At 74.6% G+C, this 113,141-nt stretch carries 107 protein-coding genes and 4 tRNA genes (1 of these 111 running past the window's edge); 31 read left to right on the plus strand and 80 right to left on the minus strand.

All coding sequences use genetic code 11. The annotated features are described in order from the left end of the window. The 18 genes from BJ989_RS00005 to BJ989_RS00090 form a co-directional block, all read right to left on the minus strand. Positions 1-323: hypothetical protein (locus tag BJ989_RS00005; RefSeq protein WP_218848637.1), on the minus strand; the 323-nt coding region annotated here is incomplete at its 3' end. Continuing rightward, entirely contained in the window at positions 284-1,567 is a 1,284-nt protein-coding gene (locus BJ989_RS00010; RefSeq protein ID WP_179516475.1) for an MCE family protein, read from the minus strand. The genes BJ989_RS00005 and BJ989_RS00010, both read right to left, overlap by 40 nt. Then, positions 1,564-3,036, minus strand: coding sequence for an MCE family protein (locus BJ989_RS00015; RefSeq protein WP_179516476.1), 1,473 nt, complete (start codon positions 3,034-3,036; stop codon positions 1,564-1,566). Before BJ989_RS00015 ends, BJ989_RS00010 begins: the two co-directional genes overlap by 4 nt. Then, entirely contained in the window at positions 3,033-4,199 is a 1,167-nt protein-coding gene (locus tag BJ989_RS00020) for an MCE family protein (protein WP_179516477.1), read from the minus strand. The genes BJ989_RS00015 and BJ989_RS00020 overlap by 4 nt, the downstream gene beginning before the upstream one ends. A gap of 1 nt (position 4,200) precedes the next feature. Continuing rightward, positions 4,201-5,169: an MCE family protein gene (locus tag BJ989_RS00025; protein WP_179516478.1), complete on the minus strand. Its 969-nt coding sequence runs from the start codon at positions 5,167-5,169 to the stop codon at positions 4,201-4,203. Then, on the minus strand, positions 5,166-6,215 hold the full coding sequence (locus BJ989_RS00030) for an MCE family protein (protein WP_179516479.1): 1,050 nt from the start codon (positions 6,213-6,215) through the stop codon (positions 5,166-5,168). Before BJ989_RS00030 ends, BJ989_RS00025 begins: the two co-directional genes overlap by 4 nt. Further along, positions 6,212-7,504 carry an MCE family protein gene (locus tag BJ989_RS00035; protein ID WP_179516480.1) on the minus strand — a complete coding sequence of 431 codons (1,293 nt, stop codon included), beginning with the start codon at positions 7,502-7,504 and terminating at the stop codon, positions 6,212-6,214. The genes BJ989_RS00030 and BJ989_RS00035 overlap by 4 nt, the downstream gene beginning before the upstream one ends. A gap of 7 nt (positions 7,505-7,511) precedes the next feature. Continuing rightward, positions 7,512-8,339: an MlaE family ABC transporter permease gene (locus BJ989_RS00040; RefSeq protein WP_179516481.1), complete on the minus strand. Its 828-nt coding sequence runs from the start codon at positions 8,337-8,339 to the stop codon at positions 7,512-7,514. A 4-nt stretch (positions 8,340-8,343) separates the two neighbouring features. Beyond that, complete coding sequence (locus tag BJ989_RS00045; RefSeq protein WP_179516482.1) at positions 8,344-9,129, minus strand: ABC transporter permease; 786 nt, start codon at positions 9,127-9,129, stop codon at positions 8,344-8,346. Between the two features lie 7 nt (positions 9,130-9,136). Continuing rightward, complete coding sequence (locus tag BJ989_RS00050) at positions 9,137-10,093, minus strand: ABC transporter ATP-binding protein (RefSeq protein ID WP_179516483.1); 957 nt, start codon at positions 10,091-10,093, stop codon at positions 9,137-9,139. A 353-nt stretch (positions 10,094-10,446) separates the two neighbouring features. Next, the gene (gene rplL / locus BJ989_RS00055; protein ID WP_179516484.1) at positions 10,447-10,836 is read right to left on the minus strand and encodes a 50S ribosomal protein L7/L12; all 390 of its coding nucleotides are present in this window, start codon (positions 10,834-10,836) and stop codon (positions 10,447-10,449) included. 75 nt (positions 10,837-10,911) lie between these two features. Next, positions 10,912-11,562: a 50S ribosomal protein L10 gene (rplJ, locus tag BJ989_RS00060; RefSeq protein ID WP_179516485.1), complete on the minus strand. Its 651-nt coding sequence runs from the start codon at positions 11,560-11,562 to the stop codon at positions 10,912-10,914. Between the two features lie 207 nt (positions 11,563-11,769). Continuing rightward, positions 11,770-12,936, minus strand: a complete 1,167-nt coding sequence (locus tag BJ989_RS00065; protein WP_179516486.1) for a TRM11 family SAM-dependent methyltransferase — start codon at positions 12,934-12,936, stop codon at positions 11,770-11,772. A gap of 14 nt (positions 12,937-12,950) precedes the next feature. Continuing rightward, positions 12,951-13,664 carry a 50S ribosomal protein L1 gene (gene rplA, locus BJ989_RS00070; protein WP_179516487.1) on the minus strand — a complete coding sequence of 238 codons (714 nt, stop codon included), beginning with the start codon at positions 13,662-13,664 and terminating at the stop codon, positions 12,951-12,953. Positions 13,665-13,756: 92 nt separating this feature from the next. Then, a complete protein-coding gene (rplK, locus tag BJ989_RS00075; protein ID WP_179516488.1) occupies positions 13,757-14,185 on the minus strand; it encodes a 50S ribosomal protein L11 in 429 nt (142 codons plus the stop codon). 72 nt (positions 14,186-14,257) lie between these two features. Further along, on the minus strand, positions 14,258-15,142 hold the full coding sequence (gene nusG, locus BJ989_RS00080; RefSeq protein WP_179516489.1) for a transcription termination/antitermination protein NusG: 885 nt from the start codon (positions 15,140-15,142) through the stop codon (positions 14,258-14,260). An 87-nt stretch (positions 15,143-15,229) separates the two neighbouring features. Next, positions 15,230-15,466 carry a preprotein translocase subunit SecE gene (secE, locus tag BJ989_RS00085; RefSeq protein ID WP_179516490.1) on the minus strand — a complete coding sequence of 79 codons (237 nt, stop codon included), beginning with the start codon at positions 15,464-15,466 and terminating at the stop codon, positions 15,230-15,232. A gap of 69 nt (positions 15,467-15,535) precedes the next feature. After that, positions 15,536-15,608: transfer RNA gene (locus BJ989_RS00090), tRNA-Trp, on the minus strand. Between the two features lie 153 nt (positions 15,609-15,761). Between BJ989_RS00090 and BJ989_RS00095 the strand changes: the two genes are divergently transcribed. Next, positions 15,762-17,009, plus strand: coding sequence for a pyridoxal phosphate-dependent aminotransferase (locus tag BJ989_RS00095; RefSeq protein ID WP_179516491.1), 1,248 nt, complete (start codon positions 15,762-15,764; stop codon positions 17,007-17,009). A 20-nt stretch (positions 17,010-17,029) separates the two neighbouring features. Beyond that, complete coding sequence (locus BJ989_RS00100) at positions 17,030-18,046, plus strand: adenosine deaminase (RefSeq protein ID WP_179516492.1); 1,017 nt, start codon at positions 17,030-17,032, stop codon at positions 18,044-18,046. A 28-nt stretch (positions 18,047-18,074) separates the two neighbouring features. On the opposite strand, the gene BJ989_RS00105 is transcribed toward BJ989_RS00100, so the two are convergent. From BJ989_RS00105 to BJ989_RS00140, 8 genes are all read right to left on the minus strand, one after another. Then, complete coding sequence (locus tag BJ989_RS00105; protein ID WP_179516493.1) at positions 18,075-19,157, minus strand: UDP-N-acetylmuramate dehydrogenase; 1,083 nt, start codon at positions 19,155-19,157, stop codon at positions 18,075-18,077. Beyond that, positions 19,150-19,551: a MaoC/PaaZ C-terminal domain-containing protein gene (locus tag BJ989_RS00110; RefSeq protein ID WP_179516494.1), complete on the minus strand. Its 402-nt coding sequence runs from the start codon at positions 19,549-19,551 to the stop codon at positions 19,150-19,152. The genes BJ989_RS00105 and BJ989_RS00110 overlap by 8 nt, the downstream gene beginning before the upstream one ends. Further along, the gene (locus tag BJ989_RS00115) at positions 19,548-19,958 is read right to left on the minus strand and encodes an FAS1-like dehydratase domain-containing protein (protein ID WP_179516495.1); all 411 of its coding nucleotides are present in this window, start codon (positions 19,956-19,958) and stop codon (positions 19,548-19,550) included. Before BJ989_RS00115 ends, BJ989_RS00110 begins: the two co-directional genes overlap by 4 nt. Positions 19,959-20,046: 88 nt before the next feature. Further along, complete coding sequence (gene rpmG / locus BJ989_RS00120) at positions 20,047-20,217, minus strand: 50S ribosomal protein L33 (protein WP_179516496.1); 171 nt, start codon at positions 20,215-20,217, stop codon at positions 20,047-20,049. Positions 20,218-20,271: 54 nt separating this feature from the next. Then, positions 20,272-20,348: transfer RNA gene (locus BJ989_RS00125), tRNA-Met, on the minus strand. 50 nt (positions 20,349-20,398) lie between these two features. Then, positions 20,399-20,471: transfer RNA gene (locus tag BJ989_RS00130), tRNA-Thr, on the minus strand. Positions 20,472-20,542: 71 nt separating this feature from the next. Further along, positions 20,543-21,961, minus strand: a complete 1,419-nt coding sequence (locus BJ989_RS00135; protein WP_179516497.1) for an amidase — start codon at positions 21,959-21,961, stop codon at positions 20,543-20,545. Continuing rightward, positions 21,958-23,136: an ROK family transcriptional regulator gene (locus tag BJ989_RS00140; protein WP_179516498.1), complete on the minus strand. Its 1,179-nt coding sequence runs from the start codon at positions 23,134-23,136 to the stop codon at positions 21,958-21,960. The genes BJ989_RS00135 and BJ989_RS00140 overlap by 4 nt, the downstream gene beginning before the upstream one ends. Positions 23,137-23,248: 112 nt before the next feature. Between BJ989_RS00140 and edd the strand changes: the two genes are divergently transcribed. Together edd and eda are read left to right on the plus strand one after the other, a co-directional pair. Continuing rightward, a complete protein-coding gene (edd, locus tag BJ989_RS00145; protein WP_179516499.1) occupies positions 23,249-25,153 on the plus strand; it encodes a phosphogluconate dehydratase in 1,905 nt (634 codons plus the stop codon). After that, positions 25,146-25,775: a bifunctional 4-hydroxy-2-oxoglutarate aldolase/2-dehydro-3-deoxy-phosphogluconate aldolase gene (gene eda / locus BJ989_RS00150; protein WP_179516500.1), complete on the plus strand. Its 630-nt coding sequence runs from the start codon at positions 25,146-25,148 to the stop codon at positions 25,773-25,775. Before edd ends, eda begins: the two co-directional genes overlap by 8 nt. Before the next feature lie 19 nt (positions 25,776-25,794). Here the strand turns inward: eda and BJ989_RS00155 are convergent, their stop codons facing one another. Continuing rightward, entirely contained in the window at positions 25,795-26,856 is a 1,062-nt protein-coding gene (locus BJ989_RS00155) for a pirin family protein (RefSeq protein ID WP_343048943.1), read from the minus strand. Between the two features lie 17 nt (positions 26,857-26,873). Further along, positions 26,874-28,073 carry a homogentisate 1,2-dioxygenase gene (locus BJ989_RS00160; RefSeq protein ID WP_218848639.1) on the minus strand — a complete coding sequence of 400 codons (1,200 nt, stop codon included), beginning with the start codon at positions 28,071-28,073 and terminating at the stop codon, positions 26,874-26,876. Positions 28,074-28,126: 53 nt separating this feature from the next. Between BJ989_RS00160 and BJ989_RS00165 the strand changes: the two genes are divergently transcribed. Both BJ989_RS00165 and BJ989_RS00170 read left to right on the plus strand, forming a co-directional pair. Further along, entirely contained in the window at positions 28,127-28,951 is an 825-nt protein-coding gene (locus BJ989_RS00165) for a hypothetical protein (protein ID WP_179516501.1), read from the plus strand. After that, positions 28,948-30,201, plus strand: a complete 1,254-nt coding sequence (locus BJ989_RS00170; protein ID WP_343048944.1) for a fumarylacetoacetate hydrolase family protein — start codon at positions 28,948-28,950, stop codon at positions 30,199-30,201. The genes BJ989_RS00165 and BJ989_RS00170 overlap by 4 nt, the downstream gene beginning before the upstream one ends. A gap of 87 nt (positions 30,202-30,288) precedes the next feature. On the opposite strand, the gene BJ989_RS00175 is transcribed toward BJ989_RS00170, so the two are convergent. Beyond that, a complete protein-coding gene (locus BJ989_RS00175) occupies positions 30,289-31,080 on the minus strand; it encodes a hypothetical protein (protein WP_179516502.1) in 792 nt (263 codons plus the stop codon). A 235-nt stretch (positions 31,081-31,315) separates the two neighbouring features. Here BJ989_RS00175 and BJ989_RS00180 point away from each other — a divergent pair, with 235 nt between their 5' ends. Genes BJ989_RS00180 through BJ989_RS00195 form a run of 4 tightly spaced genes read left to right on the plus strand, consistent with a single transcriptional unit; the run spans position 31,316 to position 34,638 of the window. Further along, positions 31,316-31,615 carry an STAS domain-containing protein gene (locus tag BJ989_RS00180; protein ID WP_179516503.1) on the plus strand — a complete coding sequence of 100 codons (300 nt, stop codon included), beginning with the start codon at positions 31,316-31,318 and terminating at the stop codon, positions 31,613-31,615. A 13-nt stretch (positions 31,616-31,628) separates the two neighbouring features. Further along, positions 31,629-32,081 (plus strand): ATP-binding protein, encoded by a 453-nt coding sequence (locus BJ989_RS00185; RefSeq protein ID WP_179516504.1) that lies wholly within the window; start codon positions 31,629-31,631, stop codon positions 32,079-32,081. Next, positions 32,078-33,586, plus strand: coding sequence for a SpoIIE family protein phosphatase (locus BJ989_RS00190; RefSeq protein ID WP_179516505.1), 1,509 nt, complete (start codon positions 32,078-32,080; stop codon positions 33,584-33,586). The genes BJ989_RS00185 and BJ989_RS00190 overlap by 4 nt, the downstream gene beginning before the upstream one ends. Further along, positions 33,583-34,638: a cobalamin-dependent protein gene (locus tag BJ989_RS00195; RefSeq protein ID WP_179516506.1), complete on the plus strand. Its 1,056-nt coding sequence runs from the start codon at positions 33,583-33,585 to the stop codon at positions 34,636-34,638. The genes BJ989_RS00190 and BJ989_RS00195 overlap by 4 nt, the downstream gene beginning before the upstream one ends. A gap of 28 nt (positions 34,639-34,666) precedes the next feature. Here BJ989_RS00195 and BJ989_RS00200 read toward each other — a convergent pair whose 3' ends face one another. Beyond that, a complete protein-coding gene (locus tag BJ989_RS00200; protein ID WP_179516507.1) occupies positions 34,667-36,031 on the minus strand; it encodes an MFS transporter in 1,365 nt (454 codons plus the stop codon). An 88-nt stretch (positions 36,032-36,119) separates the two neighbouring features. Continuing rightward, a tRNA-Tyr gene (locus BJ989_RS00205) sits at positions 36,120-36,201 on the minus strand. Positions 36,202-36,333: 132 nt separating this feature from the next. On the opposite strand from BJ989_RS00205, the gene BJ989_RS00210 reads away from it, so the two are divergent. Further along, a complete protein-coding gene (locus BJ989_RS00210; protein WP_179516508.1) occupies positions 36,334-36,825 on the plus strand; it encodes a YajQ family cyclic di-GMP-binding protein in 492 nt (163 codons plus the stop codon). Between the two features lie 7 nt (positions 36,826-36,832). Here the strand turns inward: BJ989_RS00210 and ilvA are convergent, their stop codons facing one another. After that, positions 36,833-38,128 carry a threonine ammonia-lyase IlvA gene (ilvA, locus tag BJ989_RS00215; RefSeq protein ID WP_343048945.1) on the minus strand — a complete coding sequence of 432 codons (1,296 nt, stop codon included), beginning with the start codon at positions 38,126-38,128 and terminating at the stop codon, positions 36,833-36,835. A gap of 204 nt (positions 38,129-38,332) precedes the next feature. Between ilvA and BJ989_RS00220 the strand changes: the two genes are divergently transcribed. The 4 genes from BJ989_RS00220 (at position 38,333) to BJ989_RS00235 (ending at position 43,903) form a co-directional block, all read left to right on the plus strand. After that, positions 38,333-40,276, plus strand: a complete 1,944-nt coding sequence (locus BJ989_RS00220) for a 2-oxoacid:acceptor oxidoreductase subunit alpha (RefSeq protein ID WP_179516510.1) — start codon at positions 38,333-38,335, stop codon at positions 40,274-40,276. Beyond that, complete coding sequence (locus BJ989_RS00225) at positions 40,273-41,436, plus strand: 2-oxoacid:ferredoxin oxidoreductase subunit beta (protein ID WP_425489974.1); 1,164 nt, start codon at positions 40,273-40,275, stop codon at positions 41,434-41,436. Before BJ989_RS00220 ends, BJ989_RS00225 begins: the two co-directional genes overlap by 4 nt. 2 nt (positions 41,437-41,438) lie before the next feature. Beyond that, positions 41,439-42,347, plus strand: coding sequence for an EamA family transporter RarD (gene rarD, locus BJ989_RS00230; protein WP_343048946.1), 909 nt, complete (start codon positions 41,439-41,441; stop codon positions 42,345-42,347). A gap of 146 nt (positions 42,348-42,493) precedes the next feature. Beyond that, the gene (locus tag BJ989_RS00235) at positions 42,494-43,903 is read left to right on the plus strand and encodes an HNH endonuclease (RefSeq protein ID WP_179516511.1); all 1,410 of its coding nucleotides are present in this window, start codon (positions 42,494-42,496) and stop codon (positions 43,901-43,903) included. A gap of 31 nt (positions 43,904-43,934) precedes the next feature. Here BJ989_RS00235 and BJ989_RS00240 read toward each other — a convergent pair whose 3' ends face one another. Together BJ989_RS00240 and BJ989_RS00245 are read right to left on the minus strand one after the other, a co-directional pair. After that, the gene (locus BJ989_RS00240) at positions 43,935-45,080 is read right to left on the minus strand and encodes a hypothetical protein (RefSeq protein ID WP_179516512.1); all 1,146 of its coding nucleotides are present in this window, start codon (positions 45,078-45,080) and stop codon (positions 43,935-43,937) included. A gap of 1 nt (position 45,081) precedes the next feature. After that, positions 45,082-45,645 (minus strand): SigE family RNA polymerase sigma factor, encoded by a 564-nt coding sequence (locus BJ989_RS00245; RefSeq protein ID WP_179516513.1) that lies wholly within the window; start codon positions 45,643-45,645, stop codon positions 45,082-45,084. Between the two features lie 215 nt (positions 45,646-45,860). On the opposite strand from BJ989_RS00245, the gene BJ989_RS00250 reads away from it, so the two are divergent. Continuing rightward, a complete protein-coding gene (locus tag BJ989_RS00250) occupies positions 45,861-47,948 on the plus strand; it encodes a PhoX family protein (protein ID WP_179516514.1) in 2,088 nt (695 codons plus the stop codon). A gap of 86 nt (positions 47,949-48,034) precedes the next feature. Here BJ989_RS00250 and BJ989_RS00255 read toward each other — a convergent pair whose 3' ends face one another. The 16 genes from BJ989_RS00255 to BJ989_RS00330 all read right to left on the minus strand — a co-directional run bounded on the left by BJ989_RS00255 (position 48,035) and on the right by BJ989_RS00330 (position 65,802). Beyond that, positions 48,035-49,054 (minus strand): polyprenyl synthetase family protein, encoded by a 1,020-nt coding sequence (locus tag BJ989_RS00255; RefSeq protein ID WP_179516515.1) that lies wholly within the window; start codon positions 49,052-49,054, stop codon positions 48,035-48,037. After that, on the minus strand, positions 49,051-50,637 hold the full coding sequence (nuoN, locus tag BJ989_RS00260; RefSeq protein ID WP_179516516.1) for an NADH-quinone oxidoreductase subunit NuoN: 1,587 nt from the start codon (positions 50,635-50,637) through the stop codon (positions 49,051-49,053). Before nuoN ends, BJ989_RS00255 begins: the two co-directional genes overlap by 4 nt. Next, positions 50,637-52,181 carry an NADH-quinone oxidoreductase subunit M gene (locus tag BJ989_RS00265; RefSeq protein ID WP_179516517.1) on the minus strand — a complete coding sequence of 515 codons (1,545 nt, stop codon included), beginning with the start codon at positions 52,179-52,181 and terminating at the stop codon, positions 50,637-50,639. The genes nuoN and BJ989_RS00265 overlap by 1 nt, the downstream gene beginning before the upstream one ends. A 73-nt stretch (positions 52,182-52,254) precedes the next feature. After that, a complete protein-coding gene (nuoL, locus tag BJ989_RS00270; RefSeq protein ID WP_343049476.1) occupies positions 52,255-54,168 on the minus strand; it encodes an NADH-quinone oxidoreductase subunit L in 1,914 nt (637 codons plus the stop codon). Positions 54,169-54,238: 70 nt separating this feature from the next. Next, a complete protein-coding gene (nuoK, locus tag BJ989_RS00275; protein ID WP_179516518.1) occupies positions 54,239-54,535 on the minus strand; it encodes an NADH-quinone oxidoreductase subunit NuoK in 297 nt (98 codons plus the stop codon). Further along, positions 54,535-55,386 (minus strand): NADH-quinone oxidoreductase subunit J, encoded by an 852-nt coding sequence (locus tag BJ989_RS00280; protein WP_179516519.1) that lies wholly within the window; start codon positions 55,384-55,386, stop codon positions 54,535-54,537. The genes nuoK and BJ989_RS00280 overlap by 1 nt, the downstream gene beginning before the upstream one ends. Further along, positions 55,383-55,946, minus strand: a complete 564-nt coding sequence (gene nuoI / locus BJ989_RS00285; protein WP_179516520.1) for an NADH-quinone oxidoreductase subunit NuoI — start codon at positions 55,944-55,946, stop codon at positions 55,383-55,385. The genes BJ989_RS00280 and nuoI overlap by 4 nt, the downstream gene beginning before the upstream one ends. After that, positions 55,946-57,274, minus strand: a complete 1,329-nt coding sequence (nuoH, locus tag BJ989_RS00290; protein WP_179516521.1) for an NADH-quinone oxidoreductase subunit NuoH — start codon at positions 57,272-57,274, stop codon at positions 55,946-55,948. Before nuoH ends, nuoI begins: the two co-directional genes overlap by 1 nt. After that, positions 57,271-59,691 carry an NADH-quinone oxidoreductase subunit G gene (locus BJ989_RS00295; RefSeq protein ID WP_179516522.1) on the minus strand — a complete coding sequence of 807 codons (2,421 nt, stop codon included), beginning with the start codon at positions 59,689-59,691 and terminating at the stop codon, positions 57,271-57,273. Before BJ989_RS00295 ends, nuoH begins: the two co-directional genes overlap by 4 nt. After that, a complete protein-coding gene (gene nuoF / locus BJ989_RS00300; protein WP_179516523.1) occupies positions 59,688-60,998 on the minus strand; it encodes an NADH-quinone oxidoreductase subunit NuoF in 1,311 nt (436 codons plus the stop codon). The genes BJ989_RS00295 and nuoF overlap by 4 nt, the downstream gene beginning before the upstream one ends. Then, positions 60,995-61,798, minus strand: a complete 804-nt coding sequence (gene nuoE, locus BJ989_RS00305; protein ID WP_179519224.1) for an NADH-quinone oxidoreductase subunit NuoE — start codon at positions 61,796-61,798, stop codon at positions 60,995-60,997. Before nuoE ends, nuoF begins: the two co-directional genes overlap by 4 nt. Positions 61,799-61,845: 47 nt before the next feature. Continuing rightward, complete coding sequence (locus BJ989_RS00310; RefSeq protein WP_179516524.1) at positions 61,846-63,234, minus strand: NADH-quinone oxidoreductase subunit D; 1,389 nt, start codon at positions 63,232-63,234, stop codon at positions 61,846-61,848. Continuing rightward, entirely contained in the window at positions 63,234-63,977 is a 744-nt protein-coding gene (locus BJ989_RS00315; RefSeq protein WP_179516525.1) for an NADH-quinone oxidoreductase subunit C, read from the minus strand. Before BJ989_RS00315 ends, BJ989_RS00310 begins: the two co-directional genes overlap by 1 nt. Beyond that, complete coding sequence (locus tag BJ989_RS00320; protein WP_179516526.1) at positions 63,974-64,528, minus strand: NuoB/complex I 20 kDa subunit family protein; 555 nt, start codon at positions 64,526-64,528, stop codon at positions 63,974-63,976. Before BJ989_RS00320 ends, BJ989_RS00315 begins: the two co-directional genes overlap by 4 nt. 16 nt (positions 64,529-64,544) lie before the next feature. Then, positions 64,545-64,904 carry an NADH-quinone oxidoreductase subunit A gene (locus tag BJ989_RS00325; protein ID WP_179516527.1) on the minus strand — a complete coding sequence of 120 codons (360 nt, stop codon included), beginning with the start codon at positions 64,902-64,904 and terminating at the stop codon, positions 64,545-64,547. A gap of 208 nt (positions 64,905-65,112) precedes the next feature. After that, positions 65,113-65,802: a demethylmenaquinone methyltransferase gene (locus BJ989_RS00330; RefSeq protein ID WP_179516528.1), complete on the minus strand. Its 690-nt coding sequence runs from the start codon at positions 65,800-65,802 to the stop codon at positions 65,113-65,115. 82 nt (positions 65,803-65,884) lie between these two features. Here BJ989_RS00330 and BJ989_RS00335 point away from each other — a divergent pair, with 82 nt between their 5' ends. Next, positions 65,885-67,216, plus strand: coding sequence for an isochorismate synthase (locus BJ989_RS00335; protein WP_179516529.1), 1,332 nt, complete (start codon positions 65,885-65,887; stop codon positions 67,214-67,216). Between the two features lie 21 nt (positions 67,217-67,237). Here the strand turns inward: BJ989_RS00335 and BJ989_RS00340 are convergent, their stop codons facing one another. After that, a complete protein-coding gene (locus BJ989_RS00340; RefSeq protein WP_179516530.1) occupies positions 67,238-67,888 on the minus strand; it encodes an MBL fold metallo-hydrolase in 651 nt (216 codons plus the stop codon). An 84-nt stretch (positions 67,889-67,972) separates the two neighbouring features. Here BJ989_RS00340 and BJ989_RS00345 point away from each other — a divergent pair, with 84 nt between their 5' ends. Together BJ989_RS00345 and BJ989_RS00350 are read left to right on the plus strand one after the other, a co-directional pair. Continuing rightward, the gene (locus BJ989_RS00345; protein ID WP_179516531.1) at positions 67,973-68,329 is read left to right on the plus strand and encodes a hypothetical protein; all 357 of its coding nucleotides are present in this window, start codon (positions 67,973-67,975) and stop codon (positions 68,327-68,329) included. 10 nt (positions 68,330-68,339) lie between these two features. Next, a complete protein-coding gene (locus tag BJ989_RS00350; RefSeq protein ID WP_179516532.1) occupies positions 68,340-68,888 on the plus strand; it encodes a GNAT family N-acetyltransferase in 549 nt (182 codons plus the stop codon). Here the strand turns inward: BJ989_RS00350 and BJ989_RS00355 are convergent. The 4 genes from BJ989_RS00355 to BJ989_RS00370 form a co-directional block, all read right to left on the minus strand. Continuing rightward, a complete protein-coding gene (locus BJ989_RS00355; protein WP_179516533.1) occupies positions 68,824-70,692 on the minus strand; it encodes a Na+/H+ antiporter in 1,869 nt (622 codons plus the stop codon). The two genes, BJ989_RS00350 and BJ989_RS00355, sit on opposite strands and share 65 nt — an antisense overlap. 103 nt (positions 70,693-70,795) lie before the next feature. After that, positions 70,796-72,541, minus strand: a complete 1,746-nt coding sequence (gene menD / locus BJ989_RS00360; RefSeq protein WP_179516534.1) for a 2-succinyl-5-enolpyruvyl-6-hydroxy-3-cyclohexene-1-carboxylic-acid synthase — start codon at positions 72,539-72,541, stop codon at positions 70,796-70,798. Beyond that, positions 72,538-73,518 carry an o-succinylbenzoate synthase gene (locus BJ989_RS00365; RefSeq protein WP_343048947.1) on the minus strand — a complete coding sequence of 327 codons (981 nt, stop codon included), beginning with the start codon at positions 73,516-73,518 and terminating at the stop codon, positions 72,538-72,540. Before BJ989_RS00365 ends, menD begins: the two co-directional genes overlap by 4 nt. Then, a complete protein-coding gene (locus BJ989_RS00370; RefSeq protein ID WP_179516535.1) occupies positions 73,515-74,597 on the minus strand; it encodes an AMP-binding protein in 1,083 nt (360 codons plus the stop codon). Before BJ989_RS00370 ends, BJ989_RS00365 begins: the two co-directional genes overlap by 4 nt. A gap of 42 nt (positions 74,598-74,639) precedes the next feature. Between BJ989_RS00370 and BJ989_RS00375 the strand changes: the two genes are divergently transcribed. Then, positions 74,640-75,542 (plus strand): 1,4-dihydroxy-2-naphthoate polyprenyltransferase, encoded by a 903-nt coding sequence (locus BJ989_RS00375; RefSeq protein WP_179516536.1) that lies wholly within the window; start codon positions 74,640-74,642, stop codon positions 75,540-75,542. Here BJ989_RS00375 and cds1 read toward each other — a convergent pair. Both cds1 and BJ989_RS18030 read right to left on the minus strand, forming a co-directional pair. Next, on the minus strand, positions 75,534-76,667 hold the full coding sequence (cds1, locus tag BJ989_RS00380) for an L-cysteine desulfhydrase Cds1 (RefSeq protein WP_343048948.1): 1,134 nt from the start codon (positions 76,665-76,667) through the stop codon (positions 75,534-75,536). The genes BJ989_RS00375 and cds1 overlap by 9 nt on opposite strands. Position 76,668: 1 nt before the next feature. Then, complete coding sequence (locus tag BJ989_RS18030) at positions 76,669-76,938, minus strand: DUF4229 domain-containing protein (protein ID WP_179516537.1); 270 nt, start codon at positions 76,936-76,938, stop codon at positions 76,669-76,671. A gap of 119 nt (positions 76,939-77,057) precedes the next feature. On the opposite strand from BJ989_RS18030, the gene BJ989_RS00390 reads away from it, so the two are divergent. Both BJ989_RS00390 and BJ989_RS00395 read left to right on the plus strand, forming a co-directional pair. Continuing rightward, a complete protein-coding gene (locus BJ989_RS00390) occupies positions 77,058-77,315 on the plus strand; it encodes a hypothetical protein (RefSeq protein WP_179516538.1) in 258 nt (85 codons plus the stop codon). Between the two features lie 443 nt (positions 77,316-77,758). After that, positions 77,759-79,345 (plus strand): HNH endonuclease signature motif containing protein, encoded by a 1,587-nt coding sequence (locus tag BJ989_RS00395; RefSeq protein ID WP_179516539.1) that lies wholly within the window; start codon positions 77,759-77,761, stop codon positions 79,343-79,345. 201 nt (positions 79,346-79,546) lie between these two features. Here BJ989_RS00395 and ccsB read toward each other — a convergent pair whose 3' ends face one another. From ccsB to hemL, 6 genes are read right to left on the minus strand one after another with little or no spacing between them, the layout of a single operon-like run. Beyond that, positions 79,547-80,611 carry a c-type cytochrome biogenesis protein CcsB gene (ccsB, locus tag BJ989_RS00400; protein ID WP_179516540.1) on the minus strand — a complete coding sequence of 355 codons (1,065 nt, stop codon included), beginning with the start codon at positions 80,609-80,611 and terminating at the stop codon, positions 79,547-79,549. After that, entirely contained in the window at positions 80,608-82,278 is a 1,671-nt protein-coding gene (resB, locus tag BJ989_RS00405; RefSeq protein ID WP_343048949.1) for a cytochrome c biogenesis protein ResB, read from the minus strand. The genes ccsB and resB overlap by 4 nt, the downstream gene beginning before the upstream one ends. Then, positions 82,275-83,036, minus strand: a complete 762-nt coding sequence (locus BJ989_RS00410) for a cytochrome c biogenesis protein CcdA (protein WP_179516541.1) — start codon at positions 83,034-83,036, stop codon at positions 82,275-82,277. Before BJ989_RS00410 ends, resB begins: the two co-directional genes overlap by 4 nt. Beyond that, positions 83,033-83,689, minus strand: coding sequence for a redoxin family protein (locus BJ989_RS17270; RefSeq protein ID WP_179516542.1), 657 nt, complete (start codon positions 83,687-83,689; stop codon positions 83,033-83,035). Before BJ989_RS17270 ends, BJ989_RS00410 begins: the two co-directional genes overlap by 4 nt. 1 nt (position 83,690) lies before the next feature. After that, complete coding sequence (locus tag BJ989_RS00420) at positions 83,691-84,365, minus strand: histidine phosphatase family protein (RefSeq protein ID WP_179516543.1); 675 nt, start codon at positions 84,363-84,365, stop codon at positions 83,691-83,693. Continuing rightward, a complete protein-coding gene (hemL, locus tag BJ989_RS00425; protein WP_179516544.1) occupies positions 84,365-85,708 on the minus strand; it encodes a glutamate-1-semialdehyde 2,1-aminomutase in 1,344 nt (447 codons plus the stop codon). The genes BJ989_RS00420 and hemL overlap by 1 nt, the downstream gene beginning before the upstream one ends. A 306-nt stretch (positions 85,709-86,014) precedes the next feature. Here hemL and BJ989_RS00430 point away from each other — a divergent pair, with 306 nt between their 5' ends. Together BJ989_RS00430 and BJ989_RS18035 are read left to right on the plus strand one after the other, a co-directional pair. Then, positions 86,015-87,223 carry a lytic transglycosylase domain-containing protein gene (locus BJ989_RS00430; protein ID WP_179516545.1) on the plus strand — a complete coding sequence of 403 codons (1,209 nt, stop codon included), beginning with the start codon at positions 86,015-86,017 and terminating at the stop codon, positions 87,221-87,223. A 119-nt stretch (positions 87,224-87,342) separates the two neighbouring features. After that, positions 87,343-88,902, plus strand: a complete 1,560-nt coding sequence (locus BJ989_RS18035) for a lytic transglycosylase domain-containing protein (RefSeq protein WP_218848642.1) — start codon at positions 87,343-87,345, stop codon at positions 88,900-88,902. 9 nt (positions 88,903-88,911) lie between these two features. Here BJ989_RS18035 and hemB read toward each other — a convergent pair whose 3' ends face one another. The 7 genes from hemB to BJ989_RS00470 form a co-directional block, all read right to left on the minus strand. Beyond that, on the minus strand, positions 88,912-89,925 hold the full coding sequence (hemB, locus tag BJ989_RS00440; RefSeq protein ID WP_179516546.1) for a porphobilinogen synthase: 1,014 nt from the start codon (positions 89,923-89,925) through the stop codon (positions 88,912-88,914). A 7-nt stretch (positions 89,926-89,932) separates the two neighbouring features. Beyond that, a complete protein-coding gene (locus tag BJ989_RS00445; protein WP_179516547.1) occupies positions 89,933-91,645 on the minus strand; it encodes a bifunctional uroporphyrinogen-III C-methyltransferase/uroporphyrinogen-III synthase in 1,713 nt (570 codons plus the stop codon). Then, positions 91,642-92,592 carry a hydroxymethylbilane synthase gene (hemC, locus tag BJ989_RS00450; RefSeq protein WP_179516548.1) on the minus strand — a complete coding sequence of 317 codons (951 nt, stop codon included), beginning with the start codon at positions 92,590-92,592 and terminating at the stop codon, positions 91,642-91,644. Before hemC ends, BJ989_RS00445 begins: the two co-directional genes overlap by 4 nt. Further along, complete coding sequence (locus BJ989_RS00455; RefSeq protein WP_179516549.1) at positions 92,589-93,896, minus strand: glutamyl-tRNA reductase; 1,308 nt, start codon at positions 93,894-93,896, stop codon at positions 92,589-92,591. The genes hemC and BJ989_RS00455 overlap by 4 nt, the downstream gene beginning before the upstream one ends. Further along, positions 93,893-94,585: a redox-sensing transcriptional repressor Rex gene (locus BJ989_RS00460; RefSeq protein ID WP_179516550.1), complete on the minus strand. Its 693-nt coding sequence runs from the start codon at positions 94,583-94,585 to the stop codon at positions 93,893-93,895. The genes BJ989_RS00455 and BJ989_RS00460 overlap by 4 nt, the downstream gene beginning before the upstream one ends. Before the next feature lie 205 nt (positions 94,586-94,790). Then, positions 94,791-95,081 carry a glutaredoxin family protein gene (locus tag BJ989_RS00465; RefSeq protein ID WP_179516551.1) on the minus strand — a complete coding sequence of 97 codons (291 nt, stop codon included), beginning with the start codon at positions 95,079-95,081 and terminating at the stop codon, positions 94,791-94,793. A gap of 9 nt (positions 95,082-95,090) precedes the next feature. Beyond that, positions 95,091-96,689 (minus strand): class I adenylate-forming enzyme family protein, encoded by a 1,599-nt coding sequence (locus BJ989_RS00470; RefSeq protein ID WP_179516552.1) that lies wholly within the window; start codon positions 96,687-96,689, stop codon positions 95,091-95,093. Between the two features lie 76 nt (positions 96,690-96,765). On the opposite strand from BJ989_RS00470, the gene BJ989_RS00475 reads away from it, so the two are divergent. From BJ989_RS00475 to BJ989_RS00485, 3 genes are all read left to right on the plus strand, one after another. Further along, a complete protein-coding gene (locus BJ989_RS00475; protein ID WP_425489975.1) occupies positions 96,766-97,731 on the plus strand; it encodes an HAD family hydrolase in 966 nt (321 codons plus the stop codon). Positions 97,732-97,897: 166 nt separating this feature from the next. Then, positions 97,898-98,704 (plus strand): sigma-70 family RNA polymerase sigma factor, encoded by an 807-nt coding sequence (locus BJ989_RS00480; RefSeq protein WP_179516553.1) that lies wholly within the window; start codon positions 97,898-97,900, stop codon positions 98,702-98,704. A gap of 163 nt (positions 98,705-98,867) precedes the next feature. Beyond that, on the plus strand, positions 98,868-100,091 hold the full coding sequence (locus BJ989_RS00485) for a DUF5667 domain-containing protein (protein WP_179516554.1): 1,224 nt from the start codon (positions 98,868-98,870) through the stop codon (positions 100,089-100,091). 65 nt (positions 100,092-100,156) lie between these two features. Here the strand turns inward: BJ989_RS00485 and BJ989_RS00490 are convergent, their stop codons facing one another. From BJ989_RS00490 to BJ989_RS00530, 9 genes are all read right to left on the minus strand, one after another. Continuing rightward, complete coding sequence (locus tag BJ989_RS00490; protein WP_179516555.1) at positions 100,157-101,434, minus strand: 1-acyl-sn-glycerol-3-phosphate acyltransferase; 1,278 nt, start codon at positions 101,432-101,434, stop codon at positions 100,157-100,159. Beyond that, positions 101,427-102,452, minus strand: a complete 1,026-nt coding sequence (locus BJ989_RS00495) for an NAD-dependent epimerase/dehydratase family protein (protein ID WP_179516556.1) — start codon at positions 102,450-102,452, stop codon at positions 101,427-101,429. Before BJ989_RS00495 ends, BJ989_RS00490 begins: the two co-directional genes overlap by 8 nt. A gap of 11 nt (positions 102,453-102,463) precedes the next feature. Next, the gene (locus tag BJ989_RS17280; protein WP_008356322.1) at positions 102,464-102,565 is read right to left on the minus strand and encodes a 30S ribosomal protein bS22; all 102 of its coding nucleotides are present in this window, start codon (positions 102,563-102,565) and stop codon (positions 102,464-102,466) included. 152 nt (positions 102,566-102,717) lie between these two features. Further along, positions 102,718-102,924 (minus strand): helix-turn-helix domain-containing protein, encoded by a 207-nt coding sequence (locus tag BJ989_RS00505; RefSeq protein ID WP_179516557.1) that lies wholly within the window; start codon positions 102,922-102,924, stop codon positions 102,718-102,720. A 197-nt stretch (positions 102,925-103,121) separates the two neighbouring features. Beyond that, positions 103,122-104,351, minus strand: a complete 1,230-nt coding sequence (locus BJ989_RS00510) for an acetoin utilization protein AcuC (RefSeq protein WP_179516558.1) — start codon at positions 104,349-104,351, stop codon at positions 103,122-103,124. A 42-nt stretch (positions 104,352-104,393) separates the two neighbouring features. Beyond that, entirely contained in the window at positions 104,394-105,242 is an 849-nt protein-coding gene (gene proC / locus BJ989_RS00515) for a pyrroline-5-carboxylate reductase (RefSeq protein ID WP_343048951.1), read from the minus strand. Position 105,243: 1 nt separating this feature from the next. Next, complete coding sequence (locus BJ989_RS00520; protein WP_179516559.1) at positions 105,244-106,311, minus strand: hypothetical protein; 1,068 nt, start codon at positions 106,309-106,311, stop codon at positions 105,244-105,246. 10 nt (positions 106,312-106,321) lie between these two features. Next, on the minus strand, positions 106,322-107,128 hold the full coding sequence (locus BJ989_RS00525; protein WP_343048952.1) for a sugar phosphate isomerase/epimerase family protein: 807 nt from the start codon (positions 107,126-107,128) through the stop codon (positions 106,322-106,324). A gap of 12 nt (positions 107,129-107,140) precedes the next feature. Beyond that, on the minus strand, positions 107,141-108,091 hold the full coding sequence (locus BJ989_RS00530; protein WP_179516560.1) for a Ppx/GppA family phosphatase: 951 nt from the start codon (positions 108,089-108,091) through the stop codon (positions 107,141-107,143). A gap of 42 nt (positions 108,092-108,133) precedes the next feature. Between BJ989_RS00530 and BJ989_RS00535 the strand changes: the two genes are divergently transcribed. The 3 genes from BJ989_RS00535 (at position 108,134) to BJ989_RS00545 (ending at position 110,404) form a co-directional block, all read left to right on the plus strand. Further along, entirely contained in the window at positions 108,134-108,892 is a 759-nt protein-coding gene (locus tag BJ989_RS00535) for a DUF3109 family protein (protein WP_179516561.1), read from the plus strand. Positions 108,893-109,020: 128 nt separating this feature from the next. Further along, entirely contained in the window at positions 109,021-109,659 is a 639-nt protein-coding gene (locus BJ989_RS00540) for a VOC family protein (RefSeq protein WP_179516562.1), read from the plus strand. A 70-nt stretch (positions 109,660-109,729) separates the two neighbouring features. Next, entirely contained in the window at positions 109,730-110,404 is a 675-nt protein-coding gene (locus BJ989_RS00545; RefSeq protein WP_343048953.1) for a class I SAM-dependent methyltransferase, read from the plus strand. 13 nt (positions 110,405-110,417) lie between these two features. On the opposite strand, the gene BJ989_RS00550 is transcribed toward BJ989_RS00545, so the two are convergent. Beyond that, complete coding sequence (locus BJ989_RS00550) at positions 110,418-111,581, minus strand: LacI family DNA-binding transcriptional regulator (protein WP_281363149.1); 1,164 nt, start codon at positions 111,579-111,581, stop codon at positions 110,418-110,420. A 135-nt stretch (positions 111,582-111,716) separates the two neighbouring features. On the opposite strand from BJ989_RS00550, the gene radA reads away from it, so the two are divergent. After that, positions 111,717-113,141, plus strand: the 5' portion of a protein-coding gene (radA, locus tag BJ989_RS00555) for a DNA repair protein RadA (protein ID WP_179516563.1). 30 nt of this gene lie beyond the right edge of the window; 1,425 of the gene's 1,455 nt are visible here — the first part of the coding sequence; the start codon lies at positions 111,717-111,719; the stop codon falls past the right edge of the window.

Here is a 113,141-nt window from a genome sequence, read left to right on the forward strand (position 1 = left end):
TGGGCCTCGAACTCGGCGGTCGCCTTGTCGGTGAGCACCTCGGCGACCTGCTCGCGGAACTGCGGCATCTGCTCGCCCTCGAGGAGGTCGGGCCCGAAGGTGCCGATGCGCAGCAGGAACTGCTCGGCCTGCGCCATCACGCGGTCGCGCTGGGCCTGCACGTCGTCGGCTCGGCCACGGCGCTCCCAGAGCACCACGCCGAGCGCGACGACGCCCGCGAGGAGGGCGAGCGCGAGGACGCCGGTGAGGACCCGGCGCGCGCGGGCGCCCCGCGGTCCGCCGGTCAGCGGCCGCTCTCGGTCATCGGCTGGAGGAACAGCCACTTCCAGGACTCCTTCCCGAGGCTCCGGGGGGCGAGGCTACCGGCGGACCGGTCCTGCGCCGCCTCGGCACCCCAGGTGAAGGAGCCGGTGGTGCGGTCGTAGCTGCCGACCACGCTGGCCGGGTCGTAGGAGGCCGCCGCCCGCGGGGCGTTCTGCGCGCCGCGCGCGTTGGTGACCGAGGCCGGCTCGGTGCAGCGCGCGCGCTCGTTCATCGCGCGGTTGCCGCGGTCGTCGGGAGTGCGTCGGTCGGTGCTCTCGTAGCCCTGGGTGCACAGCGGCGCCTCGGTGAGGATGAGGCCGAAGTGGGCGTCGTAGAGGCCCTGCGGGTTCTTGTCGACGACGGTGTAGCCGCCCTCGACGACGTAGGGGTAGAGCACCAGCAGCTGCTGGATGCCGTCGAGGCGGCGCACGACCACCTCGCCCGTGGTGACCAGGTTGTCGATCAGCCCGGCGAGGTCGACCTCGTTCTGCTGCAGGAAGGTGCGGACCTCGGTGACCGACGCGCCGCCGGTGTCGATGAGGCGGCGCAGGTCGCGGTCGCTGGCGCGCAGCGTGCCGGTGAACAGCGACAGGTCGCGGGCGAAGGTGCGCAGCGCGCTCGCGGAGGCGACCTGGCCCTTGAGCACGACGTTGCTGTCCTCGAGCAGCGCCGTGGTGACGTCGAAGTTGTCGTTGGCGGTCTCGATGAAGGAGTTGCCGGTGTCGATGATCTGCTGCAGCGCCTGCCCGGTGCCCTCGAAGGCGGTGCCGAGCTCGAGGATCGTCGTGCGCAGCGACTCCTGGTCGACCGAGGTGACGGTGTTGGACAGGTTGGTCAGCAGCTGGGTCGTCGAGATCGGCACCGCGGTGTCGTCCTCGGCGATCTCGGAATCGTCCTCGAGGTAGGGCCCGTCGTCGGAGCGCGGCTGCAGCTCGACGTACTGCTCACCCACGGCCGAGCGGTTGCCCACGAGGGCGACCGCGTCGGCGGGGATCTCGTCGTTGTCCTCCTCGATGCGCAGGTGCACGTCGACGCCCTCGTCGGTGAGCACGAGCCGCTCGACGTCGCCGACGCCCACGCCGCGGTAGGTGACCTCGGCGCCCGCGAAGATGCCGCCGGCCTCGTCGAAGTGGGCGACCACGGTGTAGGTGCGGTCGACCACGAGCCGGTCGAGCTGGGCGTAGCGCGCACCGACGTAGCTCACGCCGAGCAGCGTGATGATCGCGAAGACCAGCAGCTGGACCTTCGTGCGACGGGTGATCACTGGGTCACCATCCCGGGGACGAGGAGGCGGACGAGGTCGGGGTCGTACGACGCCAGGCCGGTCGGCGCCGCCGTGCGGGCGGCCTGGCCGTCGGCGCCGAACGGGGCGGAGCGGAAGAGGCCGAGCAGGCCGCCCCCACCGCTCGCGCTGCCGCCCGAGCTCGACGAGCCGCCCAACCCGGGCAGCGGCAGGCCCGGCAGGCCGGGCACCTCCGGCAGCGGCAGGCCGCCGCCACCCCCGCCACCACCACCGCAGTTCGGCAGCATCGGGAAGGCCTTGCACAGCGAGCCCGTGACGGCACCGGTGAGGGCGCCCAGGCAGGCCGCGGGGTCCTGCGACTGCAGGCACTTCTGCACGGCGTTGAGCGCGCCCTGGCAGAGGCTCTCGAGGTCGATGGGCAGGCCCTCGCGGATCTCGGCCGGCAGCTCCTCGAGGCGCACGCACTCGTCGGGCAGGCCCGGCGGGTTCGCGAGCAGGTCGTCGAGCTTCAGGTCGAGGTCGATGGCGAGGTTGGTGTAGTCGCCCATGTGCAGGTTGCGGGCGACCTGCGGGTCGCGGCCGACCACCTCGTCGACGAAGGGGTAGGTCAGGAAGACCTGGAAGGCCTTGGCGAAGTCGTCACCGGCATTCGCGAGCTGGGTCAGCACCGGGTCGAGCGAGCGCAGCGAGGCGATGGTGTCGGCCTTGGTGCGCTGGATGACCCGCACCCCGATGTCGCCGAGGCGGTTGAGCGACTCGAGCATCTTCACCAGGTCGGCGCGCTGGGAGTCGATCGACGCGATCGCGCTGGGCAGCTCGTCGAGGGCAGCGTCGATCGTGCCCTGCTCCTGCTGGATGCTGCGGGCCAGCGCGTCGATCGACTCGATCGCGTCGACGATCTCGGTCTTGCGGTCGTCGAGCTGACCGGTGAAGCCCTCGAGCTGGCGCAGCACCGAGCGCACGGAGCCCTCGCGGCCCTCGAGCGCGTTGGCGAGCTCGACGTTGATGGTCTTCAGCTGCGCGACGCCGCCGCCGTTGAGCACGAGGCTGAGCGCACCGAAGACCTCCTCGATCTCAGGGTTGCGGCCCGTGCGCGAGAGCGGGATGACCGCCCCGGTCTCGAGCGGCTCGGCGCTCGCGCCGGCCTCGGGGGCGGCGAGCTCGACGAACTTCTCGCCGAGCAGGCTGGTCTGGCGGATCTTGGCGACCGCGTTGGCGGGCAGGTCGGTGCCCTCGCGGACCTCGAGCACGACCTCTGCGGTGTAGCCGTCGAGGCGCACGTCGCGGACCATGCCGACGCTGACGTCGTTGACCTTGACCGTCGACTGGGGCACCAGGTCGAGGACGTCGGTGAACTGCACCGTCACCTCGATGGGCTCGTCGCCGACGTCGGCCCCACCGGGCAGCGGCAGGTCGTAGACGGAGAACTCGCACGCGCTCAGCGCGAGCGCGCCGACCAGCGTGAGCAGGACTGCCTTCAGGCGGTTCACGACGAGGCCTCCACCAGGCCGAGCAGGGACAGGTCGAAGCGGTCCTGGGCGGGCGCGGTCGCGCCTCCCTGACCGAAGGCCGCCGAGCGGTTGCGGCCCAGCGCTCCCCGCAGCGCGTCGCACACGCCCTCGGCGCCCTGCACCTGCCCGAGCTGCGTGCAGAGGTAGAGCGTGGGGTCCTGCTGCAGCTGCTGGAACAGGAACCCGGCGTTCGAGCGGGTGTCGAGCGTGCCGGCCTGCGGGTTGTAGGTGAGGCCGAGGTTGTTGAGCGCCGTGGGCGCCACCTTGAGGATCTCGTCGACCGCGTCGCGCTGGCGCACCAGGATCTGGGTGACCCGTCGCAGGCCCTTGATGTCGCGCCCGAGCACGGCCCGGTTGTCGGCGACGAAGCGCTTGACCTCCGCGAGGGCGGTGCCGAGGTTGCTCAACGAGGCGGCGAGCTCCTGCCGCTCGTCGGCCAGGAGGGTGGAGACCTGCGCCAGCGACTGGTTGAACTCGCGGACGGTGGTGTCGTTCTCGGCGAGGGTCTCGACGAACTGGCCGAGCTGGCGCGTGGCGCCGAAGAGCTCCTCCTTGTTGTCCTCGAGTGTCGCCGAGAGGTCGGAGAAGTCGTTGATGGTCTGGTTGAAGGCCTCACCCTGACCGGCGAACTGCTCCGCGGTCTGCACGAGGAGGTCGGACAGCGCCCCCTCTTTGTTGGCCCCGTCGGGACCGAGCGCGACGTTGAGGTCGTCGAGGCTGGCGTAGATCTGGTCGAGCTCGACCGGCACGCCCGTCTGCTCCACGCCGATCTCGGCGTCGTCCGCGAGGACCGCTCCCCCGTCGTAGGCGGGGGCCAGCTGGACGTAGCGGTCGCCGACGATGCTCGGCGCCACGATCAGCGCCTGGGCGTCGGCGGGCACCTCGACGTCGGCGTCGTAGACCATCTCGACCTCGACCTCGGTGCCGGCGGGCGTCACCCGGACGACCTCGCCGACCGGGACGCCGAGGACGCGCACGTCGGAGCCCTCGTAGACCGAGATGGCGCGCGGGAAGAGCGCGGTGACCGTCTTGCGGTCGTCGCCGCCGATCAGCGTCAGCCCGGCGGCCACGACGAGCGCGAGCACCACCAGCGGCACCAGCAGGCGCGGCAGCGAGCCCACGACGGAGGAAGGAGTCGCCATGTCAGCCACCAGCCTGCGGGACGGATGCGGGGAAGTTCTGGATGAAGGTGTCGAACCACGGCCCGGTGCCGAGCGTGTTGGCGAACACCCGGTAGAAGGGCGCCATCAGCCGCAGGCTGTCGTCGAGGTTGTCCTCGTTCTTCAGCAGCAGCTGCACGACGCCCTCGAGCTCCTGCAGCGCCGGCTTGAGGTCGGCGCGGCTCTGGCGGACCAGCGCAGTGAGCTCGGTCGACATCCGCGTCGTCGAGACCAGCAGGCGGCGCACCACCTCGCGACGCTCGACCAGCGCGCGGAAGAGGACGTCGGCGTCCTCCATCAGCCCGATGATGTCCTGGTCGCGCTCGTCGAGCACGCGGGAGACGTCGGTGAGGCTCTCCAGCAGCGACCCGATCTGGTCGTCCTTGGCGGCAAGGTTCTGCGAGAGCCGCGACAGCCCGCTGAGCGCGCCGCGGAACTCCTCGGGGCTGTTGCGCCCCAGGTCGGCGAGTGTGGTCAGCGACGCCGCGAGCTGGTCGGTGTCGATGCGGCCCGCGGTGTCGGCGAGGCCCTCGAAGGCCTGCACCACGTCGTAGGGCGAACTGGTGCGCTCGACGGGGATCTCCGTGCCCTCCTCGAGCCGGCCCTCCCCGCGGGGCTCGACGGCGAGGAACATGTCGCCGAGCAGCGTCTTGACCTTGATGGCCGCCCCCGTCTCGGTGCCGAGGTCGGCCGGCTCCTCGACGCGGAACTCGACCTTGACCTCGCCCTCCTCGAGCTCGATGCCCTGCACCGTGCCGACGCGCACGCCGGCGAGGCGCACCTCGTCGTTGACCTTGAGGCCGCCCGCCTCGGAGAAGGCGGCGTAGTAGGTGTCGCCGCCGCCGATCAGCGGCAGGTCGTCGGCGCGGAACGCCGCGGCCAGCAGGCCGACCAGCACGACGATGCTGACGAGCCCGATGATGACCGGGTTGCGCTCACGGAACGGTCTCATCCGAGGTCACACCTCTCGGGGGCGCGGGTGCCGGGGACGGGGTAGCGGATCGTGCCGAGGTCCTGACCGGCGAGCGACACGTCGGCGCGGAACTGGCACAGGAAGAAGTTGAAGTAGGAGCCGTAGATCGCCGTGCGCCCGATCTTCTCGAGCTTGATCGGCAGCACCTGCATGGCCCGGTCGAGCTCGGCCTTGTTGGCCGGCTCGTTGAGGTTGCCGGCGAAGCGGCGCAGCTCACGGACGTCCTCGACGAAGGGCTCGCGGATGCCGTCCACCAGGTCGGCGGTCTCGACCGAGAGCGCGCTGATCTGGTCGAGCGAGCCCAGGATCGCCTCGCGGTCGTCCTTCAGGCCCCCGACGAGCTGACGGAAGTTGATGATCAGCCGCGACAGCTCGTCGTCGCGGTCGCTGATGCGCGTCAGCACGTCGTCGAGGTTGGTGATGAGGCTGCTGATGACCTCGTCGCGGTCGGCGAGCGTGTCGGTGAGCGAGGCGGTGTTGGCCAGCAGGCTCTCGACCGTGCCGCCCTCGCCCTGGAAGACCTGGACGATCTCGTAGGACAACCGGTTGACGTCGGCCGGCGACAGCGCCTGGAAGAGCGGCTTGAAGCCGTTGAAGAGCACCGTCAGGTCCAGCGCCGGGGCCGTGCGCTCGACCGGGATGGTCGCGCCGGCCTCGAGCTCGGCGGCGTCGCCGATGCCGTCGGTCAGCGAGATGTAGCGCTGGCCCACGAGGTTGCGGTAGCGCACCGTCGCGTTGGTCGCGCCGGTGACCGGCGTCCCCTCCGCGACGCTGAAGGTGAGCACCGCGCGGTCGCCGCGCAGCTCGATCTCCTCGACCGTGCCCACCTTGACGCCCGCGACGCGCACGTCGTCGCCCTCCACGACGCCGGTCACGTCGGTGAAGACGGCGCGGAAGGGACGGGACTCGCCGAAGGTGATGTTGCCGATGAGGATGACCAGCAGCGAGGTCGCCAGCGTGGTCGTGACGATGAAGACGAGCAGCCGCGTGGCGTCGGCAGCGGTCTTCTGGTCCAGCAGCTTCATCGCACCGACACCTCCGCACCTCGGGCCATGGGTCCGACGAGGAGCACGCCGAGGTCGGGCACCTCGTCCTCGCCCACGCCCAGGACGGGCGCGAGCAGCGTCTTCAGCAGGCCGGCCTCGGCGAGGCTGCCGACGTACTGGCCGGGGTCGACGACAGGCGTCCCGTCGGCCGCGAAGCCGGGGGCGACGCGAGTCGTGCCCTTGCCGGTCGGCTCGTCGACGCCGTCGTCGAAGGCCGGCTGGTCGAAGGGGTTCTGCTGGTTGAACGGCGGGTTGGGCAGCGTGCCGCAGTAGGGCCCGCGGTCCTCGCCGTAGCGCGGCTTGTCGCGCTCGAAGTAGCGCCGCGGCTGGTTCGGGATCAGCTCGAGGTTGATGTGCAGGGTGTAGCCGCGGAAGGCCTGCGCCTGCCGGGCACCCGCCCCCACGATGCCGGTCGCCAGGCACGGGAACTCCGGGGCGTAGCGCGCGAGCGTGCGCAGCTGGGGCACGCTCACCTCGCCGACGCGCACCAGCCGGGACTCGTTGCGGGTGAGGAAGCCGCGGGTGAAGTCGGAGAAGGCGGACACGTCGGTGAACAGCGCGCGCAGCTTGGCCTCGCGGCCCTCGAGCGTGCCGGTCGTGACGATCTGGTCACGCAGGATCTGCGCCACCTCGGGGAGGATGTCGCGGTAGACGTCGGAGGTGCGCGCGGTGAGCGCCAGGTCGTCGACGAAGAGCGGGATCTGCGGGTTGACCTTGCGCAGGTAGCCGTCGAGGGTCTCGAGGTTCTCGCCGAGCAGCTCGCCGCGACCCTCCAGCGCGGTCGAGACCGCGTTGAGGGTGTTGTTGAGCTGGATCGGCTGGACCGTCTGCAGCAGGGGGTAGAGGTCGGCGAGCACCTTCTCGACCTCGATGGAGACCTCGGTCTGGGTGATGCGGTCGCCGGGCTCGATCGGGCTGCTGCTGGCGTCCTCGGGCACCTGCAGCGACACGAACTTCTCGCCGAACAGCGTCTTGGGCAGGATCCGAGCGGTGACGTCGGCGGGGATGATCTCGCGCCGCTCGGGGAAGAGGCCGAGCGTGAGCTCGGCGTTGCCCTCGTCGTCGAGCGCCCGGCGCTCGATGACCTCGCCCACGATGACGCCGCGGATCTTCACGTCGGCGCGCTCGGGCAGCTGCAGGCCGATCTTGGAGGTCTGGAGGGTCACCTCGTCGTAGTCGGTGAACTGCTTGGTGAAGACGGCGTAGGTCAAGTAGACCGACGCCACCAGCATCGCCACGAACACGGTGCCCAGCACCCGGAACTTCATCGCAGCCTCACCCGGCCAGTCGAACGGTCGTGTTGGCGCCCCAGATGGCCATCGACAGCAGCAGGTCGACGACGTTGATCGCGACGATGCTGGTGCGCACCGCCCGACCCACGGCCACACCCACGCCGGCGGGGCCTCCGGAGGCGTTGTAGCCGTGGTAGCAGTGGATCAGGATGACCGTCACCGCGAAGACCAGGACCTTGCCGAAGGACCACAGGACGTCCTCCGGTGGCAGGAACCGGTTGAAGTAGTAGTCGTAGGTGCCCGCGCTCTGGCCGTAGAACTGCGTGACGATCAGCCGGCTGGCGAAGTAGGACGACAGCAGCCCCACGACGTAGAGCGGGATGATCGCGATCAGGCCGCCGACCACGCGGGTGGCGACCAGGAACGGCATCGAGGGGATCGCCATCACCTCGAGGGCGTCGACCTCCTCGGAGATGCGCATCGCGCCGAGCTGGGCGGTGAAGCCGCAGCCGACCGTCGCGGCCAAGGCGATGCCCGCCACGAGGGGGGCGATCTCGCGGGTGTTGAAGTAGGCCGAGACGAAGCCGGCGAAGGGCGCCGTGCCGATCTGGTCGAGCGCGGCGTAGCCGGACAGTCCGACCTGGGCACCGGTGAAGAAGGTCATGCCGATGATGACGCCGACGGTGCCGCCGATGACCGCGAGCGCACCGGAGCCGAGGGCGACCTCGGCCAGGATGCGCAGGATCTCCTTGGGGTAGCGGGTGACCGAGCGCGGGACGGCGCGGAGCACGCCGATGTAGAAGGAGAGCTGGCCACCCAGGGTCCCGAGGGACTCCAGGGGGCGGGCGGCGGTGGAGCGCAGGGAGGCCATCGGATCAGCCTGTCTTCGGGGGGACGATCTGGAGGTAGATCGTGCTCAGGACGAAGTTGACGACGAAGAGCAGCAGGAAGGTGATGACCACCGACTGGTTCACCGCGTCGCCCACGCCCTTCGGGCCGCCGCCGGCGTTCATCCCCATGTAGCAGGCGACGATCGCGGCGATGAAGCCGAAGACGAGGGCCTTGACCAGGCCGATCCACAGGTCGGGCAGCTGGGCCAGCGCGGTGAAGCTGGCGAGGTAGGCGCCCGGGGTGCCGTCCTGCAGCACGACGTTGAAGACGTAGCCGCCGGCCACGCCGACGACGGTGACCAGGCCGTTGAGGAAGAACGCCACCAGCATGCAGGCGAGCACGCGGGGCACGACCAGGCGCTGGATCGGGTCGATGCCCAGCACCATCATGGCGTCGAGCTCTTCACGGATCTTGCGCGCGCCGAGGTCGGCGGCGATGGCCGAGCCGCCCGCGCCCGCGATCAGCAGCGCGGTCGCGATCGGGCCGGCCTGCTGGACGACCGCGAGCACCGAGGCCGAGCCGGTGAACGACTGGGCGCCGAACTGCTTGATCAGGCCGCCGACCTGCAGCGCGATGACCGCGCCGAAGGGGATGGCGACGAGCGCGGTCGGCACGATGGTCACCGAGGCGATGAACCAGGCCTGCTGCAGGAACTCCCGCAGCTGGAAGGGGCGGCGGAACAGCGCACGGCCGACGTCGAGGCCGAACGCGAACAGCTTGCCCGTGGTCCCGAGGGGCTTGAGCGCCCGGGACGAGGTGATCGTGGCCACTGGTGTCTCAGACCCCCGGGGCCACGCCGGCGTTGACGGACTCGAAGGAGCCCGGCGGCGGGGTGACGCCGTTCTCGCGGCACCAGGCGCCCGGCTCGCGCTGCGAGCGGCGCGGGATGCCGTTGGAGGGCTCGAGCTGCATCGGGATCGGCGGCAGCGGCGGCAGCTCCTGACCCGACTCGGCGGCGAGCTCGTCGGCGTCCTTCTCCTCCGACATGCCGATCGGGCCGACGCGCTGGGCGTTGAGGAACTGGCGCACCACCGGCTCCTCCGAGCTCAGCAGCATCTCGCGGGGCCCGAACATCGCCAGGTGCCGGTGGTAGAGCAGCCCGATGTTGTCCGGCACCGTGCGCGCGGTGTTGATGTCGTGGGTGACGATCAGGAAGGTGGCGTCGATCTGCGCGTTGAGGTCGACGATCAGCTGGTTGAGGAACGCGGTGCGCACCGGGTCGAGACCGGAGTCGGGCTCGTCGAACAGCACGATCTCGGGGTCGAGCACCAGCGCGCGGGCCAGGCCCGCGCGCTTGCGCATGCCGCCGGAGATCTCGCCGGGGAGCTTGTCCTCGGCGCCGATGAGGCCGACGAGGTCCATCTTCTCCATGACGATGTCGCGGACCTCGGACTCCGACTTCTTCGTGTGCTCGCGCAGCGGGAAGGCGACGTTGTCGTAGAGGTTCATCGAGCCGAACATCGCGCCGTCCTGGAACAGCACGCCGAAGAGCTTGCGGATCTCGTAGAGGTCCTTCTCAGAGCACGACGCGATGTCGGTGCCCTCGATGATCACCGAGCCCCGGTCGGGCTTGAGCAGGCCGATGAGCGTCTTCAGCAGCACCGACTTGCCGGTGCCCGACGGCCCGAGCATCACGCAGATCTCGCCCGCGGGGACGGTCAGCGACACGTCGCCCCAGATGAGCTGCTTGCCGAAGGACTTCGTCAGACCCTCGATCTTGATCTCCACGCCCATGGCGCTGCCTCCCTCTCGTCGGCCGGCGGCCTCGTGCCTCGTGCTGCGGCCACCTGGCCGACCCCGTGCTCCGACGGGGACAACGTGTCGTACGCCGCAAAGTTACGGCCCCGACGTGGTGCCCGTCACCGGATCTCCCCACATCCGGTGGCGGCGTGACCGATTCGTTGCACCGCCTGCGCCGCTCCGGCGCACACCTGTGCTACTCGTCGGTACGAGCCGGTCCAGACCATAACCCACGTCACACCCGCGCGGGGCCTGGTCGACAGCATGCGAGAGGGCGGGCACCCCGGTGGGGTGCCCGCCCTCGCGACGGGTGCTGCGGTGCGCGAGCCGTCAGGCCGCGCGGGAGGTCACTTGAGGGTGACGGTGGCGCCGGCGCCCTCGAGGGACTCCTTGGCCTTCTCCGCGGCCTCCTTGGTCGCCTTCTCCAGGACGACCTTGGGGGCACCCTCGACGAGCTCCTTGGCCTCCTTCAGGCCGAGGGAGGTCAGGGCGCGCACCTCCTTGATGACGTTGATCTTCTTGTCGCCGGCCGACTCGAGGACGACGTCGAACTCGTCCTGCTCGGCGGCGGCCTCGCCACCACCGGCACCGCCGGCGGCCGGGGCGGCGGCCACGGCGACGGGGGCGGCGGCGGTCACGCCGAAGGTGTCCTCGAACTGCTTCACGAACTCGGAGAGCTCGATCAGGGTCATCTCCTTGAAGGCGTCAAGGAGCTCGTCGGTGCTGAGCTTCGCCATGGTGGCAAACCTTTCGTTCGGTGGGCCCGCCGTGCGGCAGGTCCGGGGGGTGACAGGTGGTGGTGGACCGGGGCCTCAGGCCTCGGTGGACTCGGCGGCCTCGTCGGCAGCCGGGGCGTCCTCGGCAGTCGCGTCGGCGTCGGCCGAGGTGTCCTCGGCTGCGGCCTCGGCGGGAGCCGGCGTGCCAGCACCACCTGCGAGGATCGAGGGGTCCTGCTCGGCCTTGGCCTGCAGCGCACCCGCGAGACGGGCGGCCTGGGCGATCGGCGCGTTGAGCAGGTAGACGGCCTGGGAGAGCGAGGCGAGCATCGCGCCCGCCAGCTTGCCCAGGAGCACCTCGCGCGACTCGAGGTCCGCCAGCTTGGCGATCTCCGAGGCGTCGAGGTTGTTGCCGTCGAGGTAGCCGCCCTTGACGATCAGGGCGGGGTGGGCCTTGGCGAAGTCACGCAGCCCCTTCGCGGCCTCGACCACGTCGCCGTTGATGAAGGCGATGGCGGTCGGGCCCGCGAGGAGCTCGTCGAAGCCCTCGATGCCGACCTTGGAGGCGGCGATCTTGGCCAGCGTGTTCTTGACCACGGCGTAGTGGGCGTTCTCGCCGAGGGAGCGGCGCAGGTCCTGCAGCTCCTTCACGGTGAGACCGCGGTAGTCGGTCAGCACGGCGCCGGCCGAGGCGTTGAAGGACTCAACGATCTCCTCGACGGCGGCGGTCTTCTCCGGCCGCGCCATGTGGTCTCCTTCCGTCCTGCGGTGGTGGAGACCCTCGGGCGGCCCAGGAACGACGAACGCCCTGTGCGCAGGCACAGGGCGTGGTGACCGCGGGGCGGTCGGGCTCTGACACCTGCGCTGGCCGTCCACGTGGGTGGAACCTTCGGCCGGGTCCACCTCGCGGTGGGGCCCGGACGACCGGCGGTCTCCGGTTGACGAGGAGTGATGCTACGGGTGCGGCGGGTGCGCGTCCAAATCGGGACCGGACGGGCCGGGAGCGGTGCCGGGCAGCCGGGCGACGACCACGTCGCGCTCGATCGCCTGGCCGACGCGGTGGCGCAGCGCGCGCCACGGCCCGTCGTCGAGCGGCTCGAGCCCGGCGGCCGCCAGCACGCCGACGAGCTCCTCGCGCGGGGCCACGTGGGTGTTCCAGGCGATCCCGACCGCTCCCCCGGGCCGCAGCAGCCGCAGCCAGCCGGGGAGCGCCTCGCGCACCAGCTCCAGCGGGCTGCGGTGCAGCGCGCCGCCGCGGGCGTGCGATCCGTGCTGCACGCCGTACGGCGCGTCGGTGACGACCGCGTCGAAGGAGCGGTCGGCGTAGAGGTCGGCCGCGAGGAGCGTGTCGGCGTGGCAGACCCGCAGCGTGAGCCGGTCGCCCGCCTTCCACGCGTCCTTGTCGAGGGCGAGCTCGACGTCGAGGCGCCGGCCCACCGCGCGGCCGCCGCGGCGCAGGGGCACCACGTCGGCGGTGTGCTTGAGGCGCTTGCGGCGCAGCCAGGTCTTCACGAAGGCGACCTGCGCGTCGACGTCTTTGCCGTCCACCTCGATGCCGGCGGCGTGGTGGCCGCGCAGCAGCGCGGTCGACAGCGTGGTGCCGCGTCCGCTCATCGGGTCGAGCACGCGCAGCCCGCCGCGGTGCGAGCGCGGACCGGCGGCCGAGGCCCACAGCGTGACGTTGAGCAGCAGGGCCGTGAAGGTCTCGTTGGTCTTGCCGGTGTACTTCGGGATGGTCACCAGGTCGTCGTCGAGGACGTGCGCGGGCGGCAGCGCCACCGGGGCCAGCAGCGGCGCGTCGTCACCGCCGGTGACCTCGAAGAGGGCGTACGCCGCGGAGAGCTGTGCCAGGTGCGCGAGCAGCCGGACGTCGGGCGCGGGCGCCGACCAGGTGAGGTAGGGGATACCTCCGACCTCGCGCACGGCGAGGTCCGCGAGCACCCCGCCGAGCACGCACCGGTCGAGCACGCCCAGCTCGGCGGCGAGGAGGCCGGGCGCGTCCGCGTCGTAGACCCGGTTGGCCGAGGGGCGCACGAGCAGCGCCCACCGGCGCGGTGTCGTGGACGCGGTCGAGGGCCCGGCCGCAGCAGCGACCGGGCCCTCGACGGCAGACGTGCCCACGGGCGGGGGGAGGCTCAGGCCTCGTCCTCGACCGCGACGTTCTTGGTGCGGTTGGGGTCGACCTGGACGCCGGGGCCCATGGTCGTGGAGACCGTCACCTTCTTGATGTAGCGGCCCTTGGAGCTGGCGGGCTTGAGCCGCAGCACCTCCTCGAGCGCGGCGGCGTAGTTCTCCGCCAGCTGGGTCTCGCCGAAGGACGCCTTGCCGATGATGAAGTGCAGGTTGGCGTGGCGGTCGACGCGGAACTCGATCTTGCCGCCCTTGATGTCCGTCACGGCCTTGGCCGGGTCGGGGGTGACCGTGCCGGTCTTGGGGTTCGGCATGAGGCCGCGGGGGCCGAGCACGCGGCCGAGGCGGCCGACCTTGCCCATGAGGTCGGGCGTGGCGACCACGGCGTCGAAGTCGAGGTAGCCGCCGGCGACCTTCTCGATCAGCTCGTCGCCACCGACCTCGTCGGCACCGGCGTCGAGCGCGGCCTGGGCCTTGTCGCCGACGGCGAAGACGAGGACCTTGGCGGTCTTGCCGGTGCCGTGGGGCAGGTTGACCGTGCCGCGGACCATCTGGTCGGCCTTGCGGGGGTCGACGCCGAGGCGCATGACGACGTCGACGGTCTCGTCGAACTTGGTCTTGCTGCCGGCCTTGGCGATCTTGATCGCGGACAGCGGGGCGTGGAGCTCGTCCTTGTCGAACGTTGCGGCCGCTGCGCGGTAGTTCTTGCTGCGCTGCATGTCTGGGTCTCTTCTCTTCCAGGTGTGGTCAGGTGAGCCAGCGCGGCTCTGCCACAGGGGTGTGAGGGCTCGGTCTCCTGCGCCGGGTGGCGTCAGTCGACGGTGACGCCCATGGAGCGGGCGGTGCCCTCGACGATCTTCATCGCGGCCTCGACGTCGTTGGCGTTGAGGTCGGGGAGCTTGGTCGTCGCGATCTCGCGGACCTGGTCCTTCGTCAGCTTGCCGACCTTCTCCTTGTGCGGGACGCCGGAGCCCTTCTGCAGGCCGGCGGCCTTCTTGATCAGCTCGGCCGCGGGCGGCGTCTTGGTGACGAAGGTGAAGGAGCGGTCCTCGTAGATGGTGATCTCGACGGGGATCACGTTGCCGCGCATGGACTCGGTCTGCGCGTTGTAGGCCTTGCAGAAGTCCATGATGTTGACGCCGTGCGGACCGAGCGCGGTGCCGACGGGCGGCGCCGGCGTCGCGGCACCGGCCTGCAGCTGCACCTTAACGAGCGCTGCGATCTTCTTCTTGGGAGGCATTGCCTGGTTCCTGTTCTCTCGTGGTCATGACGAGGGCGAGTGCCCTCTGCCACCGGGTGCTGCTGGTGAGCCTCAGACCCGCTGGATCTGGTTGAAGCTCAGCTCGACCGGGGTCTCCCGGCCGAAGATCTCGACGAGGGCCTTGACCCTCTGGGACTCGGCGTTGATCTCGGTGATGGTCGCGTGCAGCGTGGCGAACGGACCGTCGATGACCATGACGGAGTCGGAGACGTCGAAGTCGGCGACCTCGACGGGCTTGCGGGCCGTCGTCGCACCGCCGCCGGAGCCGTCGCCCGCGGCGACCGCCTCCTTCTCGGCCGCCGCCACGACGACCGGGGCCAGCCAGTTCTCGACCTCGCTGAGGGTCAGCGGGACCGGCTGGTGGCTGTGGCCGACGAACGAGGTGACCGACGGGGTGTTGCGGACCGCGGCCCACGACTCGTCGGTGAGGTCCATGCGGACCAGCACGTAGGCGGGGAAGCGGGTGCGGTTGACGGTCTTGCGCTGACCGTTCTTGATCTCCGCGACGTCCTCGGTGGGGACGACCACCTCGTAGATGTAGTCCTCCATGTTGAGCGACACGATGCGGTTCTCGAGGTTGGCCTTGACCCGCTTCTCCATGCCGGCGTAGGTGTGCACGACGTACCAGTCGCCGGGCTTGGCCCACAGCTCGCGCCGGAAGGCCTCGAGCGGGTCGTCGTCGTCGGCCTCGGCCGCGTCGACGGCGTCCTCGACGGTCTCGCCAGCGGCGTCGTCGAGCTCGGCGTCGGTGCCGTCGGTGCCGAGCGCCTCGTCGGTGCCGTCGAGGTCGTCGGCGGCACCGGCGAACGGCTCGGCCTGCTCGTCGACGTCGTCGCCCGCGGCCTCGACGGCGTCGGCGGTCGCGACGGCGTCCTCGAGGGTCGCCTCGGGCTCGTCGGTGTGGTCGGTCTGCTCCGGCACGTGCTGCTCCGTCACTTCGGTGTCCTGTCTGTGGTCGTGCCGGTCGCGGCGCCGCCGGTCCTGGCGGGCGCCGACCCGGTCACCACCCGGTCGATGCTCGGGTCACTGCCCCGCGGTGAAGATCTCGAAGACCAGCTGGCCGAAACCGAGGTCGAGTCCGGCGACGATCGCCATCATCACGACCACGAAGACCATCACCACGATGAAGTAGGTGACGAGCTGCTCGCGGGTCGGGTAGACGACCTTGCGCAGCTCGGCGACGACCTGCTTGTAGAAGGTCACCGGACCCGTGCGGTCGTCCTTCTCCTGCGAACCCCGCACGGCGCCGCTGTCCGCCACGCTGTCCACCTCACGTCTGGTCGTCTGTCTCGGGTGGGCCGCGGTCGCGGCCGGCCTGCGTCTTCCCTGCAGGGCACGAGGGACTTGAACCCCCAACCTTCGGTTTTGGAGACCGATGCTCTGCCAGTTGAGCTAGTGCCCTCCGGTGCGCCTCGCTCCCGCGGCGACCTGCCCGAGGGCATGGCGCAGCGTGGGGACGAGACCACCAGCGGGAAGCATACGGGTGGCCCGCGGCCGCGTCCAAACCGCTCGCCGCCCCCGGAGGCGGGGCGCGGCGGCCCCTACGATGGCCGCCATGAGCGCAGCCACGCCCACCGACGGCCCGTCCGCCCCCTCCCCCGCCGGCGCGGCGGCGCCGCGCGTCTCCGCGCGCGTCGGCGGCATCGCCGAGTCGGCGACGCTCAAGGTGGACGCCAAGGCCAAGGCGCTCAAGGCCGAGGGGCGCCCCGTCATCGGCTTCGGCGCGGGCGAGCCGGACTTCCCGACCCCCGACTACGTCGTCGAGGCGGCGGTCGAGGCGTGCCGCGACCCGAAGAACCACCGCTACACCCCTGCCGGCGGCCTGCCCGAGCTCAAGAAGGCGATCGCCGAGAAGACCCGTCGCGACAGCGGCGTCGAGGTGGACCCCGCCCAGGTGCTCGTGACCAACGGCGGCAAGCAGGCGATCTACGAGGCCTTCGCAGCGCTCCTCGACCCGGGCGACGAGGTGGTGGTCCCGGCGCCGTACTGGACGACGTACCCCGAGGCGATCCGGCTCGCCGGCGGCGTGCCCGTCGAGGTGCTCGCCGACGAGACCCAGGACTACAAGGTCACCGTCGAGCAGCTCGAGGCCGCGCGCACCGAGCGCACCAAGGTGCTGCTCTTCGTCTCCCCCTCCAACCCGACCGGCGCCGTCTACACCGCCGACGAGGTGCGGGCGGTCGGCGCGTGGGCCCTCGAGCACGGGCTGTGGGTGCTGACCGACGAGATCTACGAGCACCTCGTCTACGACGGCGTCGAGACCGGCTCGATCCTCGCGCTGTGCCCCGACCTCGCGGACCGCTGCGTGGTCGTCAACGGCGTCGCCAAGACCTACGCCATGACCGGCTGGCGGGTGGGCTGGCTCATCGGACCGGCCGACGTGGTGAAGGCGGCCGGCAACCTGCAGTCGCACGCGACCTCCAACGTCGCCAACGTCTCGCAGCGCGCGGCCCTCGCCGCCGTGGCGGGCGACCTCACCGCGGTCGACGAGATGAAGGTCGCCTTCGACCGGCGCCGCCGCACCATCACCGCGATGCTCAACGAGGTCGACGGCATCGTCTGCCCCGAGCCCAAGGGCGCCTTCTACGCCTACCCGTCGGTCAAGGGGCTGCTCGGCCGCGAGCACCACGGGCGGCGCGTCGAGACCTCGGCCGAGCTCGCCGAGCTGATCCTGGAGGAGGCCGAGGTGGCGGTCGTGCCGGGCGAGGCGTTCGGCTCGCCGGGCTACCTGCGGCTGTCCTACGCGCTGGGCGACGACGACCTGGTCGAGGGCGTCTCGCGCATCCAGCGGCTCTTCGCCTGAGCGGCGAGGCGGGCAGGCCGGTGCGCGACCTGCACGCGCTGCCGAAGGCGCACCTGCACCTGCACTTCACCGGCTCGATGCGGCACGCCACGCTGCTCGAGCTGGCCGAGCGCGACGGCGTGGCGCTGCCCGACTCGCTGGTCGAGGACTGGCCGCCGCGGCTCTCCGCCGCCGACGAGAAGGGCTGGTTCCGCTTCCAGCGGCTCTACGACGTCGCGCGGTCGGTGCTGCGCACCGAGGACGACGTGCGCCGCCTCGTGCGCGAGGCGGCCGAGGACGACGTCGCCGACGGGGGGCGGTGGCTGGAGATCCAGGTCGACCCGAGCGGCTACGCCGCGCGCTTCGGCGGCATCACGGCCTTCACCGACCTCGTGCTCGACTGCGTGCGCGACGCCTCGCAGCGCACCGGGCTGGGCATCGCCCTGGTCGTCGCCGCCAACCGCACCCGCCACCCGCTCGACGCCCGCACGCTCGCACGCCTGGCCGCGCAGTACGCCGACCGCGGCATCGTGGGCTTCGGGCTGTCCAACGACGAGCGGCGCGGGACGACCGCCGACTTCGCGCCCGCCTTCGTCATCGCGCGGCGCGCCGGCCTGCTCCTCGTGCCGCACGGCGGCGAGCTGCGCGGGGCCGACCACGTCGTCACCTGCGTCGAGCGGCTGCACGCCGACCGCCTCGGCCACGGGGTGCGCTCCGCCGAGGACCCCGACGTGCTGCGCCGGGTGGTCGACGCGGGCGTGGCCCTCGAGGTCTGCCCGACCTCCAACGTCTCGCTCGGCGTCTTCTCCGACCTGTCCTCGGTGCCGTTGCCGACGCTGCTCGAGGCGGGCGCCACCGTCGCGCTCGGGGCCGACGACCCGTTGCTCTTCGGCTCCCGCCTCGCGGGGCAGTACGCCACCATGCGCGCGGCGCACGACCTCGACGACGCCACCCTGGCCCGGCTGGCCCGGATGTCCTTCGCCGCTTCCCGCGCCCCCGCCGACCTGCGGGCCCGCGCCGAGGCGGACATCGACGCCTGGCTGGCGGCGCCCGCCTGACGGCAGCGGGGCCGCTGATGCGTCCCCGCTACAGCTCGCAGCCGACGAGCACGGGCTCGTGCTCGAGGCGGACGCCGAATCGGGCCTCGACGCCGTCGCGGACCTCGCGCGCCAGCGCCAGCAGGTCGGCGGTGCTGGCCTCGCCGCGGTTGGTGAGGGCCAGGGTGTGCTTCGTCGACAGCGTGGCGCGGGCCGAGCCGCCGGCGACGGCGTGGCCCTTCGCGAAGCCGGCGCGGTCGATGAGCCAGGCGGCGCTGGTCTTGACCCGGCCGTCGGGCTGGGGGAAGCGCGGCGCGTCGGGTGGGAGCCGGTCGGCGTCGGCGGGCGCGAGCACGGGGTTGGTGAAGAACGAGCCGGCGCTCCAGGTGTCGGGGTCGGCGTCGTCGAGCACCATGCCCTTGCCGCGGCGCAGGCCGAGCACGGCCTCCCGCACCTCGGCGAGAGGGGCGCGACCCCCCGGGTCGACCCCCAGTGTGCGGGCCAGCTCGGCGTAGCGCACGGGGGTCGACAGCGTGCCGCGGGCGAGCTGGAAGACCACCTCGAGCACCACCCAGCGCCCCGGCTCCCGCTTGAAGCGGCTGTCGCGGTAGCCGAAGCCGCAGTCCGCGGCGGCGAGCGTGCGCACGCGGCGCTCGACGCGGTCGTAGGCACGCACGCGCGCCACGGTGTCGGCCACCTCCTGGCCGTAGGCACCGACGTTCTGCACCGGGGTCGAGCCGACCGCGCCCGGGATGCCGGAGAGCGCCTCGATCCCCACCCAGCCCTCGTCGACGGCGCGCGCGACGAAGGGGTCCCAGGGCTCGCCGGCCGCGACGCTCACGAGCACCCCGCCGCAGGTCGGGCCGGGCTCGACGTCCGCTCCGTCCTCGGTGTCGGCGCGCACCCCGCGGGTCGCGACGCGCACGACCGTGCCCGGGAAGCCCTCGTCGGCCACGACCAGGTTGCTGCCGCCCGAGACGAGCAGCAGGGGCTCGCCTGCCGCGTCGGCGGCGGCCACCGCCGCGAGCAGCTCCGCCTCGGTCGTCGCCGCCACGAAGCGGCCCACGGGCCCGCCGAGGCGCAGCGTCGTGAGGTCGCGCAGCGCGACGGGGACCCCGGCGCCGTCAGGCACGGACGACCGCCGTGGGTCGCCCGAGCACCTTCTGCCCACCGCAGGTCACCTCGAGCGCGAGGCGGACCAGGCCGTCGTCGACCGAGGTGACCGTGGCCGCCACGACGACCTCGACCCCGGTGTCGTCGTCGGGCACGACCACGGGTGCGGTGAACTTCGAGCCGAGCTCGACGACCTCGGCGCCGTCGGTCCACTCGGACACGGCCTGCGCCGCGAGGCCCAGGGTGAGCATGCCGTGGGCGATCACGCCGGGCAGGCCGACCGCGGTGGCGACGCGGTCGGACCAGTGGATCGGGTTGCGGTCGCCGCTGGCCCCGGCGTAGCGGACCAGGTCGGCACGGGTCACCGCGAAGGTGCGCGGCGCCAGCACGTCGCCGGCTGCCAGGCCGCTCACGCGGACGCCTCCTCGCCGCGGTGCACGAGCGTGGCGCTCGCGGTGCACACCAGCGCGCCCGCGGCGTCGGTGACCTCGCTGCGGGTGCCGACGACGTCGTTGCCCCCGATGGTGCGCAGGCTCGCGACCGTGAGCACCGCGCTCAGCTCGTCGCCGGGCCGCACGGGCCGAGCGTAGGCGAAGCGCTGCTCCCCGTGCACGATCCGGTGCAGCGCGACCTGCTCGGCGTCGAGGAACTCCTGCATCGCGGCGAAGGCGAGCACGATCGGGAAGGTCGGCGGCACCGGGGCGCCCGGGGCCCAGGACCCGCCGGTCGCGGCGGCGAACTCGGCGACCCGCTCGGCGGTCACGAGGTAGGGCGCGGTCGGCGGGTAGGTGGCGCCGACCAGCGACGCGTCGAGGGCCATGGTCACCAGCCTACGAGGGAGCCGGCACGCGACGAGGGCCGCACCCCGGCTGGGGTGCGGCCCTCGTCGACGTCGCGGGCGACCGGCGTCAGCGGGTCTCGCGGTGGTCGGTGTGGGTGCGGCAACGCGGGCAGAACTTCTTGAGGTCCATGCGGTCGGGGTCGTTGCGGCGGTTCTTCTTGGTGATGTAGTTGCGCTCCTTGCAGACCGTGCACGCGAGCGTGATCTTGGGGCGAACGTCAGAGCTCTTGCTGGCCACGGAGAAGTCCTTGTCGTCGGTGCTGTCCGGGGTCGTCCCGGGAGGGTCAGGTCGTGGTAGCGGGGGCGGGACTCGAACCCGCGACACCACGATTATGAGCCGTGTGCTCTAACCACCTGAGCTACCCCGCCAACTGAGAGGATCCCGCCGGTCCGGTGAGGCCCGGCGGGATCCGACCCAGAGCCCCTTTACGGAATCGAACCGTAGACCTTCTCCTTACCATGGAGACGCTCTGCCGACTGAGCTAAAGGGGCAACGAGCGAGAACGATACACAGTGCTCGGCGGAGCACGAAATCGGGTCGGCAGCCCCGTCGGGGCGGCCCGTCAGCCGCCCGCGGGCACCCCCTGGATCCGCTCGAACGGCACCGCCTCCTCGAGCTCGAGGGCCAGCTCCAGCAGCACCGCCTCGCGACCCGGGGCGGCCGAGAACATCATCCCCACCGGCAGGCCCGAGGCCGACCGCGCGAGCGGCAGCGACACCGCCGGGTCGCCCGAGGCGTTCTGCCACGGGGTGAACGCGACCCACGCCTGCAGCCGGTCGAGCAGGGCGTCGTAGCCCAGAGCGGGGTCGAGGTGGCCCAGGCGCGGCGTCTCAGCGGCCAGCGTCGGCGAGAGCACGACGTCGTGGCGGGCGAAGACCTCCGCGCTGCGCTGCCGCGTGGCCGCGAGCCGCCGCACCGCGCCGGGCAGGCGGTGGGCGTGGCGCCGTGCGTGGCGGGCGAGCCCCAGGGTGAGCGCGTCGAGCCGGTCGCGGTCGAAGCCGCGCCCGAAGGCGACCGGGCCGGTGCGCACCGTCACCGCGGCCAGGAACGCCCAGTAGAGGACGAAGTCGTCGGCGAAGGACGACGGGGCAGGCGGCGGCACCTCCTCGACGGCGTGGCCCAGCGACTCCAGCAGGTCGGCAGTGGCGAGGGTGTGCGCCCGCACGGTGGCGTCGGCGGCGCGACCGGCGACCGACTCGGTGACGACGGCGACGCGCAGCCGCGCCCTGCCGGGACGGCGCACGTCGCCCACGGGCGGCAGGGACAGGTCGCGGTAGACCTTCTCCGCCTCGCGCAGGAACGCCGCCGTGTCCCGGACGCTGCGGGTCACGACCCCGTCGCTGACGATGCGCACGGGCATCCGCCGGTAGGTGGCGTCCTGGGCCAGCCGCCCGCGGGTCGGCTTGAGGCCGACGAGGCCGTTGACGGCGGCGGGGATGCGGATGGAGCCGCCCCCGTCGTTGGCGTGGGCGAGCGGCACCGCACCGGCGGCGACGAGCGCGGCGGACCCGGCCGAGGAGGCCCCTGCGGTGTGCTCGACGTGCCAGGGGTTGCGCACCGGGCCGAGGCGGGCGTGCTCGGCCGAGGCGCTGAAGCCGAACTCCGAGAGCTGGCTCTTGCCCAGCGGCACCAGCCCGGTGGCGAGGAGCATCCGCGCGAGGTCGCCGTCGGCGCGCGCGGGACGGGCGGGCACAGCGTCGGTGCCGTGGCGCGTGGGCATCCCGGCGACGTCGACGTTGTCCTTGACCACGGTGGGGACCCCGGCGAAGAAGCCGCCCCGCGGGTCGCGGGCCTCGACGCGGGCGCGGTCGTAGGCGGTGTGGGCCAGCGCGCCGAGCGCGTCGGCGACGCTGGCGGTGCGTGCCACCGCGGCCTCCACCACCTCGGGCACCGAGACGCGTCCGGCCCGGAGCTCGGCCACCAGGCCGACGGCGTCGTGCTCGCCGAGGGCGTCGTCGCCGAAGGCGTGGAGGCGGGTCACCGCTGCACGGTAGCGGCCGACGCGGCCAGCCGGGCGTCGACCGCCGCGGGGTGCAGCACGTGGTCCAGCGCGAGGGCGGCGCACCCGACGACGCCGGCGCGGTCGCCGTGGCGGGCCGGCGCGATGCGCAGGTCGCGGGTCGCGAGGGCCGTGCCGCGGGCGTGGAGGCTCTCGCGCAGCCCGGCGGCGTAGGTGTCGAAGTCGGCCGCCATGTCGCCGCCGACCACGACCACCTCGGGGTTGAGCAGGTCGACGGCCACCGCGAGCACCTCGCCGAGCAGTCGTCCACCCTCCCGCAGCAGGCCGCGGGCCTCGGCGTCGCCGTCGAGCGCCAGGGCGACCAGGTCGCGCACGTGGGCCACCTCGCGCCCCGCAACGGCGAGCCGCTGCACGAGGGCCCAGCCGCCCGCGACCGCCTCGAGGCAGCCGGTGCGGCCGCAGCGGCAGGGCAGGCCCTCGGCGCTCGGGCTGCGGGTGTGGCCGAGCTCGCCCGCGGCGCCGCGGTGACCGCCGACCACCCGGCCCCCGGCCACGATGCCCAGCGCCAGGCCGGTCGAGGCCTTGACCACGAGCACGTCGCGCGGCTCGTCGGGGCGGCCGGTGCGCTCCGAGCGGGCGAGTGCGTCGGCGTCGCCGGCGACGAAGAGCGGCGCGCCGCCCGCGGCCGCACCCAGCGCCGGCCCGAGCGGGACCCCCGCCCACCCCCGCATGACGGGCGAGTCGAGGCTCGCCCCGGCCACCGGGTCCACCGCGCCCGGCAGGCTGACGCCGACCCCGAGCACGTCCGCCGGGTCGCGGCCGGCCTCCCCCAGCAGCCGGGTCAGCTCGGCGGCCACGGCGGGCAGCAGCTCGTGGGGACCCACCCCGAGGGCGTGCTCGCGCGAGGACGAGGCCAGCTCGCGCCCCGCCAGGTCGCACACCGCGAGCTGGCTGCGCGTGCGACCCAGCGCGCAGGCCAGCACGACGCCCGCCTCGTCGGCGAACGCCAGGCCGGTCGCCGGGCGCCCGCCCGTGGAGGCCAGCTCCTCGGAGCGGCGCACGAGGCCGGCGGCGAGGAGGGCGTCGAGGCGGTGGTTGACCGCGGTGCGGGAGAGCCCCGTGGCCCGGGCCAGGTCGGCGCGGGTCGAGGCACGGCCGGTGCGGAGGAGCTCGAGGAGCTCGCCGGGCGTGGCCATGACCGCGATCCAACCACGTCGGGCCCGGTTCCGAACCGGTTCCTCCCCACTTCCGTCTCAAGAATGCAGAAGTAGGTAGCCATGAGTCACAAGGGGGTCTAGCGTGGGCGGCATGAGTGCTCCCCGCCCCACCGGAACCCACCCCGTGGTCGCCGAGGTCACCGCGCGGCTGACGGCGCGCAGCGCCCCCGGGCGCGCGGCGTACCTCGCCAAGATCCGCGAGGCCGACCACCGCGGGCCCGCCCGCGGTCGCCTGGCCTGCGCGAACCTCGCCCACGGCTTCGCCGCCGCCGACGAGCCGGTCAAGGCCGGCCTGGCGACGAGCCGCAAGCCCAACGTCGCGATCGTGTCGGCCTACAACGACATGCTCTCCGCCCACCAGCCCTTCGAGACCTACCCCCGCACGCTGAAGCAGGCCGTGGTCCGCGCCGGCGGGCTCGCGCAGTTCGCGGGCGGCGTGCCCGCGATGTGCGACGGCATCACCCAGGGCCGGGCCGGCATGGAGCTGTCCCTCTACTCCCGCGACGTCATCGCCATGTCGACCGCGATCGCGCTGTCGCACGACATGTTCGACGCCGCGCTGATGCTCGGCGTGTGCGACAAGATCGTCCCGGGCCTGCTCATCGGCGCGCTCTCCTTCGGTCACCTGCCGACGGTCTTCGTGCCCGCGGGGCCGATGACCTCCGGGCTGCCGAACGCCGAGAAGGCCGCCGTGCGTCAGCGGTACGCCGAGGGGCGGGCCACCCGCGAGGAGCTGCTCGCGGCCGAGGCGGCGTCCTACCACGGCAAGGGCACCTGCACCTTCTACGGCACCGCCAACTCCAACCAGCTGCTGATGGAGGTGCTCGGCCTGCACCTGCCGGGCTCCTCCTTCGTCAACCCCGGCACCCCGCTGCGCGAGGCCCTGACCCGCGAGGCCGGTCGCCGCGTCGTCGAGATCACCCGCGCGGGCGGCGAGCCGACGCCGATCGGCGAGGTGGTCGACGAGAAGGCCGTGGTCAACGCCTGCGTCGCGCTGCTGGCCACCGGTGGGTCGACCAACCACACCGTCCACCTCGTCGCCATCGCCCGCGCCGCGGGGATCACCCTCACGTGGGACGACCTCTCCGACCTCTCCGCCGTGGTGCCGCTGCTGACGCGGATGTACCCCAACGGCACCGCCGACGTGAACCACTTCCACGCCGCCGGCGGGATGGCCTTCCTCGTCCACACGCTGCTCAAGGCGGGGCTGCTCCACGACGACGTGCAGACCGTGGTCGGGCGCGGTCTGTGGCGCTACACCACCGAGGCCCGCCTCGACGGCGACGCCGTCGTCCGCGAGGAGGGGCCCAAGGCCTCGGCCGACACCGCCGTGCTGCGCGGCGCCGACGCCCCCTTCGCTCCCGACGGCGGCCTGCGGATGCTCGACGGCCCGCTGGGCCGCGCCGTCGTCAAGACCTCGGCGGTCGCGCCGGAGCACCGCGTCGTCAGCGCTCCGGCGCGCGTCTTCGACGACCAGGCCGACTTCCTCGCCGCCTTCGCGGCCGGCGAGCTCGACGGCCTCGACCTCGTCGCCTGCCTGCGCTACCAGGGCCCGGCGGCCAACGGCATGCCTGAGCTGCACAAGCTCACGCCTGCGCTCGGCGTGCTGCAGGACCGCGGCCAGCGCGTCGCGCTGGTGACCGACGGCCGCATGTCGGGGGCGTCGGGCAAGGTGCCGGCCGCCATCCACCTCACGCCGGAGGCCGCGCTCGGCGGCCCGCTGGCCCGGGTGCGCGACGGCGACCTCGTGACCCTCGACGCGGAGCGCGGCGAGCTGCTGCTGCACGTCGACCCCGCCGAGCTGGCCGCCCGCGAGCCCACCGGCCGCGCGCCGCAGGCCGAGGAGTGGGCCGGCACCGGCCGCGAGCTCTTCGCGGCCTTCCGCGCCACGGTCGGCGCCGCCGACGCCGGGGCCAGCGTCTTCCCGGCCCCCGCCACCGCGGCCCACCCCGTCACCACCGCGCCCACCCGAGAGGCCGCTCCCGCCCATGCCTGACGCTCCCGCCTCCCTGCTCGACGTCGTCCCCGTCGTGCCGGTCGTGGTGCTGCACGACGTCGCGCACGCCGTGCCGGTGGCTCGAGCCCTCGTCGACGGCGGCCTCCCGGCGATCGAGCTGACCCTGCGCACCCCGGTCGCCCTCGACGCGGTGCGCGCCATCGCCGCCGAGGTGCCCGAGGTGCTCCTGGGCGTCGGCACCGTGCTCACGCCGGCCCAGGCCGACCAGGCGGCCGCGGCCGGGGCGCACTTCCTGGTCTCCCCCGGCGCGACGCCCGCGCTGCTGGCCGGCATGCAGGCCACCGGGCTGCCCTTCCTCGCCGGCACCTCGACGGTCTCGGAGGTGCTGGCCGTGGCCGAGGCCGGCCTCACCGAGGCGAAGTTCTTCCCCGCGGAGGCCGCCGGCGGCACGGCGTACCTCCGGGCCCTGGCCGCGCCGGTCCCGGGCGTGCGCTTCTGCCCCACCGGCGGCATCACCGCGACCACCGCGCCGGACTACCTCGCGCTGCCCAACGTCGGCTGCGTCGGCGGCACCTGGCTCACCCCCGCCGACGCCCTCGAGGCCGGCGACTGGGGCCGCGTCGAGGAGCTCGCCCGCGCGGCGGCGGGGCTGCGGGGCTGACGCCCCGCGCCTGCCGGCGTCAGCGGCGCTCGCGCAGCCGCACCCGCGGCAGCGGCGGGGCCGGGATGGGCGGCAGGGGCTGCCCGGCCACCACGCCGAAGCGGCCCGGTCGCACCTGACGACCGTCGGGCACGACGGCGGGGTCGGCGGGGTCGCCGGGGTCGCCACCGGCGGCCACCTCGAGGCCGCCGGCGGCCTCGCGCGGCGGGTGCGCGCCGACCACCTCGTCGTCGGCGTCGGCCAGCACCTGCGCCTGCCACGCCTCGCGGGCGGCGACGACCTCCTCGTGGCTGCGTCCGACGAAGTTCCACCACATGACGATCGGCTCGCCGAAGGGCGGGCCGCCGAGGAGCAGCAGCCGCGCGGGGGCGTCGTGGGCCGTCAGGACCAGCGTGGTCGCCCCGGGCTCGGCGCAGGCGAGGGCGTGGGCGGGCACCCGCAGCTCGTCTCCCCCCTCGCCGAGGCGCAGGCCCACGTCACCGGTGTCGACGAGGACGCCGAGCTCGAAGGTCGGGTCGACGGCCAGGTCCACGCGCGCGCCCGGCTCGAGCAGCAGCTCGGCACCGAGCAGCGGGGTGGCGGTCGGCACCGGCGAGGTGGAGCCGGCCAACGAGCCCAGGAACACGCGCAGCTCCCACCCGTCGCCGCGCACCGGCTCCGGGCGGTGGTGGGCGAAGCCCGGCGCGCCGTCGCGGGCGCCCTCGGGCAGCGCCACCCAGAGCTGGGCGCCGTGCAGCACCGTGGTCTCGGGGGTGGAGACCTCGGAGTGGCTGATGCCGTGGCCGGCCGTCATCAGGTTGAGCTCGCCGGGGCGGACGAGGGCGTGGTGGCCCGCGGAGTCGCGGTGCTCGACCTCGCCGGTGAAGAGCCAGCTGACCGTCTGCAGGCCGGTGTGCGGGTGCGGGGCGACGACCATCCCGCCGGTGTCGGCGACGTCGTCGGGGCCGTAGTGGTCGAGGAAGCACCACGCGCCGAGCAGCGAGCGCGCGCGCTGGGGCAGGGTGCGGCGCACGGTCATGGCGCGCGGCCCGCCCAGCGGCACGTCGCGGGGGGTGACGACCTCGACGGCGGGAGTGCTCACGCCTCGACGCTACCCGCTCACAGCCGGCGGCCGGCCCAGCTCCAGGCGTAGGCGTCGTCCTCGCAGGCCAGCGCCGCCTCCCCGAGGCCGAGGGGCGCGAAGGTGTCGACCATGACCGCGGTCTCCTCGAAGCGCTCGACGCCGATCGACGCCTCGACCGCCGCGGGCTGCGGCCCGTGGGCGTGCCCGCCCGGGTGCAGCGAGACCGACCCCAGGCCGATGCCCGAGCCCTTGCGGGCCTCGTAGTCGCCGGCGACGTAGAACATGACCTCGTCGCTGTCGACGTTGGAGTGGTAGTAGGGCACCGGGATCGCCTGCGGGTGGTAGTCGACCTTGCGGGGCAGGAAGTTGCAGACGACGAAGCCGCGCCCCTCGAAGACCTGGTGCACCGGCGGCGGCTGGTGCACCTTGCCGGTGATCGGCATGTAGTCCTCCAGGTTCATCGTGTAGGGGTAGAGGCAGCCGTCCCACCCCACGACGTCGAACGGGTGGGTGTCGTGCACGACGCGCGTGCCGACCACGCCCTCGCTCGTGCGGTGCTTGACGAGCACCTCGACGTCGCGGCCCTCCACGAGGAGCGGCTCGCCGGGCCCGTGCAGGTCGCGCTCGCAGTACGGCGCGTGCTCGAGCAGCTGCCCGTAGCGCGAGAGGTAGCGCTTCGGCGGGGCGATGTGCGAGTGCGACTCCACGGCGTACAGGCGCGACGGCTCGGCCGGCAGCCACCGGTGGATGGTCGCGCGGGGCACGACGACGTAGTCGCCGGCGCGGTAGTCGACCGCGCCGAAGACCGTCTCGACCGTGCCCGCGCCGGACTCGACGAAGACGCACTCGTCGCCCAGCGCGTTCTTGTACAGCGGGGAGGCGTCGGTGCCGGTCTGCACGTAGGTGAGGCGCACGTCGGCGTTGCCGAGCACGAGCCGCCGGTCGGTGACGGCGTCACCGCCGGCGGGCAGGTCGTGCAGCCGCAGGTGGCGCGGCACGAGCGGGTGGTTGGGCCGGGTGCGCTGGTCGGGCAGCTCCCACACCTCGGCCGCGACCGTCGAGGAGGGCACGCCGCGGTGGTAGAGCAGCGAGGAGTCCGAGGAGAAGCCCTCCTCGCCGACCAGCTCCTCGAACAGCAGCTGCCCGTCGGGGTCCCGCAGCGCCGTGTGCCGCTGCCGCGGCACCTCGCCCCGTCGCTGGTAGTACGCCACCGCTCCGCCCTTCGCTCCGGTCATCCGTCCGCCCAGCGGACGCGTTCGTCCGCTATGCGTCGACTAGGCTACCTCCGGTGACCGCGACGCAAGGCCCCCCGCAGCCGCCCTCCTGGTGGACCGGGCTCCTCGACGACACCGCCGCCTGCGGGCCCGGCGTGACCTCGCTGCCGCCGCGGGCTGGGGCGGTCGGCCGCCACGTCGGCGCCCTCGTCGTGCCCGACACGCTGCTGCCGGCCGCCCTCGCCGCGCGCGACGCCGACCCGTCGCCGGCCCGGCACCGCCTCGTCGTGCGCCTCACGGGCGGGTCGGCGCAGCTCGGCGGCCCCGCGGCGCTGTGCGCCCGCGCCGGGGTCGTGCCGTCACGCGTCGACACCGTGGTGCGCGACCCCGGTGACCCCGCGTCCGCTGCCCGCCGCGTCGCGGCTGCCGTCGACGCGGCGCGTGCCGCCGGCGACCTGCCCGACGAGGTGGTCGTGGCGGTCGGGCTCCCGGCCCCCGCCGGGCCCGACCTCGGCCACGGCTGGCTCGCCGCCGCCGACGAGCTCGCCGCTGCCGAGCTCGCGCTCGCGCTGCCCACCCGCGACGTGCCGCCGCCCGGCGTGGCGCCGTGGCTCGACGCCGCCCTCGACCGGGAGCTGCCGCTGGTGGCCCTCGGCCCCCACCCGGCCGCGGAGGCGGCCGCCCTCCTGGCCGCCGTGCGCCTGGCCTTCGACGGCGAACCGCTCGAGGAGGTCGCCGCGGTGCTGCGGGGCGGCGAGGACCGGGTCACCGCGACCCTCGCCGCCCTGGGCGCGGACGCGCTGCTCCGCACCCGGCGCTGGCTGCTGGGCGTCGGGTGCGACGACGTCGAGGCTGCCGGCCCCGCGCTCGAGCGGCTCGCGGGCGGGTCGGCAGCGTGACCGCGCCGCTCCCGGCGTACGCCGGGCTGCCGCCCACCTGGGTGCCGGGCGCGGCGGGCTCCGGCCACGACGTCGACCACCTGCCCTGGGGAGTGGTGGTCCCGCGCGACGCCCGGACGGACGAGGGAGCCCGGGTCGCGGTGCGCATCGGCGACCACGTCCTCGACGTGGCCGCGCTCGCGGGACGCGAGCGACCCGACCTCGCCGCGGCGGTGCAGGGACAGACGCTCGATGCCCTGCTCGCCGCCGGGCCGCGCACCTGGGCCGCGCTGCGGGGCTGGCTCACCGACGCCCTGACCCGCGAGGCCGCGCGACCGGTCGTCGAGCCGCACCTGCGCCCGCTGGCCGAGGTGGGAGCGCACCTGCCCTTCACCGTCGCCGACTACGTCGACTTCTACGCCTCCGAGCACCACGCGAGCCACGTCGGCCGGCTCTTCCGACCCGGTCAACCGCCTCTGCCACCGCAGTGGAGGCGGCTCCCGGTCGGCTACCACGGCCGCGCGGGGACCGTCGTGGTGAGCGGCACCCCCGTCGTGCGCCCCTGCGGCCTGCGGGTGCTCCCGGGCGACGACGCGCCCACCTTCGGGCCGACCCGGCGCCTCGACCTGGAGGCCGAGGTGGCCTTCGTCGTCGGCGTGCCGAGCGAGCCCGGTGCCCGGGTGCCCGCGGCGGCGCTCGCGGAGCACGTGCTCGGCGTCGTGCTGCTCGACGACTGGTCGGCTCGCGACGTGCAGGCCTACGAGTACGTCCCGCTCGGACCCTTCCTCGGCAAGTCCTTCGCCACGTCGGTGGCGGCCTGGGTCACGCCGCTGGCGGCGCTGGAGGCCGCGCGGTGCCCGCTGCCCGGCCAGGACCCGCCGCCCGCCCCGCACCTGGCGGTCGACGAGCCGGCGGGCTACGACCTCGCGCTCGAGGTCGCCGTCGGCGGCACCGTCGTCAGCCGCCCGCCGTACGCCGCGACCTACTGGTCACCGGGGCAGCTGCTGGCCCACCTCACCTCGGGCGGGGCACCGCTGCGCACGGGCGACCTGCTCGCCTCCGGCACGGTGAGCGGCCCGGGAGCCGACGAGCGCGGCAGCCTGCTCGAGCTCACCGACGGCTGGCGGGTGCCGGTCGCGACCGGCCGGGGCGAGCGGTTGGCCCTGGAGGACGGCGACGAGGTGGTGCTGCGCGCCACGGCCGCGGGCGCGCTCGGCGGGCGGGTGCAGCTGGGCGAGGTCGCCGGCACGGTGCTGCCCGCCCGGCCCTGACGCGCCCTGCGTCCCGTCCCGGGACGCGCCGCGGGGCCGGCCGCCGTGGCGACCGGCCCCGCGGGTGCCGTCAGGTGCGGGCGGGTGTCAGCGCCCGGCCGGCGAGGTGCCGGCGAGGATGACGTAGAACGCCTTGCGGTTCTGGTCGGTCGTCACGCTGCCGTCGGACAGGCGGGGGCTGACGACGAAGCTCTCGAGGTTCTGCGCACCCGCGGGCGCGCAGTTGGTCGGGATGCCGGTCGAGCCGGGGAAGGCACAGCGGCTGACGGTGATCTCGCCGGAGAACTCGGGGTTGGCGTCGGCGCCGGGGGCCCGGCCGTTCGTGTTGCCGGCGCCCGGGCTGCCGGCGGCGTCCTGCTCGATCGTGTTCTGCAGCACCACCGTCGCGACGATCGCGTTGTCGGCGAGGTCCTCGCCGGCGTCGATGTAGACGTTGCCATTGGCGCGCAGCGCGTTGCTGGGCTGCCCCTCGGCCGCGGTGTTCGGCAGCACCGGGTAGCTGGCGACGATGTCGAAGCCGCCCGACTGGGCCTGGATGGTCCCGTCGCGCCCGATCAGCACCCAGCGGCTCGCGCCGGCAGGCCCCTGCTCGCCCTGCGGACCCTGCGGGCCCCGCGGCCCGGCGGGCAGCGCGCCGCCGCGGAAGTCACGCCTCTTCAAGGTGCCGTCGGCGATGTCCACCGACCTCACCCCGCCGTCGCGCAGGTCGACGCTGCGCAGGGAGCCGTCACGCACATCGACGCTGCGCAGCGAGCCGTCGCGCACGTCGAGCGTGCCGATCGTCGCGGCGGCGTAGGAGGTGCCACCGGCCGCGACCACGAGGGCGGCGACGGAGATGAAGAAGGAGGGCGTCGGACGACGCAGGGAGGGCAGTCTCACGGTGTCTCCAGGAGGACGGGCGTCGCGCGGTCGCGATCGCGTACGCCGTCTTCGGAGCGGCGGCCCCGACGGATGGGAGCCAGATCACACGAGCCGCTCCCGGACCGCCCGGAACGCTCCACCGCAGGTCGCGAGGGGGTGGTCCGCGCACCCGCCTCACCCTGTCGAAGGCTTGTGCAAGGACCGGGCACCGGTCACCCTTTGGTGTGGTCGCAGTGCGGATAGTGTCGGTTCCATGACCGACGACGTCTACACCGCCACGATCGCCGACGGGGTGCTCGTGGTGAGCGGCGAGATCGACGAGACGGCGGGCCCGGTGTTCCGTCAGGACCTCGCGACCTACTCCGCCGACTTCACCCGCGACCTCACGGTCGACCTGAGCGAGATCGAGTTCTTCCCCAGCTCGGCGGTGGCCATCGCCGCCATCGCGCTCGAGAACGCGAAGGTGCGCGGCTCCCAGGTCGAGCTGGTGGCCCGCGAGGGCAGCGTGGCGCAGCGGGTGCTGCACATCTGCGAGCTGCCCTACCGCAGCTGAGAGGAGCAGCTCGATGACCCGCATGAGCCACGAGGAGATCGGCACGATGCACCGGATACCCGCCGACCTGGGCGCCGTGACCGCGGTCCGGCGTGCCCTGGTCGCCGAGCTGCGCGGTGCGCAGCTCGACCCGCGGGTGGTCCAGGACGCCGCCCTCGTCGTGCACGAGCTCGCCGAGAACGCCGTCCGCCACGGCGGCGGCGCCGGTCGCGACCTGACCCCGGGCACCCCTGCCGTCGAGGTCTCGTGGCACGTCGGCGACGGCGTGGTCGACCTGCGCGTCAAGGACCTCGGCACCGCCGGCTTCAACGCCCCTGCCTGGCCGACGTCGCGACTCGACGGCGGCCGAGGGCTGCACATCGTCGAGCAGCTGTGCCGCTCGTGGGACGTGCAGCACGGTCCCGACGGCACCGAGGTCAGCGCCCGGGTCGACACCCGCTCCGACGCCGCGGAGGTGACCGCGTGACCAGCCCCCAGCCCCCGCCTCCCTCCCACCTCGACGGACCGTCCGAGCGCGCCGCCGAGCGCGCGTCCGACGAGCGCGTCACCGACGCGCTCGAGACCGCGCTCCACACGGCGGACGGCACACAGCCCTCGCTGCCTCCGACCCAGCGCCGCTCCACCGCCGTGCGCGAGCGCCCGATGCGCCTGATGTCCAGCGCGTCCGAGTCCGGCCCGCGCGTCCAGCTCGCCCAGTCCTCCTCCCGCGCCGACTTCCTCTCCGCGCTCTCCCGCTCGCTCTCCGCGGTCCAGCACCCCGCCCGAGCGGTCGAGACCGTCGTCAGCACCCTCGTCGACGGCGCCGTCGACTTCGCCCAGGTGACCATCCGCACCGAGCAGGGCTGGCTCGCCGCCGGGCAGACCGTCGGCTTCGAGCCGGTGCTGTCCTCCGACTACCACGTGGCGCGCCGGCAGGGCACGACCATCCGCACCCTCATGCAGCGCGGGATCGCCGAGCACTGGGTGCTGCCCCCCGACACCCCCGAGCGCGTCGAGGTGCTCGACCACCTCTTCGGCCGCACCGACCTCGCCGAGCAGCTCGACACCCTCGACGCCGCCTCGCTGCTGCTGGTGCCGCTCAACGCCCGCGGGCGCGCCTTCGGACTGCTCGCCGTCGCCCGTGCCGCCGGCCACGGCTTCGACCAGGCCGCTGTCGACTTCGTCGAGGACGTCGCCCAGCGCGTCGCGGTCTCCCTCGACGCCTGCTGCGTCGTCGCCGAGTCGCGGCGCGTCGCGGCCAGCCTGCGCGACTCCCTCGAGCCGCGCCCTGTCGCCGCGGGCGCCGGCCTCGACGTGGCGACGTACTCCCGGGTGGCGCACGAGGACGCCTCCGTCGGCGGCGACTTCGTCGACCTCCACGGACCCGACGACGACCTCTCGCTGCTGATGGGCGACGTGGTGGGCCACGGCGTGCCGGCGGCGATCGCCGCGCAGCGCATCCGCAACAGCGCCCGCACCATCACCGCCGTCGACCGTGACCCCGCCCAGGTGCTCGAGGTGACCAACCGGGTCCTCATGGCCGAGTCGGCCCACTACGCCGAGAACTTCGCGACCGCGGTGTCGGCGCGGCTGCGCCGCACCGGCGACGTGGTGCACGTCGAGATCGCCGTCGCCGGTCACCCGCCGCCGCTCGTGGTGCGCACCGACGGCACGGTCGAGCCCGTGGCGGCCCGGGGCCCGGCGCTCGCGCTCAAGCCGGACGCGCGGTGGCGCACCGACAGCTTCGAGCTCGGCCTGGGCGACACCTTGGTCTGCTTCACCGACGGCGTCACCGAGGCCCGCCGTGGCGCCGAGTTCTTCGGCGACGCCCGGCTGCTCGAGGCGTTGCGCGACCTCGCCGGCGCGCGCCCCGGCGCCGTCGTCGAGAGGCTGGCGATGGCCGTGGCGACCTTCCGCGGCGCCCACGAGGAGCGCGACGACACCTCGATCGTGGCCCTGCAGCCGGTGCCCGTCCGGTCGTCCACCTCGTGAGCACCGGGTCCCGCACCGACGACCGCACCGACCACCGCCGCGAGGCCGACGACTACTGGCGCGCCGTCGTCGCCAACGACGTCGACGCTGCCCTCGCGGTCGTCGACCACGCTGCGGAGCACGATCCCGACGGGGCCCTCGAGCGGCTCGTCGCGGGCACGCAGGTGCGCGTGGGCGAGCTCTGGGAGCGCGACGAGTTCACCGTCGCCCAGGAGCACGCCGCCACGGCCGTGAGCGAGCTGGTCGTGCGCCACCACCTCGAGCGGTCGCAGGCCGCGCGCCCCCGTGTCGACCGCGCCCCCGCGCCCGTCGTCGTGGCCTGCGCGGAGCGCGAGTGGCACGCGCTCCCGGGCCTGCTGATCGCCGCCTCCCTCAGCCGCCGTGGGCTCGACGTCGTCAGCCTCGGCGCCGACGTCTCGGCCCAGCGACTGCACGGGGCCCTGCTCGACGCCCCGGTCACGGCGGTGCTCGTCAGCGCCTCGCTGAGCAGCTCGCTGCCTCGGGTGCGCGCCCACGTCGAGACCGCCCGCCTGGTCGGCACCCCGGTCGTCGTGGGCGGCAGCGCCTTCGACCGCGCCGGCCGCCGCGCGGCGGTGCTCGGTGCGACAGCCCAGGCCGGCGACGCCGCCACCGCGGCCGACCTCGTGCCCTCGCTGCCGCGGCGCGTGTCGCCGGCCCCGCCGCTGACCCACCCGGGCGTGGACGAGGCCGTCCTGCTCGAGGCCGACCAGGCCCGCCTTGTCGACAGCGTGCAGGACCGGCTGCTGCAGCGCGCCGCCGAGCGCACGGCTGCCGGGCCGGACGCCGCGACCGAGGACCGCTGGTCCCGCGTGCTCGGCGACCAGCTGCCCCACCTCCTCGGCTCCGTCGCCGCGGCCCTCCTCGTCGAGGAGCCCGAGGTGCTCGGCGAGGTCCGCCGCTGGCTCAGCACCGTGCTCGCGGGCCGCTCCGCCCCGCCCACCACCGTCGACGACGTGTGGTCGGTGCTCCGCGAGGTGCTGCACGACTTCCCGCACGCCACCGCCCTGCTCGACCGCAGCGGACCGGCCTGACCCACCTGGGGCGACCGGCCGCCGAGCCTCAGACCGCGCCCGGCGAGCCGTGCGGCTCGTCCCGGTCGCGCGCGGCGTCGGGCGTCCAGGGCTGCCCGCTGCGCATCACCGCCGTCGCGCCCGGGTGCCAGCGGTCGAGGTGCGCGATGGCGCGGCGGCGGTAGCGCAGCACCTGCACGACGCCGAGGCCCCAGAAGAGGTACTGCACGCTGAGCGCGACCTTGAAGTCGGCCAGGGAGTAGGTCGCGGTGCCGCCGCTGCGCAAGTCGAGGACGAGCCCGACGAGCCAGGCGGTGAGCAGGCTGGCGGTGAAGCCGCCGACGTTGACCACCCCGTTCGTGCGGCCCACCGCCGAGACCGCGGTGAAGCTGCGTGCGAGGTCGAAGCCGACCATCGACGCCGGGCCGCCGGTCGCGGTGACGAGCACCATGACGACGAGCACCGGGAGGGGGGCGGGGCCGGGCCACAGCAGGACGACCGCCCACGAGGCGGCGATCGCCGTCACGATGCCGACGACGAGCCAGGAGCGGTAGAAGGGGTGGCGCGAGACCAGGTGGCCGAGCACCAGCCCCACCACGAGCACCCACCCCGTCATGGCGGTCAGCAGCCCGCCCGCGAGGCCCGGTGACAGCCCCTGGCCCTCGACGAGGAAGGGGTAGCCCCACAGCAGCGTGAAGACCGTCATCGAGAACTGCGACACGAAGTGCGACCACAGGCCCAGACGGGTGCCGGGGTTGCCCCACACCGCGCGCAGCGAGCGACCCAGCGCGGCGAGCTTGAGGCGCTCGGTGCCCGAGCGGGCGTACGGCGAGTCCCGGACGAGGACGAGCACGGCGACGAGCAGCACCACCCCGATCGACGAGGCCAGCCCGAAGGCGGCGGTCCACCCGAGCGCCTGCAGCGCCCACGCCAGCGGCGCCGCCGCCACGACCGCGCCGAGCTGGCCGACCTGCCCCGTCAGCTGGGTGACCACCGGCACCTGGCGCACCAGGAACCACAGCGCGACCAGCCGGATGACGCTGACGAAGACCATGGCGTCGCCAGCCCCGATGACGCCGCGCGCCAGCAGCGCCGCGGGATAGCTGGTGGTGAAGGCGAAGGCGAGCTGGCCCCCGGTCATCAGCAGCAGCCCGCTCAGCAGCAGGGCGCGGGAGCCGAAGCGGTCCAGCAGGACGCCCACCGGCACCTGCATCCCGGCGTACACCACGAGCTGGAGGACCGTGAAGGTCGCGAGCTCGGTCGCCCCCACCCCGAAGCGGTCGGTGGCGACGAGGCCCGCCACGCCGAGCGAGCTGCGGTGGAAGACCGCGAGCACGTAGACCGACAGCGCCGTCACCCAGATCGCCCAGGCGCGGCGACGACCGATGTCGTGCAGCTGCTCGGGTGCGCCCACGTCGTCCTGCCTCGCTCGGTGCGGGTCCGGCCGCTCACCGGCGAGGGCCCGGCCCGGCAGCTGCCGGGCCGGGCCCTCGTCCGTGGTGTGGCAGGTGAAGGATTCGAACCTTCGAAGGCAAAGCCGACGGATTTACAGTCCGCTCCCATTGGCCGCTCGGGCAACCTGCCAGTGCTGCGTGCGGGGCCGGTGTGGACCCTGCGGCAGCGAGACCAGACAATAGCAAGCGCGGCCGCCGCGGCGCCAAACGCCCGGCCGCGCACCCGGACCCCCGACCCGCCCGACCCGCAGGAGGAGCCCCCGTGGCCGACTCGTCGTTCGACATCGTGAGCAAGCTCGACCGCCAGGAGGTCGACAACGCCCTGGGCCAGGCGGCCCGCGAGGTCGCCACCCGCTTCGACTTCAAGGGCACCGGCGCGACGATCGAGTGGAAGGGCGAGCAGGCCATCGAGATCAGCGCGTCCGCCGACGACCGCGCCAGCGCGGTGCTCGACGTCTTCAAGGACAAGCTGGTCAAGCGCAACCAGTCGCTCAAGATCCTCGACGCCTCCGAGCCGCGCCAGTCGGGCCAGACCTCCAAGATCGACGTCGCGCTCAAGGAGGGCATCAGCTCCGAGGACGCCAAGAAGATCTCCAAGCTGATCCGCGACGAGGGCCCCAAGGGCGTGAAGGCGCAGATCCAGGGCGACGAGCTGCGGGTGTCGTCGAAGAAGCGCGACGACCTGCAGGCCGTCCAGGCGCTGGTGAAGGCGCAGGACTACGACTTCGCGGTGCAGTTCACCAACTACCGCTGACGCGGGCTCAGACGAGGAAGCCGAAGAGCGGGGAGTCCGGCGAGACCCGCTCGATGCGCGGTGGCGCGGCCTCCATGCGCGCCCACAGCGCGTCGTAGTCCGCCGGGTCGCCGAGCTCGACGCCGACCAGCGCCGGGCCGGTCTCGCGGTTGTTGCGCTTGACGTACTCGAAGAGCGTGATGTCGTCGTCGGGTCCGAGCACCTCGTCGAGGAAGCGGCGCAGCGCGCCCGGCTCCTGCGGGAAGTCGACGAGGAAGTAGTGCTTGCGTCCCTCGTGCAGCAGCGCGCGCTCGACGACGTCGGCGTAGCGGCTCACGTCGTTGTTGCCCCCGCTGAGCACGACCAGCACGCCCGCCTCGCGGACCCGGTCGTCGGGCACGTACGCCGTGCCGAGCGCGGCCGGCGCGAGGGCGCCGGCGGGCTCGGCGATGATGCCGTCGGCACCGTAGAGCGCGAGCATCTCGACGCACACCTGGCCCTCGGGCACGGCGAGCAGCCGCGGCGCCGGCCCGTCGGCGAGCAGCACGCCGAGCGGCACGTCGCCGACGCGGCGCACGGCGGCGCCGTCGACGAAGCCGTCGAGGTCGTCGAGCACGACCGGGGCGCCGGCCGCCAGCGCCGCGGCCATGCTCGGCGCGCCGGCGGGCTCGACCCCGACGACCTCGACGTCGGGGTGCTGCTCGCGCAGCCAGGCGACGGAGCCGGCGACCAGCCCGCCGCCGCCCACCGGCACGACGACCGCGCCGGGCCGGACCCCCTGCGACGCCAGCTGCGCGAAGGCCTCGCGGACCGCGGTGCCCTGCCCCGCGACCGTGCGGGGGTCGTCGAAGGCGGGCACCGGCGTGGCCCCCGTGGCGGCGGCGATCCGGTCCGCCTCGGCCGCGGCGTCGTCGTAGGTGTCGCCGACGACGCGCAGGTCGAGGGCGGGGCCCCCGAGCACCGCGATCCGCTCGCGCTTCTGCCGCGGGGTGGTGCGCGGCACGACGACCGTGCCGTGCACGCCGAGGCGGGCGCAGGCGAGCGCGAAGCCCTGCGCGTGGTTGCCGGCGCTGGCGCAGACCACGCCGCGCGCCCGCTGCGCGTCGTCGAGCTGCGCCATGAGGTTGAGCGCACCGCGCACCTTGTAGGAGCGCACCGTCTGCAGGTCCTCGCGCTTGAGCCACACCGGCGCGCCGAGCCGCTCGCCCAGCCGGGCCGCCGGCTGCACCGGCGTCGTCTCGACCGCGCCCGGCAGCGCCGCGATCCGGGTCGCGGCCTCCTCGACGTCGCGGGCCGTCACGGGCGACGGCGGGGGTGCGCTCACCCGCGCCACCCTACGAGGACGGGCGTCCTCACGACCGGCCCAGGGCCGGCCGGGAGTCGGCCGGGAGTCGGCCGGGGCGCCGGTGCGCGGCATGAGCGGCGTCACAGGTCCGAGGCGCAGGACGACGTGGGTCGCGCACCCGCCGCGGCTATCGTGGACGACGGCCTCACGAGGGCCCGCGACGCACCAGAGAGGACGCCTTCCGTGGCCAAGCAGGTCAAGCAGCTCGACCGGGTGATCATCCGCTTCGCCGGCGACTCCGGCGACGGCATGCAGCTGACCGGCGACCGGTTCACCCAGGAGTCGGCGTCCTTCGGCAACGACCTGGCCACCCTGCCGAACTTCCCGGCCGAGATCCGCGCCCCCCAGGGCACGATCCCCGGCGTGTCGTCCTTCCAGGTGCACTTCGCCGACCACGACATCCTCACCCCCGGCGACGCCCCCGACGTGCTGGTCGCGATGAACCCCGCCGCCCTCAAGGCCAACCTCGGCGACCTGCCGAAGGGGGCGACGATCATCGTCGACACCCACGACTTCACGGGCCGCAACCTCACCAAGGCGGGCTACGACGCCAACCCGCTCGACACCCTCGACGACGCCGGCTCCCAGCTCGGCGAGTTCGCCGTGCACCCCGTCGACCTCACCGGCATGACGGTCGAGGCGGTCAAGGAGTTCGGCCTGTCTCGCAAGGACGCCGCCCGCGCGAAGAACATGTTCGCCCTCGGGCTGCTGTCGTGGATGTACGGCCGCCCCACCGAGACGACCGTGTCGTTCCTCGAGAAGCGCTTCGCCCGCGTGCCCGACATCCGCGACGCCAACGTCGCTGCCTTCAAGGCCGGGTGGAACTTCGGCGAGACCACCGAGACCTTCGCGGTCTCCTACGAGATCAAGCCGGCCCCGATGGAGCCCGGCACCTACCGCAACATCACCGGCAACCTCGCGCTGGCGTACGGGCTGGTCGCGGCCGGCGTGCAGTCGGGCCTGCCGGTCTTCCTGGGGTCCTACCCCATCACCCCGGCCTCCGACATCCTCCACGAGCTGAGCAAGCACAAGGCGTTCGGCGTCACCACCTTCCAGGCCGAGGACGAGATCGCCGGCATCGGCTCGGCGATCGGCGCGGCCTTCGCCGGCCACCTCGGCGTCACGACCACCTCGGGCCCGGGCATCGCGCTCAAGGGCGAGTCGATCGGCCTGGCGGTGATGACCGAGCTGCCGCTCGTCGTCGTCAACGTCCAGCGCGGCGGCCCGTCGACCGGCCTGCCCACCAAGACCGAGCAGTCCGACCTGCTGCAGGCGATGTTCGGCCGCAACGGCGAGGCGCCGGTGCCGATCGTCGCGCCGCGCTCGCCGGGCGACTGCTTCGACGCCGCCCTCGAGGCCGCGCGGATCGCGGTCACCCACCGCACCCCGGTGATGCTGCTCTCCGACGGCTACCTCGCCAACGGCTCCGAGCCGTGGCGGGTGCCCGAGGTCGAGCAGCTGCCGACCGTCGACCCCGCCTTCGCGCCGGCCCCGGAGCCCGCCGCCGACGGCGGGCAGGTGCCGGCCTTCCGGCCCTACGACCGCGACGACGCCACGCTCGCCCGGCCCTGGGCGGTGCCCGGCACGCCCGGCCTCGAGCACCGCATCGGCGGGCTCGAGAAGGGCGCCGGCCACGGCAACATCTCCTACGACCCCGCCAACCACGACCTGATGGTCCGCACCCGGCAGGCCAAGGTCGACCGGATCGCCGACTTCCTGCCGCCGCTCGAGGTCGACGACCCCTCGGGCGAGGCCAAGGTGCTCGTGATCGGCTGGGGCTCCACCTACGGCCCCATCGGAGCCGGCGTACGCCGGGTGCGCCGGGCCGGCTTCCACGTCGCCCAGGCCCACCTGCGCCACCTCAACCCCTTCCCGAAGGACCTCGGCGACGTGCTGCGGCGCTACGACAAGGTGCTCGTGCCCGAGATGAACCTCGGCCAGCTCTCGCTGCTGCTGCGCGCGAAGTACCTCGTCGACGCCGTCGGCTACAACGAGGTCCGCGGCCTGCCGCTCAAGGCCGCGACCCTCGCCGAGGTGATCGGCGGCCTCGTCGCCGAGGTCGAGGGCCTCGACGCGATCGACCTGTCCGGCGTCTCCCACGTCACCCCCCAGGAGGTGTCCTCGTGACCGCCACCCCCACCAGCCCCGCCTCCGCCCCGGCCGACCTGCCCACCCCGGGCCTGCGCTCCGGCACGGAGTCCGTGCCGAGGCTCGCCGAGGGCCAGGTGCAGACCGGCAAGGACTTCGCCTCCGACCAGGAGGTGCGCTGGTGCCCCGGCTGCGGCGACTACGCCGTGCTCAAGGCGGTGCAGTCCTTCCTGCCCGACCTCGGTCTGCGTCGCGAGAACATCGTCTTCGTCTCCGGCATCGGCTGCTCCTCGCGCTTCCCCTACTACCTCGACACCTACGGCATGCACTCCATCCACGGGCGCGCGCCGGCGATCGCGACCGGCCTGGCGACCGCGCGAGAGGACCTCTCGGTGTGGGTCGTCACCGGCGACGGCGACGCGCTGTCGATCGGCGGCAACCACCTGATCCACGCGCTGCGCCGCAACGTCAACATGACGATCCTGCTGTTCAATAACCGCATCTACGGCCTGACCAAGGGGCAGTACTCCCCCACCTCCGAGGCCGGCAAGGTCACCAAGTCGACCCCGATGGGCTCGGTCGACCACCCCTTCAACCCGGTCTCGCTCGCGCTCGGCGCCGAGGGCACGTTCGTCGCCCGCACCGTCGACTCCGACCGCAAGCACCTCACCGCCGTGCTGTCCGCGGCTGCGGCCCACCGCGGCACGTCGCTGGTCGAGATCTACCAGAACTGCCCGATCTTCAACGACGGTGCCTTCGACGCGATCAAGGACCGCGACACCAAGGACGACGCGATCATCCCGCTCGTGCACGGCGAGCCGATCCGCTTCGGCGCCCCCGGTGAGGACGGCCTCGGCAGCAAGGGCGTCGTGCGCGACCCGGCGACCGGCGTGCTGCGCGTGGCCCTCGTCGACGAGGTGGGCGCCGACGCCGTGCTGGTGCACGACGCCCACGACCCCGACCCGACCACCGCCTTCGCCCTGAGCCGGCTGACGGCCAACGACTACCTCCACCAGGCGCCGATCGGCATCTTCCGCAGCGTCGAGCGACCGACCTACGACGACCAGGCACGCGCCCAGGTCGACACCGCGACGCAGAACGCCGCGGGCGCGGGCGGCCAGGAGGCCGGCAGCCTCGCGGACCGGCAGGCGCGGCTGGCGCAGCTCGTCGGCGGCGGCGACACCTGGACGGTCGTCTGAGCGTGCCCGACCAGCGTCGCGGCCTCGCCCTGGGGGTCGCGGCCTACGGGATCTGGGGGCTGTTCCCCCTCTACTGGCCGCTCCTCGAGCCCGCCGGGGCCGAGGAGATCCTCGCCCACCGCGTGCTGTGGTCGGCGGTCACCGTCGGCCTGCTCGTGCTGGTGCTGCGCCGCACGGGCGGGGTGCTCGCCGTGGTGCGCGACCGCCGTCGGCTGCTGCTGCTCACCGCGGCGGCGATCACCATCAGCGTCAACTGGTTCACCTACATCTGGGGCGTCAACAACGGCCGGGTCGTCGAGACCTCGCTGGGCTACTTCGTCAACCCGCTGGTGACGGTCCTCATGGGCGTGCTGGTGCTGGGCGAGCGGCTGCGCCGGCTGCAGTGGGTGGCGCTCGGCGTCGCCTCGCTCGCGGTGGTCGTGCTCACCCTCGGCTACGGCCGGCTGCCCTGGGTCGCCCTGGTGCTCGCGTTCTCCTTCGGCGCCTACGGCCTGGCGAAGAAGTCCGCGGGGGTGGGTGCCACCGAGTCGCTGGTCGTCGAGACGGCGGTCCTCGCGCCCTTCGCCGCGGCGTACGCCGGGTGGCTGGCGCTCAGCGGCACCGGCGAGGTCGGCGCGCAGGGCGGCGGTCACCTGCTGCTCGTCGTCGGCACCGGAGTGCTCACGGTCGTCCCGCTGCTGTGCTTCGGCGGTGCGGCCAACCGCATCCCGCTCTCGACGCTCGGGCTGCTGCAGTACCTCGCGCCGGTCTCGCAGTTCGCCCTCGGCGTGCTGGTCTTCCGCGAGGACATGCCGCCCGCCCGCTGGGCCGGCTTCGCCCTCGTCTGGGTGGCGCTCGTGCTCTTCACGGTCGAGGCCTACCTCCACCGCCGCCGCCAGCTCCGCCTGGTCGCGGAGGCCTCCGCGCTCTGAGCGCACCCCGGCTCCCGGTGGTCGAGGAGGCGCGCCAGCGCCGTCTCCCGGTGGTCGAGGAGGCGCGCCAGCGCCGTCACGAGACCCCCGCCCCACCCTGTGCACGAACCCTTGCGGTCGTCTCTGTGTTCGAATAGGCTGTCGCAATGACAGTCGCCGACGACCCAGCCCGCGCCGTGCGCGAGCTCGTCGTCGTGCTGCGCAGCATCGCAGGTGGCGCCGACACCGCCGCGACCGACGACGAGCGCATCGGTCTGCTCGAAGCCCTCACCGACCTCGCCCCCGCCGCCAGCGCCGCAGCCCTGCGCGTGTGCGCCGACCACGACGTTGCGCGCCGCAGCGAGCAGGCCGCCGCGGGTGTCACCGCCTCGCACCAGGGCCGCGGCGTCGCCCGCGAGCTCGGCCTCGCCACCCGCACCTCGCACCACCGGGCGAAGCGCCGGCTCTCGGTCGCCCGCACCGCCCTCGCCGAGATGCCGCACGCCTTCGACCGCCTCACCGACGGCACACTGCGCGAGCACCAGTTGACGGCGCTCCTCACCCACACCGCCTGCGTCGACCTCGCGGTGCGCACCGCCGTCGACGAGCAGCTGTGTGCTGACCCGTCACGCCTCGCCGGTCTCGGCGAGCGCCAGGTCGACGCCGAGGCCGCGCGGCTCGTCGCCCGCCTCGACCCCGCCGGGGTCGCCCGACGCGCGGCGCGCGCTTCCCGCGACCGCCACGTCAGCAGCCGCCCCGCTCCCGACCTCATGTGCCGGGTGTCGGCTCTGCTGCCGGTCGAGCAAGGCGTCGCCGTGGTCGCCGCCCTGCGCGCAGCCGCCGGCAGCGCCCGGGCGGCCGGCGACCCGCGCACCCGTGGCCAGGTCATGGCCGACACCCTCGTCCAGCGCACCACCGGCCAGGCCACCGCCGACGCCGTGCCGCTCGCGGTGCAGCTGATCCTGCCGGCCGCCTCGGCCCTGCCGACCCCTCACCCGGGGGCGAGCGCCACCGAGTCGGCGTGGCTGATCGGGCACGGCCCGGTCGACGCCCTCACGGCCCGGGCGCTGCTCGAGCAGGCGTGGAGCGACGACGCGACCCGGGCCCTGTCCAGCCTGAGACGCCTGTGGGCCGACCCCGCCACGGGCACGCTGGTCGCGATGGACTCGCGCTCCCGCGCCGTGCCGGCCGGCCTCGCCGCCTTCGTCCACACCCGTGATCTCGGGATCTGCCGCACCCCGTGGTGCGACGCGCCGGTCCGCCACACCGACCACGTCGTCGAGGTCGCGATCGGCGGGGCGAGCGACGAGCCCAACCTGCAGGGCCTCTGCGAGGCCTGCAACTACGCCAAGGAAGCACCCGGGTGGAGCCACCACTCCGTCGACGACACGGCCGCACCCGACCGTGCCGGCCCTCACGAGGTCGTCACCACCACCCCGAGCGGCCGCAGCTACATCAGCCGCTCGCCCGACCTCCCTGGGGCGCCTGCTCCGCCACCTCCTCGGGGGCGGCTAGGTCCGGCGACCGTCGACTTCGGTTTCGCCCCCGTGCTCCTCGACTGCGACTTCGCGGCCTGACGTCGCGCGCAGGACGACCGCGCCGAGCGGGTCAGGGCGCCTCGAGCAGCACGCACTCCAGGAGCGCCGGGCTGCACCGCACCATCCGCTGGCGCTGGCCGTCGCTGACCCGGGTGAGGAGGAACTGCGCGTCCTCGAAGGTGAACTCGGAGTTCACGAAGCGCCACCCCGGCGGCGGCGTCAGCACGTCCTCGGCTGCACCCTGGAGGCGACGGACCCGGATCTCGTCGTACACCTGCACCTCACCTCCGACCTGCTCGGCGGGCACCCAGGCCACCCACTCCTCGGTGACGTCGGCGATCGCGAAGTGCGGCAGGTCAGCGATCGGGACCACCTCACCCCCGGCAGTCACGTCGGCGAGGTAGACCCGGCCTCCCCCGCCCGGGTCGCGGGCGTCGCCGGTGCCGTCGACGACCACCAGACCCGCCTGCGTGGCCTGCCACACCAGCTGGCCGGGGGCCGTCCGCGTCAGGTCGACCGGGGCGGCGCCGTCGAACGGTCGCCAGAGGACCCCGACGCCCCTGCCGCTGGCGATCACCCAGCCCTCGTCGGTGACGGCTCCGATGCGGGTGCCCACACCGTCCTCGTCGCGCACCGGGACCGGCACGGACAGCCCCATGCCCTCTCCACCCCGAGCCGTCTCGAACCCGTTGAGCTCGCCCTCCGACGTGAGGTAGGCGAGGTACGCACCACCGGGCGACACGGCGGGTGGTTGCTCGAGGGCGACGTCGAGCGGCTCGGGCGCGCCGCCGCCGCTCCAGGACCACGTGAAGGGGGGCTGCACCGCGATCCACCCCTGCCTCGTCCCGTCCACCCAGTCGTAGCCGGGGAACGACCGCCCGCCCACGTGCACGACCCGGTCGAGCACGTAGGGCACCGTCGGCGGCCCCGTGGGCACCGCCCGCGGTGCCCGCTCCGCCGCGTCGTCGGTGGCCGCCTCGGTCGGCCGCGGAGCCACCTCGGTCGGCTGGGGGGCCGGCTCGGGTGCACCGCCCCGGTCGGGCAGGAGGCCCGCCAGCGCGACGAGCGCGATCACCACCACGGCTGCGGCGGCGAGCGTCGGCACCCACGTCGGCCAGTGGGGTCGACCGGCCGGGAGCCGGGGCAGGGGTGGGACCGCCACGTCGTCGGCGACCTGGCGCAGCTCGCGCCTCAGCGCGTCCTCGAGGTCCTGCACGTCAGGCCTCCTTCCGGCTCTGCTGGGCCCTGGGCTGGTCGTCGGAGGCCTCGAGTGCGACCTTGAGGCTCTTGAGGGCCCGGTGGGCCGTGGACTTCACGGTGCCGCGCGAGCAGCCGAGGGTCTCGGCGATTTCCGCCTCGCTCAGCTGCTCGAAGTAGCGCAGCACGACGACCGCGCGCTGCTGCGGTGGCAGCTCCCGAACGTGCGGCCACAGCGCAGCCCGCTCGTCGGAAGCCCCCGGCACCCCCGTCGTGCTCGTGGCCCCACCAGATGCCCGTCCCCACTCCGGGACGTCGCCGGTCAGCAGCTCCAGCCGGCGCCGCCGCGGCCGCGTGGAGGAGAGGAACGTGTTGGTGAGGATGCGCCGGACGTAGGCGTGCACCGAGTCCGAGGCGCTCACGTTGGCCCAGGCCCCGTGCGCCTTGACCAGCGTCTGCTGGGCGAGGTCCTCGGCGTCGGCGTGGTTGCCGGCCAGCAGGTAGGCGCTGCGGTACAGCGTCGGCCAGGACGCAGCGGCGTACTCCTCGAACGAGGGTGCCTGCGCGGCGGTCGTCGACGACATGCCCACCTCCTCACCCTGCACCACTGCGGTGCTGCCTCACCTCTCCAGACTCCGGGTGTCGGGGGGAGGTTGCTCGAGACGCCTCACCTCGTCGGCGACCACGGCCCGGAGCCACCAGGGGGTGCCGGCGTGCGCGCTCACCGGCTGACCGCCGTTCACCGGTGCGTCACCGCACGACCCCCTCGACCTCACCCACCGTCCCTAGCGTCCGCGCCATGACCCTCACCCCGTCGCGGCCCACCGGCCGCCCGCTGCTCCCCCTGCTGAACCGCGGCCCCCACGGCTCGCGCAGCCACCTGACCTGCGCGTCGCGCTGCGGCAACGCCTGCGACAAGCCGGTGCCGAACACCACCGGCCACCCCCACGTCTCCGAGGCCATCACCTCGCTCGTCGAGCGCCGCAGCGTGCTGCGCGGCGGCGCGGCCCTCGGCGGCGCGCTGGTGCTCGGTGGCATCAGCGCCCACGCCACGTCGGCCGCAGCCGCGCCCGGCGTGGCCGCGGCCGACCCGCGCGTGCAGGCCTCCCTGGCCCGCACGAGCTTCGCCCCGGTGCGGCCCAACGTGCGCGACGCCGTCGTCGTGCCCGACGGCTTCCGCTCCCAGGTCGTCGTGCGCTGGGGCGACAAGGTCGCCAAGGGCGCCCCCGACTTCGACGTCCGCCGCCTCACCCCGGCCGGCGCGCGCCAGCAGTTCGGCTACAACTGCGACTACGTCGGCCTCGTGCCGCTCACCGGCAAGGCCGGGCGGGGCGGCAAGCGCGCCCTGCTCGTCGTCAACCACGAGTACACCACCGGCGAGCTGATGTTCCCGGAGGGCGTCTACGACGAGGCGACCCGCAAGCGCATCGAGATGGCCTACCACGGCATGAGCGTGGTGGAGGTCGTGCGCGGCGCCACCCCGGGCTCGTGGAAGCGCGTCAACGTCCGCAGCACGACGTACAACCGGCGGGTGCACGACGGCACGGAATTCCGCCTCAGCGGCCCCGCCGCCGGTCACGAGCGCCTGCGCACCACCGCCGACCCGAGCGGCACCCGCGTGCTCGGCACGCTGAACAACTGCGCCGGCGGTCTGACCCCGTGGGGCACGGTGCTCTCCGGCGAGGAGAACTTCAACCAGTACTTCGACGCCTCCGGCGAGCTCGACCCGCGCTACACCGAGTCCTACGCCCGCTACGGCATCAGCGGCGGTGACCGCGGCTGGAGCGAGGTCGACCCCCGCTTCGACCTGACCCGCGAGCCGCACGAGCCCTTCCGCTTCGGCTGGGTCGTCGAGCTCGACCCGCTCGACCCGAAGGGTGCGCCGGTCAAGCACACCATGCTGGGCCGCTTCAAGCACGAGGGCGCCAACGTCGCGATCGCCCGCGACGGCCGGGCCGTGGCCTACATGGGCGACGACGAGCGCGGTGACTACCTCTACAAGTTCGTCTCGAAGGGCAAGGTCAGCAAGGGCCAGTCCCGCAAGGCGCGAGCGGCCAACAAGCGCCTGCTGAGCGCCGGCACGCTCTACGTCGCCCGCCTCACCGGCGACGGGCTCGAGGACGGCGACTACGACGGCAGCGGCGAGTGGATCCCGCTGTGCAGCGACACCCAGTCGTTCGTCGAGGGCATGAGCGTGGCCGAGGTCCTGCTCGACACGCGCCTGGCCGCCGACAAGGTCGCACCCACGCGGATGGACCGCCCCGAGGACGTCGAGGCCAACCCGGTCAACGGCAAGGTGTACGCCGCACTGACCAACAACTCGCGTCGCGGCGCGGCCTTCCCGGTCGACGAGGCCAACCCGGTCGCCACCTCCATGGTGCGCGAGTCGCTCGGCGCCCCGCTGACCCCGGCCTCGGGCAACCGCAACGGCTACGTCCTCGAGCTCTCGCCGATCGGCGGGCACGGCGGTCGCACCTTCAGCTGGGACCTGTTCCTGGTCTGCGGCGACCCCGACGCACCCGAGACCCGCTTCGGCGGTGTCGACAAGTCGCGCGTCAGCCCCATCTCGTGCCCCGACAACGTCGCCTTCGACCGTGCGGGCAACCTGTGGGTCTCCACCGACGGCAACGTCCTGGGCAGCAACGACGGCGTCTTCCGGGTGCCGGTAGCCGGCGAGGACCGCGGCCTGGTCCGCCAGTTCCTCACCGTCCCCCGCGGCGCTGAGGCGTGCGGCCCGTTCCTCACCACCGACGACCTGTCGCTCTTCGTCGCGGTCCAGCACCCGGGTGAGGTCGACGGCGCGACGTTCGCGTCGCCCGCCAGCACGTGGCCGCACACCGACGACTTCCCGCGCCCGTCGGTCGTGGTGGCCTTCCGCGACCGCTGACGCACCCGCAGGACGACCGAGGGGTCACGAGATCGCCCGAGCTCGTGACCCCTCGCCGCGTCCGTGACCCCTCGGCGGGGGCCGGGTCAGCTGGAGCGGGAGGCGACGGCGTCGGCGAAGGTCTCGAGGGCCTCGCGGACAGGACCGTCGGGCAGCGCCACGAGCAGCGACTTGGCCTCGCGGGCGCGGTCGACGACGTAGGCGCGGGCCTCGTCCATCGCCGGGTGGGCGCGCAGCAGGTCGAGCGCCTCGGCGTGGAGGGCGTCGTCGGCGAGGTCGCAGCGACGCGGGTCGAGGAGCTCGAGCAGCCGAGCGTCGGCGGGGTCGCCCGAGCGCCGCACCATCATCACCGGCAGCGTCGGCACCCCCTCGCGGAGGTCGGTGCCGGGGGTCTTGCCCGACTCGCCCGACTCGGAGGCGATGTCGAGGATGTCGTCGGAGAGCTGGAAGGCCGCGCCGACGATCTCGCCGTACGACGTCAGCGCGCGCTCGACCTCCGGCGACGCGCCGCCGAAGCGAGCGCCGTAGCGTGCCGAGGTGGCGATGAGCGAGCCGGTCTTGCCGGCGACGACCTCGAGGTAGTGCGCCAGGGCGTCCTCGCCCGGGCCGGGCTCGACGGTCTCGAGGATCTGGCCCTCCACGAGCGCGGTGAAGGTCTGCGCCTGGATGCGCACCGCGTCGGCACCCAGCTCGGCGGTCAGCTCGGAGGACTTCGAGAAGAGGAAGTCGCCGGTGAGGATCGCGACGTGGTTGTCCCACCGGGCGTTGGCCGACGGGGCCCCGCGCCGCAGCTGCGCCTCGTCCATGACGTCGTCGTGGTAGAGCGAGGCCAGGTGGGTCAGCTCGACCACGCAGGCGGCGGTGAGCACCTCGTCGTTCCACGGCCGGTCGCCGGCCTCGGCGGCGAGGAGCACCAGCAGCGGCCGGAAGCGCTTGCCGCCGGCGTCGAGCAGGTGCGTCGCGGCCTCGCTGACGAACGGCGCGCGGCTGCGCACGTGGCCGGCCAGCGCCACCTCGACCTCGGCCAGCCGACCCCGCAGCCGCTCGGCGAGGTCCGCGTCGAGGACGGGGAGGGCCAGGGCGTCCGGGCCAGCCTGGGAGGTCACCTGAGGAATTGTCCCGCACTGCCCGCGAGGTCGAGCACCGGCCCGGGCAGCAGCCCGAGCGCGACGGTCACCGCGACCGCGAACGCGATCGCACCTGCGGTCAGCACCGAGGGCACGGCCACGGTCGGACCCTCCCCGACGGGGTCGGCGAAGTACATCAGCACGATGACGCGGACGTAGAAGAACGCCGCCACCACGCTGGTGAGGACCGCCGTGACCACGACCGGCCAGGCACCGGCCGCGAGGGCGGCGGCGAAGACCGACCACTTGCCGACGAAGCCGCTGGTGAGCGGGATGCCGGCCATCGAGATCAGGAACACCGCGAACGCGGCGGCCACGACCGGCGAGGTGCGCCCGAGGCCCGACCAGCGCGAGAGGTGGGTGGCCTCGCCGCCGGCGTCGCGCACGAGCGTGACGACGGCGAAGGCGCCGAGCGAGGCGAAGCCGTAGGTGACGAGGTAGAACATCACGGCCTGCAGTGAGCTGATCTCGCCCTCGCCGAGCTGGCCCGCGCCCTGCAGGCCGAGCACGCCGGTGAGCAGGAAGCCGGTGTGGGCGATCGAGGAGTAGGCGAGCATCCGCTTGACGTCGTCCTGGGTGATCGCGAGCACGGCACCGACGACCATCGTCAAGATGGCCACGATCCACAGCACCGGCTGCCAGCTCCAGCGCTCGGAGCCGAAGGCCACGTAGAAGAGCCGCAGGATCGCGCCGAAGGCCGCGACCTTGGTCGCCGCCGACATGAAGGCGGTGAGCGCGGTCGGCGAGCCCTGGTAGACGTCGGGGGTCCAGGCGTGGAACGGCACGGCGCCGACCTTGAAGAGCAGGCCGACGGCGACCATGCCGATGCCGGTCAGCAGCAGGCCTCGCGAGCCGACCCCGTTGCGCACGGCCTCGTTGATCGCGCCGAACTCCATCGAGCCGGCGTAGCCGTAGACCAGCGCGATGCCGTAGATGAGGAAGCCGGAGGAGAAGGCGCCGAGCAGGAAGTACTTCAGCGCGGCCTCCTGGCTCAGCAGCCGCCGCCGGCGGGCCAGGCCCGCGAGCAGGTAGAGCGGCAAGGAGAGCACCTCGAGCGCGACGAACATCGTCAGCAGGTCGTTGGCGGCCGGGAAGAGCATCATGCCGCCGACGGCGAAGACGAGCAGCGGGTAGACCTCGCTGTGCTCGAGGCCGGCCGCGGAGGCCTCCCGCTCGGCCTCCGAGCCCGGCAGCGCCGCGGCCTGGCCGGAGAAGCCGGTGACCCCGCCCTCCAGCCGCCGCTCGGCGAAGAGCAGCAGACCCGACAGCGCCAGCGCGAGCACGAGGCCCCACAGGAACACCGTGGGCCCGTCGACGGCGATGGTGCCGCCCGCGGTGACGACGCCCTTGGCGCCGCCCTCGACGGCGTCGAGGCGGCTGCCCACCACCACGGTGCCCACCAGCGCGGTCACCAGGCCGACGGCGGCGACGCCCACCTGCACGAGGAAGCGGCGTCGGCGCGGCGCGAAGGCCTCGACCAGCACGCCGACGCAGGCCGTGCCGAGCACGACCATGAGCGGCCACAGCGCGGCGTAGTCGAGGACCGGCTTCGAGAACTCCATCACTCGGCCCCTTCCCCGGTCGTGCCGGAGACGTCAGCGGCGGGGACGACCGGGGGGTCGTCGCTCACACCGACCTGCTGCAACGAGGTCTCGACGCTCGGGTTGATCACGTCGAGGAGCGGCATCGGGTAGAAGCCGAAGAACACCAGCGCCACCACCACCGGCGCCATCGCGGCGACCTCGCGGCGGTCGAGGTCGGGCATCGCGAGCACCTCCGGCGACGTCGGCCCGGTCATCGTGCGCTGGTACATCCACAGCACGTAGATCGCGGCCAGCGCGATGCCCGTGACGGCCACCGCCCCGACGTACGCCGCGTAGTCGAACGCCGCGACCAGCACCAGGAACTCGCTGACGAAGGTCGACAGGCCCGGCAGGCCGAGGGTCGCGAGGCCCGAGACCAGCAGCAGCCCGGCCAGCACGGGGGCGGCCTTCTCGGCGCCGGAGGTCGCGCGGATCGAGGCGGTGTGCCGGCGGCGGATGAGGTAGCCCGCCACGAGGAAGAGCCCGGCGGTCGCGAGACCGTGGTTGACCATGTAGAGGATCGAGCCGCTCTGCCCCTGCGTGGTGAAGACGAAGATGCCGAGCACGATGAAGCCGAAGTGCGACAGCGAGGTCAGGCCGACCAGGCGCAGCATGTCGTCCTGACCGATCGCCACCAGCGCGCCGTAGACGATGCTGACGAGCGCCAGGGTCACCACCACGGGCGTCGCCCACTGCGAGGCCTCGGGGAAGATCCCGAGGCAGAAGCGGATCATGCCGTAGGTGCCGATCTTGTCCAGGACGCACACCAGCAGCACGCTCGTGCCGGGCGTCGCCGCCTGCGTCGTGTCGGCCAGCCAGGTGTGGAAGGGGAAGAGCGGCGCCTTGACCGCGAAGGCGAAGAAGAAGCCCAGGAAGAGCCAGCGGCCCTCCCACAGCCCGAGCTCGAGCCCGGCGAGGTCGGCGACGAGGTAGGACGGGGCGCCGGCGTCGGCGGAGGCAACGTAGAGGCCGATGACGCTGGCCAGCATCACCAGGCCGCCGAGCAGCATGTAGATGAGGAACTTGACCGCGGCGCGGCCGCGTCCGACTCCGCCGAAGCCGCCGACGAGGAAGTACGCCGGCAGCAGCGTGGCCTCGAAGGCGACGTAGAAGAGGAAGACGTCGGTGGCCGTGAACACCGCGACCGCGGCCGCCTCGAGCGCGAGCACCCAGGCGAAGAACGCCTTGGTGTTGCGCAGGTCCGCGTCGGGCCACGAGGCCGCGACGACGACCGGCACCAGGAAGGTGGTGAGCAGCACCATGACGAGGCCGAGACCGTCGACGCCGAGCGCGTAGTGCGCCCCGAGGGCCTCGATCCACAGGTGGTCCTCGGTGAACTGCATGCCGGCGCCCACGTCGTACTGCGCCCAGACGAGCAGGGCGCCGACGAAGGTGAGGCCGGAGAAGCCGAGCGCCGACACCTTGGCCAGCGCCGCTCCCGGCGGGGAGGGCAGCGCAGCGGTGACCACGGCCCCGACGAGCGGGACCAGGATCAGGGCGGTGAGCCACGGGAAGTCGTTCATCGGTCCCCTCGGGCAGCAGGGTCGGGACGCACGCCCGAGGGCGTCGTCGTGGTGGTCGAGAGGCGGGCGGCGCTCATCGCAGCTGCACCGCCAGGAGCGCGACGACGAGGACGAGCGCGCCGGCGAAGAGCGAGAGCGCGTAGCTGCGGACGAAGCCGGTCTGCACCCGGCGCAGGACGCCGGAGAGGCCGCCGAGGGCGAGCGAGCCGTTCTCGACGACGCCGTCGACGCCGGCGCGGTCGAAGCGGGCGAGGCCGCGCACGAGCACGCCGCCGGGCCGCACCACCACGGCGTCGTTGAGGTCGTCGCCGAAGAGGTCGCGGCGCGCGGCGCGGGTCGCGAAGGAGACGTCCTGCGGGGCCTCGCGCGGCACGTCGCGCTTGCCGACGAGGAACCACGCGGTGGCCACGCCGGCGGCGACCACGAGCGTCACCAGGACCGACACCGCGATCGGGGGCAGCGCGAACTCGTGGGCCTCGCCCTTGCCGACCACCGGCTCGAGCCAGCCCTTGATCCAGTCGCCCAGGATGAGCACGCCGCCGAGCACCGACAGCGCGGCCAGCACCACCAGCGGCACGGTCATGACCGACGGCGACTCGTGGGGGTGCGCGTCGTCGCGCCAGCGCTTCTCGGTGAAGAAGGTCAGCAGCATCAGCCGGGTCATGTAGAAGGCGGTGATGCCCGCGCCGAGCAGTGCGAGCAGGCCCACCAGGAGGTTCTCGGCGAGCGCGGTCTCGATGATGCGGTCCTTCGACCAGAAGCCCGAGAAGCCCGGGAAGCCGATGATCGCGAGGTAGCCCATCGCGAACGTCAAGAAGGTGACGGGCACGGCCTGGCGCAGCGCGCCGTAGCGGCGCATGTCGACCTCGTCGTCCATCGCGTGCATCACCGACCCGGCGCCCAGGAACATGTTGGCCTTGAAGAAGCCGTGGGTGATGAGGTGGAAGATCGCGTAGGCGTAGCCCGCGGCGCCGAGGCCGGCGGCGAGCATCATGTAGCCGATCTGGCTCATGGTGGAGCCGGCCAGCGCCTTCTTGACGTCGTCCTTGGCGCAGCCGATGACCGCGCCCCACAGCAGCGTGACCGTGGCGACCACGACCACCGTGGTCTGGGCGACCTCGGCCTGCTCGAAGACGAAGTTGGAGCGCACGACGAGGTAGACGCCGGCGGTGACCATGGTGGCGGCGTGGATCAGCGCGGAGACCGGGGTCGGGCCCTCCATCGCGTCGAGCAGCCACGCCTGCAGCGGGACCTGGGCGGACTTGCCGCAGGCGCCGAGCAGCAGCAGCAGGCCGATCGCGTTCATCGTGGCCGACGAGGCCTCCGGCGCCGCGGCGCTGACCCCGGCGAAGGAGCTGGTGCCGAAGGTGACGAACATCAGCATGATCGCCAGCGAGAGGCCCATGTCGCCGACGCGGTTGATCACGAAGGCCTTCTTGGCGGCGGCCGCCGCGGACGGCTTGTGCTGCCAGAAGCCGATGAGCAGGTAGGACGCCAGGCCGACGCCCTCCCAGCCCAGGAAGATGCCGAGGTAGTCGCCGGCGAGGACCAGCACGAGCATCGCGGCGACGAAGAGGTTGAGGTAGCCGAAGAACCGGCGCCGGCGCGGGTCGTGCGCCATGTAGCCGATCGAGTAGACGTGGATCAGCGTGCTGACGCCGGTGATCAGCAGCACGAAGAGCGAGCTCAGCGGGTCGAGCAGGAGGTCCATGCCGACGCGGAAGTCGCCGGTCTCGATCCAGGTGAAGAGGGTGCGGCCGACCTGGCGCTCGCCCTCGTCGCGCCCGAGGAGCGCGAGGAACTGCAGCACGCCCAGCACGAAGGAGCCCGCGACGGTGGCCGTGCCGAGCAGGTGGCCCAGGCGGTCGGTCACGGGGCGCGCCACGGCGGGCCCGACGACCAGCAGCAGCAGCGCACCGGCCAGCGGCAGCGCGATGACCAGCCACACCAGCGACAGCACGCCGTCGGCGCTCACCGGCGAGACCACCGGCACGGTCACGGACTCCTCGGCGGCGCGCAGCACACCCGAGGTCAGGAGGTTCGGCACGTTCGTCCCCTCAGTACTTCAGCAGGCTCGCGTCGTCGACCGAGGCCGAGCGACGGGCGCGGAAGATGGTCATGATGATCGCGAGCCCGACGACGACCTCGGCCGCGGCGACGACCATGACGAAGAAGGCCGCGACCTGCCCGTCGAGGTTGCCGTGCTGCTTGGCGAAGGTCACCAGCGCGAGGTTGGAGGCGTTGAGCATCAGCTCGACGCACATGAAGACCACGATCGCGTTGCGCCGGGTGAGCACCCCGACGCAGCCGATCGTGAACAGGATCGCCGACAGCACGACGTACGGCGTGAGCATCAGCGCTCCTCCTCCCCTGCGCGCGGCGCGCCGTCGTGCTCGGTGGTGGTGCCGGCGGTGGCCTGCGCGCCTCCCGGCGAGGTCTCGCCCGACAGCGCGGGGTCCTGGCCGAGCTGGCGGCGGACCTCGGTGACGTCGTCGGCGAAGGCCGGGGCGCTGCGCACCGTGCCGCGCGCGGTGAGCACCCGCGGGACGGAGTCCTCGGCCGGCGTGCCGTCGGGCAGCAGCGCCGGGGTGTCGACCGCGTTGTGGCGCGCGTAGACGCCCGGCGAGGGCAGCGGGCCGAGCGGCTTGCCGGTCTCGGACCAGTCGCGCACCCGCTGGGCGGCGCGGTCGGCCTGGGTGGCGCGCGGGCTGAGCCGCTCGCGGTGCGTCAGCACCATCGCGCCGACCGCGGCGGTGATGAGCAGCGCGCTGGTGGTCTCGAAGGCGAAGACGTAGCGCGAGAACAGCACGTTGGCGAGCGCCTCGATGTTGCCGCCCTCGTTGGCGGCCTCGAGCCCGACGGCGGTGCCGAGCGTGACCTGGCCGAGGCCGACGAGCACCACGACGGCGAAGAGCACGCCGACGACTCCGGCGAGCACGCGCTGGCCCCGGATGGTCTCGACGACCGAGTCGGAGGCGTCGACGCCGACGAGCATGAGCACGAAGAGGAAGAGCATGAGGATCGCGCCGGTGTAGACGATGATCTGCACCGCGAAGAGGAACGGCGCCTCGAGCGCGAGGTAGAGCAGCGCCATGCTGATCATCACGACGGCGAGCAGCAGCGCGGCGTGCACCGCCTTGCGCACCACGAGCAGCCCGAGCGCCGCGAGCACCATGATCGGCGCGAGGATCCAGAAGGCGGTCACCGCGGCGCCCCCTGACCGTCAGCGGGAGCACCCTCGGCGGGCCGCGCGGAGAACGTGCCGCGGTAGTAGTCGCCCTCGTCGTCGCCGAGCCGCATCGGGTGCGGCGGCTGCTCCATGCCCGGCAGCAGCGGGGCCAGCAGCTCGTTCTTCGTGTAGATGAGGTCGGCGCGGTTGTCGTCGGCCAGCTCGTACTCGTTGGTCATCGTGAGCGCGCGCGTCGGGCAGGCCTCGATGCACAGCCCGCACAGGATGCAGCGCAGGTAGTTGATCTGGTAGACGCGGCCGTAGCGCTCGCCGGGGCTGAAGCGCTCGTCCTCGCTGTTGTCGCCGCCCTCGACGTAGATCGCGTCGGCGGGGCAGGCCCACGCGCACAGCTCGCAGCCGATGCACTTCTCGAGCCCGTCGGGCCAGCGGTTGAGCTGGTGGCGGCCGTGGAAGCGCGGCGCGGTCGGCTGCTTGTCGAAGGGGTACTGCTCGGTGACGACCTTGCGGAACATCGTCCGGAAGGTGACCCCGAACCCGGCGACCGGGTCGAGGAACTGCTCCTTGAGCGTGGCCATCAGCTCTCCTCCTGCGTGCGCGGAGCGGTGGTCGTGGTGGTCGCCGTGCCGCCCACGTGCGGCTCGTCGAAGCGCAGCGGGGCGGCGGCGCCGCGGACCGGACCGCCGGCGGGCATGGGCGGGGTGGGGAAACCGCCGGGGCGCGGGGCCAGGGCGGCCTCGCGCTCCGACGCCTCGGCCTCCTCGTCGTCGCCGGAGTCGCCGACGAAGAACAGGCCCAGGAAGACGATCGCGAGCGCGCCGATGCCGACCAGGAGGTACTGCCGGTCGATGCCGCCCTCCAGCGAGACGGCGCGGATGGTCGCGACGGCCACGATCCAGCCGAGCGAGAGCGGGATCAGCACCTTCCAGCCGAGCGCCATGAACTGGTCGTAGCGCAGTCGCGGTAGGGACCCACGCAGCCAGATGAAGAAGAAGATGAACAGCAGCACCTTGCCGAAGAACCACAGCAGCGGCCAGTAGCCCTCGTTGGCGCCCTCCCACACCTGCGCGATGCCGAAGGGCGCGCGCCAGCCTCCGAGGAAGAGCGTCGTGGCGAGCGCGGAGACGGTGGCCATGTTGACGTACTCGCCGAGGAAGAACAGCGCGAACTTCAGCGAGGAGTACTCGGTGTGGAAGCCGCCGACGAGCTCGCCCTCGGCCTCGGGCAGGTCGAAGGGCGCGCGGTTGACCTCGCCGACCATCGAGATGACGTAGATGACGAAGCTCGGCAGCAGGATCACGCCGAACCAGAACTCCTCCTGCGCGGCGACGATCTGCGAGGTCGACATCGACCCCGCGTAGAGGAACACCGCGACGAGCGCCAGGCCCATCGCGACCTCGTAGGAGATCATCTGGGCGCTCGAGCGCAGCCCGCCCAGCAGGGAGTACGTCGAGCCCGACGCCCAGCCGCCGAGGACGATGCCGTAGATGCCGATCGAGGCGATGGCCATGACGAAGAGCACCGCCACGGGCATGTCGGTCAGCTGCAGCGGCGTGACCACGTCGGTGAACGGGATCTCGACCTCGGGGCCGAAGGGGATCACCGAGAAGGTGATGAAGGCCGGCACCACCGTGATCACGGGCGCCAGCACGAAGACCACCTTGTCGGCGGCCTTCGGGATGATGTCTTCCTTGAGCGCCAGCTTCACGCCGTCGGCGAGCGACTGCAGCAGGCCGAAGGGGCCGTGCACGTTGGGCCCGATGCGGTGCTGCATGCGCGCCACGACGCGCCGCTCCCACCAGATGTTGAAGAGCGTGAGCAGCACGAGCACCACGAAGATGAGCACCGCCTTGAGCAGCACCACCCAGAGCGGGTCGCCGCCGAAGGCCGAGAGGTCGTCGCTCACGCGCTCGCTCCTGTCACCGTGACGGGGGCGCCGGGTGCGGCCACGTCGGCCCACACCCCGCGCCCGGTGGAGTTCGTCGGCAGCCAGACCACGCCGGCGGGCAGGTCGGCCGCCACGGCCGGCAGCGTCACCGAGCCGCGCTCACCGGTCACGGTGACGACGTCCCCGAGACGGGCGAGCGCGTCGGGGTGCAGCCGGGCGACGGCCGGGCGCGCGGTGGCGCGCAGGTTGGCGTCGCCGTCCTGCAGGCTGCCGAGGTCGAGCATCTGCTTCCACGTGGCCAGGCGGTAGGAGCCCGCCACCGACGTGGGCGAGCCGGCCAGCGGGGCCGCCGCGACCGCCGGGGCCGCGGGCCGCTCGCCGTCCCACGGACCGAGCTGCTCCATCTCGGCGCGGGCCTCGGCGACCGTGCGGAAGCCCAGCGGACGGCCGAGCTCGTCGGCGATGCCGGCGAGCACCCGCAGGTCGGGCAGCACGCCGGGCACCTGCAGCACCGCGTCGAAGGGGCGGACGCGCCCCTCCCAGGTCACGAACGTCCCGGCCTTCTCGACCGGCGCCGCGACCGGCAGCACCACGTCGGCGGCGCGGGTGACGTCGGTCGCGCGCAGCTCGAGGCTCACCACGAAGCCCGCGGCGTCGAGGGCGGCGCGGAAGGCGGCCGGGTCGGGCAGGTCGTCGACCCCGACGCCGCCGACGACCAGCGCTCCCAGCCGGCCCTCGAGCACCGCGGCGACCATCGCGTCGAGGTCGCGGCCCGGCTGCTCCGGCAGCGAGTCGGCGCCCCAGGCGGTGGCGACGTCGACGCGCGCGGCGGCGTCGGCGACCGGACGACCTCCGGGCAGCAGCGTAGGCAGGCAGCCGGCCTCGACCGCGCCGCGGTCACCGGCACGGCGCGGCACCCAGGCCAGCCGGGCGCCGGACTTCGCAGCCAGCTCAGCAGCGGCCGAGAGGGCCCCGGGCACCGTCGCGAGCCGCTCGCCGACGAGCACGACCGCGCGTTGGTCGAGCCCGTGCTCGGCGTGGCCGAGCAGGCTGCGCAGGGCCTCGGGCTCCTCACCGGGGACCGTCGGCACCAGCGTGGCGCCGAGCTTGCGCGTGCCTGGCGAGGTGTACGGCGCGAGCGTGACGACGCGGGTCGCGGGGCGCTGCCGGGTGGCCTTGCGCAGCCGCAGGAAGAGCGTGCCGGCCTCGTCCTCGGGCTCGAGCCCCGCGAGGACGACCACGGAGGCGGCCTCGAGGTCGGCGTACGTCACGCCGCCGTGGCCGGGACCCGTGAGCGCGACGTGGGCGGCCAGGAAGTCGGCCTCCTCGGCGCTGTGCGGCCGCGCGCGGAAGTCGACGTCGTGGGTGCCGAGCGCGACGCGGGCGAACTTCGACCAGGCGTAGGCGTCCTCGGCGGTCACACGACCGCCCGGCAGCACCCCGACCCCGCCGGCTGCGGCGAGGCCGCGAGCGGCGACCGCGAGGGCCTCGGGCCACGACGCCGGGCGGTGCTCGCCGGTCGCCTCGTCGCGCACCAGCGGGTGGCGCAGGCGGTCGTCGGCCCGGACGTAGTGGAAGGCGAAGCGGTCCTTGTCGGTGATCCACTCCTCGTTGACCTCGGGGTCGTCGCCGGCGAGGCGGCGCACGACCTTGCCGCGGCGGTGGTCGACGCGGATGGCGGCGCCGCAGGCGTCGTGCTCGGCGACCGAGGGCGAGGAGACCAGGTCGAAGGGCCGCGAGCGGAAGCGGTACTCGGCGGAGGTCAGTGCGCCGACCGGGCAGATCTGGATGGTGTTGCCCGAGAAGTAGGACTCGAACGGCTCCTTCTCGTAGATGCCCACCTGCTGGAGCGCTCCGCGCTCGACGAGCGCGATGAAGGGGTCGCCCGCGATCTGCTCCGAGAAGCGGGTGCAGCGCGCGCACAGCACGCAGCGCTCGCGGTCGAGCAGCACCTGGGCCGAGATGTTGATGGGCTTGGGGTAGGTGCGCTTGACGCCGCCGCTCTCGGCGAACCGCGACTCCGCGCGCCCGTTGCTCATCGCCTGGTTCTGCAGCGGGCACTCGCCGCCCTTGTCGCACACCGGGCAGTCGAGCGGGTGGTTGATGAGCAGCAGCTCCATCACGCCCTGCTGCGCCTTGTCGGCGACCGGGCTGGTGGCCTGGGTGTGCACGACCATGCCGTCGGCGACCTGCAGCGTGCACGAGGCCTGCGGCTTCGGGATCGGGCGGCCGTTGCCGGCGTCGGGCACGTCGACGAGGCACTGGCGGCACGCGCCGACGGGCTCGAGGAGCGGGTGGTCGCAGAAGCGTGGCACCTGCACCCCCACCTGCTCGGCGGCGCGGATGACGAGGGTGTCCTTCGGGACGCTGACCTCGACGCCGTCGATGGTGAGGGTGACGAGGTCCTGCTGGACCCGGTCGGGGGTGGTGGTCATGCGGAGGCTCCCGCGGGGGCGAAGGCGGTCGAGGCGGCCGGGTCGAAGGGGCAGCCGCCGTGGCGCAGGTGGTCGAGGAACTCCTCGCGGAAGTGCTGGATCGCCGAGGTGATGGGGCTCGTCGCACCGTCACCGAGCGCGCAGAAGGAGCGGCCGAGGATGTTGTCGCAGGTGTCGAGCAGCAGGTCGAGGTCGGCCTCGCTGCCCTCGCCCCGCTCGAGGCGGGCCAGCGTCTGCACGAGCCACCACGTGCCCTCGCGGCACGGGGTGCACTTGCCGCACGACTCGTGCTTGTAGAACTCGGTCCAGCGCAGCACCGCCCGCACGACGCAGACCGTGTCGTCGAAGACCTGCAGCGCGCGGGTGCCGAGCATGGAGCCCGCCGCGCCCACGGCCTCGTAGTCGAGCGGCACGTCGAGGTGCTCGGCGGTGAGGATCGGGGTGGAGGAGCCGCCCGGCGTCCAGAACTTCAGCTCGTGGCCGGTGCGGATGCCGCCGGCGAGGTCCACCAGCTCGCGCAGGGTGATGCCGAGCGGGGCCTCGAACTGGCCGGGGTGGCGCACGTGCCCGGACAGCGAGTAGAGCACCATGCCCTTCGACTTCTCGGTGCCCATCGAGGCGAACCAGTCCGCGCCGTTCGCCACGATCGAGGGCACCGAGGCGATCGACTCGACGTTGTTGATCACGGTGGGGCTGGCGTACAGGCCCGCCACGGCCGGGAAGGGCGGACGCAGGCGCGGCTGGCCGCGACGGCCCTCGAGGGAGTCGAGGAGCGCGGTCTCCTCGCCGCAGATGTAGGCGCCGGCACCGGCGTGGACGACCAGGTCGAGGTCGTAGCCGGAGCCGTGGACGTCCTTGCCGAGGTGGCCGGCGAGGTAGGCCTCCTGCACGGCGCGCTGCAGGCGCCGCACCACGTGCAGGATCTCGCCGCGCACGTAGATGAAGGCGTGGTGCGCCCGGATGGCGTAGGAGGAGATGATCACGCCCTCGATGAGGGTGTGGGGGTCCGCCATCATCAGCGGGGTGTCCTTGCAGGTGCCCGGCTCCGACTCGTCGGCGTTGACGACGAGGTACTTCGGGTTGGGGTTGTCCTGGGGGATGAAGCCCCACTTCATGCCGGTCGGGAAGCCCGCGCCGCCGCGCCCGCGCAGGCCGGACTCCTTGACGGCCGCGATCACGTCGTCGGGGTCGGTGGCGAGCGCCTTGCGCAGCGCCTGGTAGCCGCCGCGCTCCTCGTAGGAGGCGAGGGTCCAGGACTGCTCGGCGTCCCAGCCGTCGCTGAGGACCGGGGTCAGCACGTCCGTCACTTCGCGTCACCGCCCTCGTTGCCGGGGTTGTCCTCGTGCTGCACGTCGGTCGGGCTCTGCTCGACCGCCGCCTCCTGCCGGGTGTGCTCGGCCTCGGGCGCGCCCTCGGCCCCCCGCGCCGCCTCGACGGCGGCGTCGCCCGCCGACCCGCCGGGCGCCGACGGGGCGCTCCAGCCGCGCTCGCGGGCGATCCGCAGCCCGCGCAGGCTCGCCTCGCCCGCCGACGGGCCCTCGTCGGCCCGGTCGTCCGGGAAGCCGGCGAGCACCCGCTCGGCCTCGCGCCACGTGCACAGGCGGGGGCCGCGCGTGGAGCGCACCTCGCGACCGGCGCGCAGGTCGTCGACCAGCTGCACCGCGGACTCGGGCGTCTGGTCGTCCATGAACTCCCAGTTGACCATCACGACCGGCGCGTAGTCGCACGCCGCGTTGCACTCCACGTGCTCGAGCGTGATCGCGCCGTCCTCGGTGGTCTCGTCGTTGCCGACCCCGAGGTGGTCCTTCAGCCGCTCGAAGATCGCGTCGCCGCCCATGACCGCGCACAGCGTGTTGGTGCAGACGCCGACGTGGTGCGTGCCCATCGGGCGCCGCTTGTACATCGTGTAGAAGGTCGCGACCCCGCTGACCTCGGCTGCGGAGATGCCGAGGACGTCGGCGCACGCCTCGATCCCCTCGGGGGTGACCATGCCCTGCACCGACTGCACGAGGTGCAGCATCGGCAGCAGCCCCGAGCGCGGCTGCGGGTAGCGGGCGGCGATCTCGCGCAGCTCGTCGTAGGTGGTCTGCGTCAGCGGCTCGCGCACGGCGCCGTCGACGGGACGGGCGGGCTCGTGGGTCGCGGGCGTGGTGCTCACCGGTCGACACCTCCCATGACGGGGTCGATGGAGGCGATCGCGACGATGACGTCGGCGACCTGGCCGCCCTCGCTCATCACGCTCGTCGCCTGCAGGTTGGCGAAGGACGGGTCGCGGAAGTGCGCCCGGAAGGGACGGGTGCCCCCGTCGGAGACGACGTGGGCGCCGAGCTCGCCGCGGGGGCTCTCGATCGGCACGTAGGCCTGGCCGGCCGGCACCTTGAAGCCCTCCGTGACCAGCTTGAAGTGGTGGATCAGCGCCTCCATCGACTCCCCCATGATGTGGCGGATGTGGTCGAGGCTGTTGCCCATGCCGTCGGAGCCGATGGCCAGCTGGCTGGGCCAGGCGACCTTCTTGTCGCCGACCATCACCGGTGCGCCCTCGAGGCCGGCGAGCCGGTCGGCGCACTGCTCGACGATCTTCAGCGACTCGTGCATCTCGGCCAGCCGGATGCGGAAGCGGCCGTAGGCGTCGGCGGTGTCCCAGGTCTGGACCTCGAAGTCGTAGGTCTCGTAGCCGCAGTAGGGCGAGGTCTTGCGCAGGTCCCAGGGGTAGCCGGTCGACCGCAGCACCGGGCCGGTGAGGCCGAGCGCCAGGCAGCCCTCGAGGTCGAGGTGGCCGACGCCCTCGAGGCGGGCCTTGAAGATCGGGTTGGCGTTGCAGAGCGCGGCGTACTCCGGCAGGCGCTTGCGCATGAGGGCGACGAAGTCGCGGATCTCGTCGAGCGCGCCCGGCGGGAGGTCCTGGGCGACGCCGCCCGGCCGGATGTAGGCGTGGTTCATGCGCAGCCCGGTGATGAGCTCGAAGAGGTCGAGCACCAGCTCGCGCTCGCGGAACCCGATCGTCATCACGGTGAGGGCACCGATCTCCATGCCGCCGGTGGCGATGGCGACGAGGTGGGAGGAGATGCGGTTGAGCTCGAGCATGAGCACGCGCAGGACGTCGGCCTTCTCGGGGACGTCGTCCTCGATGCCGAGGAGGCGCTCGACGCCCAGGCAGTAGGTGGCCTCGTTGTGCAGCGGGGAGAGGTAGTCCATCCGGGTGCAGAACGTGACGCCCTGGACCCAGGTGCGGTACTCCATGTTCTTCTCGATGCCGGTGTGGAGGTAGCCGATGCCGCACCGGGCCTCGGTGACCTGCTCGCCCTCGAGCTCGAGGATCAGCCGGAGCACGCCGTGCGTGCTGGGGTGCTGAGGGCCCATGTTGACCACGACCCGCTCCTCGGCCTCCTCGCCGAGGCCCTCGGAGATGGTGTCCCAGTCCTGGCCGGTGACGGTGAAGACCCGCCCCTCGGTGGTCTCGGCGCCCGCGGCGTAGAGGTCGTCGGCGCCCCGGGTGGAGCCGGCGGCGCCGGTGCTCGTGGTGCTGTCCTGGGTGGTGCTCATCAGCTGTAGGACCTCCGCTGGTCGGGCGGCGGCACGGTGCCGCCCTTGTACTCCACAGGGATGCCGCCCAGCGGGTAGTCCTTGCGCTGGGGGTGGCCCGGCCAGTCGTCGGGCATGAGGATGCGCGTCAGCGAGGGGTGGCCGTCGAAGACGATGCCGAACATGTCCCACGTCTCCCGCTCGTGCCAGTCGGCCGCAGGGTAGGTCGAGACGATCGAGGGCACGTGCGGGTCGGCGTCGGGGCAGGAGACCTCGAGGCGCACGCGGCGGTTCCAGGTCATGGAGGCCAGGTGGTAGACGGCGTGCAGCTCCTGGCCGTGGTCGGCGGGGTAGTGCACGCCGCTGACCGAGGCGCAGAGCTCGAAGCGCAGCGCCGGGTCGTCGCGCAGCAGGCGGGCGACCACCGGGAGGTCCTCGCGGCGCACGTGCAGCGTCAGCTCGCCACGGTGCACCACGACGCGCTCGACGGCGTGCGGCGCACCCGCCTCGGCGAGCCCCGCCTCCAGCGCGTCGGCGACGGCGTCGAACCACCCGCCGTACGGGCGCGAGGCGGGCGCGGGGTAGGTCGTCGGCGCGACCAGGCCGCCGTAGCCGGAGGTGTCGCCGGAGCCGCGGACGCCGAACATGCCGCGGCGCTCGCCGACGGCGCGGACCTCGCCCGGCCGCGCCGGGACGTTGACGGGCGACTGCTCGGGAGCGGGCTGCTCCACGGCGCGGTCGGGTCCCTCGGTGGGGGTGCTCACCGCAGCAGGCCCTTCATCTCCTCGGTCGGCACGGCGTTGAGCGCCGCCGTCTCGAGCTCGCGCACCTGGGCGCGGCGGTTGGCGCCGAGCTTGGTGTGCTGGACCTGGTCGTGCAGCTTGAGGATGGCGTCGATGAGCATCTCCGGGCGGGGCGGGCAACCGGGGAGGTACATGTCGACGGGCACGACGTGGTCGACGCCCTGGACGATGGCGTAGTTGTTGAACATGCCGCCCGAGCTGGCGCACACGCCCATCGCGAGCACCCACTTGGGCTCGGCCATCTGGTCGTAGATCTGGCGCAGCACCGGGGCCATCTTCTGGCTCACCCGGCCCGCGACGATCATCAGGTCGGCCTGGCGCGGGCTCGCCCGGAAGACCTCCATGCCGAAGCGGGCGAGGTCGTACTTCGGGCCGCCCGAGGTCATCATCTCGATGGCGCAGCAGGCCAGGCCGAAGGTGGCCGGCCAGAAGGACGCCTTGCGCATGTAGCCGGCGACCCCCTCGACGGTGGTCAGCAGGACGCCGCTCGGCAGCTTCTCTTCGAGTCCCATGGGTCAGTCCCTGCTCTCAGTCCCAGTCGAGGCCGCCGCGTCGCCACACGTAGGCGTAGGCGACGAAGACGGTGGCGATGAAGATGACCATCTCGACCAGCCCGAAGAGGCCGAGTGCGTCGAAGTGCACCGCCCAGGGGTAGAGGAAGATGATCTCGATGTCGAAGATGATGAACATCATCGCGGTGATGTAGTACTTCACCGGGAAGCGACCGCCGCCCACCGGCTGCGGGGTGGGCTCGATGCCGCACTCGTAGGAGTCGACCTTGACCCGGTTGAACCGCTTGGGCCCGGTCTGGGTGGAGATGACCACCGAGAAGACCGCGAAGCCGAAGGCCAGGGCGGCCAGTGCCAGCACCGGCGTGTAGAGCTCCATTGCCTCGACCTCCCCGACGCGGCGGGGCCTGCCGGCCCCGGTCACGTGCTCTTGTGAACGGCTTCACTAAGTGGCGCGGGCCACAGTCTACGAGTGGCAGATCACATCCGCACCTGGGGGGTGCGCGGGGCCGGTTGCCGTTCCTCAGGGCGATTTAGGGCACCTCGGCGTGCCCTAAATCACGCCTGGCGAGAGGTTGCGGAGAGCGTCAGGCGGTGGCGCGGTGGAGGGCGACGATGCCGCCCGACAGGTCGCGCCACTCGGGGCGCTGCCAACCGGCCGCGGCCAGCAGGTCGACCAGGCCGCGCTGGTCGGGCCAGGCACGGATCGACTCGGCGAGGTAGACGTAGGCGTCGGGGCTGGAGGAGACGGCGCGGGCGATCGAGGGCAGCGCCTTCATGAGGTACTCGAGGTAGACCCGGCGGAACGGCGCCCACGTCGGGTGGCTGAACTCGCAGACGACGAGCCGGCCGCCGGGACGCGTGACCCGGCGCATCTCGCGCAGTCCCGCCAGCGGGTCGACGATGTTGCGCAGGCCGAAGCTGATGGTGACCGCGTCGAAGGTGGCGTCGGCGAAGGGCAGGCGGGTGCCGTCGCCTGCGGTGAAGGGCAGCGAGGGGCGCGCCCGCTTGCCGACCTGCAGCATCCCGAGGGAGAAGTCGCACGGCACGACCTGGGCACCGCGGGCGGCGAAGGGCTCGCTCGAGGTGCCGGTGCCGGCGGCGAGGTCGAGCACGCGCTCGCCCGGGCGCGGGTCGACCGCGTCGATGACCTCGCGACGCCAGCGGCGGTCCTGGCCCAGCGAGAGCACGTCGTTGGTGACGTCGTAGCGCCGCGCCACCGCGTCGAACATCGCTCGGACGTCGGTCGGCTGCTTGTCGAGGTCTGCGCGGGCCACGGGCGCCAGCGTAGGCGGTGGCCCCCGGCGCCTCGCAGGTGCGCCGCGGGGCCGCTCGGCGCCGCTGAGTAGTCTCGACGACGTGACGACCGGTGCGACCTCGGAGCGGCAGGCGTCCGCCGGCCCCCTCGTCGCGCGGACGGTCGCCGTCGACGCCGACGCCCTGGCCGCCCGCCTCGGCACCGACGTGCTCGACGCGCTCGGCCTCCTGAGCGCGGTGCCGGCCGAGGGCCCGTTGACGTGGCTGCACAAGGGCGAGGGCCTCGTGGGGTGGGGCGTGGCCGCCGAGCTGCGCACCAGCGGCCCGGGCCGCTTCGTCGAGGCCGATGCCTGGTGGTCGCAGGTGACCGCGCGGGCCGTGGTGCGCGACGAGGTCGGACTGCCGGGCAGCGGCCTGGTGGCCTTCGGCTCCTTCGCGTTCGGCGACGCGGTGCACGACGACGGCCCCGGTCGCTCCGTGCTGGTGGTGCCCGAGGTCGTCGTGGGTCGCCGCGGCGACACCGTCTGGGTCACCACCACGACCCGCGGCGGCCTCCCGCCGGTGCTCGGCGCCGACGCCGTCGAGCCCGCGCCCGCGCCGCCGGCGCCGGTCGGCGTCTCCTTCGCCGACGGTGCGCTCGACGGCGAGCGCTGGATGTCGGTGGTCGCCGACGCCGTGCGCCGCATCGCGGGCGGCGACCTCGAGAAGGTCGTGCTCGCCCGCGACCTCGTCGCCACCGCCGACCGCGACGTCGACGTGCGCTGGCCGCTGCGCCGCCTCGTCGAGGACTACCCCACGTGCTGGACCTTCCACGTCGAGGGCCTCTTCGGCGCCACCCCCGAGATGCTGGTGCGCCGCGAGCGCGGGCTGGTCACCTCCCGCGTGCTCGCCGGCACCATCCGCCGCACCGGCCATGACGACCGCGACCTCGCCCTGGCCGCGACGCTCGCGCGCAGCTCGAAGGACCTCGAGGAGCACGAGTACGCCGTGCGCTCGGTCGCCGAGGCGCTGGAGCCGCACTGCTCGTCGATGAACGTGCCCGAGTCGCCCTTCGTCCTGCACCTGCCCAACGTGATGCACCTCGCCACCGACGTGGCCGGCGTGGTGCACGACGCCGAGAGCGTCTCCTCGCTGCAGCTCGCCGCGGCGCTGCACCCCTCCGCGGCCGTCGGGGGCACGCCGACGGCGGTGGCCACCGCGCTGATCGGGCAGATCGAGCAGATGGACCGCGGCCGCTACGCCGGACCGGTCGGCTGGATGGACGCGCGGGGCGACGGCGAGTGGGGCATCGCCCTGCGCAGCGCGGTCGTCGACGGGCCTCAGGTGCGGCTCTTCGCGGGGTGCGGCATCGTCGCCGACTCCGACCCGGCGGCGGAGCTCGCCGAGTCGCAGGCGAAGTTCGTGCCCGTGCGCGACGCGCTCGGCGGCCGCTGAGCGGCCCCCGGTCGGACGCCCTCAGACCGGGGGCGACGCGAGGTCGGCGCCGGGCTCGAGCCGGACGTAGTCCTGCTCCTGGGGCGCGAGGAACCGCTCGAGGTGGCCGCCGACGATGCCGAGGCCGGCCTCGCTGTAGACCGCGTCGTGGACCGCGACGTTGCGCGGCGCACCGACCGCGCGGGCGTAGTCGACGCACTCGGAGACCTTGAGCCACGGCGCCGAGACGGGCAGGAGCAGCAGGTCGACGCCCTCGACGATGGTGAGGGCGTCGCCGGGGTGGAGCACGGTGGTGCCGCCGACGTCGAGGAGGTAGCCGCTGTTGTCGGGCAGGGGCAGCTCGGGGTGGATGACGGCGTGCTCCTCCCCCACCACCCGCACGCCGACCGCACCGAGCGTGAGCTGCTCGCCCGGCGACACCACGCGCAGGCGCTCCGCGACGTCGGGGGCGCTCTCGCGCAGCCGGGCCGCGACCGCCTCGATCGTCACCACGGGCGCGTCGGTGCGGCGCAGCCGGTCGGCGTCGAGGTGGTCGAGGTGCTCGTGCGTCACGAGGACGGCGTCGGCGCCCTCGGCGGCGTCCTCCTCGCTGAACCCGCCCGGGTCGAGCACCAGCGTCGTGCCGTCGTGCTCCAGGCGGACGCAGGCGTGGCCGAGCTTGGTGAGGCGCATGGCGCCACGCTAACGCCGCGGCGGCCGGGCGGGGTGGGCGGAAACGGGTCGTGCACACGCGGCGCGGCCCGCCACACTGCGCCGGTGGACGGGTGGGGTGCGGTGCTCCTGCAGGGGCTCGTGACGGGCTGGGCGATCGCCGTGCCCGTGGGCGCGGTCGGGGCGCTGCTCGTCGCGGTCTCGTCGCGGGCCGGGTGGCGCGTGGGGGCGGCGGGTGCGCTCGGGGTCGCCACCGTCGACGGGGTGTACGCCGCACTCGCCGTCGCGGGCGGCGCGGCGCTCGCGGGCGTCCTCGCACCCGTGGCCGGGACGCTGCGGGTCGTCGCCGCCGCGGTGCTGCTCGCGGTCGCCGCGCTGCCGTTGGTGCACGCCCTCCGGCGGTGGTCGTGGCCGCGCTGGCGGTCTGGACCCTGGTGGGCTGACGAGCGGGGCGGCCGGTGAGGATGGCGGGGTGGACCGCGCTGTGGACGAGGTGACCTTCCGCTGGGCGACGGAGGCCGACGTGCCGGCCGGCGCTGCGCTGCACCGGCGTTGCTGGCAGGAGGCCTACGGCCCCATCGTCGACGCCGACCTGCTCGCGGCCCGGCTCGCCGAGGTCGAGGTCTTCGAGGAGCGCTGGCGCGAGGGCGTGGCCTCGGGCCCCCGGCGGCTGCTGGCCGTCGCACCCGACGGGTTGCTGGCGGGCTTCGCCGCGCACGGGCCCTCGCGGTCCCCGGGCGACGCCGAGACCGAGCTGCAGGGCCTCTACGTCGCCGCGCGGTGGCACGGGCGCGGCGTCGGCCAGGCCCTGCTCGAGCGGGTGCTCACCGACGCGTCCTGCTCGCTGTGGGTGCTCGAGGACAACGCGCGGGCGCGGGCGTTCTACGCACGCAACGGCTTCGTCGCCGACGGCACCCGCAAGGTGTGGCCGCCGCTCGGCGCGTGGGAGCTGCGGCTCAGGCGGTCAGGTGGTGCACGAAGCACCAGCGCCAGTCCTCGTCGGCCTCGGCCGACTGCATGACCGGGTGGGCCGTGCGGTGGAAGTGCTCGGTGGCGTGCTGACCCGGTGAGGAGTCGCAGCAGCCGACGTGCCCGCAGCGCAGGCACTGGCGCAGCGCGACCCACCGGGTGCCGTCCTCGAGGCAGCGGGCGCACTCGGTGGCCTCGAGGTGGCCGGGCGACGGGTGCTCGAGCAGGTCGTCGCAGGCCTCGGCCGAGCGGGCGGTCTGCGCGGTGACGTGCCGCAGCTCCTCGCGCTCCGACGAGGCGCTGTCGAGCATCGACTCCTCGACGTCGAGCAGCGCCAGCACGTCCTCCACCACCTCAGCGGCCACCTGGCCAGACGAGCGGATCTCGAGCACGCGCTGCCGCTCCGCGGCGATCATCGCGAGCCGCACCCGGGTGTAGAGGTCGCTGGGTGACTCCTCCCCCGCCACCGTGCCCAGGCGCTCCCACGCGGCGAAGTTGCGCTGGTCGAGGCGCTGGCGGATCAGGTCGAGCACGCCGTGCGGGTCGGCGTGCACCTCGCGCTCGAGCACCTCGAGCCCGGCCTTCGACGCCTGCTGCAGCAGGGTGGCGCGGGCGAGCGCGTCCTCGCGCGGGTCGGGCGAGGGCACCCCCAGCCGGCGCGCCAACCAGGGCAGGCTCAGGCCCTGCGCGAACAGCGTGCCGGCCACGACCGTGAAGGCCACGAGCAGCAGCACCTCGCGGTGCTCGGTGTCCGCCGGCACCACGAAGGCGGCCGCGAGCGTGACGACCCCGCGCATGCCGGCCCAGCCGATGACGAAGGTGTAGGTCCAGGGGTAGGCCCCGGCGGGCCCCTCGCCGCCCCCTCGCACGAGCGCGAACCGTGCCGGGAAGACCCACACCAGCCGCAGCACGACGACCGCGGCGAGGACGGCGGCGCAGACCAGTGCCACCCGCGCGCCCGTCAGCTCGCTGGCCGCGACGTCCTCGACGATCCAGCGGCACTGCAGGCCGATGAGCAGGAAGACGGCGTTCTCCAGCAGGAAGGCCACCGTGCGCCAGGTCGTGCGGTCGGCGATCCGCGACTGCGCGCTCTGCAGGACGGCCGCCTGGTGGCCGAGCAGCAGCCCGGCCACCACGACGGCGAGGACGCCCGAGGCGTGCAGCTCCTCGGCGGCCACGAAGGCGGCGAAGGGGGTGAGCAGCGACAGCCCGCCGTCGAGCAGCGGGTCGCGCAGGCGGCGGCGCACGCGGGCGACCACGACGAAGGTGAGGAGGCCGACCAGCACGCCGCCTCCGGCGGCGACGAGGAAGTCGAGGGCGACCTCGTCCCAGCGCACGGCCGTCGCGCCCGCACCGGCAGCGATCGCCGTGCGCAGGGCGACGAGGGCGGTCGCGTCGTTGAGGAGCGACTCGCCCTCGAGGATCGTCACGACGCGCCGCGGCAGCCCGATGCGGCGCCCGATGGCGGTCGCGGCGACCGCGTCCGGAGGTGCGACGACCGCCCCGATCGCGAACGCCGCGGCCCAGGACACGCCGGGCAGCAGCGCGTGCACCACCAGGGCGACACCCGCCGCGGTGAAGACCACGAGCCCGACCGACAGCAGCAGGATCGGGCGCCGGTTGGCGGCGAAGTCGACCAGCGACGTCTGCAGCGACGCCGCGTAGAGCAGCGGGGGCAGCAGCCCCAGCAGCACGACCTCCGGCTCGAGGACGACCTCCGGCACGCCGGGCACGAACGACCCCGCGACGCCGGCCGCGACGAGCAGCAGCGGGGCCGGCACGCCGAGGCGGCCCGCCACGGCGGTCCCGGCCAGGACGGCCGTGGCCAGGGCGACGAGGACGAGGGCGATCTCCACGCCCCCATCCTCCCCGACCGCGCCGACCGTCCTCCCCGACGACCACGTGGGGCGCCGGCGGGCCGGTGGGGCGGCGGACCGGTGGGGCGGCGGGCCGGTCGGGTCAGGGCACGGTGATCGGGCCCAGGTCGTCGACCAGGGCCCGGATGCGCGCGTCCAGGTCGCGGCGGCCCGCTCCCCCGCTGCCGGCCGGCCCGGTCGCGGGTGCGACGCGGCCGACCCGTGCCTCGACGACCTCGACCCCGCCGTTGGGCGAGGCGAGGGCCTGCTCGAGCTCGGGCAGGCTCGAGACGCGCAGGTGGGGGGTGCGGGTGGCGGCGCACAGGGCCCCGAAGTCCACGCCGTGCGGCGTCGCGAAGAGCCGCTCGAAGGCCGCCGCGTGCGCGGGCGCCCCCTGCTCGAGGGTGTGGAAGATCGACCCGCCGTCGTCGTTGACGACGACGAGCGTCACGTCGGGGCGTGGCTCGTCGGGCCCGAGCACCAGTCCGCCGGCGTCGTGCAGGAAGGTGACGTCGCCCATCAGCGCGAGGTTGCGGGTCCCGTGCGCCCGCCCCAGCGCGGCGCCCACGGCGGTCGAGACCGTGCCGTCGATCCCGGCCAGCCCCCGGTTGGCCACCACCTTGCGGCGGTCGCCGACCGCGTAGCGCGGGACGACCAGGTCGAGGTCGCGCACCGGGTTCGACGCACCGACGACCAGCAGCCCTCCGGGCGGGAGGGCGCGGGCGACGGCCGCCGCGACGGCGTACGCCGTGAGGCCGGGCTCGCGCGCCAGCAACCGGTCGAACCGGGCGCCGAGCTCCCGGTCGGCCGCTCGCCAGGCGTCGAGCCAAGGCGAGGCGCCCGGCGCCGACCCCGGCTCCTCGGCGCAGGTGACGCGCGCGGTGGTGAGGTGGTGTTCGACGGGGAAGGGGCGGCGCGCCCACACCCCGACCGCCGGCACCGACCACACCTCGACGTCGTCGCGGGCCAGCAGCCGGGCGACGGGACGCGACAGCGTGGGGTGCCCGAGCACCACGACCCGCTCGACGGCGCCGCCGAGGGCGGTGCCGAGCAGCAGGCGGTAGGTGCGCACCGCGTTGTCGCCGGTGCGCGCGCCCGAGCTGGGCTCGGCCAGCAGCGGCCAGCCGGCGCGCTCGGCCAGCTGCCGCGCGGGCGGGCCGGCGTCGTCGCCGGCCACCACCACCGTGCGCGGCCCCGCCGGCACCACGGCGACGGCACCCTCGTCGTCCTGCCCGCCGGCCCAGGCCATCCGGGGGGCGTCGGGCGCGGGTCGCGGCTCCCAGGACAGCAGGCCGGCCTCGCTGTCCGACGGGAGGTTGGGGACGAGCGGCTCGTCGAGGCGGACGTTCCAGTGCACCGGGGCGTGCGCCGTCGCGAGGCCGGGCTCGGCCGCTGCCACCCCGGCCGGGTCGGCGAGGTCGGTCGTGGCCACGAGCGGGCCGAAGAGCCCGACCTGCTCGGTCGTCTGGTTGGCGCCGGTGCCGCTCAGCCGCGCCGGCCGGTCGGCCGAGACGACGACCAGCGGCACGCCGCTGTGGGCGGCCTCGAGCACCGCCGGGTGCAGGTTGGCCACCGCCGTGCCGGAGGTGCACACCACGGCCGCGCGCGAGCCGCCGCGCGTCAGCCCGAGCGCGAGGAACGCCGCCGTGCGCTCGTCGACGCGCGTGTGCAGCCGCAGCGCACCGGCGCGGTCGGCCGCCCACGCCGCGAAGGACAGCGGCGCGTTGCGCGAGCCGGGCGAGAGCACGAGCTCGCGCACGCCGGCGTCGAGGAGCGCCTGCACGACCGCCCGCGCCAGGCCGGTCGCGTCGGGCGCACCGCCGGGGTGGCCGGTAGGGGTGGTGGTCACGAGCCGCGATCCTGCCGCAGCGCCCGCACCTCGGCGAGCCGGGCGGCCCAGTGCGCGGCGCGGGCCGGGTCGGCCGCGACCCGGGCGAGGGCGTCCTGGTCGACCTGCGGCCCGCCGCCAGCGGGGACGGCGAGGGCCCCGTCGCGCGGCAGCAGCGGGGTGGCAGCGACGTCGTCGGCGAGCAGCTGGACGGTCGCGAGCCCGCAGGCGTGGGGCAGCTCCGGCAGCGCGGCGGCCAGCGCGACCCCGGCGGCGATCCCGACGGAGGTCTCGAGCGCCGACGACACGACGACGGGCAGGCCGATGTCCTCGGCGATGCGCACGCAGGCGCGCACGCCCCCGAGCGGCTGCACCTTGAGCACGGCGACGTCGGCGGCCTCGAGGTCGCGCACGCGGTAGGGGTCCTCGGCGCGGCGGATGGACTCGTCGGCCGCGACCGGCACGTCGACCCGGCGCCGGAGCTCGGCGAGCTCCTCGACCGAAGCGCAGGGCTGCTCGGCGTACTCCAGGCCGCCGGCGGCGCGGTCGAGCAGGCGCAGGGCGCGCACGGCGGTGTCGACGTCCCACGCGCCGTTGGCGTCGACACGCACGAGCCCGTCGGGACCCAGGGCGTCGCGCACCGCCTCGAGCCGCGCCTCGTCGTCGGCGAGCGTCTGCCCGGGCTCGGCGACCTTGACCTTGGCGGTGCCGCAGCCGCCGGCGGCGACGACCTCGGCGGCCCGCTCGGGGCCGACCGCGGGCACCGTGACGTTGACCGGCACCCGGTCGCGCAGCGGCGCGGGCCAGTCGCCGGCCGCGGCCTCCTCCGCGCAGCGCAGCCACGGCTCCGCGACGCGGGCGTCGTAGTCGAGGAAGGGGCTCCACTCGCCCCACCCTCCGGTCGCCGGGTCGTGCAGCAGCACGCCTTCGCGCACGGTGATCCCGCGGAAGCGCACCCGCATCGGCACCGACCAGGCGTGCACGTCGTACGCCGTCACGAGGGGCCGGCCTCGCCGGTCCCGGCCGCGTGGTCGCCGGGAGCGCCGGGAGCGCGGACCAGGCGACGCAGCGCGAGCCGGTCGACCTTGCCGTGGGCGAGCAGCGGCAGCGCGTCGACCACCCGGACCTCGCGGGGCGCCCACGAGCGCGGGTGGACCTCGGCGACCCAGTCGCGCGCCTCGGCCAGGGACAGCCGGCCGACGACGACCGCGGCGACCTGCTGCCCCCACTCGTCGTCGGGCACGCCGACGACCTCCGCGGCCGCCACCGCGGGGTGCTCGCGCAGCCGGGCGGCGACCGCGGGGCCGGGCACGTTGACGCCGCCGGAGACGACGACGTCGTCGAGGCGGCCGAGCACCTGCAGCCGGCCGTCGTCGTCGAGCCGACCCGCGTCGGAGGTCAGGAACCAGCCGTCGACGAGCACCTCCGCGGTGAGGGCGGGGTCGCCGTCGTAGCAGGAGAAGAGCGTGGGACCGCCGATGCGCAGTCGACCGCCCTCGCCGACCGCGAGGGCGACGCCGTCGAGCGGCACCCCGTCGTAGACGCAGCCGCCGGCCGTCTCGGAGGCGCCGTAGGTCGCCACCGTGCGCACCCCGACCGCGGCCGCCCGCTCGCGCAGGGCGCGGTCGACCGGACCACCGCCGAGCAGCACGGTGTGGAAGGTCGCGAGCGCCTCGGCAGAGGCGGGGTCGTCGAGCAGTCGGTGCAGCTGCGTGGGCACGAGGGAGGTCAGCCGCGGCCCGTCGCCCAGCGCGGCCGCGGCGGCGGCGAGGGACGGGTGGTCGGCGAGGTCGACCGCCGGGGCGCCCGCGAGCAGGGAGCGCACGCAGACCTGCAGCCCGGCGACGTAGGCCGGCGGGAGCGCGAGCAGCCACCGGCCCTCGACGTCGAGGCGGCGCGCGGTGGCCCGGGCCGAGGCCAGCACCGCCGACCGCGTCAGCACGACCCGCTTCGGGCGACCCGTCGACCCCGACGTCTCGACGACGAGCGGCTCGGGCTCGGCCGGGGCGGCCAGCCAGTCGTCGAGCGCGGCGCCGACCGCTGCGGCGTCGCCGCGGACCGGTCGCAGGCTGCTCACCTGCTGCACGGTAGCGGCCGCCCCCGTGCTTGGATCACGGGCGTGACCGACCCGCACCCCACCGCCGGCGACTGGCTCGCCGGCGCCCGGCCGCGCACGCTGCCCGCCGCCGTGGCCCCCGTGCTCGCCGGCACCGGGGTCGCGGCGCACCTCGACGACGCCGTGTGGTGGAAGGCGGCGCTGGCGCTCGTGGTCGCCCTGGCCCTGCAGGTGGGCGTGAACTACGCCAACGACTACTCCGACGGGGTGCGCGGCACCGACGCCGACCGGGTCGGTCCGCTCCGGCTCGTCGGGTCGGGACGCGCGGCACCGGCCGCGGTCAAGCGGGCGGCCTTCACGGCGTTCGGCGTGGCGGCGGTGGCCGGCCTCGTGCTCGCCGCGACCACGGCGTGGTGGCTCGTGCTGCTGGGGGCGGTCTGCATCGTCGCCGCGTGGTACTACACCGGCGGCTCGCGCCCCTACGGCTACGCCGGGCTCGGCGAGGTCGTCGTCTTCGTCTTCTTCGGCCTCGTCGCGGTCACGGGCACGACCTACGTGCAGGTGGAGCGGACCGGCGCCGACGTCCTGGCTCCGGCCCTGCTCGCCTCGACGGCGGTCGGGGTGCTGGCCTGCGCGATCCTCGTCGCCAACAACCTGCGCGACGTCCCGACCGACCGCGTGGCCGGCAAGCGCACACTGGCGGTGCGGCTCGGCGACGCGGGCACCCGCCGGCTCTTCGCCGGTCTCGTGGTCGCCGCGCTGGTCGCGCTCGTGGGGCTGGCCGCGACGACGTCGTGGCTCGCGCTGGTCGCCCTCGTCTTCCTGGTGCCGGCGGCGCGGGCGACGCGGGTGGTGCTCGGCGGGGCGGCGGGTCCGGCGCTCGTGCCGGTGCTGGCCGCGACGGGGGCGGCCGAGCTGCTGCTCGGCGCCGGAGCGTTCGTCGGGTTGCTCGTCGCCTCAGCCTGAGCCCGGCTCGCGCCACTCGCCGGTGGTCTCGAGGCGGCGCAGCGTGGCGTCGTACGCCGTCAGGTCGAGGCCCTGGGCGGCCAGCCAGTCGTCGTCGTAGTAGGTGTGGGCGTAGCGCTCGCCGCCGTCGCACAGCAGCGTCACGACCGAGCCCTGCTCGCCGCGGGCGTGCATGCCGGCCAGGAGTCGCAGCGCGCCCCAGAGCGAGGTGCCGGTCGAGCCGCCGACCACCCGGCCGGTCAGTCGCGAGCACCAGCGGGCCGCCGCGACCGAGGCGGCGTCGGGCACCTGCACCATGCAGTCGACGACGTCGGGCTGGAAGGAGGCCTCGACGCGGGGGCGGCCGATGCCCTCGATGCGCGAGCCGGGCGCGGTGACGTCGGGGTCGCGGCGCGCCCAGCCGTCGTAGAAGGCCGACCCCTCGGGGTCGACGACGCAGACGCGGGTGTCGAGTCGGCGGTAGCGCACGTAGCGCCCGACCGTCGCCGAGGTGCCGCCGGTGCCGGCGCCGACCACGACCCACGTCGGGACGGGGTGGCGCTCGGCGGCCAGCTGCTCGAAGACGGACTCGGCGATGTTGTTGTTGCCGCGCCAGTCGGTGGCGCGCTCGGCGTAGGTGAACTGGTCGAGGTAGTGCCCGCCGGTCTCGGCGGCGAGGCGCCGGGCCTCGGCGTCCATCTGCGCGGGGTCGTCGACCACCTGGCAGCGACCGCCGTGCCACTCGATGAGCGCGACCTTCTCCGGCGAGGTGCTGCGCGGGACCACCGCCACGAAGGGCAGCCCGAGCAGCCGGGCGAAGAACGCCTCGGAGACCGCGGTCGAGCCCGAGGAGGCCTCGACGAGGGTGGTGCCCTCGCGGATCCAGCCGTTGCACAGGCCGTAGAGGAAGAGGGAGCGCGCGAGCCGGTGCTTGAGGCTGCCGGTGGGGTGGACGGACTCGTCCTTGAGGTAGAGGTCGAGGCCGGCCCCGCTCCACGCCGTCGGCAGCGGGAAGACGTGCAGGTGGGTGTCGGCCGAGCGGTTGGCGTCGGCCTCGACGCGCCGGACGGCCTCGTGCACCCACGCCCGCGCGGCGTGGTCGGTGCGGTCGCCGACGTGGCAGGGGCCGGGCTCGGCGCCGCTCACCTCACTGCTCGCGGTCCTCGCGCGCCCTGCGCTCCTCGAGGGCGGCGCTGGCGCGCTCGGCCCGCTCCTGCACCCGGCGGGCGAAGGCCTCGCGCTGATGGTTCAGCAGGAAGTACGACGCCACGCCCGAGATCAGGAAGGCCAGCAGCAGGGTGGGGAGCAGCGGCACCGGGTCGTCGCCGTTCAGAAGGTCCCAGAGCCCGAAGACGAGCGCGAACGACGCCACGAGCAGGCCGAGGCGCATCCCGGTGTAGACGGCGAACTCCTTCACGCCCGCCAGCGTAGTCCGTGGCCCGCCGGGCCTGGGCTGCCCGGCCGGGGTCGCAGCAGGGGTCGCAGCTGGGGTCGCAGCTGGGGTCGCGGCTGGGGTGCGCGGCATACCCTGGAGGGGTGCTGAAGTTCCTGCTGGTCGTCGCAGTGGTCGGGGTGGCGATCTACCTCCTGGTCCGCGTGATCGAGCGGCGCGGCGTGCGCCGCCGTGGTGACGGTGGCGCCGGCGGGCGCCCGGCCCCCCGCCGCCCGCTCGGGCCCGACGACGACCCCGAGTTCCTCTGGAACCTCGACAAGCGCAAGCGGCACCCCAAGCGCCGCCCCGAGGACCCCGACGCCGGCCCCGGCGCCGGCCCCGGTCCCGCGCCTGCCAGCTGAGGGCTCACCGCCTCGCCGCTCGAGCAGCGAACCCCGCACCGGGCGGTCGAGGAGGCCCGCCAGGGCCGTCTCGAGACCGTGTCACCCGCGCTGGTCGAGCAGCGAGCGCCAGCGAGCGTGTCGAGACCCGGCGAAGGGCCCGCCCGCCGACCTGAGCCCGAGGGGTCGCGCGCTGCACTCCCGCCGAGGGGTCGCGCGCTGCTCATCCGCCGAGGGGTCGCGCGCTGCTCATCCGCCGAGGGGTCGCGCACTGCGCTCTCGCCGAGAGGTCACGCGCTGGGGCAACGAGGTGGTCGAGGAGGCCCCGCCGGGGGCCGTCGCGAGACCGGAGTCCAGGCCGGCTGCGGGCCACTGCTCGTGCACAGGCCGACGGCCAGGATCCGTCGTCCACAGCCGGATCCGAGCCGCCGGTGAGTGTCGGTGGTGGCTGTTTGACTTCTCTCATGACGACCAGCCCGGCACCCGAGCTCGACACCGCGATCGCGGTGCTCGACGCCGCCGTCGGTGCGGTCATGGACCAGCGCACCGCGGACGCCCGGCTGATGTACGCCGCGTGTGTCTGGGCGGACCTGCACCCCGCCGACGCCCTGGACGCGGCGACGGTGGCCGGCACCTACGGCGACACCGCACTCAAGATCGCCGGACCGTATGCGCCGGGGGTGACGGAGTTCGCGGTGGCGGAGTTCGCCACCCGGCTCGGGCGGTCCACCACCTCGGGTGCCGCCTACCTCGGCCAAGCCCTCGTGTGTCGTCACCTCCTGCCCCGGCTGTGGGACGCGGTGCAGGCGCATCGGGTGGACGGGTGGCGTGCCCGCCTCGTCGCCCGCATGGTGCTCGGCAGAGACCTCACCCCTGAGGCCGCAGCCTGGGTGGACCGGCACGTGGCGCCGGTGGCGCAGTCGATCGGTGTCACCGCGCTGGAGCGCCTCGTCGCCGAAGCGCTCGCGCGGTTCATGCCGGACGAGGCCGAGCTCGCCCAGGCCGAAGCCCGCGAGCAACGCCGGTTCGAGATCCACCTCGACGGCCGCCCCGGCGATGACATGACCGGGACGGTGGACGCGAGCGGGTGTTTCGACCTGCCCGACGGCATCACCATCCACGACGCCGTCACGGAGGAGAAGCAGCGGCTGCGTGCCCTCGGCGCCACCGCCGAGCCGGGGCCGTTGTCGGCGCAAGCCCTGCTGAACCTCGTCGTGCGGGGTTCCGACGGCGCGTCGGCGCAAGCCACCCTCGACCTGGTGACCGTGGACGGGGGTCGAGCAGCGAGCCCTGGCGAGCGGGTCGAGACCCCCGAGACTCCTGCGGGTCAGTCGTCGCCGCGGCAGCGACGGAGGTATCTGCTGCACCTCCACCTCTCCGACGCCGTCCTGCGCACCTCGATGTTCCCCGGCCGCCAAGGTGCCGGTGACGGGGCGGTGGGACGGGTGGAGGAGACCCGAGCACCGGTGTCGGCGGCCGCGATCCGCGACTGGCTCACCACCGCCGGCATCGACGGCGTCGCACCCCACGTCACCGTGCTGCCCGTGATCGACCTGAACGAGGCCGTGCACACCGAGGCCTACGAGGTGCCACGCCGCCTGGCCCACCAGACGGCTCTGACCCACCTGACGTGCGTGTTCCCGTGGTGCGGCCGCGCCGCCCGCAGGTGCGACCACGACCACGCCGTCCCCTATGACCCTGCCGTCCCGGATGCGGGTGGGCCGACCTGTTCCTGCAACATCGCGCCGCTGTGCCGGCCGCACCACCGGTTGAAGACCCACGGACACGCCGCCACCAGGTGGACCCTCACACCCGCAGGCACCGGCGCCTGGCTCTGGAAGTCACCGCACGGGGCGCACTACCTGCGCGACCACACCGGCACCCGACCACTCGACGGACCCCTCGCCCACGACACCGGACCACCCGACACCGGACCACCCGACACCGGTTCACCGCCCGGCTCCGGCCCGGCGCGGGAGTGCGACACCGGGCCGCCGCGCGACGACCAGCCGCACCACGACGACGCCGGGCCGCCCGCACCCGCGGACTGACCACAGCGCGCACGTCGCCCTGGTCTCGACACGGGCCTTGGCGGCCCTGCTCGACCAACGGACGAGGCGCGCTCCCGGCATCCCTCATTCGCCTCGTACGCCCCCGTCCACCTCCACTCGACGACAGCCCGCACCCCATCTCCGGGGTGACGGGCTCGTCGTGCTGCCCGAGCACCGTGGGCGCCCGGGTGCGGGGGTCGGCTACGCCCCGGCGGGCGCGGCGGCGACCTCGACGACCTGCACCTGTGCAGGCGCGGCGTAGGAGTGCTGGCTGGTGGAGGAGAAGAAGTTGATGCCGATGAAGTTGAACCACAACGTCGCGAGGCCCAGCAGCGCGAGGTAGGCGGCGTTACGGCCCTTCCAGCCGGCGGTGGCGCGAGCGTGGAGGTAGCCGGCGTAGATCACCCACGTGATGAACGCCCACACCTCCTTGGGGTCCCAGTTCCAGTAGGACGCCCAGGCCTGGTGGGCCCAGATCGGCCCGGTGATGAGCACGGCGAAGGTCCACACCGGGAAGCCGAAAGCGTGCATGCGGTAGCCGACGCGGTCGAGCACCGCCGGCGAAGGCACGCGGGCGAGGTAGCCCGTGGTGGTGCCCGGGTTGCGCTCCTTGACGAGGTAGAGCAGCGAGCAGATGCCGCCGATGGTGAAGGCGCCGGTCGCGATGATCGCCGAGACCACGTGGATGACCAACCACGGCGAGTCGAGGGCCTCCGACAGCGGGGCGACGGGCTCCCACAGCCAGATCACGCCGACCATCAGGGTCGTGAGGACGAAGCCGACCACGAGCGGCGCCATCCAGCGCAGGGAGTAGCGGCGGTAGGCGAGCAGGTAGATCAGCGTGACGACGAAGGTGCCCGAGATCGTGAACTCGTACATGTTGCCCCACGGCACGCGCCGCGGGTCGGCGCCGAGGCCGCGGCCCAGCAGGGACACGAAGTGGACCGCGGCCGCCAGGATCGTCAGCGCCACGCCGATGCGCCCGGCGAGCGCGCCGCGGTGCGACCGCTCCTCGACGTCGGCGGCACCCGCCCTCTCGAGGGACCCGTCGGACCCGGCCGACCCGCCCGACGGGCCCTCGAGCGTCGCCACGCCGCCGGCCGACCCGGCGAGCGCCCCCGACGTCGTACGCCGCTCGGCGGCCGCCACGGGCACCGAGCGCAGCGACGCCCACTCGACCAGGTGCGCCAGCAGCGCCAGGAAGTAGACGCCGCCGGCGGCGGCGATCGCCGCGTCGCTCAGCTGCTCCCACTGCAGGTTGGTCACGCCTTCTCCTCACCTCGCGCGCCGTCGGCACGCTCTCCGCGCAGCGCGGCCGCGACCTCGTCGAGCTCGGTGGCCACCTCGCCACCGCCCGACCGGTCGAGACCGGCCACCTCCACCAGTGTGCCGTCCGCACCCCGACGGGCCCGGACCCAGACCCGCCGCGGCCGCACGAAGAGCGAGCCGAGCAGGCCGACCAGCGCCAGCACCACGCCGGCGAGGGCGACGAACTTGCCGGGCGAGCGGCTGATCTGCACGCGGTTCCAGCGCTCGACGCCGTTGAAGGTCACCGACCCCGCGCCCTGGGGCAGCTCGATGGTCTGCCCGACCTGCAGGTCGACGCGGAACATCGACCCGTCGGGGGCGTCGAGGCGGGTGAGGTCGTCCTTCTGCAGCGAGTAGACCGACTGCCCGCCGCCCTCGCCGAGCCCGAGGTCGCCGACGTAGGCCAGCATCGAGATCGTCGGGTTGCGGGCGTCGCCGAAGACGTTGACCGGGTCACCGTCGACCTGCACGTAGGTCGGGAAGAACAAGCCCTCGAGCCCGATCTGCTGCGGCTGTGCCGACGGCGCCTTGACCACGCCGAAGGAGCGGAAGGACAGGTCCTCGGGCAAGAAGATGGTCGGCCCGTCGTAGACCACCTCGCCCCGCCCGTCGCGCACCGTGAGGTCGGGGGCGTAGCCGTGGCCGATGAGGAACACCTCGGTGCCGCCGATGCCGAGCGGCTGGTTGACCTGCAGGTCGTACTCCCGCTCCTCCCCGCCCGCGACCTGGTAGGTCAGGTGGGAGACGAAGTCGCGGGCGGTGCCGGCCTGCGGGCCCTCCTCGAGCCAGGTCACGTCGAAGTCGTCGACGGTGAACGTGAACGGCTCCATCACGTCGGGGTCGAAGAGGCTGCCCGGCACGAAGTCGTCGTAGAAGACGGGGTTGTTGGTGAACCCGCCGCCCACGAGCACGATCGCGCCGCCCTTGTAGCCGAAGAGGCTGCCCACGGCGAAGCCCACCAGCACGACCAGCACGGAGACGTGGAAGAGCAGGTTGCCGGCCTCACGCAGGTAGCCGCGCTCCGCCGACACCGCGTCCCCGTCACCGTCCCCCTCCCCGTCGCCGGGCCGCAGCCGGAAGCGGCGGCGCCGCAGGACCTCGCGCGCCCGCTGCAGGACGACCTCGGGGTCCTCCTGCGTGGTGTACGTCGTGTGGTCCGGCAGCCGGGTCAGGTGCTGCGGGGCGCGGGGCGGGGCAGCGCGCAGGCCGCGCCAGTAGACCCGGGTGCGCGGCAGAATGCAGCCGACCAGCGAGACCATCAGCAGCAGGTAAATCGCGGCGAACCACGGCGAGTCGTAGACCGAGAACAGCCCGAGCCGGTCGTAGACCGGCGCCAGGTCGGGGTGGTCGGCACGCCACTGGCTGACCGCGGTGGCGTCGACGTCCTCCTGGGGCACCACCGAGCCGGGCACGGCGGCCAGCGCCAGCAGGAGCAGCAGCACCAGCGCGGTGCGCATCGAGGTCAGCTGGCGCCAGACCCAGCGCAGCAGCTCGCGGGCGCCGAGGTCGCCGGGCCGGCGGTCGTCGCCGCGTCCCGAGCCGGGCCCCTCGGTCGCCTCGTGCGGCGACGCGGCGGCGTACTCGTCCACGCGGCCCTGCGGGCCGGCGGGTCCGGTGGTGGTCACACCGCCACCTCGAAGCCGCCGACCAGGTTGCCCTGGACCCAGGTCACGGCCCAGCCCCACCAGCCCGTGACCAGCAGCAGGCCGACGACCACGAGCATCAGCCCGCCCGCGCGCATGACCGCGCGCTGGTGGCGTCGCACCCAGCCGAAGGCGCCGAGCGCGCGGCGGTAGGCCAGGCCCGCGGCGATGAACGGCAGGCCGAGCCCGAGGGCGTAGACGGCCGAGAGCAGCGCCCCGCGACCGGCGGTGGCCTCGCCGTAGGACAGCGCGAAGATCACGCCGAGCGTGGGGCCGACGCACGGGCTCCAGCCGACGCCGAAGACGAAGCCGAGCACGGGGGCCGCACCCAGGCCGACCTTCGGCACGGCGGCGATCTTGACGGTGCGCTGGGCGAAGGGCAGGAACCCCGCGAAGGCCAGGCCGAGGGCGATGACGAAGAAGCCCAGCACGAAGTTGATCTGGTCGGTCCACTCCCGCAGCAGCAGACCGGCGGTGCCGAAGAGCGAGCCGAGCAGCACGAAGGGGACCGCGAAGCCGAGCACGAAGAGCACCGACCCCAGCGCCATGCGGCCGCGGTGGCGCGCCGCCTCACCGGAGGCGAGGTCGGCACCCGACAGCCCGGTGGCGTAGGAGAGGTAGCCCGGCAGCAGCGGGATGACGCACGGGGAGAAGAAGGACACCAGCCCGGCGAGCAGCGCGACCGGCAGGGCCAGCGCCAGCGAGCCGGAGGCCGTGACCTCGCGGAAGGCGTCGATCACGCCGACCCGCCCTCGCCGTCGGTCGGCCCGGACCCCCCGGAGCCCGCCTCGTCCTCGAGCACCTTGTCGACGACCGCGGTGAGCGTGCCCTCGCTCGGCAGCTCGCCGAGGATCACCGACGCGACCCGGCCCTCGCCGTCGAGGACGACGATGCTCGGCATCGCCCGCGGCGGCGGGTCGAAGGCGAGCAGCTCGCTGCCCTCCTCGGAGAAGACCGACTCGTAGGGCAGGTCGTACTGCTCCTCGAAGCGCTGGGCGTCGACGAGGCGGCTCTCGTTGCGCAGCGCCAGGCCGAGGAAGCCGACGCGGTCGGCGTACTCGCGGGCGACGTCGGCCAGGATCGGCGCCTCGGCGTGGCAGGGGCCGCACCAGAAGCCCCACAGCGGCACGACGGCCGGTCGCCCGCGCAGGTCCTCGAGGGAGGCCGGCCCGCCGCTGACCGTGTCGCCCGCCAGCTCGACGGGGGCACCGCGGTCCGCCGGCGCGATCTCGACGACCTGCCCGTCGGCGCTGACGTAGCCCTTCTCACCGCTGCCCTCCACGGAGGTGCAGCCGGTGAGGGTCAGCGCGGTCGCCGCGAGCAGGGCTGCGGCGGTGCGTCGGAGGCGGGCTGAGGCCGGTGCTGTGGCCGGCGCGGACAGGGCACGTCTCACGTCAGGGTCGCTCCTCCTCGGGGGCGCCGCCGGCCGAGAACGGGGCGGAGCGGTCACCGACCGGGATCAGGTCGCCGGCGGGCTCGGAGTAGGTCAGCCGCACGAGGCGGTCGTCCTCGTAGTGCAGCGAGGTCAGGGAGCACAGGGTGCACTGCCGCTGCCGCGGGTCGTGGAGGAAGCGCCGGCGCTCGACGTGCAGGCGGGTCGTCCAGATCGGCAGCTGGTGGGAGACGACGACCGCCTCGTGGCCCCGGGCGGCGTCGCGGGCGTCGGCGACCGCGGCGACCATGCGCGCGGCGATCTCGGCGTAGGGCTCGCCCCACGACGGCCGGAAGGGGTTCCACAGGTGGCGCCAGTTGGCGGGGTGCTTGAGCGCGTTGCGACCGGCGCCGAAGTGCTCGCCCTCGAACTTGCTCCACGACTCGACCACTCGCTCGTCGACGACCGGCTCCAGGCCGCGCGCGTCGAGCAGCGGCTGGGCGGTCTCGCGGGTGCGGTCGAGCGGTGAGATCCGCACGTGGGTGATGTCGCGGTCGCCGATGGTGTCGGCGACCCGCTGGGCCATGCGGCGGCCCAGGTCGGAGAGCACGAAGCCGGGCATCCGGCCGTAGAGCACGCCGGTGGGGTTGTGCACCTCGCCGTGGCGCAGCAGGTGGACGGTCGTCTGGACAGCCATCAGGCGGTCTCCTCGGTCGTGCCGCCGTCGGCGGCGCGGGCGGCGGCGCGGGCTGCACCGGGGAGGGCGTCGAGCACGGTCTGCACGGCGCGCTCGTCGTGGGCGTCGGAGAGGAACCACGCCTCGTACGCCGAGGGCGGGAGGTAGACGCCCGCGTCGAGCATGGCGTGGAAGAAGGCGGCGTAGGCGCCGAGGTCCTGCGCGGAGGCCGCGGCGAAGTCGCGCACCGGGCCCTCGGTGAAGAAGACGGAGAACATCGTGCCGGCCGACTGCACCGTGTGCGGCACGCCGGCGGCGGTCAGCGCCTGCGACGCCGCTGCCTTCAGCACCTCGGCGGTCGCGCCGATGCGGTCGTAGACGTCCGGGGTGGCCAGGCGCAGCGTGGTGAGGCCGGCCGTGGTCGCGACGGGGTTCCCCGACAGCGTCCCGGCCTGGTAGACGGGGCCCTCGGGCGCGAGGTGCGCCATGACGTCGGCGCGGCCACCGAACGCCGCCGCGGGGAAGCCGCCGCCCATCACCTTGCCGAAGGTGGTGAGGTCGGGGCGCCAGCCCTCGACGGCGCCGTCGAGCCCCCAGTAGCCCTGTCGGCTCGCCCGGAAGCCGGTCATCACCTCGTCGCTGACGAAGAGCGCGCCGTGGGCGCGGCAGGTCTCGGCGAGGAAGGCGTTGAAGCCGGGCTCGGGCGGGACGACGCCCATGTTGCCGGCCGCGGCCTCGGTGACCAGGCAGGCGATGCGGTCGCCGTGCTCGGCGAAGACGGCCTCGACGGCAGCGCGGTCGTTGTAGGGCAGCACCAGCGTCAGCTCGGTGGAGCTCGCGGGCACCCCGGGCGTGCCGGGGACCGCGAACGTGGCGAGCCCCGACCCGGCCGAGGCCAGCAGCGAGTCGACGTGGCCGTGGTAGCACCCGGCGAACTTCACCACCACGTCGCGGCCGGTGAAGCCGCGCGCGAGCCGGATCGCCGACATCGTCGCCTCGGTGCCCGAGGACACGAAGCGCACGGCGTCGACGCTGGTGCGCTCGACCACCGCCTCGGCGAGCTCGACCTCGGGGACGGTGGGTGCGCCGTACGACGAGCCGCGGCGCACCGCGTCGAGCACGGCCGCCTCGACCTCGGGGTGGGCGTGGCCCAGCAGCATCGGCCCCCAGGAGCAGATGAGGTCGACGTAGTCGTGGCCGTCGGCGTCGGTGAGCCAGGCGCCCTCGGCGGAGGTGATGAAGCGGGGCGTGCCGCCGACCGCGTTGAAGGCCCGCACCGGCGAGTTCACCCCACCCGGGGTCACCTGCCGCGCCCGCGCGAGGAGGGCGGCGGAGGCGAAGGTGTTGCGGCCGGAGGAGGTCACGACTCCATTGTCGCGGGGCGGGCAACCGCCGCGTCACCGGGGAGCCGGCGCGGAGCCCGACCCGTCCGAGAGGGTGGGATCGGCGAACCGCGTCATGACCTGCACCGATGCGCGTCTGTGCAGGTGAGGCCGCTGCGACCCGCCTCCCGACCGGTGGACGGATCCGCTCGATCGGGTGACGAGCGTAACTCCGCGTGACACCATTCGTTGGAGAAGTCACCCGAGCTTGAGGGAGCAGCGGGCGAGCACGACGTGACAGCAGACAGGCCGCCGGCGACGGCGGCCGCACCGAGGGAGACCCACGACATGGCAGCCCACACGGCACCGCAGCGTTTCGGACGAGTCCAGAAGGCCACCGCCCTGGTGCCGCTGGCCCTGCTCTCCGCCGCCTGGACGGCGAGCATCGCCGGCGCGGGTGCCCTCAGCACCGCCGCGGTCTCCTCGCCCACGACCCAGGCCACGCTGCCCGACGGCACCAGCGTCCCGGTGCAGGCCATCGAGGACGCCGCCAGCGTCTCCTCCCCCGGCGTGCTCGCCCCCGCGGTCGCCGGCCGTGCCGGCGCGGCCGACGTGGTGCGCACCGCCTCCCCCAACGGCATCCCCGCCGCCGCGCTCGCGGCCTACCAGCGCGCCGAGACCGTCATCAACGCCGCCGACGAGGCCTGCGGGCTCGACTGGGAGCTGCTCGCCGCCATCGGCCGGGTCGAGTCCGACCACGGCCGCTACGGCGGCAACGTGCTCGACGACGACGGCGTGGCCCGCCCGGGCATCCGCGGCATCGCGCTCGACGGCAGCAACGGCACGGCAGCCATCGCCGACACCGACGCCGGGCAGTACGACGACGACGGCGTCTGGGACCGCGCGGTCGGCCCCATGCAGTTCATCCCCTCGACCTGGTCGGTCGTCGGCGTCGACGCCGACGGCGACGGCACGCGCAACCCGCAGGACGTCGACGACGCGGCGCTCGCCTCCGCGGTCTACCTCTGCTCCGGCGACGACGACCTCGCCACCGACGCGGGCCGCCGCGACGCCGTCTTCCGCTACAACAACAGCGACGCCTACGTCGACCTCGTGCTGTCGGTGATGGAGGCCTACCAGCAGGGCGACTTCAGCGCCGTGCCCAACGGCACCACGTCTGCCGCCTACTTCGTGCCCGACACCACCGCTCCCTCCGCCCCGGCGAAGGCCCGCGGCGGCGCGAAGGGCCCCGGGAAGGGCCAGACCGCGAGCGCCGGACAGCCCCCGGCCACCGCGGAGCCACAGCCGGAGCCCGCGCCCGAGCAGCCCGCGCCCGAGCAGCCGGCCCCGGCACCGACGCCGGCGCCGACCAAGCCGCTGCAGGAGACGGTGAAGGACGTCGTGAAGGACCCGACCAAGGTCGTCCGCGACCCGGGCGGCACCGTCGAGGACGTCCTCACCCCGCTCGAGGCCCAGACCCAGTGCCTGGCCAGCGGCATCTCGAAGCTCGACGTGGTCGGCCTCGCCGCGTGCGTCGAGGAGCTGCTCAACCCCTGACCCGCGGCCCCACCCGGACGGGCGGATCCCGCAGACAGGCGTCGCGGGGCGTGTGACACGATCGTCACGCACGGCCGGCGACGGCCGCGACGGGGACGACCACCACAGCGGGGACACGGATGCCACGGGGACGCAGGTCACGGCGCCCGGCGCTGCGCACGCCGGCAGCAGCCGTGCTCGCCGCCGCCTGCCTCACCGCGGCGGCGACCGGTGAGCTCCCGGCTCCCGCCTCCGCCGCGGCGGACGACGGCTCCCGCACGCTGGCCTCGGGGTCCGACCTGCTCGCACCCGACCTCTTCGTGCCTCCGGTGAGCGCCGTGGCACCCACCGGTGACGGCGCGCTCACCGCCCCGCTCGCCGCCTCCGCCACCCAGCCGGCGGCCGCCCGGCCCGCCGCGCTCCCCGGGGCGTCGACGGGTGACGTGCCGGCGGTGGCGCTCGCCGCCTACCAGCGCGCCACCACCGTGCTCGCGGCCTCCGACGCCGCCTGCGGGCTCGACTGGCAGCTGCTCGCCGCGGTCGGACGGGTGGAGTCCGACCACGGCCGCACCGGGGGCGGCCGCCTCGACGACGACGGCGTGGCCAGGCCGCCCGTGGTGGGTGTCCGCCTCGACGGCAGCGACGGCACCGCCCGCATCGCCGACACCGAGGGCGGCGCCCTCGACGGGGACCGCCGCTTCGACCGGGCCGTCGGCCCGATGCAGTTCCTGCCCTCGACCTGGGCCGCCGTGGGCGTCGACGCCGACGGCGACGGCACCCGCGAGCCGCAGGACGTCGACGACGCCGCCCTGGGGGCCGCCGTCTACCTCTGCTCCGGCGACGAAGACCTCGGCACGGAGGCCGGCCGCCGCAGCGCGGTCCTGCGCTACAACCGCAGCGAGGCCTACGCCGCGCTCGTCCTCGGCGTGCGCGACGACTACCTCGCCGCCGGGCCGGGCGCCCTGCCCGCGCTCGGCACCCCGCTGCCGTCGCTGCCCACCCTGCCGGCGCAGGGCCCCGCCGGCCCCGCCTCGCCGACCGTGCCCGACGGCCCCGCGGCCGAGGCGGACCGCGACCGGGGCCGTGACCGCGACCGCGACCGCTCCGACGGCACCGGCTCCGGGCCCGCCGGCCCGGGGAAGCCGGACCGAGCCGGGGAGCCGGACCGACCCGGGAAGCCGGACCGGCCGGGCGAGCCCGGGCCGCCCCCCGACCAGCCCGGCGAGCCGACGGAGCCCACGGACCCCGCCGGGCCGCCGGTGCTCCCGCCCTGCGAGCCCACCGAGTCCACCGAACCGACAGAGCCCACCGAGCCCACCGAACCGACAGAGCCCACGGAGCCCGCCGACCCGGCCGCGCCCGCGGCGCCGGACGACCCCGCGGCCCCCGGCGAGCCGGCGGAGCAGGAGTCCCCGTCGGACCCGGTCACCTGCCTGCCGCCCTGCGACCCGGCTGCGCCCGCCGAGCCGGCCGACCCCGCGGACCCCGCCCCCGACGGCTCCGGAGGCACCGACGGCGCCGACACCACCGCGGGCACGGGCACCGACGACGACGGCGACGGCACCCCGGACGACCCCGACGCCCCCACCTGCGCGCCTCCCGCCGGGCCTGACCCGACGACGCCGGACGAGACCACCCCGGACGAGGCCACGCCGGACCAGTCCACGCCGGCAGCGCCCGCAGCGCCGGCCGGGCGTTGAGCCCTCGGCTCAGCCCCGCTGCAGCAGCCGGGCGGCCTCGGCCGCCCAGTAGGTGAGCACGACGTCGGCGCCCGCGCGCCGGATCGACAGCAGCGTCTCGAGGATGGCGGGCTCGCGCTCGATCCACCCCTGGCGGGCAGCCGCCTCGACCATGGCGTACTCGCCGGAGACGTTGTAGGCGGCGACCGGCACCGACACCGCGTCGCGGACGCGGCGCACGACGTCGAGGTAGCCCATCGCCGGCTTCACCATCACCAGGTCGGCACCCTGCTCGACGTCCAGGAGGGCCTCGCGCACGCCCTCGACGGCGTTGGCCGGGTCCTGCTGGTAGGTGCGGCGGTCGCCCTCGAGGGAGGAGGCCACCGCCTCGCGGAAGGGCCCGAAGAAGGCGGAGGCGTACTTCGCGGAGTAGGCGAGGATGGACACGTCGGTGAACTCCGCGGTGTCGAGCGCCTCGCGCACGACCGCGACCTGCCCGTCCATCATCCCGCTCGGGCCGACCATGTCGACGCCGGCGGCGGCGTGCGCGCGCGCCATCTCGCCGTACGCCGCCAGCGTGCGGTCGTTGTCGACGCGACCGTCGGCGGTCAGCAGCCCGCAGTGGCCGTGGTCGGTGAACTCGTCGAGGCACAGGTCGCTCATGACCGTCAGCGCGTCGCCGACCTCCCCGACCACGTCGGTGATGGCGAGGTTGAGGACGCCGTCGGGGTCGAGGGCCCCGGACCCGGCGGCGTCCTTGTGCTCCGGCACGCCGAAGAGCATCACGCCGCCGAGGCCGAGCTCGGCGGCCTCCGCGGCCGCGGCGAGCAGGCTGGCCCGCGAGTGCTGCACGACCCCCGGCATCGAGGCGATCTCGACCGGCTCGGAGAGTCCCTCGCGCACGAAGAGCGGCAGCACCAGCCGGCGCGCCTCGAGGCCCGTCTCCGCCACCATGCTGCGCAGCGCCGGGGTGCTGCGCAGCCGCCGGGGCCGCACGACCGGCGCCCGGACCTCGACCGGGACCTGGGGGTAGTCGACAACCATCAGCGGGTCAGCTGCTCGTGGCCTTGCGGCGGGCGGCGGGCTTGCGGTCGGAGGGCCGCGTGACCGCCTGGCCCTGCTCGAGCAGCGAGACCCGGCGGGCCGACCCGAAGTCGGCGAGCGCGTCCACGACGTCCTCGACCGACGGCTTCGGCGCCATGACGTCGACGCGCAGCCCGTGCTCCTCGGCGGTCTTCGCGGTGGCGGGGCCAATCACGGCGATCACCGTGGAGGGGTGCGGCTTGCCCGCGATGCCGACCAGGTTGCGCACCGTCGAGGAGGAGGTGAAGACCACCGCGTCGAACTTGCCGGTCTTGATCGCGTCGCGTGTCGGCGCCGGCGGCGGGGCCGCCCGCACGGTGCGGTAGGCGGTGACGTCGTCGCACTCCCAGCCCAGGTCGACCAGGCCGGCGACGAGGTTCTCGGTCGCGATGTCGGCGCGCGGCAGGAAGACCCGGTTGATCGGGTCGAGCGACTCGTCGTAGGGCGGCCAGTCCTCGAGCAGGCCGGCGGCGGACTGCTCACCGGAGGGCACCAGGTCGGCCCGCAGGCCCCAGTCCGCGATCGCCTGCGAGGTCTTGTCGCCGACCGCGGCGATCTTGAGGCCGGAGAAGGCACGCGCGTCGAGGCCGTACTCCTCGAACTTCTCGCGGACCGCGCGCACCGCGTTGACCGAGGTGAAGGCGATCCACTCGTAGCGGCCCTCGACCAGGCCGCGCACGGCCTTGTCCATCTGCTGGGGGTTGCGGGGCGGCTCGACCGAGATGGTCGGCACCTCCTCGGGCACCGCGCCGTAGCCCCGCAGCCGCTCGGAGAGCGAGCCGGCCTGCTCCTTGGTGCGGGGCACGAGCACCCGCCAGCCGAAGAGCGGCTTGGTCTCGAACCACGACAGCGTCTCGCGCAGGTCGACCACGTCGCCCACGACCGTGACGGCCGGCGGGGCGATGCCGGCGGCGCGGGCCTCGGCGGCGATGCCGGCGAGCGTCGAGGTGACCGTCTCCTGCTCGGTGGTCGTGCCGACCGAGGTCATCGCGACCGGGGTCGACGCGGGGCGTCCGGCCGCGACGAGCGCCTCGGCCACCTCCGCGATCGAGCCGACCGCGGAGAGCAGCACGAGGGTGCGGTCGTCGGCGTACTGACGCCAGTCGACCTTCTCGCCGCAGGTCACGACCGCGACCTCGCGGTGGTGCTTGGTGGTCAGCGGGATGCCGGCGTAGGCGGGCACCGCGGCGACCGACGAGATGCCGGGCACGATCTCGAAGCCGAGGCCGGCCTTGACGCAGGCCTGCGCCTCCTCCGGGCCCGAGGCGTAGAGGAACGGGTCACCGGCCATCAGCCGGACCACGCGGTGGCCCTTCTTGGCCTGCTTGACCACGACCTTGGCGCGGGCGGCGTGGGTGAGCGGCTGGCCGTCCTCGCCGAAGCCGCCGTCGACGAACGTCGGGCCCTCCGCGTCGGCGGGCACCTCGCCCTCGACCGGCTCGGGCGCGACGGGCAGGCCGAGCACCTCGCGCACGAGGCCCTCGTGCTCCGGGAGCTCGGTCACCACGACGTCGGCGCGGCGCAGCAGGTCCACGGCGCGCACGGTCAGCAGGCCGGGGTCCCCCGGGCCGCTGCCGACGAAGGAGACCCAGCCACGAGGCGCGGGCGGTGTCGCCGGCGCGGTGGTCCCGGCGGCGACGCCGGGCGTCGCGGTGGTGCGGGTGGTGGTGCGTCGCGTCATGCCTGCAGCTTCCTCACTGGTGCGTCCATCAGGTCGGCGGCGCCGTCGGCGAGCATCTCGCGCGCCAGGCGGGTCCCGACGCCGGAGGCGTCGCCGGTGGGACCGGTCGTGCTGGCGCGCACGCTGAGCGCGCCGTCCTCGGACAGGGCCACGGCCCTGACCCACAGCTCCTCGCCGTCCTCGCCCTCCGCGACCTCGGCCAGCGCACCGAGCGGCGCGGAGCAGCCCGCCTCGAGCGCGGCGAGCACGGCCCGCTCGGCCTCGACGGCCGCGCGCGTGCGGGGGTCGTCGAGCGCCGCGAGCGCCGCGACGAGCTCGGTGTCGTCGGAGCGGCACTCGACCGCGAGCGCGCCCTGCCCCGGGGCGGGGAGCACCTGGATCGGGTCGAGCACCTCGGTGACCTCGTCGAGGCGGCCGAGCCGGGCCAGGCCGGCACGTGCCAGGACGACGGCGTCGACCTCGCCCGAGGCGACCTTGCCGATGCGCGTGCCGACGTTGCCGCGGATGCCCACGACCTCGAGACCGAGCCCGAGGGCGTGCAGCTGCGAGGCGCGCCGCGGCGAGCCGGTGCCCACGCGGCTGCCCGCGGGCAGCTCACCCAGGGTCAGCCCGTCGCGGGCCACCACCACGTCGCGGGGGTCCTCCCGCGGCGGCACGGCCACCAGGGTGATGCCCGGCTCGGGGTAGGTGGGGATGTCCTTGAGCGAGTGCACCGCGACGTCGACCTCGCCGCGCAGCAGCGCCTCGCGCAGGGCGGAGACGAAGACGCCCACCCCGCCGTACGACGCCAGCGGCGTGCCGCTCGCCTGCGAGCGGTCGCCCTCGGTCGTCACCTCGACCAGCACCGCCTCGCGCCCCAGCCGGGTGCGGACGGCCTCGGCGACGTGGCCCGACTGGGTGGTGGCGAGGGCCGAGGCGCGGGTGCCGACGCGCAGCGGGGCGCTCACGAGACCCCCTCCGCCCGCGTGACGGCGTCGACCGCGTCGGGGTCGAGCGAGAACAGCTCCGCCAGTGCGGCGGCGTAGGAGACGGCGCCGGCCTCGCCGGCGAGCTCCTTGACCCGCACCGTCGGCTGGTGCAGCAGCTTGTCGGCCACGCGGCGCACGGCGTGCAGCACCTCGGCACGCACCACCGGGTCGAGGTCGGGCAGCCGGTGGTCGAGGCGCTCCATCTCGGCCTCGACGACACCGGTCGCCATCGTGCGCAGCGCCACCACGGTCGGCGCCACGCTGCGCTGGTGGCGGGCGGTGAGGAAGGCCGCGACCTCCTCGCCGACGATGCGGCGCACCCCCTCGACCTCCCGGCCGGCGTCGGTGTCGCGCAGCTCCTCAGCCAGCGTGGCCAGCCCGACGACGGTGAGGCCGGGCAGCGTCGCGACCTCGGGCTCGACGTCGTGCGGCAGCGCCAGGTCGAGCACGGCGAGCGGCTGGTCGGCTCCGCGACCGGCACCGGCCCGGGCCGCCTCGAGCGAGGCGCGCGTGACGACGACGCCGGCGGCACCGGTGCAGGAGACCACGACGTCGGCCTCGGCCAGCTCGACGGCGAGGTCGGTCAGCGGCGCCGTGCGGGCGGCGTACTCGGCGGCGAGCCGGTCGGCGTTGGCGGCGGTGCGGTTGACCACCACGAGGTCGGCGACGCCGGCGCGCGACAGCGTGGCGGTGGCGAGCGAGGCCATCGACCCCGCGCCCACCACCACGGCGCGTCGCCCGGCGACCGGGCCGACGGCCACCTCGGCACGCTCGAGCGCGGCACTCACCAGCGACGGGGCGGCGCGGTCGATCCCGGTCTCGGCGCGCGAGCGCTTGCCGACGCGCAGGGCCTGCTGGAACAGGGCGTTGAGGGCGGGCCCGGCGGTGCCGAGCTCCTGGCCCAGGCGCAGCGCCTCGCGGGTCTGGCCGAGGATCTGGCCCTCGCCGACGACCATCGAGTCGAGCCCCGAGGCGACGTGGAAGAGGTGGGAGACCGCGCCGTCGTCGTAGTGGACGTAGAGGTGGCGCAGCACCTCCTCGGTGCTCTGGCCGGCCCGCTCGACGAGCAGGCGCGAGACGTCCTCGACGCTGCCGTGGAAGCGGTCGACCTCGGCGTAGATCTCGAGGCGGTTGCAGGTGGCGATGACCGTGGCCTCGCCGACGTCCTCGCAGGAGGCGACGTCGGTGACCAGCTTGGTGACGCCCTCGCGGCCGAGCGCGAGGCGCTCGAGGACCGCGACGGGAGCGGTGCGGTGGGACACACCCACGACCAGGACGCTCACGCGCTCACCTCCCCCACGCCGTCGACGTCGGCCGCGACGGGCAGCTTGCGCTGCTCGTGGTAGGCCAGGATCTGCAGCTCGATGGACAGGTCGACCTTGCGCACGTCGACGCCCTCGGGCACCTGCAGCACGCTCGGGGCGAAGTTGAGGATGCTGGTGATGCCGGCGTCGACCATCGCGTCGGCGACGTCCTGGGCGGCATGGGCCGGTGTGGCGATGACGCCGATCGCCACGCCGTGCTCGCGGGCGATCCGGGCGAGGTCGTCGAAGGGCTCGACCGGCAGCCCGGAGACCACCTCGCCGTGGCGGGACTCGTCGGCGTCGAGCAGGGCCACGATGCGGAAGCCGCGGCTGCGGAAGCCCGAGAAGCTGGCGAGGGCCTGGCCGAGGTTGCCGATGCCGACGACGATGACCGGCCAGTCCTGGGTCAGGCCGATCTCGCGGGCGATCTGGTAGCGCAGGTAGGCCACGTCGTAGCCGACCCCGCGGGTGCCGTAGGAGCCGAGGTAGGACAGGTCCTTGCGCAGCTTGGCGCTGTTGACGCCGACGGCGGCCGCGAGGTGCTCGCTCGAGCAGGTCGAGGTGCCCTGGTCGGCCAGGGTGGTCAGGGCCCTCAGGTAGACGGGCAGTCGCGCGACCGTGGCCTCCGGGATGTCCCGGCCGTGGTCGGCGGAGTTCCGTGCGCTCACAGTGCTCTCGTTCCCGTCGCTCGGACCCCGGGGCCTGGGCAGTTCCCCTGGGTTCGGTCACCGAGCGGCGTTGGCCACTGTAGGAGTTTGTGAACGTGGGAACAAACCGGAGGAATGCCCGAGATGCCGCGCGGGCGCTGGCTGCGCAGGTCACCGCACCCGCGTGTGACGGGCGTCATGCGCGCGCGGGCCGGGCGACCCCTCCTCAGCCCCGCCGCGGGGTCGTCAGCGCCGCGCGCAGGCGCGCCGGGTCGACGCGCCAGAAGTCGTGCTGACGACCGTCGACGAAGGTCACCGGGATCTCCTCGCCGTAGCGGGCGAGCAGCTCGGCGTCGGTCGTGACGTCGAGCTCCTCGAAGGCCTCGCCGAGCTCGGCGCACACGGCCGCGACCACCGCCCGCGCGTCGTCGCACAGGTGGCAACCCGGCTTGCCCAGCAACCGGACACGCGGGCCGGCCGGCCGGTCGGGCTCGGGGGTGCGGCGGCGGAGGACCACGCGGCGACCTCAGACCAGGCCGTCGGCGCGGCGGCGGGCCATCCCGCGCAGCCGGCCCTTGGCCACCTTGCCCGTCGCGGTGCGCGGCAGCTCGTCGACGACCTCGAGCCGGGCCGGCACCTTGAACCGGGCGAGCCGCTCCTCGCACCGGGCCCGGGCGGTCTCGGCGAGCGCGGCGCGCTCCTCCACCGGCAGGTCGGTGCGGAGGTAGGCCACGACGGCCTCCCCGGTCGCCGGGTCGGGCACTCCGACGACGGCCGCCGAGACGACACCGGGCACGGCGGCGAGGACCTCCTCGACCTCGGCGGGGTAGACGTGGAAGCCCGACACCACCACGACGTCGCGCACGCGGTCGACGAGCGTGAGGTGGCCGTCGTCGTCGAGGAGGCCGACGTCGCCGGTGCGCCACCAGCCGTCGGCACCCGGACCGTCGGCCCCGTCGGGCCAGTAGCCGGAGAAGAGGTGGTCGCCGCGCACCTCGATCTCGCCCGGGTCGCCCGGCGCCGCGGGCGCGCCGGCGTCGTCGACGAGCCGCAGCTCGACCCCGGGCAGTGCCGCGCCGACCGACCCGGCCGACGCTGGCACGTCGCCGACGAGGGTGCTCGTCACGACGGGGGCCGCCTCGGTGAGGCCGTAGCCCTGGGCGACGACGTGACCGGTGACGGCGCGGAACTGCTCGACGGTCTCGGCCGGGAGCGGCGCGGAGCCGCTGACGACCAGCCGCACGCCGGCGAGCGCGGCGCGCACCCGGTCGGGCTCGAGCGCGAGCCACGCCGCGAGCACCGGCGGCGCGACGGGCAGCACCGTGCACCCGGCCCGCTCGACCAGCGCGAGCGTGCCCTCGGGGTCGAAGCGGCGCTGCAGCACGAGCGTGCCCGCGGTGCGCAGCACCGGGCCCAGCACGGCGTTCAGCCCGTAGACGTGGAACAGCGGCAGCACCCCCAGCACGACGTCGTCGCCGCGCACGAGCGGCGGCTCCACCGCACCGACCTGCGCGAGGTTGGCCAGCAGGGCGCGGTGGGTCAGCATCGCCGCCCGGGGCCGGCCCGACGCCCCGCTCGTGAGCAGCAGCACGGCCAGCGACTCCGGGTCGGCACGACCCGGCAGGGCCCGGCCGACCAGGTTGCGCAGCTCGTCGAGCGACTGCTCGCCCGCGCGCTGCTCGGCGCCCGCGGCGACGACGCGGGGGGCGGGCTCGGCGAGCCCGTCGACGGCCTCGCGCACCACCACGACCGACGCCGCGTCGCACAGCACGACGCGGGCGCCGGTGCCCGCCACCGCCGCACGGAGGTCGGCGGCACCGGCGCGCGGGTTCAGCGGCACCGCCACCGCGCGGGCGCGGAGCACCGCGAGGTAGGCGACGACGAGGTCGACGGAGTTCTCCTGCACCAGCGCGACGCGGTAGCCCGCCACCACGCCCGTGCGCGCCAGGCCGGCGGCCGTGCGCGCGACCAGGTCCTCGACCTCGGCCCAGGTCAGGGAGCGCCCGTCCTCCTCGACCATCGCCCGCCCCTCGGGGCGCTCGGCCGCGGCGCGCGCGAGCAGCTCGTCGACGGCGTACGCCGCGCCCGACGGCGCCGCGGCGGGGGTCTGGTCGGGCTCGCCCATGGGGGTGATGGTCCCACAGCGGGCACCGCCCGGCGCGCCCCTGGGCCGCACGGGCCCGCCTCACTACGCTGCGCACGTGGACGCGCCGCCGCCCGGAGGACCCGAGGCCCCCCGCACCCCGCCCCCCGCCCGGGAGGCGCCGCAGGCGCGGGCAGCGCGGCAGTCGCGCAGCGGGGGCGCGCGCCCTCGCCCGCCCGACCTGCGCCAGCGCTCCCGCCTGGCCGGGGAGGCCGCGGCCGCCGCCGCCGAGGTCGAGTCGGCACTCGACGTGCCGCCGGACCCCACCGCGGCCGCGTTCTTCGACGTCGACAACACGGTCATGCAGGGCGCCAGCATCTTCCACCTGGCCCGCGGCCTGCACCGCCGCGAGTTCTTCACGACCCGCGAGATCCTGGGCGCGGCCTGGAAGCAGGCCTACTTCCGCGTGGTCGGCGTCGAGGACCCCGCCCACGTCGCCGAGGCCCGCGCCTCCGCGCTGTCCTTCATCGCCGGCCACACCGTCGCGGAGCTCGAGGAGCTGGCCGAGGAGATCTTCGACGAGGCGATGGCGCACCGGATCTGGCCGGGCACCCGGGCGATGGCCCAGCTCCACCTCGACCGGGGCCAGCGGGTCTGGCTCGTCACCGCGGCGCCGATCGAGATCGCCCAGGTCATCGCGCGCCGGCTCGGGCTCACCGGCGCCATGGGGACCGTCGCCGAGCACGTCGACGGCGTCTACACCGGCCGGCTGGTCGGCGACATGCTGCACGGGCCCGCGAAGGCCGAGGCGGTGACCGCGCTCGCGGCGCGCGAGTCGCTCGACCTCGCCCGCTGCTCGGCGTACTCCGACTCCGCCAACGACCTGCCGCTGCTGGAGCTGGTCGGTGACCCCTGCGCGGTCAACCCCGACGCCCGGCTGCGCGCCGCCGCCCGTGAGCGCGGCTGGCGCGTCCGCGACTACCGCACGGCCCGCAAGGCCGCGCGCGCCGGCCTCGTCGTCGGCGGCGCCGCGGGTGCGGTCGCCGGGGCGGTCGCCGCCGGCGCGGCGGTGCGTCGACGCTGAACCGCGGCAGGGACCTGCGGCACCGACCCGCTGCCCTGGCCGGATCCGGTCAAGGCGGGCACAAGGAACGCCGAGCAATCCTGCAGTCCCGTTCCCAAGACGGCCGAATCGTCCTACCCTCAGCGGAGGGCTACTGCGAGGTAGCCCCCTGGGGAGGGCTCAGCACATGCAGACGGGACGTCCGGACGTCGCGCGCGGTCTCGACGCGCTGCGCGCCTCCGTGCTCGCTGCGCTCGCCGCCCTGCAGCCCGCCCAGCCGCTCCTCGCCGGCACGACCGGCACCGCGGCGAGCCGCCCCGGCGTGCTGTGGGCCGAGGCGCTGCCGCTGCCCGACGTCGGCCCCGACCTCGGCGGCGGGCTCGGCCCGGTCGGTCCGCACGACGACGCGGAACTCGCCGCCTCCTCGGAGGAGTGCGAGCACGAGCGGTCGCGGCTGATCGCGCTCGTCGAGCTGGCGCGCGACGGCGACAAGGAGGCGTTCGGCCTCCTCTACGACCACTACCACCCGGCGGTCTACCGGTTCCTCTTCTACCGGACGCGCTCGGTGGCGCTGGCCGAGGACCTCACCTCGGAGACGTTCTTCCGCGCGCTGCGGAGCATGAACGGCTTCCGCTGGCAGGGCAAGGACTTCGGCGCCTGGCTGATGACGATCGCCCGCAACCTCACCACCGACCACTTCAAGGCCGGGCGCACCCGCCTGGAGTCGACGACCGAGGACATGGGGCTGCACGACTCCCCCACGGAGGGGCCCGAGGAGACCGTCCTCACCCACATCACCCACGAGGTGCTGCTCGAGGCGCTGCAGTCGCTGCCCGCCGAGCAGCAGGAGTGCCTCGTGATGCGCTTCCTGCAGGGCATGAGCATCGCGGAGACCGCCGCCGCGCTCGGTCGCAGCGACGGCGCGGTCAAGCAGCTGCAGCTGCGCGGGGTGCGCAACCTGGCCAAGCTGATGCCCGAGGGGATCCGGGACTGATGGCCGCCGCACGTGCTACCCACCTCAAGGCCGCTGCAAGCGCAGCCGCGGAGTTGCCCTCGACACGCGTCGCCCCCGTAACCTCCCCGACCCGGGGCTCGTTGACCACCTCGACAGCGACCACCGCGCCCCACCGGGCGCCCCGCACCTCAGGACGGCCCCGATGAGCTCCGCGTTCGCACGCCGACGCGCCGACCGGTTCGACGCCCTGGTCGGCGACCCGACCGCCACGGCCGACGACGCGCGCACCGCCGAGCTGCTCGAGCTGGTGGGGGCGCTGCGCTCCGTGCCCGCCCCGGCGCCGCGGGCCGACTTCTCCGCCGCGCTGCGCGAGCAGCTGATGGCCGAGGCCGACACCGTGCTGCTGCCGCGCGACCGCTCGGTCGACGCCCGCCTCACCCTGCCCGCCGCCCGCCCGCAGCGCACCCGGCGCGACCGTCGCCTGGCGGTCGCCGCCGGCACGCTCGCCGTCGTCGGCGCCACCACCTCGATGGCGATGGCGGCGCAGACCGCCTTGCCGGGCGACGCGCTCTACCCCGTCAAGCGCGCCCTCGAGGACGCCCGCACCGGCGTCTCCGTCGGCGAGGGCGCCAAGGGCTCCACCCTGCTCGCCTCGGCCTCGGGTCGCCTCGACGAGCTCGCCGAGCTCGCCCGTCGCGACACCGCCGAGAGCAGCGCCGCCGTCCCGGTCACCCTGGAGGCCTTCACCGCCCAGGCGGCCGAGGCCGCCGCCCTGCTCGTCGAGTCCTACGAGGAGTCCGGCGAGGCCGAGGCGATCGCCACGCTGCGCGACTTCACCGCCCAGAGCATGGCCGAGCTCGCCGCGCTCGAGCAGGTGCTGCCCGCCTCCGCCCGCGACGCCCTCCGCGAGGCCGCGCAGCTGCTGGCCGAGATCGACGCCACCGCCGCCGCCCTCTGCCCGACCTGCGGCGGCAGCGGCGTCACCGAGGTGCCGCTCTCGCTGCTCGGCGCGGTCGACGGCCAGTTCCGCGACCTGATGGCCCCGGTCCGCGCCACCGACGCCACCCGCGGCCGCACCGCCCCCCAGGCCCCCGGTCGCGGTCGTGGTCGCGGCGGGTCGGGGCCGGCGGCCGCCCAGCCGACCCCCGAGGTGCCCGAGCGCGAGGTGTCCGGCCCCGGCTCCGTCTTCGCACCGCCCTCCTCGGGCGGCAGCACCGGCGGCACCAGCGGTGGTGGTGACCCCACCCTCGGCGGCCTGCTGCCGGGCGGTTCCACCGGTGTCTCCGGTGGTGGCGCCGGCCCGCTCCTCGAGCCCCTCGACCCCGTCCTCGAGCCGCTCGCGCCGATCACCGACCCCGTCACCGGCCTGGTCGAGGACACCCTCGGCGGTCTCGGCGACGCCACGTCGGGCGGCTCCGGCCGCTGACGGGTCACCCCGACCCACCCTGCTGACCCACCGGCCGCGGGCGGGCCGTGGCGGTGCAGGGCGGCTCAGCCGAAGACGGAGCCGCGCTCGACCAGGAGCCGGTAGAGCGTCTGCTGGATCGTCTCGCGCACCTGGTCGGTCACGTTGAAGACCAGCATCGGGTCCTCGCCCGCGCCCTCGTCGTAGGCGTCGGTGCGGATGGGCTCGCCGAACTCGATGATCCACTTCGAGGGCAGCGGCACCAGCCCGAGCGGGCCGAGCCAGGGGAAGAGCGGTGTGATCGGCACGTAGGGCATGCCGAGCAGGCGGGCCAGCGACGGCACGTTGCCCACCAGCGGGTAGATCTCTTCCGCGCCGACCACCGAGAGCGGGATGATCGGCACGCCGGTGCGGATCGCGGCGGAGACGAAGCCGCCGCGGCCGAAGCGCTGCAGCTTGTAGCGCTCGGAGTAGGGCTTGCCGATGCCCTTGAACCCCTCGGGCCACACACCGACGAGCTCGCCGCCGCGCAGCATGCGCTCGGCGTCCTCGGCGCACGCGAGCGTCGCCCCGCTGCGCCGCGCGAGCGTGCTGACGACCGGGAGGCGGAAGACCAGGTCGGCGCCGAGCGGGCGCAGGAACCGACCGGTCGCGTCGTGCGTGGACACCATGGTCATGAGGCCGTCGACGGGGATGGTGCCCGAGTGGTTCGAGACCACCAGCGCGCCCCCCTCGGCGGGGATGTTCTCCACCCCGCGCACCTCGATGCGGAACCACTTCTGCGCGATCGGGCGCAGCACGGCGTGCAGGAAGTGCTCGGTGACCTCGGCGTCGAAGCCGTACTCGTCGACGGTGTAGTCGCCCGTCAGCCGGTGGCGCGCCACCGCGAGCATGCGGGCCAGCTGCGGCTCCCACTGCGGGCCGAAGACCTCGCGCGCGGCGTGCTGCACCGCGGCGAGCCAGTCGCCGGCGGGGATGCCGTGGCGCGGGACGGTCGTGGCGGGCGCGCGACCGGCGTACGCCGTGCTGCCCGCGCCGCCGCCGGCCGGCGGGAGGGTGGAGAGCACCGGGGCCGGCGCGTCGCGCGGCGACGGGTCGTCCTCGGCCTCGGGCGGGGTGGCCGGGGTCTCGTGCCCCACCACGTCGGGCGCCGGATCGGGCGCGGACGCCGGGTCGGGCGCCGCGTCGTCGACGGCGTCCACCGCGTCCGTCGCGTCGGACGCGTCGGTGCCGGCCGGGTCGTCGCCGCGAGGCGCCGGGCGACCGCCGGCGAGGCCGCGGGCGGCCGAGGAGGGCCGGCGCTGGCCGCTGCCGCGGCCGGGACGGCCTCGGGTGCCGATCGGGATGATCTCGGCGTCACCCACGGGTGTCCTCCAGTCGACGGGTCAGGCCGGCGAGGGCGCGGTCGGAGGCGTCGACCGCCGGCGCGAGCACCGAGGGGACCCGGCCCGCGAAGTCGGCGAACGCCTCGGCGGTCGTGAACGTCGGGGTGAAGCCCAGCACGGTGCGCATGCGGGTGGTGTCGACGCCGCGGCCGTAGGTGAGCAGGTCGCGCAGCTCGGGCGAGAAGTCCTTGACACCCGCCTGCCGCACCAGGGAGCCGAAGCTGCGCAGCGCGGCGCCCGGCACCGGCACCGTCGGCTTGCGCAGGCGGCGCAGGGCCTGGCTCAGCACGAGCACCCCGTCGCCGGCGACGTTGAAGGTGCCGCGCACGCCGGTGCGGGCGGCGTGGCCCAGCGCGTCGAGCAGGTCGCGCTCGTGGAGGAACTGCAGCCGCGGGTCGAAGCCGACCACGCGGGGGACGACCGGCAGGCGGAAGTAGGCCGCGATCGGGCTGGCGACGTCGGGGCCGACCACGTTGGCGCAGCGCAGCGTCGTCACCGCGACGTCGGGCCGGCGGCGGGCGAAGCCGCGCACGTAGGACTCCACCTCGGCGGCGTCCTTGGCGTAGCCGGAGCGCGGGGTGCGCCGCGGGTCCATCTCCTCGGTGAACATCGCGGGGTCGCGACTGCTGGCGCCGTAGATCGTGGTGGTCGACTTGACCACGAGCTGGCGCAGGTCGGGCGCCTGCTGGCAGGCCGCGAGCAGCTGCATCGTCCCGATGACGTTGAGCTCCTTCATCGTGCCGCGCCCGCCGCTGGTGCCCGGCGTCGAGATGACGCTCATGTGCACCACGGTGTCGACCCGCTCCTTGGCGACCACCTTGGCGATCACCGGGTTGCGGATGTCGGCGCGCACGAAGGAGACGCCGCCGATGTCGCCGCGCGGCGGCACCACGTCGACGCCGATCACGCGGTCGACGGAGGGGTCGTCCGCGGCCCGGCGCGCGAAGCGCCGTCCGAGGTCCCGGGAGACCCCGGTGACCAGGACGACCCTCCCCACCGGCGTGGGCCTTACTTGCCGAGCTTGCGGCGCTGCACCCGCGTCTTCTTCAGGAGCTTGCGGTGCTTCTTCTTGGCCATGCGCTTGCGCCGCTTCTTGATGACAGAACCCACAGGGAAACCTTTCGCACGCTGGGGCCGCCGACGGACGTGCGTCCGGGCGGACCGGCACAGCCTAACGGGCCGGTGTCGTGCGGGAGGAATCAGGCGGTGCGGGCGGGCGGGCGGTGCGACGCAGGGCCGGGGCGGGCGGTGTGGCCCGCGGCTCAGCCGGCGTCGAAGAAGCTCTTCTGCAGGTAGGCGTCGACGTCCTGCTCGGTGACCCGGAAGGAGCGACCCACGCGCAGCGCGGGGAGCTCCCCGTTGTGCACGAGGCGGTAGACCGTCATCTTCGAGACGCGCATCATCTGCGCGACCTCTGCGACGGTGAGGAACTTCTTGTCGGGGCTGTCCCCGGACGTGCTCGCAGCCATGTGGGCACCGGATCTTCCTGAGCAGCACGCCGCCGGCTTCCCCACCGGCGGTCCACGAGCTGCGTTGGTGTGAGGGTAGGGCCTGGAGTGACGCGGGGGAAGTGTGTGACTCGGAAATCTGCCATCACGCGGCGTGTCGGGTTGCGCGGTCTGGTCCGGCCGGACCTCGACTCACCGACGTCGGCGGTGCGGTGGCCTCACCAGAGCCCGGTGAGCGGGTCGAGCCCGTGCAGCGGGAAGGCGGCCTGGCGGGTGGCGTGCACCGCGCGGTCGAGCCAGGTGTCGGGGTCGTAGCCCTCCGACCAGTCACGCCACCGCACCGTGCGCCCGTCGGTCATGCGCATCGGCGCCACCCGGCCCAGCGAGGTGCGCACGTGGTCGCGCCACGCCTCGGGGGTGGGCGTCGCGGGGTCGACGGGCACGCCCGCGACGACCGCGAGCAGGTGGCTCCAGGCCCGCGGCACCACGTCGACCAGCGCGTAGCCGCCCCCGCCCGTCACCACCCAGCGACCGCCCGCCACCTCGTGGGCGAGGTCGTGCAGCGCGAGGTAGGTCGCGCGCTGGCCGTCGACGGTCAGCATCATGTGGGCCAGCGGGTCCTCGATGTGGGAGTCGCAGCCGTGCTGGGTGACGAGCACGTCGGGGGCGAACTCGCGCAGCAGCGGTGGCACGACGGCGTGGAACGCGCGCAGCCACCCGGCGTCCGAGGTGCCGGGCGGCAGCGCGACGTTGACCGCGGACCCCTGCGCGTCGGGACCGCCGAGGTCGTCCGGGAAGCCGGTGCCCGGGAAGAGCACCTGCCCGGTCTCGTGCAGGCTGATCGTCAGCACCCGGGGGTCGTCCCAGAAGATCCGCTCGACCCCGTCGCCGTGGTGGACGTCGACGTCGACGTAGGCGACCCGCTCCGCCCCGTGCGCCAGCAGCCAGCGGATGCCGACCGCGACGTCGTTGTAGACGCAGAAGCCGCTGGCCCGGTCGGGCATGGCGTGGTGCAGCCCGCCGGTGATGTTGGCGCTGTGCAGGGCCTCGCCCTCCCACACGGAGCGGCACGCCTCGACGGTGGCGCCGACGACGTGGGCGGCCCCGTGGTGCATCCCCCGGAACACCGGGTTGTCGTCGGTGCCGAGCCCCCGCTCCAGGTCGGCCAGACGCGGGTCGGCGCCGACCCGGCCGACGGCCTCGATGAGCGCGGGGTCGTGCACCGTGGCGAGGAGGTCCTCGTCGGCGACCGGGGCGGCGACCTGCCGCAACCGCGGGCCGAGCACCCCGAGCTCGTCGGCGAGGCGCATCGTGAGGTCGACCCGCACCGGCGACATCGGGTGGGACGGGCCGAAGTCGTAGTCGGTCAGGCTCGGGTCGAAGACCACGGAGGCCGGGCCGGGGCACCTGACGTGCCCCGCGGTGCCGGAGCCCTCCTCGACGGGCATGGCCGCGACCCTACCGCCGGGCCGTGCGCGGGCACGCCGTGCTCAGCCCCCGGCGAGCTCGCGGCTGCGGTCGCGCGCGGCGGCCAGCGCGTCGAGGAAGGCCGCCCGCAGGCCGTGCTGCTCCAGCACCGCGAGGGCGGCCGCGGTCGTGCCGCCCGGGGAGGTCACCTGCTCGCGCAGGAGCGCCGGGTGCGTCCCCGTCTCGTGCACCATCGTGGCGGCACCGAGCACCGTCTGCACCGCCAGCTCGGTGGCGGTCGGGCGCGGCAGGCCGAGGCGCACACCCGCCTCGACCATCGCCTCGACGACCAGGAAGACGTAGGCCGGGCCGGAGCCCGAGAGCGCGGTGGCGGCGTCCTGCTGCGACTCCGGCACGCGAACCACGCGGCCGGTGCCGCGCATGAGCGACTCGGCCTCGGCGAGGTGGGCCTCGCCCGCGCTGGCACCGCCCGACACGACCGCCATCCCCTGGTCGACGGTGGCCGGGGTGTTCGGCATGACGCGCACGACCGCCACGCCCTCGGGCACGCGCTGCTCGAGCCACGCCGTGCCCACGCCGGCGGCGAGCGAGACGACGACCTGGCCCGGGGCCATCGCCGGGGCGACCTCGACCAGCAGCGCCTCGAGGTCCTGCGGCTTGACCACCAGCACGACGGTCGCCGCCCCGCGCACGGCGTCGGTCGCGCGCAGGGCGCGCACGCCGTGGCGCTCCTCGAGGTCGCGGGCGCGGTCGGGGTCCTTCTCCGACACGACCACGGCCTCGGGCGGCCGGCCGGAGCGCAGCAGGCCGGCGAGGACCGTCTCGCCCATCACGCCGCCGCCGAGGACGGCGGTGACGGGGTGGTCGGGAGGCGAGGTCAGCGGGGGTCCGGACGGGGCGGGGTCGGTCACGTCAGCTCCTGGTGCGGCGGTCGGCGGGACGGTCGGCCGGCCCCGCGGGGCCGGCGCGGCCCCCGGACCGGTGGGCGCCGTGGGGTCGGCGCTCCGCGAGCTCGGCGGCGCGGTCGCGCAGGTCGAGCGCCCGCACCCGGGCACGACCCAGCGCGCCGTCGACGGCCCTCCCCAGGGCGGCGGCCAGCGTCTCGGGGGGCCGCGACGCCCGCCGGCCCCACCGCAGGACCGCCCGCACGCACTCGCCGTCCGCGGCCAGCGCGTCGGCCCGGGCGAGGTCGCGGCCGGCCACCAGCAGCTCGTAGCTGCCGGCGGCCCGCGCGTGGCGCCCGGCCAGCGCACGGGTGACCCGCAGCAGCAGCTCGTCGGTGGCGTCGACCTCGGGCGTGCCCTGCCCCGCCATGAGCACCCGGAGACAGCGCACGAAGGAGCGGTCGGCCTCCAGCCCGGAGCGGTACGCCGCGTGGGTGCGGTCGGCAGGCCCGCCACGGCCCCCCGGCCCGGGTGCGCTGCCGTCGGTGGGGTGCGCGCGGTGGGGCAGGCCGCCGCGCAGCAGCCGCACCCGGGAGCCCTCGTGGGCGAGCCCGCGGCAGTCGGCCTCGGCCCGGTGCAGACCCGCGCGCACGACGACGCCGGTCTCGGGGAAGTCCTTGCGCAGGTCGCGCAGGATGCCGAGCGCGCGGTCGACGGGCAACCGGTCGTCGGTGTCGACCGTGACGCCCACCCCGGCGTTGCGCGCGGCGCGGCAGACCTGCTGGGCGCGGTCGAGCACGACGGCGTCGGAGCGCACGTGGCCGGCGGGGAGCGCGTCGGTCGCGAGCGGGGTCACGAGGGCGGGCAGCAGCAGCACCACGTCGGGGCTGCGGGGCGCGGTCTGCTGGCCGAGCGCGGCCAGCAGCGTGCGCAGGTCCTCGACCGCGACGGCGGCGGCGCCGACGCGGGTGGTCGCGCCTGCCCGGCGCTCGAGCGTCACCGCCACCCCGGCCTCGTGCAGCGCGGCGGCGGCCCGGGCGGCCTCGACGGGGCCCGTCGCGGTCACCGGCCCGCGGCGTCCTCGGATCGGCAGCACCCCGCCCACCCTACGGTCCCCCGAGGTGGCGTCGGGCGAAGTCGAGCGACTCCCGCAGGTCGGCCTCGCGCTCCTCGCGCGTGGTGGCCTTGCGCGTGTTGATCTCGAGGACGACGTGGCCGGTGAAGCCGCGCGCGGCCAGGCGCCGCAGCAGCTCGGCGGCGCCGGTGGTGCCGCGCCCGGGCACGAGGTGCTCGTCCTTGGCCGACCCGCGCCCGTCGGTGAGGTGCAGGTGGCGCAGCCGGTCGCCGAGGCGCTCGCACATGGCGATCGGGTCGCTGCCGGCAATGGCGGCGTGGGAGAGGTCGACGGTCGTGTGGGCGTAGGGCTCCTCCGAGGGGTCCCAGCCCGGCAGGTACATCTCGACGCCCCTGCGGTTGCGGGCACGCCAGGGGTACATGTTCTCCACGGCGAAGGCGAGCCCCGTCGAGGCCTCGAGCGCCGCGATGCCGTCGACGAAGCCGGCGGCGTAGTCCTTCTGCCAGCGGAACGGCGGGTGCACGACGACCACGTCGGCGCCCACCTCGTGGGCCATCTCGGCGGAGCGCTCGAGCTTGCCCCACGGGTCGGTGCCCCAGACCCGCTGGGTGAAGAGCAGGCACGGCGCGTGCACCGCGCAGACCGGCACGCCGTGGTGCTCGGCGAGCTGGCGCACGGCGGCGGTCTGCTGCGAGAGGCCGTCGACGCCGACCATCACCTCGACGGCGTCGTAGCCGAGCTCGGCCGCCCATGCGAAGGCGTGCGCGGTCGACTCGGGGTAGACCGAGGAGGTGGACAGGCCGACCAGGGGGCCGCCCCGGGAGGAGCCGTCAGGCACGTCGCACCACCCTCAGCCCAGGAAGCCGAAGCGGTCGAGGCGCTCGAGGATGACGCCCTCGCGCAGCGCCCAGGGGCAGATCTCGAGCGCGGACAGGTCGAAGACGTCGAGCACCGCCTCGGCCACCAGCGCGCCGGCGACGATCTGGTGGGCACGGTTGGCGGAGACGCCGGGCAGCTCGGCCAGCGCCGCGTGGTCCATGGCCAGCAGCTCGGGCAGCCGCTCGCGCAGCACGTCGGCCGGCAGCTCGCGGCGCAGCAGCGCACCCTCGCCCGACGCCGGCGCACCGCAGATGCGGGCCAGCGAGCGGAAGGTCTTGGAGGTGGCCGCGGCGCGGTCGGGCGCGCCGGGGCGCAGCAGGTGGCCGGCGTCGCGGGCGACCTCCGCCCGCAGGTGGCGCCGCAGCCCCCGCACGGCGTCGGGGTCGGCGCGCAGCCCGGGGCCCGCGTCGGCGCCGAACCACTCCCGGGTGAGCCGGGCCGCACCGAGCGGCAACGACCAGGCGACGTCGGGGGCCTCGTCGGTGCCGCCCGCGATCTCGAGGCTGCCGCCGCCGATGTCGAAGACCGCCAGGCGGCCGGCCGACCACCCGAACCACCGGCGTACGGCCAGGAAGGTCAGGCGGGCCTCGTCCTCGCCCGACAGCACCGCGATGCGCTCGCCGGTGGCGGCGGCGACGTGGTCGAGCACCGCCTCGGAGTTGACGGCGTCGCGCACCGCGGAGGTGGCGAAGGACAGCGTCTCCTCGCAGCCGCGGTCCTCGGCGACGACGAGCGCCTCGGCCGTGAAGGCGGTGAGCGCCTCGAGGCCCTCGAGCGTGACGGCACCGGTCGCGTCGAGGTGCTCGGCGAGGCGCAGCGGCTGCTTGTGGGAGAAGGCCGGGAGCGGCGCCGCGCCCGCGTGCGCGTCGACCACCAGCAGGTGGCCGGTGTTGGAGCCGATGTCGAGGACGCCCAGGCGCATGGGCCCCACCGTAGCCACGGCCCGGCGACTAGGGTCGCCTGCGTGCCCGAGGTCGACCCCGTCTTCCCCCGTGCCTACGTCGAGCTCGCCGACCCGGCCGACCCCGACCAGGTCTTCCGCTGCGACCTGACCTGGTTGACCTCGGCCTACACCTGCATCTTCGGGCAGGGCTGCCCCGGCATCTACGCGAGCTCGCCCGAGACCGGCTGCTGCACGCTCGGCGCGCACTTCGCCGACCGCGACGACGAGCGGCGGGTGGCCGAGCACGTCGCGCAGCTGACCCCGGCGCAGTGGCAGGGCCACCCGGGCCGCCGCGTGCGCCGCGACGACTGGGTCACCACCGACGACGGTGAGCGCAAGACGCGGGTCGCCGACGTCGACGGGCAGGAGGCGTGCGTCTTCCACAACCGCGGCGACTTCGCGGCCGGCGCGGGCTGCGCGCTGCACCTGCTGGCGCTCGAGCAGGGCCGCGAGCCCCTCGAGACCAAGCCCGACGTCTGCTGGCAGCTGCCGATCCGCCGCACCTTCCGGGAGGTCGAGCGGCCCGACGGCACGGCCTACACCGAGGTCGGGATCGAGGAGTACGACCGCCGCGGCTGGGGGCCCGGCGGGCACGACCTCGACTGGTACTGCTCGTCCAACACCGAGGCCCACGTCGCGCCGGAGCCGCTCTACGTGACGATGGCCGCCGAGCTCACCGAGCTGATGGGCCCCGCGGGGTACGCCGCGCTGGCAGCGCGGTGCGAGGCCCACCTGCGCTCGCGCAGCGCGCTCGCGCTGCACCCCGCCGACCCGCGCTGAGCGGGTGACCCCCGGTGAGGTGCTCGCGCCGAGCGACCGGGGGCGACGCGGTGGCGGCGCCGTCTCGACGTCGAGAGACCCGACCCCCGCTGTGGGGCGCGCCCCGCAACGGGTCCACAATGCTTCGCATGCGCCTGGACCACCTCAGCTTCGCGGCCGGCCCCGACGGCCTGGCGGCCACCGCCTCGCGCCTCGGCGGGCTCCTCGGCCGCGAGTTCGTCCCGGGCGGTGCCCACCCCCGCTTCGGCACGCGCAACATGACGCTCGCCCTCGGCGGCGGCTGCTACCTCGAGGTCGTCGAGGTGCTCGACCACCCGGCCTCCGACAAGGCGCCCTTCGGCCAGGCCGTGCGCGCCCGCTCCGCCCTGGGCGGCGGGTGGCTCGGCTGGGTCGTCGCCGTCGACGACATCACCGCGGTCGAGCAGCGGCTCGGGCGCGACGCGGTCAAGGGCAACCGGCACCGCCCCGACGGCACCGAGCTGCTGTGGAAGCAGATCGGCGTCAACGGCCTGATCGCCGACCCGCAGCTGCCGTTCTTCGTGCAGTGGGAGAGCCCGGCCGAGCTGCACCCGGCCCACGACGCCCCCGAGGACCTGAGCCTCGCCTGCCTCGAGATCGCCGGCGACCCGCAGCGGGTCAGCGAGTGGCTCGGCGAGAGCGTCGAGGCCCCGCTGGAGGACGTCAAGGTCGAGTGGGTCGCCCCCCACGGCACCCCCGGCATCATCGCCGCGCAGTTCCAGACCCCGCACGGCCTCGTGCGGCTCTGAGGGCCCTCCCCTGAGCCGCGGTCGGCTCCGCGCCGGCGAGCGGACCTCCCCGCGGGCGCTGCCGGGCGCCGTGCCGAGCCCCAACATCTGGCACCACACCGCGACCTACGAGCTCGAGAACCGCGCCTTCGACCCCGACGGGCTGGTCGAGCAGGCGATGGCCGCCGTCCACGACTGGTCGGGCCAGCACGTGCTCGACCTCGGCTGCGGCACCGGCTTCCACCTGCCCCGCTTCGCCGCGCGCGCGGCCCGGGTGACCGGCGTCGAGCCCCACGCCGACCTGCTCGCCTTCGCCGCCCGGCGTACCCGCAGCACCCCCGGGGTGACCACGCTGGCGGGCACGGCGCAGTCGGTCCCGCTGCCCGACGCCTCGGTCGACGTGCTCCACGCCCGGTGGGCCTACTTCTTCGGGCCCGGCTGCGAGCCCGGCCTCGCCGAGGTCGCGCGGGTGCTGCGGCGCGGCGGCACGGCCTTCGTCGTCGACAACGACGGCACCCGCTCCACCTTCGGCGGCTGGTTCCGCCGCGGCTACCCCGAGGTCGACCCCGACGACGTCCAGCGCTTCTGGACCGGGCGGGGCTGGGGCCGGGTCCCGGTGCTGACGCGCTGGCGCTTCGAGCACCGCGCCGACCTCGAGGCCGTCGTGCGCATCGAGCTGCCGACGGCCCTCGCCGAGGAGGTGCTCGCCGAGCACGACGGGCTCGAGGTCGAGTACGCCGTCGACGTCTGGTGGAAGCGGCACTGACGGGTCGTCGTCGTCAGGAGGACCCGCGCACCGTCAACGTGGGCGTGAGCAGCACCCCGGTCGCGGTCGGGCGAGGCGCGACCAGGCGCTCGGCGAGCGCCCGCACGACCTCGACCGCGACCTGCTCGAGGGGCTGGCGCACCGAGCTGAGCCCGCCCGGCACCACCTGGGCGACCTGGGAGTCGTCGAAGCCCACCACGGCGACGTCGCGACCGGCGGCCAGCCCGCGGTCGGCGAGGGTGTGCAGCACCCCCATGGCGAGCGTGTCGGAGGCGCAGACGAAGGCGGTGGGAGCGGCCTCGTCGAGCAGCACCGCGGAGGCCTCGCGACCGCTCGGCACGAGGTCCTCGACGCGGCTGGCCAGGCCGGAGGTCGACAGGCCGCGGTCGTGCAGGGCGTCGGCCCAGCCGGAGCGGCGGTCCTCGCCGATGAAGTTGTCCTTGCGCCAGCCGATCCAGGCGATGCGCTCGTGCCCGCGATCGAGGAGGTGGTCGGTGGCGAGGCGGGTGCCCGCGGCGCCGTCGACGTCGACCCACGGGTGGCGCGCCGCCGGGTTGTCCCAGGGCCGGCCGAAGGCGACGAACGGCGCGCCCTGCGCCTCGAGCCAGGCCGCCTGGGGGTTGCCCAACCAGGTGTCGGTCGCGACGAACGCGTCGACCGCGGTCGAGCGCAGCAACTCGTCGTAGCCCGCGACCGGGTCCTCCGGGTCGCCGGGGAAGAGCAGCACGTGGTGGCCGACCTCGCGGCACTCCTCGACGAGGGAGTGCACGAAGCGGTCCATCGTCGCGTTGGCCGTGCCCTCGGGCACCGGGGCGAAGCGCATGCCGACCAGCCGGCTGCTGCGGGTGCGCAGGCTGCGGGCCGCGCGGTTGGGCGAGTAGCCGAGCTGCGTGACGGCGGCACGCACCCGCTCGAGGGTGTCGGCCCGCAGCAGGTCGGGGTTGTTGAGCGCGTTGGAGACCGTCTGGCGCGACACCCCCGCCAGCTCGGCCACGTCGGCGAGGGTGGGCGGGGTGCTCGAGGGGCCGGACGGGGTGGAGGGGACCGACGGAGCGGGGGCGGAGGGCGTGCCGGGTCCGGTCGGCCCCGCCGGGCCGGCGGGGCCACCGGGGCCCGCGTCGTCGTGCGCGCCGGAGGCGTCGTCGGGCCCGCCGGGGCGGGACGGCCTGCGCACCATGACGGCTCCTTGATCGATCCAAACCGCGTCGTGGCGCAGACTACCGGCGCCCGGGCGGCCACGGGTCCACCCCGGCGAGCAGGGCTGTGGACGCGTCGCCCGCGACTGTCGGCGCGGTGGCCTAGCGTGCACGCCATGACCACCAGTGCCGGCCTGTCCGGCCCTCGCCGAGGCCGCGTCCCGCGCGCGTCCTACCGCTGCTCCGAGTGCGGGTGGGAGACCGCGAAGTGGGTCGGGCGCTGCGGCGAGTGCCAGGCGTGGGGCTCGGTCGCCGAGACCGCCGCCGTGCCGACCGGGCGCGCCAGCGCGGGCCCCGTGAGCGCCCCGGCGGTCCCGATCGGCCAGGTGTCGGTGGAGGAGTCGACCTTCCGGCCGAGCGGCGTGCCCGAGCTCGACCGGGTGCTCGGCGGCGGGCTGGTCCCGGGAGCGGCGCTGCTCATGGCCGGCGAGCCCGGCGTGGGCAAGTCGACCCTCCTGCTCGAGGTGGCGGCGCAGACCGCCCGCGCCGGACGGCGGGTCCTCTACGTCACCGGCGAGGAGTCCGCCTCGCAGGTGCGGTTGCGCGCCGACCGCACCGACGGCGTCCACGACGAGCTCTACCTCGCCGCCGAGACCGACCTGGGCGCCGTGCTGACCCACATCGAGCAGACCCGGCCGGCGCTGCTGGTGCTCGACTCGGTGCAGACGGTGTCGGCGCCGGGCGTCGACGGCGTGCCCGGGGGCGTCACCCAGGTCAAGGAGGTCGCCGCCGCGCTGGTGCGGGTCGCCAAGACGCGCGGCATCACCACCGTGCTGGTCGGCCACGTCACCAAGGACGGCACCATCGCCGGCCCCCGCGTGCTCGAGCACCTCGTCGACGTCGTGCTGCACTTCGAGGGCGAGCGCACCTCCCGCTTCCGCATGCTGCGCGCGATGAAGAACCGCTACGGCCCGGTCGACGAGGTCGGCTGCTTCGACCTCGGTCCCGACGGCATCACGGCGGTCACCGACCCCTCCGGCCTGTTCGTCGAGCACCAGCTGCGCCAGGTGCCCGGCACGTGCGTCGCGGTCTCGATGGAGGGCCGACGCCCCGTGCTGGCCGAGGTGCAGGCGCTGGTCACGGTCAGCCCGGCCGAGCGGCCGCGACGCACCACCTCGGGGCTCGACTCCTCCCGGGTGGCGATGATCCTGGCCGTCCTGCAGCAGCACTGCCGCATCCGCACCCACCAGTGCGACGTCTTCGCCTCGACGGTCGGTGGGGCGCGGGTGCACGAGCCGGCCAGCGACCTGGCGGTCGCGGTCGCCCTGGCCTCCTCCCACCTCGGCACCGCCCCGCCGGGCGGGGTGGTCGCCATCGGTGAGCTGGGCCTGGCCGGCGAGCTGCGCACGGTGCGCGACCTGCCGCTGCGCATCGCGGAGGCGGCGCGGCAGGGCTTCCGGGTCGCCCTGGTGCCCGGCGGCACCGAGAGGCGGCCGCGTCGCCCCGAGGAGCGCCGGGTCGACGGCATGCGGGTGGTCGAGGTCCCCGACCTCGAGTCCTGCCTGCGCCTGCTGCACCTCGTCGCGCCCGAGCGACGCGAC

It is taken from the genome of Nocardioides perillae (assembly GCF_013409425.1).
Classification (GTDB): domain Bacteria; phylum Actinomycetota; class Actinomycetes; order Propionibacteriales; family Nocardioidaceae; genus Nocardioides; species Nocardioides perillae.

What these genes read in the sequence shown, in the direction of transcription:
- BJ989_RS00025 (WP_179516478.1), bottom strand. Translation starts at nt 5,169, where the DNA reads ATGAGACCGTTCCGTGAGCGCAACCCGGTCATCATCGGGCTCGTCAGC.
- rplJ (WP_179516485.1), bottom strand. Translation starts at nt 11,562, where the DNA reads ATGGCGCGGCCGGAGAAGACCGCCGCCGTCGAGGAGATCGTTGAGTCC.
- BJ989_RS18035 (WP_218848642.1), top strand. Translation starts at nt 87,343, where the DNA reads ATGCCACGGGGACGCAGGTCACGGCGCCCGGCGCTGCGCACGCCGGCA.
- BJ989_RS00295 (WP_179516522.1), bottom strand. Translation starts at nt 59,691, where the DNA reads ATGACCACCACCCCCGACCGGGTCCAGCAGGACCTCGTCACCCTCACC.
- BJ989_RS00140 (WP_179516498.1), bottom strand. Translation starts at nt 23,136, where the DNA reads ATGGCCACGCCCGGCGAGCTCCTCGAGCTCCTCCGCACCGGCCGTGCC.
- BJ989_RS00185 (WP_179516504.1), top strand. Translation starts at nt 31,629, where the DNA reads ATGACCCGCATGAGCCACGAGGAGATCGGCACGATGCACCGGATACCC.
- BJ989_RS00265 (WP_179516517.1), bottom strand. Translation starts at nt 52,181, where the DNA reads ATGAACGACTTCCCGTGGCTCACCGCCCTGATCCTGGTCCCGCTCGTC.
- BJ989_RS00395 (WP_179516539.1), top strand. Translation starts at nt 77,759, where the DNA reads ATGACGACCAGCCCGGCACCCGAGCTCGACACCGCGATCGCGGTGCTC.
- BJ989_RS00340 (WP_179516530.1), bottom strand. Translation starts at nt 67,888, where the DNA reads ATGCGCCTCACCAAGCTCGGCCACGCCTGCGTCCGCCTGGAGCACGAC.
- hemB (WP_179516546.1), bottom strand. Translation starts at nt 89,925, where the DNA reads ATGGTTGTCGACTACCCCCAGGTCCCGGTCGAGGTCCGGGCGCCGGTC.
- BJ989_RS00320 (WP_179516526.1), bottom strand. Translation starts at nt 64,528, where the DNA reads ATGGGACTCGAAGAGAAGCTGCCGAGCGGCGTCCTGCTGACCACCGTC.
- nuoK (WP_179516518.1), bottom strand. Translation starts at nt 54,535, where the DNA reads ATGCTCACGCCGTACGTCGTGCTGTCGGCGATCCTGTTCACGATCGGC.
- BJ989_RS00530 (WP_179516560.1), bottom strand. Translation starts at nt 108,091, where the DNA reads ATGCGCCTGGGCGTCCTCGACATCGGCTCCAACACCGGCCACCTGCTG.
- BJ989_RS00420 (WP_179516543.1), bottom strand. Translation starts at nt 84,365, where the DNA reads ATGGCTGTCCAGACGACCGTCCACCTGCTGCGCCACGGCGAGGTGCAC.
- BJ989_RS00325 (WP_179516527.1), bottom strand. Translation starts at nt 64,904, where the DNA reads ATGGAGCTCTACACGCCGGTGCTGGCACTGGCCGCCCTGGCCTTCGGC.
- edd (WP_179516499.1), top strand. Translation starts at nt 23,249, where the DNA reads ATGAGTGCTCCCCGCCCCACCGGAACCCACCCCGTGGTCGCCGAGGTC.
- BJ989_RS00445 (WP_179516547.1), bottom strand. Translation starts at nt 91,645, where the DNA reads ATGACGCGACGCACCACCACCCGCACCACCGCGACGCCCGGCGTCGCC.
- rplK (WP_179516488.1), bottom strand. Translation starts at nt 14,185, where the DNA reads ATGCCTCCCAAGAAGAAGATCGCAGCGCTCGTTAAGGTGCAGCTGCAG.
- BJ989_RS00310 (WP_179516524.1), bottom strand. Translation starts at nt 63,234, where the DNA reads ATGAGCACCACCCAGGACAGCACCACGAGCACCGGCGCCGCCGGCTCC.
- BJ989_RS00160 (WP_218848639.1), bottom strand. Translation starts at nt 28,073, where the DNA reads ATGACCGGAGCGAAGGGCGGAGCGGTGGCGTACTACCAGCGACGGGGC.
- BJ989_RS00180 (WP_179516503.1), top strand. Translation starts at nt 31,316, where the DNA reads ATGACCGACGACGTCTACACCGCCACGATCGCCGACGGGGTGCTCGTG.
- BJ989_RS00480 (WP_179516553.1), top strand. Translation starts at nt 97,898, where the DNA reads ATGCAGACGGGACGTCCGGACGTCGCGCGCGGTCTCGACGCGCTGCGC.
- rplL (WP_179516484.1), bottom strand. Translation starts at nt 10,836, where the DNA reads ATGGCGAAGCTCAGCACCGACGAGCTCCTTGACGCCTTCAAGGAGATG.
- nuoN (WP_179516516.1), bottom strand. Translation starts at nt 50,637, where the DNA reads ATGGAGTTCTCGAAGCCGGTCCTCGACTACGCCGCGCTGTGGCCGCTC.
- BJ989_RS00470 (WP_179516552.1), bottom strand. Translation starts at nt 96,689, where the DNA reads ATGGGCGAGCCCGACCAGACCCCCGCCGCGGCGCCGTCGGGCGCGGCG.
- BJ989_RS00505 (WP_179516557.1), bottom strand. Translation starts at nt 102,924, where the DNA reads ATGGCTGCGAGCACGTCCGGGGACAGCCCCGACAAGAAGTTCCTCACC.
- BJ989_RS00550 (WP_281363149.1), bottom strand. Translation starts at nt 111,581, where the DNA reads ATGGTGCGCAGGCCGTCCCGCCCCGGCGGGCCCGACGACGCCTCCGGC.
- BJ989_RS00020 (WP_179516477.1), bottom strand. Translation starts at nt 4,199, where the DNA reads ATGGCGACTCCTTCCTCCGTCGTGGGCTCGCTGCCGCGCCTGCTGGTG.
- BJ989_RS00115 (WP_179516495.1), bottom strand. Translation starts at nt 19,958, where the DNA reads ATGGCCCTCGACGCGTCGCTGGTCGGCGCCACCTACCCGCCGACCGCG.
- BJ989_RS00235 (WP_179516511.1), top strand. Translation starts at nt 42,494, where the DNA reads ATGACAGTCGCCGACGACCCAGCCCGCGCCGTGCGCGAGCTCGTCGTC.
- BJ989_RS00430 (WP_179516545.1), top strand. Translation starts at nt 86,015, where the DNA reads ATGGCAGCCCACACGGCACCGCAGCGTTTCGGACGAGTCCAGAAGGCC.
- BJ989_RS00030 (WP_179516479.1), bottom strand. Translation starts at nt 6,215, where the DNA reads ATGAAGCTGCTGGACCAGAAGACCGCTGCCGACGCCACGCGGCTGCTC.
- rplA (WP_179516487.1), bottom strand. Translation starts at nt 13,664, where the DNA reads ATGCAGCGCAGCAAGAACTACCGCGCAGCGGCCGCAACGTTCGACAAG.
- BJ989_RS00510 (WP_179516558.1), bottom strand. Translation starts at nt 104,351, where the DNA reads ATGCCCGTCGAGGAGGGCTCCGGCACCGCGGGGCACGTCAGGTGCCCC.
- nuoI (WP_179516520.1), bottom strand. Translation starts at nt 55,946, where the DNA reads ATGGCCACGCTCAAGGAGCAGTTCCTCGACCCGGTCGCCGGGTTCGGG.
- BJ989_RS00540 (WP_179516562.1), top strand. Translation starts at nt 109,021, where the DNA reads ATGCGCCTGGACCACCTCAGCTTCGCGGCCGGCCCCGACGGCCTGGCG.
- BJ989_RS00245 (WP_179516513.1), bottom strand. Translation starts at nt 45,645, where the DNA reads ATGTCGTCGACGACCGCCGCGCAGGCACCCTCGTTCGAGGAGTACGCC.
- eda (WP_179516500.1), top strand. Translation starts at nt 25,146, where the DNA reads ATGCCTGACGCTCCCGCCTCCCTGCTCGACGTCGTCCCCGTCGTGCCG.
- BJ989_RS00250 (WP_179516514.1), top strand. Translation starts at nt 45,861, where the DNA reads ATGACCCTCACCCCGTCGCGGCCCACCGGCCGCCCGCTGCTCCCCCTG.
- BJ989_RS00050 (WP_179516483.1), bottom strand. Translation starts at nt 10,093, where the DNA reads ATGGGCGTGGAGATCAAGATCGAGGGTCTGACGAAGTCCTTCGGCAAG.
- BJ989_RS00095 (WP_179516491.1), top strand. Translation starts at nt 15,762, where the DNA reads ATGAGCGCAGCCACGCCCACCGACGGCCCGTCCGCCCCCTCCCCCGCC.
- BJ989_RS00040 (WP_179516481.1), bottom strand. Translation starts at nt 8,339, where the DNA reads ATGGCCTCCCTGCGCTCCACCGCCGCCCGCCCCCTGGAGTCCCTCGGG.
- BJ989_RS00485 (WP_179516554.1), top strand. Translation starts at nt 98,868, where the DNA reads ATGAGCTCCGCGTTCGCACGCCGACGCGCCGACCGGTTCGACGCCCTG.
- BJ989_RS00035 (WP_179516480.1), bottom strand. Translation starts at nt 7,504, where the DNA reads ATGAAGTTCCGGGTGCTGGGCACCGTGTTCGTGGCGATGCTGGTGGCG.